Raw genomic sequence first — 113,774 nt, 5'->3', positions numbered from 1 at the left:
CGTCGGTTTCCTTCGGCTCATAGTCGGGTTGCCAGTAACCCATCTCGCGATATTTCATGACGCCTGCCGCATACCGTTCGCGGGGATTGCCAGGATTGCGGATGGTCTCGATCACCGGTTGACTGAAATCGTTCATGACGTGTCCTCGAAAGTGGGAAGCGCGTTGCCGGGAGAACGAAGCGCTTGTGTTGCACTGTAGGCACGTCGGACGCCAAGGGGAATTCACGATTTTATTTGGCAGACTTAACCGATCCGTTATCGATCGCATAGCGCGGAATGGATTCCCGGCAGCGCGCGGCGATTGGGTGCAGAATGTCCGGGAGGCGATGCAAAGGACGAACGTGACAGCGCACCGGGATTCATAGGAAAGCGATGGAACACTTTGCTTCGTTTCCGCCACACCGCGCGGCACGCCTTCCAGCAAGCTACGCGGCTGTGGCGCCGGCGTAATTCGGCAGGCGCTGTATTGCCGGTCGAACGCGCGCCGGAGCATCGCTTCGGCATCGCGCTTGGGCATAAAGCTTGCGTCATGCTGGATGCCGTCGAAGTCCGGCATCACGTCGGGCGGGCGGCGCAACGCAGTTTCAAACCATGGAGGAAGCACGTATGCAATGGACCACTCCGAGCTACACCGATGTGCGTCTCGGTTTTGAAATCGTGATGTATGTCGCTACGCGTTAAGCCCGTAGACGGGCCGCACGCTGCGGCCCTTTTGCGGATCGTCATTGTCGTTAGCTAACCGGCCGGCCTTCCGGCGCTGTCAGGACACGCGTTCTCATCCATGATCCACGAAACGATCGTCACCACGGCAGCGTGCGATGGCCGTCCTCACGTCGCCCCGATGGGGGCGCGTTTCGAGGGTGACCATGTCATCCTTTCTCCTTTTCGTCCGTCCGTGACGCTCGACAATATCGTCGCGTCGCGGGCGGCGGTTCTGAACTTCACCACCGACGTGCGCGTCTTCGCGGGCTGCGTCACGCATTGCGCAAGCGACTGGCCCACGGTCGCCGCAAGTCGCGTCGCGAGCGTGCGCCTGGCCGAATCGCTCGCGCATGCGGAATTCGAACTCGATGAACTGCGCGACGACGCGCAACGCCCGGTGCTGCGCATGAAGTGCGTGCACCGCGAAACGCACGCGCCGTTCACCGGCTTCAATCGCGCGCAATCGGCCGTGGTCGAAGGCGCGATTCTGGTGAGCCGTCTCTTCATGCTGCCGGCCGACAAGGTCGATCGCGAGATGGCTTACCTGCAGATCGCGATCGACAAAACCGCCGGCGACAACGAACGCACCGCATGGGACTGGCTCGTCGCTGCGGTCGCGCGGCATCGCGCGAGCCTCGAATCATCCGGCGGCCAGACCGCCACCGCTGCCGTCCACCACTAGCTTTCCCGGAGATGACCGATGACCGCATTGCTTGCGAGCGTCCGCTCGGATGACGAAGCATTCGACGCCGCTCGCGCCGGCGCCGAACTGATCGACCTGAAAGAGCCGAACGCGGGCGCGCTTGGCGGATTGTCGATCGGCGACATTACGCACATTGCCCGGCAGTTGCGCGCGCGCTACCCGGTCAAGCCGATCAGCGCGACGATCGGCGACGTGCCGGCCGACGCGTTCGACGAGATCGCCGCGCGCGTGATCGAAGTCAGCGACGCGGGCATCGACTACGTGAAGGTCGGCGTCGCACGCGGACCGGCCGCGCGCCGCTGCCTCGAGCAACTGGCTACGCTGCCCGCAACGGTGGTGCCGGTGCTTCTGTGCGACGGCGGCATGGACGACGAACTGGTCTCGCACACGGCATCGCTCGGCTTCGCCGGCGTGATGTTCGACACGGCGGGCAAGGACGGCAACACGCTGTTCGATCACGTGGATGTCGAGTCGCTCGCGCGCTGGTTGCGGCTCACGCGCGCACGCGGCGCGATGGGCGGCATCGCGGGGGCGCTCGGCTGGGCGCAACTGGAGCAGATCCGCGCGCTCGCGCCCGACGTCGCGGGCTTTCGCACCGCGTTGTGCGCGGACGGCCGGCGCTCGCGGCTCGATCCGCAACGCGTCGCGCAATGGGCCAGCGCGTTGCATCGGCCGGGCGGTGATGTGGGTGCGGGCGTTGGCGCTGGGGCGCACGGTGGCGCGAACGCGGCGCGGTTGTAGATCTGTAGGCCTGAAGTTTGGTAAGCGGGAGGCGCCGGCAAGCAAGGCGTCCCTCGCGAGGCGCGTCCGCAATAAATCAACGCGTTGAACCTGCCCCTCACGTCACCGGACTGTTCAGCAGCCGGTCCCGCATCAGCGCCACGCTGTGCTTGTCGAACAGTTCGACCACATAGTTCGCGTCCTTCACATAGTCGACGAAACGGCGGTCCACCACGCCTGCCGCCGCCAGCGTTTCGAGCGGATCGTCGGCGGCGATCGGACAGGACTTCACCACGATCAGCCGCTCCGCGTTGAGCATCGTCGACAGCCACGCCGCGAGGCTGTCCGAGGTCGTGTCCCAGTTGCTCATCGCGTCGGGCGTGTCGCGCATCAACGCGGTCGGCACCCACACGGCCACGTGTCCGTCGCGCAACGTGCGCCGGATCTTCGCCTCGCTCGACGCCAGCACGAGCTCGGGCAACACCCCTTTCATCAGCAGCGCGTATTGCGTCATCGCGAGCAGCGACATGTTGTGCGCGGCGAGATCGTCGAAAAGCCATTCGTTCTGATACTGCCGGACCTTGTCCGCGAAATCGCCGCCGCCCGGCACGATGACGACCCGCCCGCCCCCAACCTCGCATAGCTCGGCGAGCCAGTGGCGCAGCGTCGGTTCATGACTGAGACTGCCTCCGATCTTGACCACCCACATGACTGTTGTCCTCTTCCAGTTGAGTGCCCGTCTGTGTTCCGTCACGCTGCGAACCGCTCATGCGTCGACCATGTCGTCGGCGTATCGGCATTCCCGCACGCCCTCATCGTTGGACGGCGACGCGCGCCGCCGTTTTCAATCACGTCTCAATTCACGCCGCTCGCTCGCGTGGCTCGTCGATGTCGCGTCCGTCCAGCGCGAGCAGCGCCACCGCCACGCTCGGCGCGCAAGTCGCCGCCCACGCCGCACAACGCTCCGGCACGCCCGCGAGCGCGCCGAAGTCGAGGTAGCCGCGCGCCTCTTCACGCGCCAACGCGGCGGCGAGGAAGCGGCCGCATCCCGCGCCCACCAGCGGCGCGGCGGTCAGTGGCGGATGCGCGGCGGCCACCCGCGCCAGGTTCACACCGATTTCGCGCAACTGGAGCGCGCGCCAGCGCTGCGCGAAGCGGCGCCATTCGATCGTCGTGGCTTCAGGCGCATCGCGTCCGATCATGCGGGCGAGCCGCGCGCAACTCGCGGCCTCCGTCTTCGGCCCCTGGTCCGCGCTCGGATGCACGTCGTACACGGGGTCGAGTTCGCCGGTCAGCCGGTAGATGTCGGCGCTGGTCGCGAACCATTCGTTCATCACGTTGACCGTGACGCCCGCAAAGTCGATGCGATGCGCGATGCCGCACAACGGCGTGCGCACGACACCTTGATACACGAGCTCGCCGGTGGCGAGCCGCCCGGCGTCGGTGGACGCGCGCGCGACGACGCGGCCGCCGACGATCGGGATGATGTCGGTGGTCGTGCTGCCGATATCGACGAGCAGCGCATTTGCCGCGCGGGTCGCGACCGAGCGCGCGGTGGCGAGCCAGTTCGCCGACGCGATGTGGCGCCAGCCGCTCGCGCCTGCGTCGGCGGCGAGCCAGCCGGCGTCGCCGGCGTAAAAGCGCAGCCGCGTGCCGAGCCGGTGCGCGAGTGCCGCGACGATCGCGCGCACGCCTTCGGCGCGGTCCGCGAACAGGTCGACCATTTCGCCGGTCATCGTCACCGCGTGCAGCGCGTCGGCCGCGCGAGCCTGCGGCCAGCGCTCGAACACGAGGTCGACGGTGCGTTCCAGATGATCGAGTCCCTGCCACAGCGGGCAAGCCCATTGCACGACGTCGAGCACGGCGCCGCTGCGATCGGCCAGCGACACTTTCACATGCGCGCCGCCGACGTCCCAGCCGAATGCGATCGCATCCGTTGCCGCTGCCGCCGAATGCGCCGCGCTCAAGGCCGCGCTCCGAGAGCCGATTGCGACGGGCTCTCGCGCGCCGTCGCGGATCGCTCGACGCGCACCCCATGCGCCGCCAGCAACGCACTCGCAAGCTGAACGCCGCGCACCGCCGACAACCCCGCATAAGCGACGGTCAGGCGCGGATTCACTTCGATCACGACCGGTCCGCGCTGCGGATGCCATACCACGTCGATGCCGACGAAGCCGCGCAAGCCCGGTATCGCCGCGGCGACGCGTTGCGCGAGCGCGGCGAGCGTGCGGCCTGCGTCGCTGAGAGGATCGATCTGGTCGACCAGCACGCCGTCGAACTCGACGATGTGCGGTTGCTCGCGCAGCGCGTCCCCGCCGCTCAGGCCGATCTGCTGACGGTTGATGCTGATCAGTTCGGCATGCTGATCGCTGCAGATCAGCGACAGACTCAGCGGCTCGCCGTCGACCCACGCCTGAAGCACCGGATTGCGCGCTGCTGCCGCGCGCGCCTCGTATTCGGCGCACGCGTCGACGAAGCGGTCGAACACGAAGGTGTCGAGGCCGCCCGCGCCGTCGTCCGGTTTGACGACCCAGCGGCCTTTGCCGGGCTTGCCCGCCTTGCCTGCATTGCTCGCCGTGTCCCCTGTGTCCGCCTCGCCGGGGTCGCCCGCCTGCTCCGGTTCGAGCGCGGGCGTCGCCGCAATCCCATGCGCGGCGAGACACGCGGCCGTCGCGCTCTTGCTCGACGCCACGCGGATCGCCTCCTTCGCGCAGCCGAGCCAGCGCGCCGTGCCGACCGCATCGTGAAATCGCAGCAGCAGGCCGTCGCATTCAGGGGCGATGATCCACGCATAGTCGTGCTCGCGCGCCGCGCGGGCGACGAAGGCCGTCATCGATTCACCGGGCGCGGCCATACAATGGCGCTGCCCGGCGTCGGGCGTTTCGAAGCGCGAGGTCGCGAAGGTGACCTGCACGCCGTCGACTTCGCGCAGATCGGCGACCAGCGCGTCGCGCATCACGCGTCCTTCGACGATCAGCGCGCTCAGGTCGGCGAGACTGCCTGCGCCGGCAAGCGCGGGATCGATGCCGCCGCCGGTGAGATACTCGTAGACAAAGATCTTGGTCAAAGGAACGCGCCCCTATGCAGGTGATACCGGTTCTCGATCTGCTCGACGGCCATGTCGTGCGCGCGGTGCGCGGCGATCGGACAGCCTATCGGCCCATCCAGTCGCTTCTCACGGCGGCCAGCGAGCCGCTTCCCATTGCCCGCGCGCTGCTTGCCACCAGCGGCGCAAGCACGCTGTATATCGCCGACCTCGGCGCCATCCTGCAACGCGGCGCGCATGCGCCGGTGCTCGCCACGTTGCGCGCCGCGTTGCCCGGCATCGAACTGTGGCTCGACGCGGGCTATGCGGACTACGCGTCGATGCGCGCGCTGTTCGACCACATCGACGCCATCACTCAACGCGACGCCCCTGCTGCTCACCACCACTCGCTCGCGACCCTCGTGCCGGTGTTCGGCACCGAGTCGCTGCGCGATCGCCACGCCCTGCACACCGCGCAAGCCGCCGGCCTCGCACCGATCCTGTCGCTCGATCAGCGCAATGGCGAGTTGCTCGCGGCCACCTCGCTCGAACGTTCGTCGGCGTGGTGGCCGTCGCGCGTGATCGCGATGACGCTCGATCAGGTCGGCAGTTACGCGGGCCCGGACCTCGACACGTTCGAACGCATCCGCGCCAGCGCCGCACCGCACACCACGGTGATCGGTGCGGGCGGCATCCGCAATCGCGCCGATCTGGGCGCTGCCGCCGGCACCGGCGCCGCCGCCTGGCTGGTCGCCTCCGCGCTGCACGACCGGCAGATCAGCGTCGCGCACGCGCAAACGTCCTAGGCTTTCCATACAATTTCCATGCCACGCGACAAGCGCGCCGCGCCGGTAAACGAACCGCAAGCCAGGCGGGCTGCGCGTGACACTCTGCTCCAGCCGCGCACACAACCTGTCCGGCGCACGGACGTGGAAACGGTGCGCCGGCATCGCGAACCAAGTACGCACGCGAACGCCTCGCGCGGCGTTGAATATCGCTGAACGCAAAGCAGCACGACCGTGCCGGTCATCCGCTGGGTGAGCGCGTCGTCGGTCGCTGCGTCGATCGGCATGGAGCTTGCTAAAAATGCGCCATGCACCTTTCGCCCACCGATCCATCGACCCCTCGCACGAATGCACTCGACGCACCGGACGCTGCCGCCGTGGGTGCGCCGCTCATCACACGCGACTGGACCTGCCCGTTCTGTTCATTGCTGTGTGACGACCTCGTCGTCGGATCGCATGGCGACGGCACGCTCAGCGTGCCGGACACCGAGTGCCCACGGCTTGCACAAGCGCTCGCGCGGTTCGGCGCGACGGATGCTTCATGCGGCTGCGTGGTCGATGGCAATGCGGCCGAGCTCGACGACGCGTTGGCGCGCGCCGCGCAAATACTCGCGAACGCACGCCGTCCGTTGTTCGGCGGACTCGCCACCGACGTCGCCGGCGCCCGCGCGCTCTACTCGCTCGCGGCGGGTTGCGGCGCGATTCTCGATCATCTGCACGGCGAAGCATTGACTCCGGCGACGCTCGCGTTGCAGGACCGGGGTTCGTTTTTCACGACGCTATCCGAAGTGCGTTCGCGCGCCAGTTTGCTGGTGTTCTTCGGCTGCCAGCCATCGCGCAGTCATCCGCGTTTTTTCACGCGAACCCTGGCGGGCACCGACATCGCGCGCGAACTGGTGTTTGTCGGCTGCGGCGTGGACCCGGCAGTGGGCGGCGCTGCGGGTCTTGCGAACACGCGCACGGAAGCGCTGCTGCCGAACGCCGATCCTTTCGACACGCTCGCGCGATGGTCCGCGCTAGCCGAAGGGCGCACCGTCGATGCGCTGAATAACGGCAGTGGCAACGCCAACGACAATGGCGCGGCCGCGGCGCTCGCGGCGCTTCAGGCGCGCATCGCGGCGGCGAGCTACACGGTGCTCGTCTACGAGCCGGGCGCCCTCCCGGGCCCGCACGCGGCGTTGCTCATCGAAGCGCTGAACCGGATCGTCAAGGCGGTGAACCGCACGAGCCGCGCGGCGTGTCTCGCGCTCGGCGGCGGCGACGGCGGCTTGACGGTCAATCAGAGCGTGACCTGGCTGTCCGGCATGCCGCTGCGTACACGCGTGTCGACGCCCTCCCGGACCACCGGCACCGCGCCGCTCGATCATGACCCGTACCGCTATCGCACGGCACGGCTACTCGCCGACCGCGAAGTCGACGCGCTGCTATGGGTCGCGAGCTTCGAGCCGTATGCATGGCCGGCGTCGCTCGATCCGGCGGTTCCGTTGATCGTGCTCGGTCATCCGGCGCTCGCTCAGGCGGCCCAGGCGCGCGGCGCGAACACCGTCTTCATCCCCGTCGCGACGCCGGGGATCGACAGCGGCGGTCATCTGTTTCGCGTGGACAGCTCGGTCGTGATGCCGCTCGCCGCCGCGCGCGGCGCCGCGCTGGAGCCGGTCGCCTCGCTTGCCACGCGCTTGAGCGCCAGCTTGAGCACCCGGTCGATCGGGCGGCAGACCCGCCAGGAGCCGCAATGACCCTGGTCCGATTGAAAGGCGGCACGATCTTCGACCCGGCCAACGGCGTAAACGGCGAGCGCCGCGATCTGGTCTTCCGCGACGGACGCATCGTCGACGTGCAGGCCAACACGCCGGTCGATCGCGAATACGACGCCAGCGGCATGATCGTGATGGCAGGCGGCATCGACATGCATTCGCACATCGGCGGCGGCAAGACCAATCTGTCGCGGCTGCTGCTGCCCGAAGATCATCGCGCCGATCCGCTGCGCGACGCCTCGTACGAATCGGTGCAGGACGACGCGGGCCGCTATCTGCGTCTGCCGTCGTGCGGCGTCTGCACACCCGGCACGCTCGCGACCGGCTACCGCTATGCCGAGATGGGCTACACGGCCGCGTTCGAACCGGCGATGATGCCGTCCAACGCGCGCCACACGCACCTTGAAATGGGCGACACGCCGATCATCGATCACGGCGCGTACGTGATGCTCGGTAACGACGAACTGTTCCTGCAAATGCTCGCGGCGCGCGACGACTTCGAGCGTCTGCGCGATTACGTCGGCTGGACGATTCATGCGAGCAAGGCGCTCGGCGTGAAGGTGGTCAACCCGGGCGGCATCTCCGCGTTCAAGTTCAACCAGCGTTCGCTGAACGTCGATGAGCCGCACGTGCATTACGGCATCACGCCGCGCGAGGTGCTGCACACGCTGTCGCGCGCGCTGACCGAACTGCGCGTGCCGCATCCGCTGCATGTGCACGCGAGCAATCTCGGCGTGCCGGGCAACATCGATTCGACGATCGCGACGATGGACGCCGCCGACGGCCTGCCGATCCATCTGACGCATATCCAGTTTCATAGTTACGGCGTCGAAGGGCCGCAAAAGTTCTCGTCGGGCGCGCGGCAGATTGCCGACGCGGTCAACGCGCGGCCCAACGTGTCGATCGACGTCGGCCAGATCATCTTTGGACAGACCGTCACGGCCTCGGGTGACACGATGATGCAGTTCCGCAACACCCCGCTCGCGCGGCCGCACAAATGGGTGGTCGGCGATATCGAGTGCGATGCGGGTTGCGGCGTCGTGCCGTTCCGTTATCGCGAGCAAAGCTACGTGAACGCGTTGCAGTGGATCATCGGGCTGGAGATTTTCCTGCTGGTCGACGATCCGTGGCGTGTCGCGATGACCACCGATCATCCGAACGGCGGCCCGTTCACGAGTTATCCGCACCTGATCCGCCTGCTGATGGACAAGTCGTTCCGCGACGAGCAACTCGCGAAGCTCAATCCCGACGCGCAGGTCGCGAGCGCGCTGCCCGAACTGAAGCGCGAATTCTCGCTATACGAGATCGCGATCATCACGCGCGCCGGTCCCGCGAGGCTGCTCGGTCTGCGCGACCGTGGCCACCTGGGTGCGGGCGCGGCTGCGGACATCGCCGTGTATCGCGACGAGCCCGACCGCGAGCGGATGTTCACGTCGCCCGCGTATGTGTTCAAGGACGGCGAGCTGGTCGCGCGCGACGGCACGCTGGTCGCGACGCCGACCGGCGGCATCCATTTCGTCTCACCGGAGTTCGATCGCGGCATCGAGAAGAGGCTGCGCGCGTATAGCGAGGCGAACCTCGCGAGCAACTTCGCGCATGCCGCGATCAGCGACGACGAGGTCTGCAACTGTTGCCGCGGCGGACGGCTGCTGCCTGTCGAATGTCTGGCCCATGGCCAGTGACCGACGACCGACCCAGGCTACCCAGGCGCACACGATGAACGCCCCCGCCACTCTCGAAATCAACGGCACCGCGATCGACGCGACTTTCGCGGAAGCCTTTCCGATGAAGGCGACCCGGCTCGTCATCACCGCGCACACCCCGGCCTGGGCGATGAACGCGGCGAACTCGCTGACCGGTTTCGCGACCTCGGTGATCGGCTGCGGCTGCGAGGCCGGCGTCGAGCGCACGCTCGCGCCCGACGAAACGCCCGACGGGCGCGCGGGCGTGTCGGTGCTGCTGTTCGCGGTGTCGTCGAAGGAACTGGCGAAACAGATCGGCCGGCGCGTCGGGCAATGCGTGCTCACCTGCCCGACCACCGCCGTGTTCGGCGGCATCGATCCGGCGACCAGCCGCGCGCCGCTGTCGGATCGCGCGGCGCTCGGCAGCGACCTGCGCTTTTTCGGCGACGGCTGGCAGATTTCGAAGATGATCGGCGCTACCCGTTACTGGCGCGTGCCGGTGATGGACGGCGAGTTCGTCTGCGAGGACACGGCGGCGACCGTGAAGGCCGTCGGCGGCGGCAACCTGCTGTTTCTCGCGCGCGACACCGAGGCCGCGCTCGGTGCCGCCGAAGCCGCCGTCGCGGCGATGCGCCGGCTGCCGAACGTGATCATGCCGTTTCCGGGCGGCATCGTGCGTTCGGGGTCGAAGGTCGGCTCGCGCTACAAGGGCGCGAGCGCGTCCACCAACGACGCGTTCTGTCCGAGTCTGATCGGGCTGTCGGCGCGCAGCGAACTCGGCGCGGATGTCGGCTGCGTGCTGGAGATCGTGATCGACGGCCTCACCGACGCCGACGTCGGCGCGGCGATGACGGCCGGCATCGCCGCGGCCTCGGGGCTCGGACGCGCGGCCGGCGTGCTGCGAATTTCGGCGGGCAACTACGGCGGCAAGCTCGGCCCGTATCACTTCCATCTGCATGAGCTGGCGGCGGGTCTCGACGGGAGCCGCGCATGAGCACGACGACTTTGCGCGTGAAGAGCGCGCCCGGCTTTCGCGTCGATGCGGGCGCGCTGCGGCCCACGGCACTGGCCGCGATGAGCGTCGCGGAGATCGAGCGGCTCGTGCTGCCGGCCGGTAACGAGCGTTGCGCGGTCGGCGATGTGTTCGAGGTGCTGCGCGATGACGCCGCGGCCGACATCCCCGCGCTGGTGATCGAAGACGCCGGCGCGTGGCTCGACCGGCTGGGCGCGCAGATGGACGGCGGGCGCCTCGCGGTGCACGGTTCAGCCGGCGACCACAGTGGTTTTCAGATGAGCGGCGGCGAGTTGCACATCGACGGCGACGCGGGTCACTTCACCGGTTGCGAGATGCGCGGCGGGCGGCTCACGGTGAGCGGCGACAGCGGCGATTTCGCCGCCGGTGCGCTGACCGGCGACATGGAAGGCATGAGCGGCGGCACGCTGACGATTCACGGCAACGCGGGCGCGCGCCTCGCCGACCGCATGCGGCGCGGCCTCGTGCTGGTCGGCGGCGATGCGGGCGAATTCGCGCTGTCGCGGCTGGTCGCGGGGACCGTCGGCGTGGCCGGCAAGCTGGGTGCGCATTATGCCTATGGGATGAGGCGCGGCACGCTGCTGCTCGCTCAACGCCCCGCGCAACTGCCGGCGACATTCACCGGCGGCGGGCACGGTTTCGACGTATTCTGGTCACTGCTCGTGCGCAGTCTCGTGGATGAAATCGCGCCGTTCTCGCAGTGGAAAGCGGAACGTTTGCCGACGCGCTATACGGGCGATCTGGCTGTCGACGGCAGAGGGGAAATACTGATAGCCGGGTAGCAATCAAGGAGACACGCATGAGGACAGCGCATTCGCCGGACGCGAAGCAGGCTCTCGGCACCGATGGCAGTGTCGGCGCTCGCGGGCCGCGCTATGCCGGCGTGCAGATCGCGCTGCATTGGCTGATCGCGCTCGGTATCCTCGGTCTGCTGGCAGTGGGCTTTTACATGGTCGGACTGCCGAAGGGTTTGCCTGTCAAAGCGACGATCATCAATCTGCACAAGTCGCTCGGACTGACGGTTTTCCTGCTGGTGCTTCTGCGCATCGTGGCGCTGGCGGCCTACAACCGGCCGCCCTTGCCGCCGATGCGAGCGTGGCAACGCGCCGCCGCGCGCATTACGCAGGGTCTTTTATACGTAGCCATGATCGTGATGCCGCTGGCCGGCTATCTCGGTTCGTCGTTCAACCGTTTCGGGACGCGCTTCTGGGGCATCCCGCTGCCGAAGTGGGGCTGGGACGATCCGCATCTGCGCAAGCTTTTCTTCGGCATTCACGAGGTCGCCGCGTATGTGCTGATCGCGCTGATCGTGCTGCACGTGGCCGGCGCGCTCAAGCATCAGTGGATCGATCGCGACAACCTGCTCGCGAGGATGTGGCCATGACGCTGCGCCGCCCTCAGCAGGCCGCGCGGCACGCGCTGCCGCCGCTCGAAACCGGTACGCTGCGCACGCGCGACGGTCATCGCGTGTGGTTCGCGGCGGCCGGTGCACGCGACGGCGTGCCGGTGGTCGTGCTGCACGGCGGCCCTGGCAGCGGCAGTCAGCCGGGCGCGCTGCGCCTCTTCGATCTGAGCCGCTTTCGCGTGGTGCTGGTCGATCAGCGCGGCACCGGCGCATCGACGCCGCATGGCAGCGTGCGCCACAATCGCACCGACTACCTGATCGACGACCTCGAAGCGATTCGCGCGCGGCTCGGCTTCGAACGTTGGGGCGTGCTCGGCGGATCGTGGGGCGCGTCGCTCGCGCTCGCTTATGCCGGGCAGTGTCCGCAGTCGGTCACGGGCGTCGTGCTGCGCGGTTTGTTCCTGACTTCCGGTCGCGAAGTTCGCGGTCTATTCGTCAGTTCCCGCCGACGCGCGCCGCGCGCATCGACGACGTTGCGTGAGGCCGCCGGGTGCGAATGGCCCGAGGGTCTCGCGGCCCGTTGCGCGGCCGGTCTGCAATACGGCGCGAACCGGACGCGGCAACGCGCGCTCGCCTTGGCATGGCGCGGCTATGAAAACGAGGTGCTGGCGAGTGCCGCCATCGGCCGTACCGCACAGCCTCGAACGCGACAGTCGCCGCGCCTCGCTCGCAAGCTGGTCGGCAAATACAGGATTCAAAGTCACTATCTCGCGCATCGTTGCTGGCTCGGCGAGACGCGGCTGCTGTCGCTCGCGCGCCGTGCGGCCGCCGCCGGTGTGCCGCTCGCCGCCGTGCACGGCTCGCGCGATCCGGTCTGCCCGCCCACGAATCTGCGGCGCCTCGCGCGCGCGGTGCCGGCCGCGCAGGTCGAGTGCGTGAGCGCCGGTCATCTCGCGAGCGATCCCGCGCTGCACGAACGCGTCGCGCGCGCGCTCGCCACGATGTTCATCTCAACCTGTCACGAGGGGCGCAACCTGCGCCGCGCGGCATGAAAATCAAGGTGCTCGGCTCATCGGCGGGGGGCGGTTTTCCGCAGTGGAACTGCAACTGCCGCAATTGCGACGGTGTGCGTCGCGGAACATTGAAAGCGACGCGCCGCACGCAGTCGTCGATCGCGGTGAGCGCGAACGGCGAGGACTGGCTGCTCGTCAACGCGTCGCCGGATCTGCTCGCGCAGATCGCGGCCAATCGCGAACTGCAACCCGCCCGCCGCGCGCGTGACAGCGGCATTGCCGCCGTGCTCGTGATGGACGCGCAGATCGACCACGTGACCGGCCTGCTGATGCTGCGCGAGCGCGACACGCCGCTGCCGCTCTATGCAACCGACGCCGTGTGGCAAGACCTGGGCTCCGGCTTTCCGGTGGCGCCGATCCTCTCGCACTACTGTGGCGTCGAGCATCGCCGCATTGCGCTCGACGGCGCGCCGCTCGCCGTCGACGCATTGAGCGGCATACGCATCGACGCGCTGCCGCTGTCGAGCAAGGCGCCGCCCTACTCGCCGCATCGCAACGCGCCGGAACGCGGCGACAACATCGGACTCATGCTGACGAATCTGCAGTCGGGCAAGCGCGTGTTCTACGCGCCAGGGCTCGGCGCGATCGAAGAGCCTGTGCTCGCGGCGATGCGCGAGGCCGACCTGCTGCTGGTGGACGGCACGTTGTGGACCGGCGACGAAATGATCCGCCTCGGCCTGTCGAAGAAGACCGCCGCCGACATGGGGCATCTGCCGCAGACCGGCGCGGGCGGGATGATCGACACACTGGATGCGCTCGACGCGTATCGCGCGGATCGCGAAGGCGAAGCGCGCCGGGTCCGCAAGGTGCTCATCCATATCAACAACACCAATCCGATCCTGGTCGAAGATGGCCCCGAGCGGCGCGTGCTCGCCGAGCACGGCATCGAAGTCGCCTACGACGGGATGACATTCGAGCTTTAAAGCGTGATTTGAAGCGTAAGCGTAATTTAAAGCGTACAAGTGTGAAGGAGCAGTAACGAGGCGCGAGCTGTCAGTGATAAAAAAACGGAGACGGTATGAACGCGAAAGATACCTACGAGACGCCGCCGGCGCGCGACGCCAGCACGCAGCGCAGTCCGGACGCCGACGCGCCCGCGTGGAGCCGCGACGAATTCGAGGCGCAGTTGCGCGCGAAAGGCACCGCCTATCACATCTATCACCCGTTCAATGTGAAGATGAATAGCGGCGGGTGCTCGCGCGAGCAGATTCGCGGCTGGGTCGCAAACCGCTTCTACTATCAGATCAACATTCCGCTGAAGGACGCGGCCGTGCTGTCGAACTGTCCGGACCGCGAGACGCGCCGCCGCTGGGTGTTGCGCATTCTCGACCACGACGGCTACGACGGCGCCGAAGGCGGCATCGAAACCTGGGCGCGTCTCGCGGACGCCGTCGGGCTGTCGCGTGACGAGCTCTGGTCGCTCGAACACGTGACGCCCGGTGTGCGCTTCGCCGTCGACGCCTATGTGAATTTCGCGCGCCGCGCGCCGTGGCAGGAATCAGTCTGCTCGTCGCTCACCGAGATGTTCGCGCCGCAGGTTCATCGCGACCGGCTGGCGAGCTGGCCCGAGCATTATCCGTGGATCGAACCGGGCGGCCTCGCGTATTTCCGCTCGCGCATTTCGCTCGCGCAGCGCGACGTCGAGCACGGGCTCGAAGTGACGCTCACGCATTTCACGCGACGCGAGCAGCAGGAACGGGCGCTCGAGATTCTGCAATTCAAGCTCGACATTCTGTGGACCATGCTCGACTCGATCGAAAAGGCCTTTCCGCAATGAACGCCATGAACGACCCGACTCGCGCTGGCGAGGCTGCGCAAGCCGCCACGCCGCTGACGATCGCAAAGCCCTTCCGGCTGCAATGGGAAACCGTGCAGAACGCGCACGTGCTGCTCTACCCGGAGGGGATGGTGAAGCTCAATCAGAGCGCGGGCGAAATCCTCAAACGCTGCGACGGCACGCGCGACGTCGACACGCTGATCGCCGAGCTGGAGCAGGCGTTCAATACCACCGGGCTCGGCGCCGAAGTGCGGGCCTTCCTCGCCGACGCGCATGCGCGCGGCTGGCTGGAGTAGCGCGATGACCGATCTTGCGCAACCCGCGTTGAACCCCGCGTTGCAGACCGAGGGCAGCGCCGCCGTGCCGCCGCCGTTCTGGCTGCTCGCGGAGCTGACCTATCGCTGTCCGCTGCATTGCGCGTTCTGCTACAACCCGCTCGATTACACGGACCACAGCCGCGAACTCACCACCGCGCAATGGATCGACGTGCTGCGCGAGGCGCGTGCGCTCGGCGCGGTGCAACTCGGTTTTTCGGGCGGCGAGCCGCTGGTGCGCGACGACGTCGAAGTGCTGGTCGAGGAAGCGCACAAGCTCGGCTTCTACACGAATCTGATCACGTCCGGCGTCGGCCTCACGGACAAACGTCTCGACGATCTGAAGGCCGCCGGGCTCGACCACATCCAGTTGTCGTTTCAGGATTCGACGCAGGAGTTGAACGACTTCCTGAGCAGCACGCGCACCTTCGATCTGAAGCAGCGCGTCGCCACCGCGATCAAACAGCGCGGCTTTCCGATGGTGCTGAACTGCGTGCTGCATCGCTATAACCTGCCGCACGTCGACAAGATCATCGACATGGCGCTGGCGATGGGCGCTGAATACCTGGAGCTGGCCAACACGCAGTACTACGGCTGGGCGCACGTGAACGAAGCGCAGTTGCTACCGACGCGCGAGCAGCTCGAAGAAGCCGAAGCGGTGGTCGAGCGCTATCGCCGCACGCATGGCGAGCGCTGCAAGATTTTTTTCGTCGTGCCCGACTACTTCGAAACCCGTCCGAAACGCTGCATGAACGGCTGGGGCGCGGTGTTTCTCGGCGTTGCGCCGGACGGCGCCGCGCTGCCCTGCCACGCGGCGCGCGGGCTGCCGGGCCTGACGCTGCCGAACGTGAAAGAGATGCCGCTGCGCGAGATCTGGTACGAGAGCGATGCGTTCAACAGCTTTCGCGGTCTGAGCTGGATGAAAGAACCCTGCCGCAGTTGCGACGAAAAGGAACGCGACCTGGGCGGCTGCCGCTGCCAGGCCTACATGCTCACCGGCGACGCAGCCAACGCCGACCCCGTGTGCGACAAGTCGCCGTTTCACGAGACCGTCGTGAAGATGGTGCAACGCGCGGCATCGGCATCGGCGTCGGCTTCGGCCATGCCAGCGGCGGCGACCGTGGCGCGCGAGCAGCCAATCCTGTTTCGCAACGACTTCAACTCGCGCAAGCTCGCGACCGCCGCCCGCGAGCCCGACGTGACCGGCGGTAGCGGCGACAGCGGAGCAAAACCATGAGTGCGGGAACCATCTCCGTTCTGCTCGTGGACGACCACGCGGTCGTGCGCGAAGGCTACCGGCGTCTGCTCGAACTGAACGCCGACGTGCAGGTCTGCGGCGAGGCCGCCGATGCCGCGCAGGCTTATCAGCGCTTTTGCGCGTTGCGGCCCGACGTGGTCGTGATGGATGTGTCGCTGCCGGGTGCGAGCGGCGTCGAAGCGATGCGGCGCATGCTCGCGCGCGAGCCGGATGCGCGTGTGCTGATCTTCAGCGTGCACGAGGAGTCGATCTTCGTGCGCCGCGCGCTCGACGCCGGCGCGCTCGGCTACGTGACCAAGGCCAGCGCGCCCGATGTGCTGGTCGAAGCGGTGCGCGCGATCGCGGATCGGGCGAGTTATCTGAGCCCGGATATCTCGCAGGCGCTGGCGATGCGCACCGCTTTCAGCGAAGGGCCGCCCGGGCGTCAGTTGTCGGCCCGCGAGTTCGAGGTGCTGCGGCTGCTGGTGCAGGGCTATACGCTGCCGAGCATCGCCGAGAAGCTCGGCTTGAGCCAGAAGACGGTGGCCAATCATCAGTCGGTGATCCGCCAGAAGTTCGGCGCCGACAACGGCGTGCAGCTCGCGCAAATGGCGAGCCGGCTCGGACTTCAGTTCACCGGTTCGGCGAGCCCCGCCTGAACGGGCACGCGCGCGCAAAACAGAAAGCCGCCTTGCGGTTGGCTCGCCACATGGAATTCGCCGCCGAGCGCCTCCACGCGCTCGCGCATGCCGATCAGCCCGAGGCCGGCGCGCGGCTTCGTGAGATCGGTGCCGGGGCCGTCGTCGGCCATCGTCACGACGATTTCGTCGGCCGTGCCAGCCGCGCCAGCCGTTCCCGCCGCTGCGTTTTCACCACGCGGCTCGCGCGGCGCGCGCACCATGAACACCTCCACACGTGAGCCGCGCGCGAACTTCGACACATTCGTCAGCCCTTCCTGCACGAGCCGGTAGAGCGTGATGGTCAACGCGTCGCTCAGACCGTTGAAATTCCCTTCGATCGTCAACGAAAACGAAGCATCCGGCAGCCGCTCGCGCCAGCCGTCGATGCAATGTTCGAGCGCGCTCGGCAAGCCGAACTCGTCGAGCCCGATGGGCCGCAGGCGGCGGATCATGTCGCCGATCTGCCGGTAGACGTGGCTCGCGCTCTGCAGCAGCCCGAGCGCGACGCGATGGATCTCCGGCTCGCGCGTGCTGGACAGATCGCGGATGCGGGCGGCGTCGAGCGCGATCGCATTCAGATACTGGCCGAGTTCATCGTGCAGCTCGCGCGCCAGATGACGGCGTTCCAGTTCCTGCGCCTGCAACGCCTGGTTGGCGAGCCGGCGGTTATCGGCCAGCAGCCGCTCGGCCTGCTCTTCGAGCGCACGGCGGCGGCTCACTTCGCGGCGCGCTTCGCGGTAGCGGCGCCACGCAAACCATGCAAGGCCGATCGACAGCACGCACAGCGTGGCTGGCAATTCGTCGAGCTGGAAGCGCTCCATGCCGCGCGTGAAGCGATAGGCCCGCTCGCTCAAATCGAACATCGCGCCGAACACCGCCGCGAGCGCGGTCACGGCGACCACCCATGCGAGATCGCGCCGGATCGTCGAAGGCGGCGACGACGGTGACGACGGCGAAGGGCCGGCGGAGGATGAGTGGATCGGTTCGCTTGACATGACGTTTGCATTCTACCCAGCGCCATCGGATGCGGCGGAGTTTTGCGGGCGATTTGGGAAGCCCTCCCTGACAGATCGGGAAAAGCTCCCGTGCGTGCCGATCGTCTGGTATGCGAAGCTTTACACGCACACCAACAGAACGCGCGATAAGCGCGATAAGAGCAAACGACGAGCAACGAGCGCGCAACAAGCGCCGACGCCGGTCGACAGGAGACAAAACCATGAGCATGCGATCCCAGGCACGCCGCGGACGACGCCTTCAACGGCGCGCCGGCATCACCTTCTGTTTCGGCGGCGCACTCGCGAGCCTGTCGGCGGCGGCATGGGCGCAGGCCGAAGCGCCGGTGGCGGCGTCGGCACCTTCTACGCCTTCCACATCGGCAGAGCCCGCCACTCCCGCTACATCCGATACCCCGGCCGCCAACACGACGCCGACAACGCCCACCACCACGCTCGCGCCGATCGTCATCGTAGGCACCACGCCGCTGCTCGGTATCGGCACGCCGCTCACGCAGGTGCCGGCCAACGTGCAGACGGTGCACTCGGACGACCTGCTTCGGCAGCGCCGCACCACGCTGACCGAATTCATGGCGAGGAATCTGCCAAGCGTCGACGTCGCCGACGCGCAAGGCAATCCGTATCAGATGAACCTCACCTATCGCGGCTTCACTGCGTCGCCGCTGCTGGGCACACCGCAGGGGCTATCCGTATTCGTCGACGGCGTGCGGGTCAACGAGCCGTTCGGCGACGTCGTGAACTGGGACCTGATTCCGCAGCAGGCCATCGACACGATGCAATTGATTCCCGGCTCGAATCCGACCTACGGCTTCAACACGCTCGGCGGCGCGCTGTCGATCACCACGAAGAACGGCAAGGACAACCCGGTCGGCGAGGCCGAAGTCGCGCTCGGTTCGTGGGGCCGCAAGAGCGCGCAGATCGAACAGGGCGGCACGATCGGCCAGAACCTCGATTACTACTTCACCGCCAACGCCGTGAACGACAACGGCTGGGCCGAGCAGAACGAAAGCCGCGTACGCCAGGCGTTCGGCAAGCTGCGCTATACCGACGCGAATACGACGCTGTCGCTCTCCGCGGGCGGCGCGGACAACGATCTGCACGGCACGCAGACCATTCCGCGCTCGTTTCTCAACAACTTCAAACAGCCGTACACGTTTCCCGACCAGAATCAGAACACCGTCGGCTATGTGACGCTCTCCGGCGACCACTACTTCAACGACCATGTCGAACTGAGCGGCAACGCGTACTACCGGCATTTCCTCAACACCAACATCAGCAGCAACGTGAACGACGATTACGGCACCGTGGACGACGACGGCAACGTCGATACGTTGCAGGCGACCAACGAGAAGTCGACCGTGTCGACCGACAGCTACGGCGCGAGCCTGCAACTCACGCTGCTCGGCAAACTCGGCGGGATGGAAAACCAGTTCATCGCGGGCATGGCCGTCGACGTCGCCAATTCGCGCTTCACGCAGTCGTCGCAGGACGCCGCGTTTACCGATTCACGCGCGACGATCGGCATTGGCGACTTCGATCCGCAGACCAACGCGAAGACGCACAACACCAACTACGGCATCTATCTGTCGGACACGTTGTCGCTGACGCCGCATTGGTCGGTGACGCTCGCCGGACGCTACAACTGGGCCGACGCGACGATCGGCGATTCGAGCGGCGTGCAGCCCGCGCTCGACGGTCACCATACGTTCTCACGCTTCAATCCCGCCTTCGGCATCAACTGGAATCCGACGCCGGCTCTGACGGCCTACGCCAGCTACAACGAAGGCATGCGTTCGCCGACCGCGATCGAACTGGCCTGCGCCGATCCGGCCGCGCCGTGTTCGCTGCCCAACGAGTTCATCTCCGACCCGTCGCTGCAGCCGGTGATCTCGAAGACGTTTGAAATCGGCGCGCGCGGCAAGCTCGGCACGTCCACGACATGGAGCGCGGCCGCGTATCACACGACGCTCGACAACGATATCGAATTCATCAGCAGCAACGGCGCGGGCAGCTCGCAAGGTTTTTTCCAGAACGTCGGCCGCACGCGCCGGCAAGGCTTCGAACTGTCGGGCCACAGCAAATTCGGCCCGGTCGGCGTGACCGCGAGCTACAGCTACGTCGATGCGACCTACCAGTCGACCTGGACCGAAAGCAGTCCGAGCAACTCCAGCGCCGACGCCGACGGCAACATCACCGTCAAGCCGGGCAATCACATTCCGGGGATTCCCGCGAGCACCGTGAAGCTGCGGCTCGACTACGCGGCGACCGCGAAATGGAACCTCGGCACCAACCTCACATGGCGCGGCAGCGTCTACGCGCAGGGCGACGAAAACAACCAGGACGAGAACGGCAAGATCTCGGGCTATCTGCTGATCGATCTCGACACGACCTACCAGGTGACAAAGCAGTTGCAAGTGTTCGCGTCGGTGACAAACCTGCTCGACAAGCGCTACGCGAGCTTCGGCGCGCTCGGGCAGAACTTCTTCAACGGGCCGAACCATACGTTCGACGGCGCGAACCCGGTCAACGAGCAGTTCGTCGGGCCGGGCGCGCCACGCGGGTTCTGGGTCGGCTTGCGGTATGCGTGGAAATAAGCGAAAAATGCGCGAGGCAATGAGATGTGAAGACAGCGGCGTGAACCACGCACGCCGCCGCCCCGACCGGGCCGCTCAATGCGACTCGATCGAACCGTCGCTGTGCGGATACGTAACGATGCCCCACGCGAGCGGCAGCTCGCCGATCTGCTTGATCGATTGATAGCTCTTCGCGTCGAGTACGTAGACCGCATCGGAGCGCCCGCACGCGACCATCAGCTTCGCGCCGTCCGGCGTGAAGCTGAAGTGCCAGCAGCGCTGTCCGACGGGTACGTCGGCGATGTGTTCGTAGGTGTGGCCGTCGAACACCTGCACGGCCTTGTCGCGCGCCGCTGCAACGAACAGGCGCTGGCCGTCCGGGCCGAACGCGACACCGTACGGGCCGAGTTTGGTATCGACGGTCTTGATCACTTCCATGCTGTGCGCGTCGATCACGACGAACTTGCTGAGCGACTCCAGCGTGACCACGTAGTGCTTGCCGTCGGGCGACAGGCGGATGCCGCGCGGCCGGCTGCCGGGCGCGAGCTTCACGGTCCTGAGCGGCGCACCCGTGCGCACGTGATAGACCGACACGGTATCGTCGCCTTCGTTGGTGACGAGCATCGACTGGCCGTCGCGCGAGAATTCGATGCCCTCGGTTTCGTGGCCGCTCGTCACCGAGCGGATCACGCGCCACGTTTTCATATCGACGATGGCGATCTGCGCGGGCAGCTTGTCGTCATCGTCGTCGGCGCCGGGCTTGCCGCCCGGTTTTGCCTCGGGCTTACCCTCGGGCTTGCCAGCCGCGGGCGCCACCGGCGGGCCGCCGCTCTCGCCGGGTTCGTACGTCACGTAGACATAGCCGTTGTGCACGCGCACATACTCGGGGTTCTTGCCGATCTTCACACGCTGCACGACCTTGCCCGAGGCCGTGTCGATCACCGACAGATCGCCCGTGTTCTTGTTGGCGATCATCAGACGCGTGCCGTCCGCGTTCAGACTCAGGCCGCGCGGGCCGTCCGCGCCGACCGGAAACGTCTTCGCGAGCGTCATCTGATCGAGATCGATCACGCCGACGCCGGCCTTCTCGCTCGTCACATAGGCGAGCGGCGCGGCGGCCTGGGCGGCGCTCATGGCGAGAAGGCCTGCAATGGCGAGTGCAATCGAACGGCGGGGTCGTGTGACGGGAATCCGTGTCTCCAGCATTGTGTGCTCCGTGGTGAGATCGCTGTGCCGCGATAGCTCGCGTCATCCGTTCAAAGTATCCCACCGGGCGATTGTTTGACAACGCGGATCGGACGGGAGAATTTCCCGAATTGACGCCCGACGGCCGGTGCCGGTTCTAAATCGCCGGGTGCGGGTGGACAATGAATGTGGAGGTGGCCACCGGTTTCGAACCGGACGGATGCCGCGAATCACGCCGGCGATTACGCTCATGTCTGGCCGCAAAAGTGATGCTGCAAGTTGCCCTTGCGAACCCTGGAAGCCGTACGATCCCGGCGCTGCGATATCGTCGCGGCGTGCTCGTGCTGGGCGTGGTGATCGGCGCGCATCTGGCTTTGCTGGGCCTGATGCTGAGCGCGCGCGATCGAACGGTCGAGCGGCCCATTGAGCCGGTGGTGATCACCGCGTTGTTGCTGAGCCCGGAGCCGGAAGCAACGAAGCCCGCCATTCCGGCTGTGCCCGCCGATGTGGTTGCGCCGACGCCGCCGGTCACGCCGCCTGCCGCGCGCCCTGTGGTTCGCGCGAGGCCCTCGCCGCAAACGCAGCCACGCGCTCCGCGTAGCGTGGCGACGCCTGCGACGCCTGCGCGGCCTGTGTCACCTGCACCACCGGCTCCGGACGACAACCCCGTGCCGTCTCCCGCTGCCCCAATGACGCCGCCCGCAACGGCAACAGCGACAGCCACGCCCCCCGCCCCTGCCCCCGACCGCGCGACTCCCGCCTCCACCGCGCCGAGGAACGTCGCGCATGTCGATTGCACGATCCCGAAGCCGGACTATCCTGACATTTCGAAGCGGCGTAGCGAGAGCGGCACCGCAATCGTGCGATTCGTCGTGGGGCTCACCGGCGGAATCGATACGATGCAATTGCAGAAGAGCAGCGGCTATGCGCGGCTCGACGACGCCGCGCTCGCCGCTGTCCATGCGGGCGTCTGTCAGCCGTATAGGGAAAACGGCACCGTGGTTCGTGCTGCGTATTCGCAGTCGTTCGTCTTCGGAATGAGCGACTGACTTCGTCACCGGGCTACCCAACCAGGAAAACGACCATGCAACATTACGGACTCGCAAATGTTTGGGACAGCGGCGACATCGTCACGCGCTGCATTCTGGGCGTACTGGTGATCATGTCGGTGATGTCGTGGACGGTGATCATCGTCAAGCTGTTGCAGGTGATGCGCCTGCGCCGCGCGACCCGGCAGAACGACACGCGCTTCTGGAACGCGGACCGTTTCGAGGACGGCCTGAACACCCTCGGCCACGCCGAACCCGCGTCGCCCGACAACCCGCTGCTCGCCCTCGCGCTCGCGGGCCACGAGGCGGCGACGCATCACCGGCAGACCCAGCAGCATCTGCACGATCGCATCGACGTGTCCGACTGGATCACGCGACGCCTGCAGGACACGATGGACGAAACGGTCGCGCGCCTGCAAAGCGGCCTTGCGATCCTCGCGTCGATCGGCAGCACGGCGCCCTTCGTCGGGCTCTTCGGCACTGTCTGGGGCATCTATCATGCGCTGATCGTGATCGGCGAAACCGGCCAGACCTCGATCGAACATGTCGCGGGACCGGTCGGCGAGTCGCTGATCATGACGGCCTTCGGGCTGTTCGTGGCGATACCCGCTGTGCTCGGCTACAACGGCCTGAATCGCGCGAACCGGACCATCGTCGCGCGGCTGAGGCGCTTCGCGCATGGGCTGCATGCGTACTTCGTGACCGGCTCGCAACTGCCCTCGAGCGCGGGGCCGGAGTTTCATCTGGTGCCGCGCAACGGCGGCGGATCGCGCGACGGAGACCTCAGATGGCAATGACCCCGTTCTCCGACGATGACGAACAAGGCCTGATGAACGAGATCAACATGACGCCGCTGGTCGACGTCATGCTGGTTCTGCTGATCATTTTTCTCGTCACGATTCCGGCGCTTCAGCACTCGGTCAACATCGATTTGCCTCGCGCGAGCAGCCAGCCGGAAGCCGTCAAACACGCCCACGTCGATCTCGCGGTGCAAGCGGACGGCACACTGCTGTGGGATGGCCACGCGGTCAACGACGACGAACTGCGCGCACGGATCGCCGAGGCCGCACACGCGACGCCGCAACCGGAACTGCACGTGCGCGCCGACCGCAAGGTCGCTTACGAACGGGTCGCCGATGTGATGTCGGCCGCCCAGGCCGGCGGCCTGACGAGGATGGGCTTCGTCACCACGCCGAAGCCGCGCGGATAGCGCGGCGCCGCTCGCATGCGTAACTGGCATCACTTGCGTAAGTTGCCTAACGCGGCTTGCGGACTCAAAGCGTCGCTTATCGGACGCGAAAGAATCTCTGAATTCAAATCCGCTGGCGGCTCCGCTATCGTGGTGCGTGTCTGAACAACGGCGATCACGCTGACGGGGACCGCACGATGCAAGCCCTTATCTTCGACGTTGACGGCACGCTCGCCGATACCGAGACCGCGCACCTGCACGCCTTCAACGCTGCGTTTGCGGACGCGGGGCTCGACTGGTGCTGGGACGAGGCGCTCTACACGCGTCTGCTCAAGGTGGCCGGCGGCAAGGAACGTCTGCTGCATTACTGGCGCATGATCGAGCGCGAGGAAGCCGAGGGCGCGAAGGCGTGGGAGTTCGTCGAGGCGGTCCATGCGCTCAAGACCCGCCACTACACCGAACGCGTGCGCGACGGCGGCTTGCCGCTGCGGCCGGGCATCGCGCGTCTGCTGGACGAGGCGCGAGCAGCCGGTATGCGCGTGGCTATCGCGACGACCACGACGCCCGCCAACCTCGACGCGCTGCTGCAAGTCCATTTCGGCGCGACGTGGCGTACGCGCTTCGCGGCGATCGGCGACGCGGCCACCTCGCCCGCGAAGAAGCCCGCGCCCGACGTCTATCGCGATGTGCTCGAACAACTCGGCTTGCCGGCTGTCGCGTGCGTCGCTTTCGAAGACTCCGGCAACGGTTTGCTGGCGGCGCGCGCCGCCGGAATTCCAACCGTCGTCACGCCGAGCGGGTACACCGCGCACGATTGCTTCGATGGCGCGCTGGCCGTTGTGCCCCATCTCGGCGATCCGCAGACGCCGCTCCAGCCGCTGCGTGGTGAAGCACAGCGCTGGGTAGACCTGGCGATGCTGCGCCGCTGGCATCGGCACGCGACGCGGACCATCGAGCCGGCTTCGTTCGAAGCGCCCGACGCGGCGCTGTCACCGGTGAACTCGCCATGCTGATGAGCGGCCACGGCCACGCCCTTCTGATCGACCTGGACGGCACCATGGTCGACACCGCGCCGGACATCGTCGCGGCGGTCGGCAGCATGCTGGAGGACCTGCGCGCCGCGCCGCTGCCGTTCGACACGGTGGCCGGATTCATCGGCAAGGGCGTGCCCAATCTCGTGCGACGCTCGCTGGACGCGGCGGGCATCGGCGAGCAATGGGACTTCGAGCACGCGTTGCGGGTGTTCGACCGGCACTACGTCAACACGAACGGACAACTCGGTCATGTGTTTCCGGGCGTCGCGGCGGGGCTGCACGAACTATGGCGACGCGGCTACCGGAGCGCGTGCGTGACCAACAAACCGCAAGCGCTGGCGGCGGCGTTGCTGGCGAAAACCGGGCTCTCCGCATATCTGGACGTGCTGGTCGCGGGCGACACGTTGACCAGCATGAAGCCCTCGCCCGAACCGCTTTGGCACGCTTGCCATCTGCTCGATATCGACCCCGCGCGCTGCGCGCTGGTTGGCGATTCTCCGGTCGATGTCGCCGCGGCTCGCGCCGCCGGTCTGCCGGTGTTCATCGTGAACTACGGCTATGGCGGTCCTGGGGGAATCGAAGCATCACATTGCGATGCATTGATCGATTCGTTCGAAGCGTTGCCGGCGATGCTTGCTCAGCGTTGGTGCCGCGCCCCCGCGTAGTAAGCGCGTCGCGGTCCGCTGCCGCTGCGTTCAACCGGCAGACAGCACGCCGGCCACCCGTGCCGACTTCGTCTGCACCGCGATGTCTTTGGCCGTCATGCCGCGGTTGTCCTTCAACGCCGGGTTCGCGCCGCGCGCGAGCAGCAGTTGAACCGTGTCCGCGCGATCGTATCCCGCCGCCCACATCAATGCGGTGAGATCGTTCTTGTAGAGGCGATTCACGTCGACCCCGGCGTCGAGCAGGCGGCTCACCACCTTCGTCTGCCCCTGCCCGGCCGCGTACTCCATCGCGGTCTTGCCGACCCGGTCCGTCGTGAACAGATCCGCGCCATGCGCGAGCAGCAGTGCGACGAGGTCGTCGAAGCCGCCGTAGGACGCGGCCATCAACGGCGTGACGCCCGGCGCGCTCGCGTGCTGCACGTTAGCGCCGTGCTCGATCAGCGTGCGCGCCATTTCCACATTGCCCTTCGTGCACGCGGTGATCAACGCCGTGTCGCCGATGCGGTTCATCGCGTCCACGGCCGCGCCGCGCTGCAATGCCGCGACGAGCGACGCCTGATCGCCGTCCTTCGCGGCGGCCAGCAGTTGCCGGTTGGTTTCGCCATCGCCCTGCGCCTGCGCGGGCACGCACAGGCCGCACGTGGCGGCCAGCAGCATCGCGCTCGCGATGAAGCGGATCAACGTTTCTTTCATGGTGTCGGCTCCGGGCTACTGGAGATTGTTCACGTACGCGGCCAGATTGCGGATGTCGTCGTCGCTCAGATTGCGCGTCACGCTGGCCATGTTGCCCGCATCGTTGGTCCGCGTGTGCGAGCGGAAGTCCTGCAACTGCTTGACGATGTACGGATAGAGTTGACCGGATACGCGCGGAATCTCGTTCTGTCCGGCAAAGCCGCCGAGGTGGCACATCGTGCACAGCACCTCGGCGGATTTCTTGCGCCCTGCTTCGATGCTCGCGCTATCCGACTTGAACGGCACGGACACGAGCTTTTGTGCGGCGAAGTAGTCGGCGAGGTCCTGCATGTCTTCGCGCGACAGATTCGCCGCCATCGGCGACATGCGCGGATCGCTGCGCCGTCCTTCCTTGAAGTCCCGCAGTTGCAAATAGATATAGCGCGCGGTCTGCCCGGCGAGGATCGGATAGTCGGGCGTGGTCGAATTGCCCATCGGTCCATGACAGGCCACGCACACCTGCGCTTTCGCCTTGCCCGCCTCGGCATCGGCGCGCGCGGCGAGCGGCAGCCATGCGGCGGCGAACCAGCCGCATAGCAAAACCGCCCAGGCGCGATGGCGTGTCGGACGAGGACGAAGCGTTGCCCGCAGCGTCGGCCCCGTCATGGCAGCGCGAAGACGAGCACGGTGTTGCCGCGCTTGAAATCGAGCTGCGTGTTGCCGCCTGCGGCGACCGCGACGTACTGCTTGCCGTTCACCGAATAGGACACCGCGGGCGCGTTGACCCCGGCGCCGCACTGATACTCCCAGAGCTTCTTGCCGGTCGCAGAGTCGAACGCGCGGAACAGGCCGTTGCCTTCGCCGTTGAAGACGAGGCCGCCCGCCGTCGCGAGCACGCCGCCAATCAGCGGCTGCTCGGTCTTGTAGTCCCACGCGACCTTGCCCGTGTCGACGTTGACCGCCGACAGCTTGCCCCATTGCTGCTCGTTCGCAATCACCTTGAACGCGCCGCCGAGCCACAGCTTGCTGCCGCCTGGGTACGCGGCGTCCTCGACCTGATAGGTCATCGGCTGATGCAGGTTGGCCGCGTACACGAGGCGCGTTTTCGGATCGAACGCCATCGGCGACCACTCGACCCCGCCGTTCGCGCCCGGTAGCATGCGCGCGCCGGCGGCGGTCGGCAGCGTCCACATGTTCTCCTGCGGAATCATCGCCTGCGAGTAGCGGATCAGACGTCCGGTCGCGCGGTCATGCACATACACATGGCCGGTCTTGCCGCCATGCACGACGCCCGGAATCATCTTGCCGTCGTTGTCGCGCACGTCGATCAGGATCGGCGGGCTCACCGCGTCGAGGTCCCACACGTCATGCGGCACATACTGGTAGTGCCATTTGTATTTGCCGGTGTCCAGATCGATTGCGACGAGCGAGTCCGTATAGAGGTTGTCTCCCGGCCGGATCGCGCCATACAGGTCCGGCGACGGATTGCCCACGACGAAGAACACCGTCTTCGTTTGCCGGTCGATCGCGGGCGTCATCCACACGCCGCCGCCAAGCGTCTTGTAGAAGTCGCCGCCCTTCGCGGCGAGCTGCTTCTTCTCCGCGTCGATGTCGCGCTTCTCGTCGCGGCCGGTCGCGTCCTTGGTCGCCCACACGCCTTCCTGACCGGTTTCCGGAATCGTGTAGAAGGTCCACAGCAAACTGCCGGAGTTCGCATCGAACGCTTTGACGAAGCCGCGAATGCCGTACTCGCCGCCGTTCGTGCCGATCAGCACCTTGCCGTCGACCACCGCCGGCGCCATCGTTTCCGAGTAGCCCTGATCGGGATCGGCGATCTCGCTTTGCCAAAGCACCTTGCCGGTCTTCGCGTCGAGCGCGACGAGCTTCGCGTCGAGCGTGCCCATGAAGAGGCGGTCGCCCGAAATCGCCACGCCGCGATTGTTCGGCCCGCAGCAGAACGTCGTGACCGGACCCATCTTGTGCTTGTAATGCCAGAATTCCTTGCCGGTCGCCGCATCGACTGCATACACGTGGTTGAACGACGTGGTGATGAACATCACACCGTTCGAGACGATCGGCGCCGTTTCCATCGACTCGTTGACAGCGGTCTGAAAGATAAACGCGGGTCTGAGCTTCGCGACGTTGGTCCGGTTGATCTGGGCGCCGCGATAGTAGCGCGTCTGCGCGTACGAGCCGTTCGAATGCAGCCAGTCGGCCGACGACGTGGCCGCGCGGTCCAGCTGTTCCTGACTCACCGGCTGCAGCGCCGAGGGTACGGGCGAAGTCGTCGTGGTGGAGGTGTTCTGGACTTCGTCGGCGGCATGGGCGGCGGGCAGGCCGAATGCGAGGGCGAGCAGCGGCAGGCCGACGACACCTCGAATGAGTGTGAATGGCATAGTGTCTCCTTGGCTTCTTATGGGTCGAGCATTTCAGCGACGGAGCGCGGCATTCATCCACACGGCGAATGGCGTGGAAAGGCAGGATGGCGCAGCCCTCTCAAACAACAAAAGCCTACGATTTCAAACCGTTGATTGCTTTGTCAGGATGGGTCGGCTGCGCAGAGCGGGAAAGAGACGAGGCACTTGTCCCCATAAGGCCGGCTCGCTTAAGGGTAGGCGATGCGGGGGAGTTTTTCTAGACTCACGATGAGCTTTTATCGCGCCTCGTGCGCGGCGCGATACGTATGACGGTTTTTGCATGGTCGAAGTGCGCACGTGTGTGAAGCACGCGGGTGGCGTTTCCGTGCACCGACAAAAGCCCGGTGTCGCGCGTCGCATTCGCGGACTATCACGCTGTGATTCAATTGGGCCGGTGACGCGGCACGCCGGTGGCCGATACGCATTCGAAGCACTTCAGCATCGTCAACGAGCTGGGCGAACCCTGGCGCCGATCGGAAACGATCGAGGCGGCTTTCTCAAGGAGATCCGCGATGAAACTGGTCGACTGGAACATTCAGTGGGGTTGCGGCGTGGACGGCCGCGTCGAGCTTGACCGGATCGTGCGCGAGGCGCATGCGTTGTGCGACTTCGACGTTCTCTGTCTGCAGGAAGTCACGCGCGGTTTCAATGAAGCGCCGGAAGACGGGGGACTGAAAGGCGGTCCGTCGTTCGATCAGTTCGCGGAACTGGCGACCCTGCTGCCGGAGATGACGGTGATCGAAGCGATCGGCTCGGACCTGCCCTCTCTGCGTTCGTCGAGCAGGAGCGGCTCGCACCGTCGCCAGTTCGGCAACGCCATCGTCACCCGCTGGCCCGTGCGCCAGGTGTTTCGACATTCGCTGCCGTGGCCGGCCGATCCGGCGAAGCCGTCGATGCAGCGTGTCGCGCTCGAAGCGTTGCTCGACACCGACATCGGTCCGCTACGCGTGATCAGCACGCACCTGGAGTTCTATTCGGACAGGCAGCGGCTCGCGCAGGTCGAGCGACTGCGCGACTTGCATCGGGAAGCCTGCGATCATGCGCGCCATCCCGCGCGAGCCGAAAAGCCCGATAGTCCATTCGCCGACACGGATCGCCCAATGAGCGCCGTACTGTGCGGCGACTTCAACAGCGCGTTCGAAGACACAGCCTGGTGCCGGATGCTTGAGCCGATTGCCGACGCGCCGGCTTTCGTCGATGCATGGTCCTGCGCACATCCCGGCGAAGCGCGTGCAGCGACGGTCGGTCTGTACGATCACGAGCAATGGCCCGACGGCCCCTTCGCCTGCGATTTCGTTTTCGTCACGGAAGACCTCGCGCCGCGTATTGCGATGTGCGAAGTGGACCCGCAGAGCCGCGCGTCGGATCATCAACCCATGTGGCTGGAATTGCGCTGAACACGCTGGCAGTCTCAATGAATCCCGGCGTTCGTCAACGCGATCGCCCCCACTACGATGAGGCTCGACGCCCAGAGCGCATCCAGATTGAACCAGCTGCGCGACACGAACTTCAGCCCCAGGTAGCGATAGACCAGCCAGGCCAGCAACCCGCCCGCAGCCAGCATCGCCGCGCCATGCACCGCCGACACCAGCAACGCCATTCGCAGACTGTCATCGATCAGCGTCTGCGCCGCGCGATGCGCGTGATCCATCCCGTAAGAGCGGCACAGCCCGAGGTAGATCGGCACGAGCATCAAGCCCGCGCCGTGGGCGATCGCAATGGCGAACGACCACAGCGCGAGCCGGGTCGGCGGAATCCGCGCGAGGATGCGCGGGTGGCGTCTGCGGATCAGCAGACAGGCGCCGAACGCGATCACCAGCAAGCTCGCGCCGACCTGGATCGCGCGCTGCCATTCGAGCAGGATCGCCAGCATCGCGAACGGCAGCATCACGACGAACATCGCCAGCACGTGGCCGGCGGCGAGATAGAGCAGCGCGGCAAACAGCGCCCGCGCGCGCCGCTGCAGCAATCCGTTCGAGACGGCGAGCGGCCAACCCATCGCCGGGTTGAGCCCGTGATAAAGACCGCTCGCGAGAATCGCCAGCCACAGCCCGAGCCGCGGCCAACCCTCCGCGGTCAAAGGCCCACCGATGGGTAGCAGAACGAATCGGTCGAGCAATCCCCTCCTTCGAGCCGGATCTGGTGGGCCCGATAACCGTCGGGGAAGCTCACCCAGTAATCGTCGGCGAGCGCGAGGCCGCCGTTGGGTTCGGCGCGCGCCATGACCTGCGCCGCCGGTACGCCGGCCGGATAGAACTGGTTGTCCCACGTCGAATAGAGCGAGTTGGTCCAGTAGACGCGTTTGCCATCGCGGCTGATCTCGACCATCTGCGGGCCGCCCGCGAAAGTTTGCCCGTTCGGATGCGGCGTGCGCCGCACAATCCCGCCGATATGCACCGAGCCCGCCAGCTTCGGCTTGCGCGGCTCCGTTACGTCGTACTGGCGCATCTCGCCGGTGCCCCAGCACGCGACGTAGAGGAATTTGTCGTCGAGCGAAAGATCGATGTCCGTGACGAGCGGCGGCACCGCGCCGAATCCCTGCAGCAACGGCGGCAGCAACTCGGCAGCGGCGGGCTCGGGCGGGATGGTCGCCGTCTTCTCGATGTGGAACTGTCCGTCCTCGCGCCACCAGGTCCAGATCGACCCTTCGAGGTTGGTCGTGTCGACCACCACGCCGATGAAGCCGTACTCGCGGCTCGGATCGTGCGCGGGCCGCACTTCGAGTGCCATCTGGTGATTGGCGCCGAGGTCGATGGTCTGTACGTTGCGCCTTCCCCGCAGGTCCCAGAAATGGATGCGGTGTCCGTATTGGTTCGACAGCAGGTCCTCGGGCACGATGCCGTTTTCGAATTGTGGTGGCAACGCCCACTCGCTCGACACCATGTAATCGCGCGGCAGATTCCACCAGAAATCGTAGTGCTTCTCCTGGATGCCACGGTCGATCTCCCAGCGGCCGAGCACGTCGAACGTTTCGCAGTCCATGATGAAGATACCCGGCGGCCCATCGGTGCCGTCCTTGCCGCCGCCGCCCAGCGTGCTGATATAAATGCCTTCCGGGCCGCAATGGACGGTGTGCGGTCGCGAGTAACCGGTTTTGCGGAAGATCTCCTCGGGCTCGATGATCTTGTGAATGCGCGCCTGAGTCGGATGGGGCTTGGTGTCGACGATGTAGATGCGCGACGAACGCATGCCGGGAATGATCAGGTAGCGTCGTTCGAGAAACGCATGGCCGGTCAACGGCGACAGCGCGGACGAGCACGCATTCCAGCCGAAGTGATGGAACTCGTCGCCCTTGTACGGCACCGGCACCGTATGCACCACCTGGCTATAGGTCGGCGAGCCGGGCTTCACGTCGATCACCGCGAGCGCGTCGGGCTGCGAGAAATCGGGGCTAAGCAGCAGCGTGTACGCATAGTCTTCGGGCGGCGCATCCATCGCGAGTTTCGGCGACGCGTGGAACGTTGAATCTGGGCGCATACCCATGGCGGGGGTCTCCTTCTCTCTGGTCCGGTCGCAAGATTGCGGATCTTCATCGGGTCGCGTCGACGCCGCCCGGCTGGCGGCAAACGGCGCATGCCGGCGAATGCGTGGTTTTGACTGCGCGCGGCAGGGTCGGCCGGGACGACCGGGACGACCCATACCCATCGCGAGCCTGGCGATCTTCTCGCTGCTGCGCGGCCGTCTTCTCACATCTCGCGTCTGCCATTGCGTCGATTCCGGCGCCCGTTGCCCGCGCAGAGCCGCGCTCAGCCTTAGATTTGTAGTCCACGGCCGCGGCGAGATCAACTGAAAGTTGTGGGCCGCCAGCATGGCACAGGTGGGTGGGCGCGCCGCCTCGCACTTTGCATCCGATGCACGTTTCAACGCGAAATCAAAATCGTTTTTTGCGCATGACCTCGCGTCCTGTCGCTTGCGCCTCGGCACAGGGCTGGGCAGTCGCGTCAGGAAATAGACGCCGCAAGTATCGAACATCGTCAATCAATCCATCACGCGTCGGCGGCTTGCCGCACGAGGCACGAATGTCCCGCTATCGATATTCGTCATTCGCATTGCGCGAACAGACCGCGGATTGAACCGTTACCAGTTGCCTCGCCAATTCGCGCTTCGCGAGAAATCGATCCGCCGCGCCGTAAAGAATCGCGGCAAAATTCCGCGCCTATCAGGCGATAAAACCGCGAGAAATCCGCTTCGAAAAATACTCACATTTGTATTTAATCCGGAATACACTAAATTTAGCCTTCCCTCCACCTTACCCACGCCAGTCTTCGCTGACAGATGCTTTTGCCGTGCTCCCGCGAGCCGAAGCAAGCCGAGTCGGTTCGTACCCAAATACCATTGAACGGGACGACTCATCATGGCTGATACGAGCTACATGGCACGGAAATCCGTCGCCGATATCGTGGGTAGCGCCGATGCGCACGGCACTCACTCGCTATCGAAAACGCTTGGCGCGACCAGCATCACCGCGATGGGCATCGGCGCGATCATCGGCGCTGGCATCTTCGTGCTGACCGGCACGGCCGCCGCGCAGTTCGCGGGGCCCGGCATCATGCTGTCGTTCGTACTCGGCGGCATCGCGTGCGCGTTCGTCGGCCTGTGCTATTCGGAACTGGCGGCGATGCTGCCGGTGTGCGGCAGCAGCTACACGTACACCTACGCGACGCTGGGCGAAATCTTCGCGTGGATCATCGGCTGGGACCTGATTCTCGAATACGCGATGGGCGCGGCGACCGTCGCGGTCGGCTGGTCCGGTTATATCGTGAGCCTGCTGCATAACGTGGGCATCAACATCCCGCCCGCACTCGCTACCGCGCCCGGCACCGTCATCAAGCTCGCCGACGGCACTACCGCGACCGGCCTCGTCAATCTGCCGGCGATCGTCATCGTGGCGATTCTCACGACGTTGCTGGTGCTCGGCACCAAGGAATCCGCGCGGCTGAACAACGTCATGGTCGCGGTCAAGCTGGTCGTAGTGGTGGCCTTCATCGCGCTCGGCGCATTTTTCATCAAGCCCGAGAACTGGCATCCGTTCATCCCGGCTAATACCGGCGAGTTCGGCAACTTCGGCATGAGCGGGATCTTGCGCGGCTCGGCCGTGGTGTTCTTCGCGTTCATCGGTTTCGATGCGGTGTCCACCGCCGCGCAGGAAGCGAAGCGGCCGCAGCGCGACATGCCGATCGGCATTCTCGGCTCGCTGGTGATCTGCACGGTGCTGTACATCCTCGTTGCGGGCGTGCTCACCGGGCTCGTGCCCTACGCCGAACTGAACGTGCCCGATCCGATCGCCAAGGGCGTCGACGCGATCGGCCTGAACTGGTTCTCGATCCTGATCAAGATCGGTGCGCTGACGGGACTGACCACCGTGATCCTCGTGCTGCTATACGGGCAGAGCCGCATCTTCTTCACGATGTCGCAGGACGGACTGCTGCCGCCGTTGTTCGCGCGGGTGCATCCGCGTCTGCAGACGCCGCATCTGAGCCAGATCCTGATCGGGACGATTGTCGCGATCGTGGCGGCGCTGACGCCGATCGGCGTGCTTGGCGAAATGGTCAGCATCGGTACGTTGTTCGCGTTCATCCTCGTGTGCGGCGCGGTGATCTATCTGCGCCGCAGCGATTCGAACGCGATGCGCCCGTTCCGCGTGCCGGGCGTGCCGGTGGTGCCGGTGCTGGGCATCCTGTTCTGCCTGCTGCTGATGGTGGGACTGCCGCGCGTCACGTGGGGGCGGCTCGTCGTGTGGCTGGTGATCGGGATGGTGATCTATCTGTCGTACGGACGGAATCATTCGAAGCTGCGCTTTCCGGAACGTCACTGAGCGGCGGATGGCGAGCGCTCCGCTTGCCCCGCATCACGAACGACGAGCGTGAATCGCCGCGAGTGCGCGCCCCTCACAGGGCGCGCGTTCGTGGCACGCCAGGTTGCAGCGGCCGCAAGCGCCGGCCACGCGAGTCACGTCAAGCGCCATCCACTAACGACGGCACCCGCAGCCGCTCGGGCAATTCACCGATCCCCTTCAGCCGCTCCGCCATGAACTCGCGCAGCACGCGCACCTTGGTCGAAAAGCGCCGGTTCGGCAGATAGGCCATATAAATCTGCCGGCCGGTCAGCGCGTTTTCGAGCCGGTAGTCCGGCAACGCAATTTCCAGCTCGCCGCTCACCAGCAGATCGCGGATCAGCCAGATCTCGAACTCGGCGATCCCGAGCCCCGCGCGCGTCGCCTCCAGCAGCAGTTCGGAATGGTCCGATTGCAGATTGCCCATCGGCATCACCCAGCGCACCGTCTTGCCGTCCGACAGATGCCAGCGCGGATCACCTTCCGGATGCAGATAGCGCAGGCAGTTGTGCTGCGCGAGGTCGGCGGGCGTGCGCGGCCGACCGCGTCGCGCGAAATACGCCGGCGACGCGCACAGAATGCTGTCGTTGCGCGAGATCGGCTGCACGATCAGGTTGTCGAGGTAATTCTCGCCTTCGTGGATGTCGAGGTCGAAGCCGCCCATCACCATGTCGTTGTGGTTGTCGGTCAGGCGCAGGTCGAGCTGCACGGCGGGGTACAGCTCAAGGAACGGCGCGACCAGCGGCGCCAGATAGCGGCGCCCGAACGCGACCGGGGCGGTCAGCTTCAGCGGGCCGCTCGGCGCGGCGTCCAGCTCGGCGACCACGCGCAGCGTGTCGTCGAGGTCCGCGATCATCGACACCGCGCGCGCGTGATACAACGTCCCCGCTTCGGTCAGCGCGACGTGATGAGTCGAGCGATGCAGCAGCGGCACGCCCAGCATCTCCTCCAGCGCGGTGATCTTGCGCGCGATCGTGGACGTCGCGACCTTCAGCTCGCGCGCCGCCGCCGAGAAACTCCCCAGTTCGACGATCCGCACCAGCGCGCGCATCGCGCCGAGATGATCCAGGCCAACATCCTTTGCTTTTTTCGAGGGCATGCTTACGTTGCGTCCAGTGCAAAACCATTTTCGAAATTACGTCTAAATGCTTTTTTTTGCAATAATTAAACTCGGCTTTATCGTTCCACCCCAGAAAGAAATGCAATGACCCTTCCTTCGCACGTCCCGCTCGTCGTCGCCACCCGTAACGCCCATGTGGAGCGGATTCACTGGGGATCGGTGGCGGTGGTCGATGCCACCGGCGCGCTGCTAGCCCACGCGGGCGATCCGCACGCGTGGGTGTTCTCCCGCTCGACGCTCAAGCCGTTCCAGGCGCTGCCGTTCGTGCGCGACGGCGGCCCGGACCAGTTCGGCTTCACCGACGCCGAACTGGCGCTCGCCTGCGCGAGCCACGGCGGCGAGAGCATGCACGTCGAGACGGTCACGTCGATGCTCGCGAAGATCGGCGCGGCGGAATCCGATCTGCGCTGCGGCGTGCACATGCCGGACCACTACAGCGAGAGCAATCTACCGCCGCGCGGCAGCGTGTTCGACCAGCGGCATCACAACTGCTCGGGCAAGCACGCCGGTTTTCTCGGTTATTGCTGCATGCACGGCTATGCGCGCGAGAACTACCTGGCGCGCCATCATGCACTACAGCGGGAGATCGGCCGGGAAGTTGCGCGCCTGTCCGGGATCGCGGACACCGAGCTGTGGTACGGAATCGACGGTTGCAGCGCACCGAACATCGGCATGCCGCTGTCGCGCCTCGCGATGATGTGGGGCAAGCTGGCGAGCGGCGAATCCGGCGCGGGCGCCAGCGCCGATGCGGCGCTCAGGCGCATCTTCTCGGCGATGGCCGCGCATCCGAAGATGGTGTCGGGCACCGGCCGCTGCGATCTCGCGCTGGCCGAGGCGTCGGGCGGCGACTGGGTCGCGAAGGTCGGCGCCGACGGCGTGCACACGATCGGCGTGCGCAGCAGCGGCATCGGCGTCGCGGTGAAGATGGCCGACGGCGACTTCAGCGCGGTCTACGCGACGACCATCGCCGTGCTGCAGCAGCTCGGCCTGCCGCTCGCGATCGAGGGCACGTCGCTCGCGAAGTGGGCAAACCCGGTGCTGCGCAACGTGCGCGGCATCGAGGTCGGGCAACTCAAGGCCATGGTGGAACTGACATGGGCATGAACGACAGCGCGCAGCTCGGTTCGGCCGCGCCGCTGGTTTCGCTGCGCGGCGTGAACAAATCGTTCGGTGCGCAGCAGGTGCTGTTCGACGTCGACCTCGACGTCGCGCCCGGCGAGGTGGTCGTCGTGATCGGGCCGTCGGGTTCGGGCAAATCGACGTTGTGCCGCTGCATCAACCGGCTGGAGACGATCGACTCCGGCGAAATCCGCCTCGCCGGAGAGCGTCTGCCCGAAGAAGGCCGCGCGCTCGCGGCGATGCGCGCGCAGATCGGCATGGTGTTCCAGTCGTTCAACCTGTTTTCGCACCGCACGGTTTTGCAGAATGTCGCGATGGGTCCGCGCAAGGTGCTGCGCCAGTCGCGCGCCGAAGCCGAGGCGGAAGCGCGCCGGCTGCTCGCGCGAGTCGGCCTCGCGCACAAGGCCGACGCGGTGCCGGCCGAGCTGTCGGGCGGGCAGCAGCAACGCGTCGCCCTCGCCCGCGCGCTCGCGATGAAACCGAAGGTGATGCTGTTCGACGAACCGACGTCGGCGCTCGACCCCGAGATGGTCAGCGAGGTGCTGGCCGTGATGCTCGAACTCGCGCAAAGCGGGATGACGATGGTCGTCGTCACACACGAAATGGGCTTCGCGCGCCAGGCCGCGGACCGGATCGTGTTCATGGATGGCGGGCGCATCGTCGAAACGGCCGAGCCGGAAGCGTTCTTTCAGGCACCCAGATCAGAACGCGCGCGCGATTTTCTGTCCAGAATTCTGCAGCATTGATTTTTATCGACTGAATCGACAGGGCCAACCTGTCTCGTATAACGAAGGAGATAGCAACATGGGTTTCAAATCGTTTGCCGTCATGGCGTCGTGTGTGGCCGGAACGCTCGTCGCGGCCATCGCGCCCGCCCACGCCGACACCTTCCCCGCCGATTCGACGATGGCGAAGATCCAGAAGAAAGGCAAGCTGGTGGTCGGCACGTCGCTGAACACGCTGATGTTCTCGGTGCGCAACCCGATGACCGGCCAGACCGAGGGCTTCGAGGGCGACCTCGCGCGCCTGCTGGCGAAGAAGCTGACCGGCTCGGCGGACAACGTCGAATGGGTCAAGACGACTACGGAAAACCGCCTGCCGTTCGTGCAGAACGGCCGCGTCGATGTGGTGATCGCGACGCTGACCATCAACGACGCGCGCAAGAAAGTGATCGGCTTCGCCGGTCCTTACTACATCGCGGGCCAGGACATTCTCACGCGCCGCGCCGACACGTCGATCCACGGCGTGACGGATCTGGCCGGCAAGACCGCCTGCGTGCTGAACGGCACGACGGTCGAAGACAACGTGAAGAAGCTCGTGCCGCAAGCGAAGTTCGTCACGTTCAACGACACGTCTGCGTGCGTCGAGGGCGTCGCCGATGGCCGCTTCGACGCGTACGTCGACGACGGTGCGACGCTCGCCGGCGAGGCGCTGCGCCAGCCGAACAAGTTCCGCATCGTCGGCAAGCCGTTCACGCAGGAGCCGTACGGCATGGGCGTCGCAAAGGACGACGCGGTGTTCCGTCAATGGATCGACACGCAGCTCGCGGAATCGATCAAGGACGGCACCTGGAACAAGCTGTACGCGAAGAATCTGGAAGGCACGCTCGGCAAGCCGCAAGTGCCAACGATCGCACGCTGATCCGTTTCTAGCCAGATGACTTCCCTGCTTCCGTTTGCGTGGCGCTTCATCGAAGCGATGGGCGTCACGATCGAACTGACCGCGCTGTCCTTCGCGATGGCGTTCGCGCTCGGCATCGCGCTGACCGTGATGGCCGTGGGTCCGCTCGCGCCGTTGCGGTGGTTCGCCGCGACGTACGTCGAAATCATGCGTATGACGCCGCTGCTCGCGCTGCTGTTGCTCTTCGTGTTCGGCCTGCCGAAGCTCGGCTTCATGTATTCGCTGACGGCGTCGTCGGTGCTCGTGCTCGGCTTCTACACGGCGGCGTGGGTGGCCGAGGTGCTCAAGGCGGGCGTCAACGCGGTGCCCGCCGGCCAGGTCGAAGCCGCACGCAGCATGGGCATGACGTTCACGCAGGTGCTGTCGAACGTGGTGATCCCGCAGGCGATGCGCACGGTCATTCCGCCGCTCGGCAACCTGTTCGTGAATCAGATCAAGGCTTCGTCGATCGCGGCGGCAATCGGCGTGTTCGACATCACCTACACGGCGCAGCGGATCAACTTCGAAACCGCGCAGGCCGTGCCGACCTTTGCGAGCGCGATGCTCGCGTACATGGCGCTGACGATTCCGCTCGGCCTGCTGATGCGGCGGCTCGAACAGAAAATGGCGGTGGCGCGATGAGCCGGACCAACACACTCTACGAAGCGCCGGGCCCGGTGGGTCGGATGCGCCAGCGCATCGTGTCGGTGCTGAGCGCGCTGGCCGTGTGCGGGTTGCTCGTCGCGATCGGCATGCGCCTCGAAGCGAGCGGTCAGTTCGAAGCAGACAAGTGGGCGATCTTCTTTCATTGGGGCACCGCGAAGTTTCTGTTCGACGGACTCGTGTCGACGATCATGGCGGCAGCCTGCGCGGCGCTGGTTGCGTTCGCGATGGCGTTTCCGCTCGCGCTCTGGCGCCTGTCGAAGCGACCTTGGATCAGTCGGCTGGCCGGCGCGTACATCGAGTTTTTCCGCGCGATTCCGTTGCTGCTGCTGATCCTGTTCATGGTGATCGAGTTGCCCGCGCTCGGCTTCGACTGGCCGGCGCTGGGATTCCTCGTGTTCGCGATGGCGCTGCATCACTCGGCACTGACGGCCGAGGTCGTGCGCGCGGGCATTCTGTCGCTGCCGCGCGGACAGCGTGAAGCCGCGCTCGCGCTCGGCATGCGGCCAGCGCAGGCCATGCTGTATGTCGTGCTGCCGCAGGCGCTGCGCAGCATGTTGCCGGCGCTGATCAGTTCGGTGCTCGCGATCGTGCAGGATACGTCGCTCGGCTACGTGATCCCGTACGACGAGCTGCTGCACCGCTCTCAGGATGTGTCGAGCTATGCGCCGCAATCGCTGCTGCAGGCAGCGTTTATCGTCACGATGATGTATGGCGTGGTGAGCGCGGTGCTGCTGTATCTGAAGCGCTGGGTGATGCGCCGCCAGGGACGGGCGGTTGCGCGAAGCGCGGCCATGCGCGCGAGCCTGGCGACAGCCGAGGTGCCGGTGAAGATCGAAACTTCGGTCGCTGGGGGGAGTTTGAGAGAGTGAGGGTGGAGCGTCGGCGTGATGCCGCGCTTCGACGCTTCTGCTTTTACTCTCGACGCGTGCGCGTACACATGCTTGATCGGAGCGCCGCTCCGCGACGGACCACGTATCAAACCGCGAGCGGCTTGCGAAACTGCTGACGGAACTGCTGCGGCGTGCTTCCGAACGCGCGCCTGAACATCACGGTAAAGGTGCGCACGTCCGCATAACCAAGGTCCTGTGCGACCTGGCTCGCCGGATGGCCGATCGACAGTTTCGACATTGCCTCGGCAAGCCGCAACTGTTCACGCCACTGTCCAAAGCTCATGCCGGTCTCCTGGCGAAACAGGCGTGCGACCGTGCGCGAACTGGCGCCGACCCGGTCGGCCCACAACTCCAACGTGTCGTTACTGGCGGGCTGCGCGATCAGACTTTCGCAGATGCTGCGCAGCCTGGCGTTGGTCGGCAGCGTCAGGCGCGACACGTGCGCGCCGTCTTCCGCGTCCTGCAACAGACGCAGGATCAGCGGCACAATCAGCGCGGTGCGGCTCTCGCCGGCCTCGTCGGCGCCGGCATCGAACATCCCGAGGATCGATGCGCGCAACAGATCTCCCACCGCAATCACGCGACACTCCTGCTTCTGCGGCGGCAGTGAATCGGGCTCGATATACAGCGTGCGCATCGACACCTGCCCCACCATATGCAGCTCATGTTCGATCTGCGATCCGATCAGCAGCGCGTTGCCGGGCGTCAGCATCCACAGACCGAGCGGCGTGATCGCGCGCACGATGCCGCTGGTCGCGTAGACCAGTTGCGCGCGATGGTGGATGTGGGAAATTTCGTGCGTGCCGTCGACGTAGTCGATCGCCTGCGCGATCACGTCTCGGGCGGCAAAACGGTCGCCGAAGGTTTGCAACTTGGGTTTGCTCATGGCCGAATCAATTACCTGAATCGTAGTTCAATGCATCGAACCAGCCAACCTTGTCCATTTTTATGCCGAAGTTGTCCTGACTGACGACGCCCTCCCCGATTATAGTTGCACATGGCCGCGCTAGTGGTCATCTCGTCTGTCGCACCCCACCCGTTTTAAAGCGATTTTCATAGCCATCAAGAGCTAGCAAAACCAGCAGTCCGCAGTTTAGTAGTAATCATTCTCAATCTCATTTAACCGACAAACTGGGAAATTCACATGAGCACCGGGGTGCGCGGATCGACCGCGCTAAGCAATGCGTTGCTGTTCTGCCTATTGAGCGGAACATCGGCCGTTTATGCACAGACATCGAAGGACGACGCGGCCAAGGCCGCCGATCCGGCCAGCCTGCCTGCCGTCAAGGTGACCGGCACTCGCGAAAACTCGCGCACCGGTTCCGCCGACGGCTTCGTGCCCGTGACCGCTGTGACGGCGACCAAGACCGATACGCCGCTGATCGAGACGCCCCAGGCGGTGTCGGTGGTGACGAGCGACCAGATGACCGCGCAAGGCGCGCGCAGCGTCGCCGAAGCGCTTCGCTATACATCTAGCGTGCTCCCCGAACTGCAAGGCGGCTCGACGGCAGGCGCGCCCTATCTGTACAGCCGCGGCTTCACGCTCGAGCAGTTCCTCGACGGCACGCGCATGCCGAGCGACACCAGTTTCGGCTACGCGATCCCGAACTTCGATCCGTACGGACTCGAACGCATCGACGTGCTGCACGGCCCGTCGTCGGTGCTGTATGGGCAGGCGAACCCCGGCGGCATCGCGAATCTGGTCAGCAAGCGCCCTACCACCACGCCGATTCACGAGATCTTCGCAACGACCGGCAGCCATCGTCTGGCCGAATTCGGCTTCGATCTCGGCGGCGCACTGACCCAGGACGGCAAACTGTCGTACCGCGTGACCGGCCTCGCGTCCGATTCCCGTACCGAAGTCAACGACACCAAACAGTCGCGCGTGTTCATCGCACCGGCCGTCACGTGGAAGCCTGACGAAAACACCACGCTGACGATCCTCGCGAAATACCAGCGCGATCCGAATGTCGGTTACTACAACTATGTGCCGGCGAGCGGCAGCATTCTGGACAATCCGAACGGCAAGATTTCGAGCCATCTGAACGTCGGCGATCCGGATTTCGACCACCACACGCGCACCCAATATTCGCTCGGCTATGAGTTCGAACACCGCTTCAACCAGACGTGGACGGTGCGTCAGAACCTGCGCTACACGGTAGTCAGCGACGATCTGGCGAATGTATTCCCGTTCACCAACGGCTTCGCGCCGGGTTCGACCACCACGGTCAACCGCTACTCGTTCACCAACGACGAAACCGCGAAGTTCTTCACGGTCGACAACCAGGCGCAAGCCAAATTCTCGACCGGGCCGTTGAGCCATACGGTGCTGTTCGGCTTCGACTTCCAGCGCATCCTGTTCAACCAGACCGTGGGTTCGAACTTCGTCGAGCCGAGCCTGAACCTGTTCAATCCGGTCTATCTGCCGATCGCCGGCACGACCTCGACTTCCGACGACATGATCCGCATGAAGCAGTTCGGCCTCTACGCACAGGACCAGATCGCCTACGGCAAGTGGCGCTTCCTGATGGGCGTACGCCAGGACTGGGCGCAGCAGGAGGACAACAACCCGCTGCAAGGCTACAACTTCTCGCAATCGGAGCGCGCGTTCACATGGCGGACCGGCGTCGTGTATCTGTTCGACAATGGCATTGCGCCGTACGCGAGCTACTCGAAGTCGTTCCAGCCGCAACTCGGCTTGACCTTCGGCGGCTCGCCGCTGAAGCCGACCACGGCCGACCAGTATGAAATCGGCGTGAAGTATCAGCCGCCCGGCTTCAACAGTTTCATCACCGCATCGCTGTTCGATCTGACCGAGCGCAACGTGTCGAGCGCCGATCCCGACCCCGATCACTTCGGCTACAACGTGCAGATCGGCCAGATCCGCGCACGCGGGTTCGAACTCGAAGGCCAGGCGAGTCTGAACGACAACCTCAACCTCGTCGCGTCGTACACGTACCTGAACAGTGTGAATACCGAAAGCGCGCAGACCGCCACGACGCTATCGGGTACGACGGTGTCGCTGCAAAACCTGACGCCGTACGGCATTCCGCGTCACGTCGCGTCGGCGTGGCTCGACTACACGCTGCATGCGGGCACGTTCCGCGGTCTGGGCTTCGGCGGCGGCGTGCGCTACATCGGCGCCACTTACGACCAGACCAACACGCTGCACGTCGGCTCGCGGACATTGGTCGACGCGATGATCCACTACGACACCGGCACGCACTGGCTGTTCTCGCTGAACGGCAAGAACCTGTTCAACCGGACCTATGTAGCATCCTGCCAGAGCTATGGCATCTGTCACTTCGGTGACGGTGTGGAAGTGCTGGCCACGGCCCGCTATCGTTGGTAAGCGAACCGGCAAGCAAAGAGGAATGAGCGCGTTGATCGACATGACCCAGCAGCAACTCGAACAGCAACCCGAGCAGCAACCGGCGCGGCAGCCGCCTCACGACGAAGCCGCACCGGGGGCGCCTCGCGCGCTGTATCAACTCGACGGCGCCTCGTTCGAAGCCGGCGGCCGGGTCCTGTTGCAACCGCTCACGCTCGCGTTGCACGCGAGCCGCATGATCGCGCTGATCGGCCACAACGGTTCGGGCAAAAGCACCTTGCTCAAGCTGCTCGCGCATCAACAACGGCCGTCGCGCGGCACGGTGCAACTGCACGGCACCGATCTCGCCGCGTGGCCGGCCCGCGACTTCGCGCGCCAGGTCGCATACCTGCCGCAGAATCCGCCGACCGGCACCGGCATGACGGTGCGCGAACTGGTCGCGCTGGGCCGCTATCCATGGCACGGCGCGCTCGGTCGTCTGCGCGCAGCCGATCACGCGAAAATCGACGAAGCGCTGCAGCTCACCGACACCGCGCGCTTCGAAACGCAACTGGTCGATCATCTGTCCGGCGGCGAGCGCCAACGCGTTTGGCTCGCGATGCTGGTCGCGCAAGGCGCCGCGTGCCTGCTGCTCGACGAGCCGACGTCGGCGCTCGACATCGCGCATCAGATCGACGTGCTCCGGCTACTGCGTTCATTGACCGACAGCCACGCGCTGACGGTGGTGATCGTGCTGCACGACATCAATCTCGCCACGCGTTTCTGCGACGAACTGATCGCGCTGCATAGCGGCCGCCTGCTGACTCGCGGCACGCCCGACGACGTGATGCAAAGCGACGTGCTCGAATCGATCTACGGCATTCCGATGGATATCGTCGTGCATCCGCACAGCGGCAGCCGGCTCGGTGTGGCGCGCTGAGATGCGGCGACGTGACTTCCTCCGTTGCGCCGCGCTCGCGCCGCTTGCCGCGCTCTCCAGCGCGACCGCAGCCGCGCATGCCGCGCCATCCATTGGAATTGGAATCGGCCCTGTGCCGCGCCTCGTCGTGCTCGACTGGGGACTCGTCGAAACACTGCTGGCGCTCGGCGTGACGCCGGCGGGCGCAGCCGAGACCGGCGCGTATAACGACAGCGTGGTCGCCCCGCGCGTGCCCGCGCACGTGCCCGACGTGGGCTTGCGTCTCGCACCGAGCCTCGAACTGTTGCAGCAGCTCGCGCCCGATCTCATCCTGATCAATTCGAGCCAGGAGTCGCAGCGCGAGATGCTCGAACGCATCGCGCCTGTGCGCGCGTTTGCCGTGTACACCGACGCGGGCGAGCCCTATCGCCATTCGCAGGAGGTCACGCTGCAACTCGCGCGCTTGTGCGGCCGCGAGCGTGCCGGTCATGCGCTGATCGACGCGACCGACCGCGTGCTCGCCACGAGCCGCGCACGCATCGCCGCGCAACGCGCACGCGCGCAACCACCCAGCGCGCCGAGCCCGTTTTATCTGATCCGCTTTTTCGACGGCCGGCATATCGGCGTGTACGGCGCGCGCAGTCTCTTCCAGGAGGTGATGAACGCGCTTGATGTCGCCAATGCCTGGCACGGCCCGACCGACTATTGGGGCATCGGCGTGGCCGGGCTCGAAACACTCGCGGACACACCCGCCGCCGACCTGCTCTATTTCGAGCCGCTGCCGGTCGGTGTCGCGCGCACGCTGGCGTCGAACCGTTTGTGGCACGCGCTGCCCGCGGTCGCCGACGGACGCGTCGCCGCGCTACCGCCTTTCTGGGGCTTCGGCATGCTGCCGTCGGCGGCGCGCTTCGCCGATGCGTTGACCACGGCACTGACCACCGCGCGCACGCCCGACGAGGCGACACCCGCCGCCGCGCAAACGCAAACCCGCCGATGAACCTCGCCCGCCTCGCCACCCAGCTACTCACACGGCACGCGGCGCTTCGCGCGTGGCTGCCCGCCGCGCTCGGCCTGCTCGCGCTGGCCGGCGCCGTCGCGCTGAGCGTCCAGAGCCTGTCGACGATTCTGCCGCCGCCGCTGTGGTGGCGCGCGTTGTGGTCGCCCGATACGCATGACATCCGGCAGATCATCGTCCACGACAGCTGGTTGCCGCGTCTCGCGATCAGCTGGCTGTGCGGTGCGCTGCTCGGCCTCGCCGGCACGATCTTCCAGCAGGTCCTGCGCAATCCGCTCGCCGAACCGATGACGCTCGGTGTCTCCGCCGGCGCGCAACTCGCGCTGAGCGTCGCGACGATGTGGGCGCCCGCGCTGCTCGGCGTCGCCGGTCAGTGGCTCGCGCTCGGCGGCGCCCTGCTCGCCGCGCTGATCGTGTTCGGCCTCGCGTGGCGCGGCGGACTTGCGCCGGTCACGGTGGCAGTGGCGGGGCTCGTCGTCACGCTGTATTGCGGCTCGATCGGCGTCGCGCTGCAACTGTTCTACGCGCCGTACCTGCGCGGCATGTTCATCTGGGGCGGCGGCTCGCTGGTCCAGCAGGACTGGAGCAACGTGATGATGCTCGCGTCGCGGCTCATCGCCGGCGGTCTGTGCGCGTTCGTGCTGCTACGCCCGATGACCCTGTTCGGTCTCGACGACGTCAACGCCCGCGGCCTCGGCCTGTCGCTGCGTCGCATGCGGCTCGCCGCGCTCGCGCTCGCGGTGGTGCTGAGCGCGGCGGTAGTCAGCGCGGTCGGCGTGATCGGCTTCGTCGGTCTTGCGGCGCCCGCGCTCGCGCAGATGGCAGGCGCGCGCCGCCTGTCGCAGCGACTGGTCATCGCGCCGTTGTGCGGCGCGCTGACCCTCTGGCTCACCGACCAGGCGGTGCAGCGGTTGTCCGGCGCAATGGGCGACCTGATTCCGACCGGCGCGGCCACCGCGCTGTTCGGCGCGCCGTTGATGCTGATGCTGCTCGCGCGCATGCATCGCGCGTCGCGGCTGCCGGCCGATCACAACGATGCCCGTCATCAACCGGTTGGCGTCGCTGCGTTGCGCGGGCGCTTCATCGGTATCGCGCTGCTGACGCTCGCAGCGTTCGCGCTCGCGCTCGATTTCGGCCACGGCCCGCAAGGCTGGCACTTCAGCAGTCTCGACGAGTTCTCCCGCGTGGCGATCTGGCGCGCGCCGCGTGCGCTCGCCGCGCTCGCCGCCGGCGCGATGCTCGCGGTGGCCGGCACGCTGATGCAGCGCGTGACCGGCAATCCGCTCGCCAGCCCCGAAGTGCTCGGCGTCAGCGCGGGCGCGGCGCTCGGTCTGATCGCGCTGGTGATCGGCCGCGGCGACGCGGGACACGTCGCGCGCATCGCGGCGAGCGCGGCCGGCGCACTGGCCGCGCTGCTCGCGATTCTCTGGTTCTCGCAGCGTTCGCGCTTCGCGCCGGATCGCGTGCTGCTGGCGGGCATCGCGATCGGTGCGCTCTTCCAGGCGGTGGTTGCGGTAGCGATCGCGAGCGGCGGCGAACGCGCGGCGACCCTGCTGCAATGGCTCGCCGGTTCGACCTACACGATCACGCCTACCGACGCGGTTCTCGCGCTCGTGCTGTGCATCGTGCTGTGCGCGTTGACGCCTTTGTGCAACCGCTGGCTGCAGATCCTGCCGCTCGGCGAAGCGTCGGCGCGCGCGCTCGGCGTATCGACGCGCGGCGCGCGCCTCGCGCTGCTGTTGCTGATCGCGTTGCTGACCGCTGCCGCGACGCTGGTGGTCGGGCCGCTGTCGTTCGTCGGCCTGACCGCGCCGCATTTCGCGCGGCTGCTCGGCGCGCGGCGGCCGTTGCAGCAGGTGTTGCTGGCCGCGCCGATCGGCGCGCTGACGATCGTCGTCGCCGACTGGCTCGGCCGCGCGTTGCTGATGCCGCGCGAACTGCCGGCCGGCCTCGTCGCGACGCTGATCGGCGCGCCGTATCTGATGTGGCTGCTCGGCCGCCGTCGCTAGTCTCGCCCGCCCCCCTTACATAAGAACCCGCACCCCAGGAGAAACACGATGTTTGCGGAATTGCTCAGATTGCTCAAGCGACTCTGGCCGATCACCGTGCTCGCGACCACGATGGGCGCAGCCAGCGGCATCGCCACCGCTGCGCTGCTGGCGGTCACGAATCGCGCGCTGCATGAAGGCGCGGCCGCCTTGCCGACCCTGCTGTGGAGCTTCGCCGGTCTGTGCGTGCTGGTGCTCGCGGGCGAGATCATCTCGGACATCGGCAACAACCTCGTCGGCCAGCGCGTGATCGCGATGCTGCGCAAGAATCTGTGCGAGAAGATCATCGCCGCGCCGATCGGCCAGATCGAACAGTTCCGCACGCACAAGCTGATCACCGCACTGAATCAGGACATCGACACCATTAGTTCGTTTTCCTTCATGTTTTCGAGCCTCGCGATCGCCACCGCGACCATCGTCGGCTGCCTCGCGTATCTGTGCGTGCTGTCGCCGCTGATGCTGGCGATCGCGCTGGTCGCCATCGCGCTCGGCTCGATCGTACAGACGCTCGCGCGACGCATCGGGATTCGTCGCTTCGGCGCCGCGCGCGAAGCGGAAGACCGTTTGCAGAAGCACTACCGTTCGATCACCGACGGCGCGAAGGAACTGCGTCTGAACGGACAGCGCCGCCATTTCGTCTACGAACATGAACTGTCCGGGACCATCGACGCGATCTTCCGGCTGCGCGTGCGCGCCGCGAACGTGTTCGTCAGCGCGAATGCGTTCGGCTCGCTGCTGTTTTTCGTCGTGGTCGGGTTGATCCTCACGTTGCAGGCGCGCTCGGCCGGCGCGGACCGCGCGGTGATGACCGGCTTCGTGCTCGTGCTGCTGTACATGAAAGGACCGATCCAGGAGATCGTCAGCGCATTGCCGTCGATCGGCCGCGCACAGGTTGCGTTCGCGCGCATCGCCGAATTGTCCGCGCGTTTCTCGACCCGCGAGCCGTCGCTCGTCGCCGTGCATGGCGACACGGCGCCCGCGCCGCTCGCCGACGTGTTCGACACGATCGCGCTGGCCGACGTGCAGTACCGCTTCGCGAAGCCGCAGGACGAGCGCGACGCGCCGGTGCAAGGCAGCGGCGGCTTCGCGCTCGGACCGCTCAGCCTGACGATCGAACGCGGCGAGACGCTGTTCATCGTCGGCGAAAACGGCTGCGGCAAGACCACGCTGATCAAGCTGCTGCTCGGGCTGTATCGGCCGGAGACGGGTGAACTTCTGCTGAACGGCGAGCCGGTGCGCGACGAGCAACTCGACGACTACCGCCAGTTGTTCTCCGCAGTGTTCTCCGACTACTACCTGTTCGACACGCTGATTCCCGGCGAAGCGACGCTGAGTGTCGAAGCGCAGCAGTACCTGGAGCGGCTCGACATCGCGCATAAGGTGTCGATTCGCGATGCCGCGTTCACGACCACCGATCTGTCGACCGGCCAACGCAAACGGCTCGCGCTGGTGCACGCCTATCTCGAACGGCGTCCGGTGATGGTGCTCGACGAATGGGCCGCCGACCAGGACCCGACGTTCCGGCGTATCTTCTACACCGAGATCCTTCCGGATCTGAAGCGCCAGGGCAAGACGCTGATCGTGATCTCGCACGACGACCGCTACTTCAGCGCGGCGGACCGTTATATCCGGCTCGAAGACGGCCGCATCGTCGAAGAGGTACGGCCGCAGCGAGTGCCGGTGAGCGCGAGCACGTCGTAACACGCGGCGCTCGCGCGATGCGCTTCAACGCAACAGCCTGACCGGGAATTAGCCTATGCCTTCGAATGCATTGCTGCGCGAACGTGGCCGTTTCGGTCGACGGGTCCGTCTGCTCGTCGCGCTGCCCTTCATCGCTGCGGGCTTGCAAAGCTGCGCCGTCCCGAACCCGAACGCCGACACGCACACCGGACCGTATCAGGCCGAGATCCGCCGCACCGCGCTCGGCATTCCGCATGTGAAAGCCGGCGACTGGGGCAGCCTCGGTTATGGCTATGGCTACGTGCAGGCGCAGGACAATCTGTGCACGATGGCCGACGGCTTCGTCACGTGGCGCGGCGAACGCTCGCGCTACTTCGGCGCTGACGCGCGCCCCACGGCCGAAGCGACTTTCGAACAACCCGCCAATCTCGACGCCGATTTCTTCTTCCGTTTCATCGCCGACGATGCGGCCATCGCGCGCTATCGGCAAAGTCAGACCGCCGAAATGCGGGCGTTGATCGACGGCTTCGTCGCCGGCTACAACCGCTATGTCGGCGAGCTTGCTCGCGGGGATTTTCCTGGCGCGCATGCGGCATGCCGCACGTCGCCGTGGGCTGGCAAGATCAGCAACGCCGATGTGTACCGGCGTCTTTACGCGGCAAACCTGGCCGGCGGCGCCGTGCGTTTCGTCACCGCGATCGCTACCGCGAAGCCGCCCGCTGGCGCTGCTGCCGGGCCAACGCCAGCGGCTGCACGCAGGCCCGAGCGCGGCGATACCCACGCGGGAGCCGAAGCCGACCTCGCCTTCGCCGCGCCGCTGGCTCACCTCGGCGGGCACTCCGGCATCGGCAGCAATGCGCTCGCATTCGGCGCGGACGCGACGCACAGCGACAGCGCATTGCTGCTCGCCAATCCGCACTGGTTCTGGAACGGCCCCGACCGCTTCTACCAGGCGCAACTGACGATCCCCGGCAAGCTCAACGTGAGCGGCGTGTCCTTTCTCGGCGTGCCGCTGATCGTGATGGGCTTCAACGACAACGTCGCGTGGGCGCATACGGTCTCCACCGCGAAGCGCTTCGGCCTGTTCAGGCTGACACTCGTGCCGGGCTCGCCAACTCGCTATCAGGTCGACGGCAAGACCGAAGCGATGACGCCGACGCAAGTGAAGGTCGACGTGCGCGCGCCCGACGGTTCGCTGCATAGCGTATCGCGCACGCTGTATCGTTCGCGCTTCGGGCCACTCGTCAATCTCGGCGCGCTGTCGCCGGCGCTCGCGTGGAATGGGCAGCAGGCGTTCGCGCTGCGCGATATCAACGCGGACAACTTCCGCGTGTTCGAAAACTTCCTCGAATGGAACCAGGCAAGTTCGCTCGACGACTTCATCCGCATCCAGAAGAAGAACGCGGCGCTGCCGTGGGTGAATACGCTGGCGATCGGCCGGGGCGATCCGCGCGTCTGGTACGCGGACATCGGCGCGGTGCCGGACGTACCCGACGAGCTCGCGCAACGCTGCACGCCGCCGGTTGGCAAGGCCCTCGCGCAGACGATGCCGGGCGTGCCGTTCCTCGACGGCTCGCGCAGCGATTGCGACTGGCGCACGCAACCGGGCGCGGCGCAGCCGCGCGCGCTGCCGGTCGCGCAAATGCCCAGCCTGTTGCGGCGCGACTATGTCGGCAACTTCAACGGCAGCTACTGGCTCAGCAATCCGGCTGAACCGTTGACCGGCTACGCGCAGATCATCGGCGCGACGCAGACGCCGCAGTCGCTGCGCACGCGCCTCGGGCACAGCATCGCGACGCAACTGCAACGCGATCCGCAAGGCGTATCCGCCGATGCGCTCGGCCGCGCCGCGCTCGACAGCCGTTCGATGTCGGCGCTGCTGTTCAAGCGGCCGGTGCTCGATCGCGTGTGCGGCAGCGGTGCGGTGGCTCAACCGCATGCCGATGCGCAAGCGGATGCGGATAGCGCCGACAAGACCGCCGATCTGCGCGAGGCCTGCAAAGTGCTCGCAAGCTGGGACGACACGGCCTCCGCCAGTGCCGTCGGCGCGACGTTGTGGGACGAGCTGTGGCGGCGTCTCTTGACGATCCCGCCGGCGCAACTGTACGCGGTGCAGTTCGATCCTGCGCAACCGCTGACCACGCCATTGGGCATTGCGGCCGACCCCGCCAAACTCGCCGCCGCATTGCGCGACGCGATCGCCGCGCTTCACCAAGCCGGCATCGCGCTCGCTGCACCGCGCAGCGCCGCGCTCTACATCGACCGCGACGCCGAACGCATTCCACTGTTCGGCGGTTGCGACGCGGGCGGCTACTTCACCGCCGCGTGCGCGGCCCATCCTTTCGACGCGCGCGGCTACTCGATGGACGTCAACCCGAGCGGCGACACCTACCTGCAAATCGTGTCCTTCGCCGGCGACGGCGACGTGCTCGCGCGGACCCTGCTCGCGTCGTCCGAATCCGATGACGCGGCCTCGCCCCACTACGCCGACGCGACCCGCGACTACGCCGCGCGGCGCTGGCTGAGCGTGCCGTTTTCCGAAGCGTCGATCGCGCGCGATCCCGCGTTGAGCGTGCGCACCCTGAGTTCGTCGGACGCGCAAGCGCGCTGATCGTCACTCTGGCATGGAGAACCCGAGCGCATGTCCACCCAACCCGCGCAGACTCCATTCGCTTTAAACCGCGATTGCGCTTGCGATAAGCCGGTTTGTGAAAACATAGCGATGGTCCGGTCAAAAGCGCACGGGAATTTGACAAGCAAGTCAAACCTTGTAAGATCGACACAAGTTTTTTCGGCGACACTTAAAAGTATCGCGACCGTTGTCCGCATGAAAACGCACTGCTGAAACACCCTATCCAGATACTGGCCTTCAGTGAGAACGCGCATGACATACCTGGCTTCGATTACGGCGTGGGTTCAGGCAACGGGAAGTGGGACGCACACGCGTAAAAAATCGTCGGCTGCAATGGCCGCGCAGAAAACGTAAAGACCGCCCTGCCGTCAGCGCCCCTCGACGGCCATCGCACAGCAAGACCGTAAGACCGCAACCGATCCAAAGCGCAATTAAGAGTGCCTTCATCGAGGAGTTTCTCTTGCTCTGCTCCGCGTCCCGCTTGTGTAGTCGTACCGTGTTCGTTGTGATTGCCGGTCTGCCGCTCGTGCTCGCCGCGTGCGGTGACCGCCAGGATGCGCCCGCCGCGGCCATGCCGCCGGTTCCCGTGCTGGTCGAAACGGTGGCCGCGTCGAACGTTCCCGACGTCGTCGAATTGCCTGGCCGGATCGAGGCGGTGCGCACCGCGGAGATTCGCGCGCGGGTCGACGGCATCGTCGAGCGCACGCTCTATCAGGAAGGCACGGACCTGCCGGCCAACGCGCCGCTGTTCCAGATCGATCCACGCGACTATCGCGCGCAATTGCAGCAGGCGCAGGCCGCGCTTACGCGCGCCACCGCCGTGTACAAAAATGCGGCTTCAGTCGTGGATCGCTTCAGGCCGCTGCTCGAACGTCACGCCGTCAGCGCGCAGGAAAACGACGACGCGCTCGCGTCGATGCAACAGGCCCAGGCCAACGTCGCCGATGCGCAAGCCGCCGTCACGCTCGCGCAATTGCGGCTCGAACGCAGCGTCGTCCGCACGCCGATCGCCGGACGCGTGGGCCGCGCACAGGTCACCGAAGGCGCGCTCGTCAGCGCAGGCGCGGCCACGTTGATGGCGCAGGTCAATCAACTCTCGCCGATCAATGCGGTGTTCACACAATCGAATACGGCAATGCTCGACGTCGAGCAGCAGATTCAATCGGGCGCGCGCAAGGCAATCGACATGAAACACGTCGAAGTCGAATTGCTGCTTGCCAACGGCCAGGTCTACAGCGAGCGCGGCTTCATCGACTTCGCCGATCTGGTCGTCGATCCGTCGACCGGCACGCAAACGGTGCGGGCCCAGTTCGCCAATCCGTCGCGCACGCTGTTGCCCGGACAGTTCGTGCGCGGACGCATCATCACGGCGGGCAACCGGCAAGGCATCCGGATTCCCGAGCGCGCGGTGCAACTGGACAACGGCATCGCCAGCGTGGCGCTCGTTTCGGACGAAGGCACCGTGGTCCATCGCAACATCGATCTCGGCGAGCAGGGCGAAGGACGCTGGACCGTGCGCGACGGGTTGAAGCCCGGCGAGCGCGTGATCGTCGACGGATGGCAGAAGGTCCAGCCCGGCCAACGTGTCGACGCGCGCCCCGCCCCCGTGGCGGGAACGGCAGCGGGCACGGGAACGGCGGCAACGCCGGCACCGGCTTCCGCCACGCGCTGACGGGAGCCCGATGAATCGATTCTTCGTTTCCCGCCCGGTCTTCGCCTGGGTCATCGCACTGTTCACGGTGCTGTTCGGCACGTTGGCCGTCGCGCTTCTGCCAGTCGAACAGTACCCGGACGTGGCGCCGCCCTCGCTCAGCATCTCGGCCATCTTTAGCGGCGCCGACGCGCGCACGCTGGAGCGCACCGTCACCTCGATCATCGAAGACGAGATGAACGGTATCGAGAACTTTCTTTACATGTCGTCGGTGAGCCGCTCCAACGGCACCGCGCAGATTACGGTGGTGCTCAAGCCGGGCACCAATCTCGACATCGCGCGCACGCAGGTGCAGGACCGTTTGAGCCGGGTCGAGCCGCGCCTGCCGCTGGAAGTCCGGCAGCGCGGCATCAGCGTGACCAAGGCGTCGTCGGGCTTTCTGATGCTGCTTGCGCTGCAGAACGCCGACGGCACCACCAACGCGACGGCGATGGGCAACTTCGCGTCCAACAACATCGTCAACGAGTTGCGCCGCGTCGATGGCGTTGGCGACGTGCAGCTGTTCGGTTCGTCGTACGCGATGCGGATCTGGCTGGACCCGACTAAACTCGCGGGCTTCGGTCTGTCGGCGAGCGAGGTGTTGCAGGCCGTGCAGGAGCAGAACAGCCAGACGGCGGGTGGCGGACTCGGCGACCAGCCCAACACCGACCGCTCCGAGTTCACCGCGCAGATCGTCACACAAAGCCGCTTCTCGACGCCGGAGCAGTTCCGCGAAATCATCGTGCGCGCCAATCCGGACGGCTCGACCGTGCGTCTGGGCGACGTCGCGCGCGTCGAGCTCGGCAACGACAGCTACGGCAACCGGCTCACCGTGAACGGCAAGGAATCGGCGGGCATCGCGATCCAGCTCGCGAGCGGCGCGAACGCGCTCGCCGTCGCCAATCACATCCGCCAGCGCATGGCCGAATTGCAGCCGACCTTCCCGCGCGGCGTGACGTGGGCCGTACCGTTCGACACCACGCCGTTCATCACAACGTCGGTGCACAGCGTGATCCGCACGATGATCGAGGCGCTGCTGCTCGTCACCGTCGTCGTGTTCCTGTTCCTGCAGGACTGGCGCGCGACGCTGATTCCGACGCTGGTCGTGCCGGTCGCGCTAATCGGCACCTGCGCGGGGCTGTATCTGTTCGGGTTGTCGATCAACATCCTGTCGCTGTTCGGGATGGTGGTGGCAATCGGTATCCTCAACGACGACGCGATCGTGGTGGTCGAAAACGTCGCGCGCATCATGCGCGAGGAACGACTCAGCGCGCCGCGCGCCACCGTCAAGGCGGTCGGCCAGATTTCCGGCGCGGTGATCGCGAGCACGCTGGTGCTGGTCGCGGTGTTCATTCCGATGGCGTTCTTCCCCGGCTCGACCGGCGGCATCTACCGGCAGTTCTCGGTGACGCTCGCCGTGTCGATCATCCTGTCGACGCTGCTCGCGCTCACGCTCGGCGCGGCGTTGTGCGCTGCGTTGCTGCGCAACGAAACCTATAGCGGCACGCCGCCGACCAGCGCGGCCGGCAGACTGTTGCAGCGCGTGTTCGACGGTTTCAATCGCGGCCTCGGCGCGGGCACCGACCGCTATATTCGCGGCGTCGATTCGATGCTGCGCTCGCCGCTACGCTGGCTGCTGATGTTCCTGGTGGCCTGCGTGATCACCGCGTGGCTTTTCATGCGGCTGCCCGGCGGCTTTCTGCCGACCGAAGATCAGGGGCATCTGTTCATCACCTACACCGGCGCGCCGGGTTCCACCGAGCAACGCACGCAACAGGCGATCAACCAGGTCGAAGCGTTCTTGCGCCAACAGCCGCAGGTACGCAATGTGGCGTCGGTCACCGGTTTCAGCTTCTTCGGTCAGGGACAATCGGCGGCGCTCTCCTTCGTCGATCTGAAACCGTGGGACGAACGGCCTGGTGAAGCGAACTCCGCGAGCGCGCTGGTGCGCCGCGCGAACGGCGCGTTCCGGCAGATTCCCGAGGCGATGATTTTTGCGCTCGATCCACCGGCTATTCCGTCGCTCGGCAACGCGACCGGCTTCACGATGAAGATTCAGGATCGCAGCGGCGTCGGCGGCGACGCGCTGCAACAGGCCGCGCGACGCATCATGATCGAGGCGGCACAGAGCCCGGTGCTCGCGGGCGTGCGCTCCGAGGGCATGCCCGAGGCGCCGCAACTGTACGTGGAGATCGATCGCGTGAAGGCGCGCGCGCTGGGCCTGCAGATCGGTCAGGTGAACCAGGCGCTGGCGCTGTCGTTCGGCTCGAACTACGTGAACGACTTCGTGTTCGAGGGCAATGTGCTGCGCGTGTTCCTGCAGGCGGACGCCGACCATCGGATGCGAGCGGAAGACGTGAGCGCGCTGCGCTTGCGCAATAACCGCAACGAGATGGTGCCGTTCTCGGCGTTCAGCCGCGTGCGCTGGATTTCCGGTCCGCAACAGCTCGAACGCTATAACGGCTTTCCGTCCGCGACCGTGTCGGGCCAGGCGGCGGCGGGCCGTTCGAGCGGCGCGGCGCTCACCGAAATGGAGCGCATCGCATCACGCGTGCTCACCGGCAATCTCACGTACGAATGGACCGGCACCGCGTTCGAGGAGAAACAGGCCGGCGGACAGATCGGTCTGCTGCTCGGACTGTCGCTGGTGGTGGTGTTCCTGCTGCTCGCCGCGTTGTACGAAAGCTGGGCGATTCCGGCCTCGGTGCTGCTGATCATTCCGTTCGGCGTGATCGGCGCGGTCGTACTGACGATGCTGCGCGGCCTCTCCGCCGACGTGTACTTCAACATCGGGCTCGTGACCATCATCGGGCTCGCGGCCAAGAACGCGATCCTGATCGTCGAGTTCGCGATCAAGGAGGAATCCGAAGGAAAGGATGCGATTGTGGCCGCCAAGAACGGCGCGCAGCAGCGTCTGCGTCCGATCCTGATGACCAGCGTGACCTTCGTGCTCGGCATGATGCCGCTGGTGCTCGCAACCGGCGCGGGCGCGGCGAGCCGGCGCGCGGTCGGTACCGGCGTGATGGGCAGCATGTTGACCGCGACGCTGTTCGGCATCTTCTTCACGCCGCTGTTCTATGTCGCCGCGCGCCGTTGGCTGAGTCGCAAGAAACGCAAGGTCGATCTCGACGACGATGACCTGGCCGCGCCCACGTCCAACGGCGGCGAACCGGTGGGAGGCAAGCAAGATGCGTAGGCGCCTGCTCATCCCGCTGCTGCCGCTCGTCTGCTCGCTGGCCGCGTGCAATTTCGCGCCGACCTATCGCCAGCCCGAACTGCCGATCGCCGGGCGCTTCGACACGCAGGCGACGCCCAACGCCGAAGGCACGCACCTGGCCACCGAGATCGACTGGGAAACATTCTTCGCCGATCCGCACCTGAAGCTGCTGATTGCGACGGCGCTGCAACGCAACCGCGATCTGGCGGCGTCGGTCGCGCGCATCGAACAGGCGCGCGCGTTCTATCGCATCCAGAACGCGCAGCGCTTCCCGCAAGTCAACGTGAACGCGGGCGCGACGCGCACCAAGGCGCCACTCGCTTCGATCGATCCGGAATTCGGCAACAGCGACACGTCGATCCAGTTCAATCAGTACAACGTGCAGGCAGCGGTGACGACGTTCGAGCTGGATTTCTGGGGACGCGTACGCAACCTGAGCGAAGCCGCACGCCTGCGCTATCTGGCGACCGTCGATGCGCAGCGCGCGTTCCGTCTGTCGCTGATCGGCAATGTCGCGGCGATCTATTACGCGATCCGCTCGGGCGAGGAAGGCATCGAACTCGCGGAGCGGACGCTCGAAAGCCGCCGCTACGCGCTGGAGGTCGCGAAGCTGCGGCTCGATGCGGGCGTCACGTCGATGGTCGATTACGAGCAGGCCGCCATACTCGTCACGCAGGCGCAGACCCAGTTGGCGGAACTGCAAAGGACGACCGCGCAACAGCGCAATCAACTGGAGGTGCTGGTCGGCGGACCGATGCCGGAGACGCTGCGGGACACGCTACCCCAGGCCGCGCGGATCGCCGACGCCAAACAGTTCAACGAACTGGACCCCGGCCTGCCGTCGGCGTTGCTCGTCAATCGGCCCGACATCGTGCAGGCCGAGCAGCAGCTGCGCGCGGCGAACGCGGATATCGGCGCGGCGCGCGCGGACTTCTTCCCGCGCATCGCACTGACGGGAAATTTCGGTTATGTGTCGGCGGAACTGAGCGACCTGTTCGTGCCGGGCAAGCAGGCGTGGTCGGTGGGCGCACTGGTCGCGATGCCGATCTTCGATGCCGGCCAGCGTCAGGCGCAACTCGCGCAGACGCGCGCGCGACGCGATGAACTGGTCGCCGATTATCAGCGCACCGTGCAGACGGCATTTCGTGAGGTGTCCGATGCATTGATCGGACGGCAACGGTACAGGGAACAGATTACCGCGCAGGAACAGGCGGTCGAGGCGCAGCGGCAACTCGCCGAGACGGCCGAGCTTCGCTATGAGAATGGGATCTCGATCTATCTGGAAGTGGTGGATGCGCGGCGCAATCTTTTCTCCGCCGAGCAGCAGCTGATTCAGCTTCGCGCCACCGCGCTGCAGAACGGCGTGTCGCTTTATGTTGCACTGGGCGGTGGCCCCGACGCGCCGCAGGTGCAGGCGGTCGGGAGCAACCAGTCCAATTGAGGCACTACGCGTGGCGCACGGTGCCGTTCGTCAATGTCCCATCGGCCGATCAGCCGAGGTTCACGGTCACCGACGCTTCTTCACCATCGCGCACCACGGTCAGCGAAACGCTGTCGTCGGCCTGCGTGATCATCTGCTTGAGCTGCTGAACGTTGCGAATCAGCTTGCCGTCCACCGCGACGATGATGTCGCCGGCCTGGATGCCCGCAGCGGCAGCCGGACCACCCGCCTGTTGCACGACCACACCGCCAGGCAGCGACGCTTCCTGTTGCTCGTCGGCGGTGAGCGGACGAACCGCCACGCCGAGACGCGGACGAGCCTGCTGCTCCGGCTGCTGTTGCAGTTGCGGCGCGCGCGGCGTCGCGGACGCCAGTTGCGACGACTGCGCGCCGACCGTCACCGACAGCTTGTGCTCGGCGCCGTTACGCCACACGCTGATCGTCGCGATGCTGCCCGGCGTCAGTTGGGAGACCTGGCCCACCAGTTCGCGCGTGCCCTCGATGCGCGTGCCGTTCACGCTGACGATCACATCGCCCTGGCGCAAACCGGCCGCCTGGGCCGGGCCGCTCGGATCGATCGAGCCGACCAGCGCGCCGTGCGTCGACGCGAGGCCGAGCGACTTCGCCTGCTCGGCGCTGACCGGCTGCACGCCCACGCCAATGCGGCCGCGGCTCACATGGCCGGTGCGCACGAGTTGGTCCTTCACGTGCATCGCTGCGTCGATCGGAATCGCGAACGACAGACCCTGGAAGCCGCCGGTGCGCGAGTAGATCATCGAGTTGATGCCGATGACTTCGCCGTTCAGATTGAACAGCGGACCGCCCGAGTTGCCCGGATTGACCGGCACGTCGGTTTGAATGAACGGGATCGGGCTGTCGTCGGAGAACTGGCGAGCCTTTGCGCTGATGATGCCCGAGGTCACCGTGCTGTCGAAGCCGTACGGCGAGCCGATCGCCACCACCCATTCGCCGACCTTGCTGTTGGCCGGGTCGCCGATCTTCACGGTCGGCAGATTCGAGGCCTCGATCTTCAGCACGGCGACGTCGGAAGTCTTGTCGGTGCCGACCACGCGAGCGCGAAATTCGCGGCCGTCCGTCAGCTTCACGGTGACCTTCTCGGCACCTTCGACGACGTGGTTGTTCGTCAGCACGTAGCCGTCCTGGCTGATGATGAAGCCCGATCCGAGCGCTTCGCCGCCGTGCCCGCCTTCGCCATCCTCGCCACCGGTCGCGGCCTGCTTGGCGCCGATGTGCACGACCGCCGCGCCGTAGCGCGTCACGATGCCGGAGAAGTCCGGCGCCGACGAACGCGTACCGGTGATGCCTGACGAAGCGCCCGCGCCGGCGACCTCGCCGTGCGCCTCGCCGACGGCGGCGTCGGCCTGGCGATGGCTGATCGCATAAGTACCGGCGATCGCGAGCACGACGCAAGCGGCAGCGCTGCCGCGCCAATATTTCTTCGTGGTCATAGTCTGGGAATGTGCGGTGGGTTACGTGGAGGTTGCGTACTGTAGGGGCCGCCACTTAAAGGAGGCTTAAAGATGGTGAGCGATCACGAGGGGCCGCCGGGCGGAGATTCTCGGCGCTTTGGAGACGTCGATCGCGCCACGCCGAAACAGTCGAGGACCGCGCCGCGCCGCGCTGCGGGCGTGGTCAGTGATTTCCCCAGGATTGACCTCGATCAAAGGCATTCCGATAATAGCCATATCGTGGACTTCATGTCCACAATGCGGACATTTCAAAAGGATCCCCATGCCAGAGGCTAGCCACTCCCCCATGACGCCATACCAGTTGCCGTTCCCGAAGGAAGCGCAACAGGAAATCGTCGTTCCGTTCGCGATCCCGACCGATGAGCGCGTCTGGGTCCCGCAAGCCGAAAACGTATCGTTCCGCCCCCTGTGTCTGAACGCGTCGCAGGGCTACTGGATGAACCTGCTGCGGGTTCGGAAATCGGGCGTACTGAGCCGCCATCGTCATCCGCAAAGCGTGCACGGGATGGTGCTCAAGGGCCGCTGGCGTTATCTGGAGCATGACTGGGAAGCCACCGAAGGCAGCTACGTGTACGAGCCGCCCGGCGAAACGCACACGCTCTACGTGCCCGACGACGTCGAGGAAATGATCACGTACTTCCAGGTCAACGGCGTGATGTTCTACTGCGACCCATACGGCAACTACACCGGCTACGAGGACGTGTTCACCAAAATCGACATGTGCCGCAAGCACTACGCGGCGGTCGGCCTCGGTGAAGACTACGTGGACCAGTTCATCCGATGAGCACGCCCGCCAGCCTCGCCCGCTACGATTTCTCGGGGCGCGTCGCGGTCGTGACGGGTGCGGCCGGCGGGATCGGCCGCGCGATCTGCGATGCGTTCGCGCGCAATAGCGCGGTGGCGGTCAACTGGGACCGCGTGCCCGGCGAGCAGGATACGCGTCACTTCGCGGTCGATATCACGCGTCCCGAGTCGATCGAAGCCGCGCTTGCGGCGACGCTCGACGCGTACGGCCGCATCGACTACCTGGTGAACAACGCGGGCTACGCGGGCCCCACGTTGCCGCTCGACGAATACGATCCGCTCGAATGGCAGCGCGTGATCGACGTGAATCTGCTCGGCACGTATCACGTGAGCCGTTTCGTCGTGCCGGCGATGCGGCGCGCGAACGCGGGTCGCATCGTCAATGTCGCGTCGCTGGCCGGCAAGGAAGGCACGCCGAATGCTTCCGCGTACAGCGCGGCGAAGGCCGGTGTGATTGCGCTGACCAAGTCGCTCGGCAAGGAACTGGCGCGGACCGGCATCCTCGTGAACGGCATCGCGCCCGCAGCGGTGGAAACCACGCTGCTCACGCAGATGTCGCCGGCTCATGTGCAAACGATGATCGACAAGAGCCCGATGGCACGACTCGGCACGCCGGATGAAGTCGCGCAACTGGTCTTGTGGCTTTGTTCGGATTCCTGTTCGTTCAGCACCGGCGCGATTTTCGATCTGTCCGGAGGACGCGCGACTTACTGATTTCCCCATTGTAGAGTCTACTGTAGTGCCTGTTGTAGATCTCGCCGTAGCCTCGCATCCGCACTATTCCAAACACACTCGCAAGACCTCTTGCGCAGGAGACAAACATGCTTCAGAAGTCACAGCGTCTGAAACGCATCCAGGTGATCGCGGTCGCCTTTCTGACGGTCGCGGGCATCATCAATTATCTCGATCGCAGCACGCTGTCGATCGCGAATCATCTGGTCAGCGAGGAACTGCATCTGTCCGCTTCGCAGATGGGTCTGCTGCTGTCGGCGTTCTCGCTTTCCTACGCGTTCGCTCAGTTGCCGGTGGGAGCCCTGCTCGACCGTTTCGGTTCGCGCGTGATGCTCGGGCTCGGCATGCTGGTCTGGTCGATCGCGCAGATGATGGGCGGCTTCATCCAGTCGCTCAATCATTTTCTGTTCGCGCGGGTTGTGCTCGGCGTGGCCGAGGCGCCACTGTTCCCGGCCGGCGCGAAGGTCGTCAACGAATGGTTCGCGGTGCGCGAGCGCGGCCGGCCGACCGGCATGTTCATCTCGTCGTCGACCATCGCACCGATGATCGCGCCGCCGCTGCTCACCGTGCTGATGCTTTCCTTCGGATGGCGAACCATGTTCGTCATCATGGGCGCGCTCGGCATTCTGGTGGCGGTGGGCTGGTACATGTTCTACCGGAACCGCGATGAACTCACGCTGACCGAAGCCGAAACGGCGCACCTCGAAGAAGGCTCACTGACCGCCGCAGCTCCGAAGGGCCTGAGCTGGTCCGAATGGGGCGCGCTGTTCAAGCTGCGCAACACGTGGGGGATGATCTTCGGCTTCATGGGCGTGATCTACATGGTGTGGCTGTATCTCACGTGGCTGCCCGGCTATCTGGAGAAAGAGCGTCATCTGAGCATCGCGCATACCGGCTGGCTGGTGTCGATTCCGTACATCTTCGGCACCATCGGCATGCTGAGCAGCGGCGTGATCGCCGACTATCTGCTCAAGCGCGGCATGGCGCCGATCCGCAGCCGCAAGTGGCCGCTGTGCATCGGACTGATCGGCGCGGCGGCATTCACCGTGCCCGCCGCGTACACGCCGAGCACCACGCTCGCGATCGTCTATGTGTCGTGCGCGATGTTCTTCGTGAATATGTCGAGCGGCACCGCGTGGGCGCTCGTCAGCGTCGCGGCGCCGCGCCACCTGGTGGCGTCGCTCGGCAGCATGCAGAACTTCGGCGGCTATCTGGGCGGCTCGTTCGCGCCGGTGATCACGGGCATCGTCGTCGACCAAACGCATTCGTTCGTCAACGCGTTGCTGATCAGCGCGGGCGTCGCCTTCGCCGCCGCGTTCGTCTACCTGTTCGTCGTGAAGGAAGTGGCGCCCGCGCCGCTGCCGGACGCCATCAAGACACAACCAACCTGAGCACTCGCTGCTGACTCCCATGACATTCCAGAACAATCTACTCGAAGGCAAGGTCGCATTCGTCACCGGCGGTCTGTCCGGCATCGGCGCCGCGATCGCGAACGGGCTCGCGAAGCTCGGCGCGACGACGGTCGCGGCGGGTTTGCCGCTGCCCGAAGGTGCGCCGGATACGCTCGCGCCCGGCATTCGCCGCGTCACGCTCGACGTGCGTTCGAGCGACGACGTCGGCGCCGCGATGCAGGCGTTCGAGCGGCTCGACATCGTCGTGAATTGCGCGGGTGTGATCAGCCGCGTCGAGGAGCATCGCATCGAAGTGTTCGAACGGGTGATGGACATCAACCTGAACGGCACGATGCGCGTGTGCTCGGCCGCGCGCGAGTTGCTGAAAGCGTCGTCGGGCTGCATCGTGAATACGGCGTCGATGCTGAGTTTCTTCGGCGGCGGGCTGGTGCCCGCGTACAGCGCGAGCAAGGGCGCGGTCGCGCAACTGACCAAGTCGCTCGCGCTCGCGTATGCGGACGACGGCATTCGCGTGAACGCGATCGCGCCAGGCTGGATTGCAACGCCGCTGACTCAGGCGTTGCAGGACGACGACGGCCGCTCGCAGGCGATTCTGGATCGCACGCCGATGCATCGCTGGGGAACGCCTGACGAAGTTGCGCAGGTCGCCGCGTTTTTGTGCTCGCCGGCCGCGTCGTTCATGACGGGCGCGGTCGTGCCGGTGGACGGCGGCTATCTGGTCGCCTGAGGAACGAGCGGTCGTCGCGTGACGAGCCGACTCGGAATCGACGACATCCAGGCCGGAAAATAACGGCATAATTGCTTAACCGTGCCCTACCCTTGCCTGATGTCCAACTCCGATTCCAAGCCTTCCTCCGTCGCCAACCAGACCGGCGAAACCGTCGCCTCCAATGCGACCAACGCGGCCGGCGCCGCCGATGCCAAGACCGTTGCCGGCGCCGCCGCGTTCTCCAAGTTCATTGCCGTCCTGCAGTTGGTCGCCGATGCGCAAACCCCGCCGAATGTCGCGAAACTCAGCGCGGCGAGCGGCTATCCGCGTCCGACCGTTCACCGCATCGTCGCGGCGTTGCAGGCCGAAGGGCTGATCGTCGCCACGGGAAGCGGCAACACGTTCGGGCTCGGTCCGCGTCTCGTCAATCTGGCGAGCCGTAGCTGGGAACGCTCGGACTTGCGACTCGCGGCCGTCGACGCGTTGATGGAACTGCGCGACGTGACCTCCGAGACGATTCATCTGGCCGTGCCGAGCCAGGGCGAGATGGTGTACATCGAAAAGCTCGAAAGCCCGCACGCGGTGCGCATGGCGTCGCGCATCGGCACGCGGGTGTCGCTCACGTCGAGTTCGGTGGGCAAGGCCTATCTCGCGACGCTCGGCGTGACCGAACGCGAAGCGCTGCTCAAGGACGCCCCGCTGCAACGCTTCACCGAGCACACGCTCACCACGCTCGACGCAGTCCGCCACGAACTGGTCGTCACCGAACAACGCGGCTATGCCGAGGACCGCGAAGAGAACGAAATCGCGATCTCCTGCTACGGCGCGGCCATTCGCGGTGCGGACGGGCGCGCGGTCGGCTGCGTGAGCATCAGCATGCCGACCTTCCGCTTGCAGCGCGATGCGCGAGCCTGCTATATCGAGCCGTTGCTGGCGGCTTGCCGGAATATCGCGGCGAGGCTCGGCCCGGCTTCGGAGCGATGAAGTCCGGCGCCGAGTCTGACCTGGGCACACGCGCGCGGCTCGCCGACAACCAGGCGCAAGGAGCAGGGGCACACCGGGCGCGGAATCTGCTACTCGATAGACCCGCAGATCGGTGGCCGCTGACGGCCCAACAGCCGCTATCGAAGCCACGCGATCAACGGATGAATCGGGGCATCCGGTCGCGCTTTTCAGCAGAGTCACAAGCGTCGCGAGAAGCAGCCGGGGCCGTCCGTCAAATCGAACGAGGAGAATAACGATGACCCTGCTCATTTATCTGGCCGGCTGGATCATTCTGATTGCCGGCGTATGTTGGGGGCTGGTGACCCTGCACGTCGCTCAACACACGATCGAAATCGTCGCGGTCATTCTGCTCGGCGTGGCCGTGATTACCGGCGCCACCCGGGTGCGCAGCCGCGACCGCTCCTAGCAACTCGCGCCGGTCCCGCTCGAACCATGTCGCTGGTCACTGCGTTGCCGGCGACGCCGGCGCAACACGGACCGGCGCATTCCCGTTTTGCGTACGCGAAGCCGGCAATCGCTTCGCGGCCTCTGTCCTTCGGATGCAAACCCGGCACAGCGCGGTCCGTGTTGCGCCGCCGAGCCCCGCCATCCTTGCCTGCACCGATACCGCCCTCGTCGCCGAAACTGTTATTCTTCCCTCTCTTCCGGCCCTCATCGGTCGCCGGCCGCCATTGCGCGGCACTCCCAGCGGCGCTCGCGCGCCCGACCTCCAGAGACAGGAATTTGCATGTTCGGCTTTCTGCGCGGCTATTTCTCCAACGACCTGGCAATCGACCTCGGCACGTCAAACACGCTGATCTACATGCGTGGCAAAGGCATCGTGCTGGACGAACCCTCGGTGGTATCGATTCGTCAGGAAGGCGGCCCGAACGGCAAGAAGATCATTCTGGCCGTCGGCAAGGAAGCAAAACAGATGCTCGGCAAGGTGCCGGGCAACATCGAGGCGATCCGCCCGATGAAGGACGGCGTGATCGCCGACTTCAACATCACCCAGCAGATGATCAAGCGCTTCATTCAGATGGCGCACGAATCGCGCATGTTCGCGCCGTCGCCGCGCATCATCATCTGCGTGCCGTGCGGTTCGACCCAGGTCGAGCGGCGCGCGATCAAGGAAGCCGCGCATAGCGCGGGCGCCTCGCAGGTTTATCTGATCGAGGAACCGATGGCCGCGGCGACCGGCGCGGGACTGCCGGTGTCGGACGCGACCGGCTCGATGGTGGTCGACATCGGCGGCGGCACGACGGAAGTCGGCGTGATCTCGCTCGGCGGCATCGTCTACAAAGGCTCGGTGCGCGTGGGCGGCGACAAGTTCGACGACGCGATCGTCAACTACATCCGCCGCAACTACGGCATGCTGATCGGCGAGCAAACCGCCGAAGCGATCAAGAAGGAAATCGGCTCGGCATTCCCCGGCTCCGAAGTCAAGGAGATGGAGGTCAAGGGCCGCAATATGTCGGAAGGCATTCCGCGCAGTTTCACGGTGTCGAGCAACGAGATTCTCGAAGCGCTGACCGATCCGCTGAACCAGATCGTATCGGCCGTGAAGATCGCGCTGGAACAGACGCCGCCGGAACTCGGCGCCGACATCGCCGAGCGCGGCATCATGCTCGCGGGCGGCGGTGCGCTGCTGCGCGATCTCGACCGCTTGCTGGCGGAAGAAACGGGGTTGCCGGTGTTCGTCGCCGAAGCGCCGTTGACTTGCGTGGTGCGCGGCTCGGGCATGGCGCTCGAGCGGATCGAGAAGTTTAGCGGTCTGTTTTCTTATGAATGAGTGCATGCGGTGAATGGTGGCGCGGACGGCGCGGTGATTGCGTGCCGTCTGTCCGCGTGCCCACTGGCCCGTTGCAGCGCCACGCTGATTTTTTTCCGCACAGCGCGCGAATTTATACTCCTGACTCCGACGCGCTCACACGCGACTCGTCCCCCGCCACGGAGCAGGAATGCACGACACACGACTCGCCACTTCGACCGGTGGCATGGTCACCAGCCCTCATGCGCTGGCGAGCGAGGCTGGCCGCGATGTATTGCGTGCGGGCGGCAATGCGATCGAAGCGGCCATCGCGATCGGCGCGGCGCTGTGCGTGACCTATCCGCATTTCACGGGACTCGGCGGCGACGCCTTCTGGGTGATCGGAGATCGCGCGGGGACTTTGCGCACGCTATCGGGCATCGGCCAGGCCGCGGCGCAACTGCCCGCGTTCAGCGCTTCGATTCCGGTACGCGGCGCGGCATCCGCACTCACGACCGCCGCAACTGTCGATACCTGGCATCAGGCCTACGAGATCAGCAGGAGCGTATGGGGCGGCACGCAGCTGTGGTCGTCGCTGTTCGAACGCGCGCTCGGCTATGCGAACAACGGCTTTCCGGTTACGCCCTCGCAGCACTTCTGGCAAAGCCTGCGTGCCGACGAACTGAACGCATTACCGGGCTTCGCCGCGACCTTCGCGCCGCACGGCAAAATTCCCGCCGTCGATGAGCAATTCACGCAACCGGCGCTGGCGAAAAGCCTCGAACGGATTGCACGTTTCGGCGCACGCGAGTTTTACGAAGGCGAACTGGCGGAGCGAATCGCGCGCGGTTTGCAGCAGGCCGGCTCGCCGCTCACCGTCAGCGACCTGGCGAGAACCCGCGCACGCGACGAAGCGCCGTTGCGAGTCGCGTATCGGAGCGGCGAACTGGTGAGTCTGCGCCCGCCCACGCAAGGCGTGACGACGCTGCAAATCATGGGCACGCTGAATCGCTTCGACGTCGGCGCGATTCGCGAAGGCAGCGCCGACTACTATCACCTGCTGGTGGAAGCGGTGAAATGCGCGTTCGTGGATCGCGACCGCTACGTCTGCGATCCCGAGTTCAACGACGTGCCGGTCGAACCGATGCTCTCGTCCGCGACGCTCGACGCGCACGCTCGCTCGATCGACATGCAACGGGCGCGCGCATGGCCGCACGTGTTCCGTCCGGGCGACACGGTGTTCATCGGCGCAACGGATAGCGAAGGCCGCAGCGTCAGCGTGCTGCAAACGGTCTACTTCGATTGGGGCAGCGGCGTGGTCGCGGGCGACACCGGCATTCTGTGGCACAACCGCGGCGCGTCGTTCAGCACGCATCCCGCGCATCACAATGTCGTGCAGCCGGGCAAGCGCCCTTTCCATACGCTCAATCCCGGCATGTATCTGCGAGACGGCCGTCCGCAGTTGCTGTTCGGCACGCAAGGCGCCGACGGACAGCCGCAGACGCTCGCCGCGATTCTCACGCGGCTGATCGACTACCGGATGGACCCGTTCACCGCTCTCGCCCGCCCGCGCTTTCTGCTTGGCAAGACTTTCTCCGACACGCGCGACGCGTTGAAGCTCGAAGAAGACGCGGGCGCCGACGTGTTCGCGGCACTCGCCGCACGCGGCCACGAAGTGAGCGCGATTGCGGCGCAAAGTCCGTTAGCGGGTCATCCGGGCGTGATTCGCATCGAGGCGGATGGTTCGGCCTCGGGCGCGCATGATCCGCGCAGCGATGGGCGCGCGCTCGCTGCATGAGCGCGGCTCAACCCACGTCACCCCAACGTGAACCGATCGCGCGTCGTCACATAATCGCTCGCGCCGAAGCGCCCGACCGGAAAGTAGTGCTGCAAACGCACGCGCCATGTCTCGGTGTCGATCAACTCGTCGCGCGCATGCAACCGGTGCACGCGACCGATAAAGATCTGCCGGCTGCTCGTCTCCAGCGTCTCCCAGATCGTGCACTCGAACGCGACCGGCGCTTCCGCAATGCGCGGCGGCGCGACGTGCGAACTCGGCACCGGCGTCAAACCGACCTCGGCGAGTTCGCTCACATGAGGCGGCAGCCTCTCGCCGCAGCGATGCATTTTCCCGGCAATCGCCTCGTCGGCGAGATGCACGACGAACTCGCCGGTCCGCACGATGTTGACCGCCGTATCTTTCAGCGTGCCGTCCGCCACACGGTTGACGCTGATCATCACGATAGGCGGCTCTTCGCCAAGCATGTTGAACATCGAGAACGGCGCCGCGTTGATCGTGCCGTCGGCGCCGAGCGTCGTGACGAGCGCGATCGGACGCGGCACGATCAGGCTCGCCATCAACTTGTAGCGCTGGTACTCGGTGATCGCTGCGAAATCAATTTCCATGTCGGGCCGCCCGTTGTGTGGTCGCTTGTCCAATGATGCCGAGCAACTGGCCGAGGCTCTTCTCGCCGCGCATCCGCGACGTCTCAATGCGCTCTTCGAGATCGCGCAGATGCGCTTCCATATGGGCCATCGCGCCCGCCGCATCGCGCGCCTCGATGCAGTCGACGATCGCCGCATGCTCCGCGTGTTCGCACGGCGCATGCCCCGGCGGTTCATACACGCCGACGATCAGCGAGCAGCGCGACACCAGTTCCTTCAGATAGCTTTGCAGAATCGAATTGCCGGCCAGCGCGGCGATGCGCATATGAAAGCCGCTCGCGAGCGTCGCCCACGAAGGCTGATCGAAGCGGTGCATCGCGTCGTGCTCGCTCGCGAGTTGCCGGCGCAACGCCTCGATGTCCGTCGCGCTCGCGCGCTGCACGGCCAGCTCGACCAGCATCCGTTCGACCAAGCGGCGCGCTTCGAATATCTCGCGGGTCTCCTCGGGCGTGGGCTCGGCGATCACCGCGCCCTTGTTCGGCCGCAACACGACGATGCCATCGTAAGCGAGCTTCTCCAGCACGCGCCGCACGACCGCGCGGCCCACGCCGAACAGTTGGCACAACTCGGGCTCCGGCAGCTTGGTGCCCGGCGTCAGACGATGATTCAGCACGCCGTCGAAGATCGACTGATAGATGCGCGCGTCGATGTCCGCATCGTCAGCCGCGTTTTTCTTCGCAACGGCTGCCCCGCCTTTCGCGTTCATACGACCGCCGGGCGCACGAGGCCGTCCCGCTCCAGATCGTCCATATGATTCGCGATCGCGCCGGGCGTCGTGATCCATACGTCGCCGCGCGCGCGCGCAGCGACGATGTGTTCGAGCGCGCGGCGCAGATGCCGCAATCGATACGGCTGCCCGACCAGATAAGGATGCAGCGCAATGCCCATCACCAACGCCTGAGGACGCGCGCCGCGATTGGCCTGTTCGAGCATCTCGTCGAACTGATCGACGATCATGTCGGCGAATGCGCGGCCGTCCATGTGGCGGCCCACCATCATCGGCAGATCGTTGAGTTCCTGCGGATACGGTATCGACCAGAGCGGCGCGCCGCGCGTTGCCATGCGCACCGGGCGGTCGTCGTGACACCAGTTCAGCGTGTAGCGATAGCCGGTCTCGGCGAGCAGGTCGGGTGTCAGATGCGACTCCGAAATCCACGGCGACAGCCAGCCATGCGGCGGCGTGCCGGACTCCTCCGCAATGCGCTCACGGCAATGCAGAAGCAACTCGCGTTCGCCGCTTTCGTCGAGATCGCTCTGACGGTGTGCGTTCGTGTGACCGTGGCCAATCAGTTCGTCGCCACGCGCGACGCAAGCCGCGATCAACTCGGGGCAGTGATCGTAAAGCGCGGTATTGATCAGCGTGCCCGCGGGCAACGCGAGTTGATCGAACAGTTCGATGCAGCGCCACGCACCGACGCGATTGCCGTACTCGCGCCAGCTATGGTTCAGTACATCCGGTTGCGGCGAGAGCGGCCCGAGCGCCGCGCCCAGTCCCTCGCCGAACGCAAAGTGTTCGATGTTGAAGCCGAGATAGACCGCGAGTCCCGCGTCGCCGGGCCAGCGGAACGCGTCGCCGTCAGTGATCGGCCGGTAGGCAAAACGTCCATGCGTGGCGAGCGATTGACGCGCGCGGTTCTCTGCTGCGGGCATAGTCCGTGTGTCGTTCATGAGAAGAAACCGTGGATGACGAAAGCGTCGCGTCACGTCACGCGATGAACCGGATTGGCCGGTTCATGCCCCGAGACGGATCGGCAACGCACCGTGATCGCGCAAGCCAAGGCTGCTGAATCGCTAACGATCGACGCTGCGGATCGTTTGCAATATGTGCGCCAACTCGTAGACGTTAAGCACAACGGCGCGTCGGCATCCTGCGACGCTTCGCAAAACGATCGATGGCACATGTCTTGCATTTGCTGGCTTCGCATCGGCGGCGTAGCTGTTTCCGCGCGCCCCACTGTTCGCCGTTCACGAGGACAACCCCTTCATGATTCAGCCTGTTTCAACGGTGCTCGAAACTCAAGCCGCCGACATCGAACTGGTCCACGTGTCGAAGCAATACGGCGATGCGCTCGCCGTCGACGCGATCGATCTGCGCATCGACGGCGGTCAGTACTGCTGTCTGCTCGGACCGTCGGGCTGCGGTAAGACCTCGACGTTGCGCATGATCGCGGGTCATGAATCGGTCACCGACGGTGACATTCTGATCGCGGGCCGCAACGTCACGCGCGCCGAACCCGCCGCGCGCGGCACCGCGATGGTGTTTCAGAACTATGCGTTGTTCCCGCATCTGAGCGCGCTCGACAACGTTGCGTTCAGCCTGAAGATGCGCGGCGTCGCGAAGGACGTGCGGCGCAAGCGCGCCGCCGAACTGCTCGAACTGGTCGCGATGTCCGCCTATGCCGGGCGCAAACCGGCGCAGCTCTCCGGCGGCCAGCAGCAACGCGTTGCGCTCGCGCGCGCGTTGCTGAACCAGCCTGGCTGCCTGCTGCTCGACGAACCCCTCTCCGCGCTCGACCCGTTTCTGCGCGTGCAGATGCGCGCCGAGCTCAAGCGCTGGCAGAAAGAACTCGGCATCACTTTCGTGCACGTCACGCATTCGCAGGAAGAAGCGATGGCGCTCGCCGATCTCGTCGTAGTGATGAGCCACGGCCGCATCGAACAGAGCGGCACGCCGCACGAAGTATTCAATCGCCCGCGCACCGAGTTCGTCGCGCGCTTTCTCGGCGGTCATAACGTCTTCAATACGAACGGCCGCCTGTTCACCGTGCGCGCCGATCACTTGCGCGTGGTGCCGCACGGCGTCACGCCGGTGCAGAACGCCGGCGGCGAGAGTGGGCTGACGCGTATCGGCGGCGTGCCCTGCAAGGTCCGCGAAGCCGAGTACCAGGGCACGCATCTGCGCATGACGCTCGACCCGCTCGACGGCTCGCCCGAGTTGATCTCGCTCGTGAGCGACGGCGACTACGACCCGGCGCGACTCGGTCCCGACGCGCGCGTGGTGGTCTGGTGGAACGAGCAGGATGCGCATCCGCTGGCAGCGTGACCACGAGCGTTGCAGTGAATTTCAGCGCGGTAAATAGAACACCCAATGAGCGTCAATCGAACGTCAACTGAGGAGAGAGCAATGAATGAAACGAACGAGAGCCCGGCAGCGGCCGCGAAGGATATCGCCGATGTGAAGGAAAAAGGCCTGTCGCGCCGCACGTTCATCAAGGGCGCGGTGGCGGCGGCCGGCATTGCCGGCTTTCCGTACGTGCATGCGCAGGAAAAGATCACGTTGCGCTACCTCGGCACGGCGGTCAATCAGAGCGCCGACATCGCGAAGAAGTTCAAGGAAGACACCGGCATCGAGATTCAGTACGTGCCGGTCACCACCGACGACGTCGCCAAGCGCATCATCACGCAGCCCAACTCGTTCGATATCGTCGACACCGAATACTTCGCGCTGAAGAAGCTGATTCCGGCCGGCACGCTCGCGGGCATGGACGCCAAACGCATCAAGCTCGCCGACAAGATCACGCCGGTGCTCACGCGCGGCGAAGTCAACGGCAAGAAGATCGGCGACCAGGGCACCGCGCCGAAGAAGGTGATGTTCCTCACCGGCCCGCGCTCGACCGAATTCTCCGCGACGCCGACCGAATGGATGACGTTGATCCCGACCACCTACAACGCGGACACGCTCGGCATTCGTCCCGATCTGATCAAGCGTCCCGTCGACAGCTGGGCGGAACTGCTCAATCCGCAGTTCAAAGGCAAGGCGGCGCTGTTGAACATTCCCGCGATCGGCATCATGGATTCGGCGATGGCGATCGAGGCGATGGGCCATATGAAATACGGCGACAAAGGCAACATGACGAAGGCCGAGATCGATCAGACCATCAAGATCCTGATCGAGGCCAAGCACGCAGGCCAGTTTCGCGCATTCTGGAAGGACTTCAACGAGAGCGTGAATTTGATGGCGTCGGGCGAAGTCGTGATCCAGTCGATGTGGTCGCCGGCGGTGACGAAGGTGCGCACGATGGGCATTGCGTGCAAGTTCCAGCCGCTCAAGGAGGGCTATCGCTCGTGGGCCTCGGGCTTCGGCTTTCCGCGCTCGCTGCAAGGCAAGAAGCTCGACGCCGCATACGAGTTCGTCAACTGGTTCCAGGACGGCTGGGCCGGCGCCTATCTGATGCGTCAGGGCTATTACCCCGGCGTGATCGAAACCGCGAAGACGCACATGCAGCCGTACGAGTGGGACTACTGGATCGAAGGCAAGCCGGCCGCGCAGGACATCAAGGCGCCGGACGGCCAGTTGCTCGAAAAGGCCGGCGCGGTGCGCGACGGCGGTTCGTACACGCAGCGCATGAGCGCGATTGCGTGCTGGAACGCGGTGATGGACGAGAACATCTACATGGTTCAGAAGTGGAACGAGTTCATCGCGGCGTGATCGACAGCACGCGCCGCGCGTTGTGTTTGCCGGTGCACGACGAGCCGGCAAACACGACGCCGGTTCGCCGTGTGGCAATTTCCCTTTGCGGCGAAGCGGCCGCGCAAGTCTTCCGAAAAACACTCGCCCATGGCAACGATCGATCTTCCCTCGCTCGCGCAGGACGCGCCTGTCAAACATCGCCGCGCGCCGGCATGGTTGCAGGCGACGCCGCTGTCGCTGACCTTCCTGCTGTTTTTCATCGTGCCGCTGGTCATCACGTTGATCGTCAGCTTCTGGGACTTCAACGAATACCAGATCATTCCCGCGTTCACGCTGAAGAACTACGCGGCGATCTTCAACGGCTGCTCGTCGATGACCGACGTCTGCGTGACCTTCAAGACGTACTGGTCGACGCTCAAGTTCTGCGCAATTGTCTGGGCCGTGACTTTTCTGCTGGGCTTTTCGCTTGCCTACTTCCTCGCTTTCCACGTGCGCACGACGAGTATGCAGACCGTGCTGTTCCTCGTCTGTACGATTCCGTTCTGGACCTCCAACGTGATCCGGATGATTTCGTGGATGCCGCTGCTCGGCCGCAACGGTCTCGTCAATCAGGCGCTGCTTGGCGCGCATCTGATCGACCAGCCACTCGAATGGCTGCTGTATTCGAACTTCTCGGTGGTGCTCGCGTTCGTGCATCTGTACACGTTTTTCATGATCGTGCCGATCTTCAACGCGATGATGCGCATCGACCGCTCGCTGCTCGAAGCCGCGCGCGACGCCGGCGCGAGCGGCTGGCAAGTGGTGCGCGACGTGGTGTTGCCGCTGTCGAAGACCGGCATTGTGATCGGCTCGATCTTCGTGATCACGATCGTAATGGGCGACTTCCTGACCGTCGGCGTGATGGGCGGACAGCAGATCGCATCTGTGGGCAAGATCATTCAGGTGCAGACCGGCTACCTGCAATTTCCCGCAGCCGCGGCCAACGCGATCATCCTGCTCGCCGTCGTGCTGATGATCGTGTGGGGTTTGACGCGGGTCGTCGACATCCGCAAGGAGCTATGAAGATGCAGGCCATTCGCATCAAACATCGGGAACGCCGCCCCGCCAGCTTCTATTGGCTCGCGCTGCTGTTCGGCCTGTTCGTGCTGTTCCTCTACGGACCGGTGATCACGATTTTCATTCTGTCGTTTCAGGGTCCCGAGGGCGGCCTGACATTTCCGATGCGTGGCGTTTCGCTGCACTGGTTCGCGGTACTGCGCGCCGGCGTGGCCGACATCGACATCTGGGCCGCCTTCGGGCGCTCCGTGCGACTCGCGCTGGTGGTCACGGTACTGACGGTGGTGTTCTCGGTGGCGGCCGGCCTCGCGTTCCGTCGAAAATTTCGCGGCGATACGGCGGTGTTCTACGTGTCGGTTGCGAGCCTGATCATGCCGTCCATTATCGTGTCACTCGGCATCGGCCTGACGTTCCGGCTGCTCGATAACGGCGTGAAATACCTCGCGTCGGCGTGGGGCTATCAGTCGTTCGCCGATAGCTATACGACGTCGATGGGTCTCTTCACGTCCGCACTCGGCGCGCATCTGACGTGGACGCTGCCGTTCGGTTTGCTGGTGATGTTCGCGGTGTTCAACCGCTTCAATCCGGCTTACGAAGAAGCGTCGCGCGATCTGGGCGCAACGCCGTGGCAGAGCTTCAGGCATGTCGTGCTGCCGATCATCGGACCGTCGGTGGTCGGCGTCGCGATGTTCGGCTTCACGCTGTCGTGGGACGAGATCGCCCGCACCTCGCAGGCGATCGGCGATCAGAACACGCTGCCGCTCGAACTCCAGGGGCTCACCACATCGGTGACGACGCCGGTCATCTACGCGCTCGGCACGATGACGACGCTATTGTCGTTCACGGTGATGGGCGTGTGTCTGCTCGCGGTCAGGTTGCTGGCACGCCGGCGGGCAGTGGCGGGCTTGAGCTAGCGGCATGGCCGTGCAGCGTACGGCAAGCGACGTACATCGCGTGATCGAACCCATTGCACACCCAGTGCTAAGAATTGGCAAAATGCTTCGTTGCTAGCGCCCCGCGTCCTCCCGTACCGTTCTCCGATTGCGTCTTGTGCGCGCTTCACTTCGGAGAACATATGTCAGCCGTTCAATCGCAGGACAATCCGGTTCACACCATCGCCGACGCCGCTCAACTGCTCGGCGACGACCCGTTGATCCGCCGCTTCGCGCCGGTCTTCGCCCGCATCGCCGACAGCGCGGTGCAGCGCGAGCAACGGCGCGAGCTCGCTACGAGCCGGTGGAATGGCTGCGCGAAGCCGGCTACACGCGGCTGCGCGTGCCGCAGCAATACGGCGGCGAAGGCATCTCGCTCACGCAGTTCTTCGCGCTGGTCACGCGCCTCGGCGAAGCGGATTCGAATCTGCCGCAAATCCTGCGCGTGCACGGCGGCTTCATCGAATCGCTGCTGGAAAACAGCGACGCGGCGCTGCGCGACCGCTGGCTCACGCGGGTCGCGCAAGGTCAGATCATCGGCGGCGCGGTGTCCGAGCGCACCGGCACGACCAACAACAGCGTGCGTCTCACGCAGAGCGGCGACGCGTGGCATCTCGACGGCGAGAAGTACTACACCACCGGCACGCTCTACGCCGACTGGGTCGACGTCACCGCGCACGACGGCCAGAGCGACGTGCGCGTGCTCGTCAAAGCGGATACGCCGGGGGTCGAACGCATCGACGACTGGGACGGCTTCGGCCAGCGCCTGACCGGCAGCGGCACCGCGCGCTTCACGCGCGTGCCGGTGTCGCTCGACAATCTGTACCGCCGCTACCAGGCGTCCGAACCGCGCCGCAACAGCCTGCTGACTGCGTACTACCAGGCGCTGCACGTCGCGAACCTCGCCGGCATCAGCCGCGCGGCGCTGCGCGACGCGGTCACGTTCACGCAAGCCAGAACGAGAACCTTTGGTATCCCAGGCGAATCGAGTCCGCGCGACAATCCGCTCGTGCATCGCGTGGTCGGCCGGCTCGCGAGCCTCGCTTACTCGACGCAGAGCATCAGCGCATCGCTCGCGCAGGCGATCGACGACGTTTCCGTCGCGCGTCGCGAAGGACGCACCGACGAACAGACCTATATCCGCCTCGACATCCAGACCTTCCAGGCGCAGCAGATCGTCATCGAGCAGACGTTGCAGGCGGCCACGCTGCTGTTCGAAGTGGGCGGCGCGTCGGCCACCAGCGAGTCGCACCGATTCGATCGCTACTGGCGCAACGCGCGGGTGCTCGCATCGCACAATCCGGCGATCATTCGCGAGGCGGCGGTCGGCGACTTCTATCTGAACGGCAAAGCGCACAACGAGCGCTTCGGGCTCGCGCGTGAAACCGCGGTTGCCTGACCCGCTCGCTCAAGCGACCGTCATGCACGGATCGGCACATGAACATGCCGGTCCGCGCGCTTCACTATCCCTACTTCGGCGACGGCGTCCAGATGCGGATATCGGTCGCCTTCAATGTCGCGGGAATGAGTCCGGCCGCGCGATACGTATCCGCGATACGCTGCTGCTCCGCGAGTTGATCGCGCCGCACCGGCACGATGTCGTAGCTGCGGCGGCTATTCGCCAACTCGACCGTGGGCGACGGAATGTTCCCCCACATCGGACCGAGAATCTGCGCGGCGTCCTGAGGATGCGCCTTGACCCATTTGCCGGTCGCGTTCAATTCATCGAACACGACGCGAAGCACGTCAGGATGCTTGTCCGCGAACGCGGTGGTCGCCGTATAGAAGCGGTTGTATTGCGCGACGCCGTTACTGCCGTCGGCGATCACGCGAACATGCGCATCACGCTGCTGCGCGGCGAGGAACGGGTCCCAGATCGCCCACGCGTCGATGTTGCCGCCGCGAAAAGCGGCGAGCGCGTCGGGCGCTTCCAGATAGCGCACCTGAATGTCGTTGATCGTCAGCCCCGCTTTAGCCAACGCGCTCAGCAACAGGTAATTGCAGCCCGAGCCCTTCGACACGGCGACGCGTTTGCCCTTCAGGTCCGCGACCGAGCGGATCGGCGAATCCGGCGGCACGATGATCGCCTGCGCGCCCGGCGCCGAGGTTTCTTCCGCGTAGTACGTGAGGGGCGCGTTGGCGGCCTGCGTGAAAAGCGCGAACGCGTCGGCGACGTCCGCATGCAGATCCACACTGCCCGCATTTAGCGATTGCAGCAGGCCCGTCGAGAACTCATGCCAGCTCACGTCGTAGCCGAGCGCGTTGAGCTTCTTTTCCAATGCCCCCGTGCGCTTGAGCAGGATGAACAGCGTCGACGAACGCTGATAGCTGATCGACACCGTTTCGTTGGCTTGCGCCAGATCGGCGGACAGTACGCCGCCGATCAACGTCAATGACACGCAAAGGTGCCGCAGGCTGCGAGAGCGGGAGAAGGCGAAGTGCATCGATCGAATTCCATCAAGGTAGGCGCAATCGCCGACTATATAAAAGATCGCGGCGCGTCCATAGACCGATTTCATCGATCGATATGGGCAGAAATTGGAACGCGCGGCGGCGGCATCGCCCATCATTGAACGCTTTGCGGCGAGTCGCACTTGCCGCTTTTTCCGTGGAGATTTCGCTTTATGTCGACACTGCCTCCGCGCTTCGGCGTCTGGGCGCTGGTTCACGGCAGCCGCGCCGCGTTGCAGGATCCGGATGAACCGTACGACGCGTCATGGGCGCGCAACAAAGCGCTCGTGCTCGAAGCCGAGCGCCTCGGCTACGACTCGGTGCTCGTCGCGCAACACACGATCAACCCGCACAATCCGGACTTCGATCAGCTCGAAGCGTGGACCGCATCGGCCGCGCTCGCGGCGCTGACCGGGCGCATCGAAATTATCGCGGCGATCAAGCCTTATCTGTATCACCCGGTGGTGCTGGCGAAGATGGCGCAGCAGATCGAGCACATCAGCGGCGGGCGTTTCGCGATCAACCTCGTCAACGCATGGAATCGCCCGGAACTGGAACGCGCCGGCATCGGCTTTGCGGAACACGACGCGCGTTACGCGTACGGGCGTGAGTGGATCACCGTGGTCGATGCACTGCTGCGCGGCGAGCGCGCGCGTTTTCAGGGCGAACACTTTAAAGTGGACGACTATCTATTACGCCCCGCCGACCCGTATCGCGAACGTCCGCGCATATATGTGGGCGGCGAATCCGAGCCGGCGCGCCAGCTGGTTGCCGACAAGGGCGATGTGTGGTTCATCAACGGCCAGCCGTTGCAGCATGTCGAAGCACTGATTGCCGATCTGCGCGCGCGCCCGCGGCCCACCGCGCACGCGCCGCTACGTTTCGGGCTGTCGGCCTTCGTGATCGCGCGCGAGTCCGACGACGAAGCCGCGCAACACCTCGACCATCTGTTCGCGCTCGCCGCCAAGGATGGGCCGCTGCGCGAGCAGCAGAAATCGAATATCGACCCGAAGGCGGTGATGTTCCAGACCTTCGCGCAAACGCCGCGCGTCGGGTCGAACGGCGGCACGGCGGCGGGACTGGTCGGCAGCTATGACACGGTCGCCGAGCGGATCGCCGCGTTTCATCGCGCGGGGATCGAACTGTTCATGCTGCAATTCCAGCCGTTCGAACGCGACATGCGCAGCTTCGCCGAAGAAGTGGTGCCGCGCGTGCGGCGTCTGACCACCTGAGCGCGGCACATGCAACGCAGTGCATGCCCGGCTGTACGCTTCGATGTGGCACAGTATCGTCAGGCGCACGCGCCACGCTTGCGCTACCGAACCGCCCTGACGAGCGACATGACGACACTGCCTCCCTACGAGCCACCGGTTGACGAAAGCCAGCTTCTGCTGAAGTGGATCCGCCGCGCCCGCGAATCCCAGATGAGCCACTACGACATGGCCGACCTGCTTGCGAGGCGCGACCGCCAGGTCGGCTGGCTCGTGACCGTATTGAGCGCCTTCGTGGGCACGGCGGTGTTCGCCTCGTTGACCTTGACGGCGGTCTCGTTCGAACAGCGGCTGTTCGTCGGGCTGGTGAGTGTGGCGGTCGCGGTATCGGCCGCGGTAAAGCTGTTCCTGCGTTACGCGGAGCGCGCAGAAAAGCACCGCGCGGCCGGCGCCCGCTATGGTGCCGTGCGTCGCAGGCTCGAAGCGGTATTCGCCGGCGACGCCGACGCCCGCGACGGCCACTACCTCACCGCGATTCGCGACGAGCTCGACCGGCTCGCACAGGATTCGCCGAACGTGCCGCCGCGCATCTTCCATCGCACGCAGCACATGTTGTCGAAGGACACGCCGCGCAGCCGCGATGCGTGAGCGGGCGAGTCGATGAGCGAGGTCAGTGCGCGCGCGGCCGTGAAAAGCGACCGCTCACGCGCTGTGTCTTCAAAGATCGTCGACGCCGATCCCCAACTCCGCCGCCATCCGCCGCACCACTGCCTGAAGCCGGCTCACCTCGTCGGCCAATCGCTTCTGCTCGGCTTTCACCGCCTCGAATGCGGACAACGGCACGGTGTCGTCCTCGGCGCCCGGCTGCGCCAGTTCGCTCGCGCTCACCTCGCCGCACAGCAGATGCGTCCAGCGATGCTCGCGCTCGCCCGGTGTGCGGGCCAGTCTCACGACGCGCGGCGGATCGTTGTCGGCCAGTTCATCGAGAAACGCCTCAACCGACGAGATGTCCGCAAAGCCATGCAGACGCGCGCTGTTCAGGCGCAACTCGGCGGCGGTCTGCGGGCCGCGCAGCAGCAAGGTGGTCAGCAACGCGGTCGACTGCCCCGGCAAGCCGAGCACGCGATTCATGTTGTGCTCGAAGCGCGGCACGCGGCTGCTGCTGCCTTCCATCACGAGGCTGAGGCGTTTGAGGCCGTCGACGGCGGTCAGCACCTCGGCCTCGGTTGCGTTCATCACCGGCGCGCGGCCGGTTTTCTGATTGCAGCCCAGCGTCAATGCATTCAGCGAAAGTGGATAACTGTCCGGCACGGTGTGCTGCTTTTCGACGAGCACGCCGAGCACGCGCCCTTCGAGTTGCGTCAACGCACGAATCGAGGGGCGGGAAGAAGCGTCGGGAGTGGAGTTCATAGATGATCTTGCGGCATGAGTCGCCGGGTCTCGTGGATGATGCGCATTACCGTGGCTTACCGAGGCGACGCGTTCTGGTTTGTGGCCATCATGATAAACGCCCCGGGCTGCCGCGGCGTACGAATCTCCGCGACGGCGCCGCGCGGACGCCGACTCTGGCACGCGGCGTGCTGCTCCCGCAGTTCCTCGAACCAAGCTTTTGCGGAGTGATTCAATGCCTGTTCCTCGCCCGTCGATTCTGCGCGTGAGCGCCATTGCGCTGGTGGTCGGCGCGGTGTGCGTGCTCGGCGCCTGCGCGCTCAACCCCGCCGGCAAAAGCGGCAACACCCGCGTGCCCGAACCCGCGAAACCCGTCGACCTGAGCCGTTATCTCGGCCGTTGGTACGAACTCGCGCGCTATGAAAACGGCTTCGAGCGCGATTGCGAAGCGGTCACCGCCGAGTACACGTTGCGCGACGACGGGCTGATCGACGTCATCAACAGTTGCCACAAGGGTGGCGTCGGCGGGCCGCCGGACGCCTCGAAGGGACGCGCGAAAATCGTCGCCGGCTCGGGCGACGCGAAGCTGAAGGTGTCGTTCTTCGGACCGTTCTTCTTCGGCGACTACTGGGTGCTCGATCATGCGGACGACTACGCGTGGTCGATCGTCGGCGAACCCAGCGGGCGCTATCTGTGGATTCTCACGCGCGAGGCTATCCCGAATGCAAGCGTGAAGGATGCGCTGATCGAGCGGGTTCGCGCGCTTGGCTACGACACGTCGATGCTACGCATGACCCGCCACGAGTGAACTGCAAGGGCCGCCCAGCACGCCATTTTTTGACCTGTTGACCTGCTTCCATATTCGGGATATTTTCCCGGATATGGAAACCCTTCTTCCCGACGACAACCTCATCGACCGCCGCATCGCGCAGCGTCTGCGGGCTTTGCGCGCCGAGCGCAACTGGTCGCTCGACGAGCTCGCGACGCGCAGCCATGTCAGCCGCGCGACGCTATCGCGCCTGGAAAACGGCGCCGTGAGTCCGACCGCGAGCGTGCTCGGCAAGCTCTGCGTGGCCTACGGCCTGCCGATGTCGCGCCTGATGCGCATGGTCGAAGAGGATTTCGCGCCCCGCGTGGCACGCGCCGCCCAGGCGGTCTGGAGCGACGCCAGTGTCGGCTTCCGACGCCGCTCCGTGTCGCCGCCCGCCCAGGCGCTCGCCGGCGAGGTGCTGGAAGGCGAACTCGACGCGGGCGCGCTGATCGCGTACGACGCGTCGCCGCGGCCCGGACTCGAACATCATCTGGTCCTGCTCGAAGGACGGCTGCAGATTACCGTCGACGGCCAGCGCCACGATCTCGAACCCGGCGACTGTCTGCGCTATCAGCTGTTCGGCCCCAGCGCGTTCGTGACGCCCGCCGATAGCGCGGCCCGCTATCTTCTCTTCATCGTGTGAGCCAGCATGAGCGCCACCACCGTCACACCTGCCATCACGTCTTTCTCCGCCGACGACCTCGCCCGTCATCTCCCCGAACTCGGCGCGCTGCTGCGAGCCTGCGTGCATGACGGCGCGAGCGTCGGTTTCGTGATGCCGTACGGTGTCGACGACAGCGAAGACTTCTGGCGCGCCAAAGTGCTGCCTTCGCTAAGCGCGGGTGGACTGATGCTGTTCGTCGCACGCGAGGGCGACGCGATCGCGGGCACCGTGCAACTCGATTACGACACGATGCCGAATCAGCGTCATCGCGCCGAGGTGCGCAAGCTGCTCGTGCATCCGGCATTTCGTCGCCGGGGCATCGCGAGGGCGCTGATGACGGAGCTGGAGCGTCATGCACAACGGTTGGAGCGCAGCCTGCTTACGCTGGACACCCGCACCGGCGACCACGCCGAGCCCTTGTATGCGTCGCTCGGTTATCGAAGCGCCGGCACGATCCCGGGCTATGCGCGCGCGCCACACGACACCGAGCGCTTCGACGCCACCACGATCATGTACAAGGCGCTATGAAGGGCCCACGCGAGTCGGCGCGCCGACGCATCGACATCAGGCGCCCTTCGAATACTTGAAGGTGCCCTGCGCGCTGGCGATCAGCAGCTTGCCGTCCACCCACGCTTCGCCGCGCGAAAAGAAAATCGAGCGGCCCTGGCGTTCGAGAAAGCCCTTGGCCGTCACCGATTCGCCGAGTCCCTTGTCGAGATAGTTGGTGGTCAGCGACAACGTGAATGCGTGCCGCGCCGGTTGATCCGCCGACGCAAAGAGACCCGCGTAGCCCGCGGCCGCATCGAGCAGCGTTGCGATCGCGCCGCCTTGCAGCACGCCCTGGCGATTGAGTTTGCTCGCGTCGATCGGCATGACCAGTTCCGCGTAGCCGTCGCGCCATTGCGTCAGACGCACGCCGAGCGATTCGAGAAACGGGTTGTCGATGGGAAAGTCGGACATGGTCTAAGCCTTTGCTGTTTCGGTTTCAGGAGAGGGTGGCGCAGCACGCGCCGACGACACGAGCCGTCAGCATACTAGCGTTCGCCGCGCGGCAACGCCCTGCACTTCACCCGACGCAAACCGGTCAGCCCACTTCAGCCTCACAATTCTCCGCGCTCAGGCACAATCCCCTCTTTGCCAATCGCGGCCCGACGCTCGCACGTCCCGCACCGCTTCCCGCTCGATGAGTTCATCCCCGCCCTCCGAAGGCGCGCCGCATTGGCGGCGCAACCTCTACGTCTGCCTGTTCGGCTCGTTCTCGACGATCGTCGCGATGACCTTGCTGCTGCCCTTCCTGCCGCTCTACGTGCAGCAACTCGGCGTGAGCTCGGCGAAGGCGGCGGTGCAGTGGTCGGGCATCGCGTTCGGCGCGACGTTCCTCGCGGCCGCGCTGGTATCGCCGCTGTGGGGGCGCATGGCCGACCGCTACGGACGCAAGCTGATCCTCGTGCGCGCGAGCCTCGGTATGGCCATCGTGATGTCGCTGCTCGGACTCGCGCAGAACGTCTGGCAACTGGTGGCGCTGCGTTTTCTCGCGGGCCTCGTCGGCGGCTACGCGTCGGGCGCGACCGTGATGATCGCCACGCAGACGCCGCGCGGACGCACCGGCTGGGCGCTCGGCACGCTCGCGTCGGGCGTGATGGCGGGCAATCTGGTCGGCCCGCTGGTGGGCGGCGCGCTACCGCCGCTGATCGGCATACGCAACACGTTCTTCATCGCCGGCGCGATGATCTTCTGCGCGTTCATCGCGACCACGCTGCTGATCAAGGAGCAACCGGTTACGCGCGCGGCCGCGAAGTCGCGCGCCGCCGGCGCGGACACGGCGACCGGCTGGGCCAGCGTGCCGGACCTGCGGCCGGTGCTCGCGATGCTGTTCACCGCCGGCTTGCTGATGTTCGCCAACATGTCGATCGAGCCTATCATCACCGTCTACGTGAGCCAGCTCGTGCACGATGCGCGCCACGTGACGCTGGTGTCGGGATTCGTGATGTCGGCGTCGGCGCTGGGCAGTGTGCTCGCGGCATCGCGGGTCGGACGGCTCGCCGACCGGATCGGCGCGCCCAGCGTGATCATCGCGTGCCTCGCGGTGTGCGCGGCGTTGCTGGTGCCGCAGGCGTTCGTCACGAGCGGCATGCAACTGGTGGTGCTGCGTTTTCTGATGGGCCTCGCGCTGGCCGGGCTGCTGCCGTGCATCACGAGCGTGATTCGCCACAGCGTGCCGGATCGTTCGGCGGGCTACATCCTCGGCTATGCGACGTCGGCGAATTACGCGGGCCAGGTGACCGGGCCGCTCGCGGGCGGCTTCGTCGGCGCGCATCTCGGCATGCCGGCGGTGTTTCTGATCACGAGCGGTCTGATGCTCGGCGGCGCTTTGTTCAATGGGTGGGCGTTCAGGGGGACGGGTTCCGATTCGACGCAGCGCGGCTGAGCGGGTGCGATATGTTCTGAGGCCGTCGTGAGCCAGCGGCGTGTCGTGTCGCCGCCCTCAGCGCGGCCGGCAAAATTCCGCGCATCTGCTAGTGTTCTTCAATCACCGTCTATCTCGTGGAGAACCCATGCCACCCGCGCGCGTCGCGAAACGCAAACCAGCGGTCTCCGATTCGCAGATCAGCAAAGACGCCGGCAAAACCTCCGCCACCCACTCTCGCCTGAGCGACGCGCAGATCGCCGCCGAAGCGACGCGGCGCCTCGCGTGGGACGCCGCCATCCCCGAACGCACCGTCACGGTGAAGGTCTCGCACGGCCGCGTCACGCTGCACGGCGAACTGCAACGCGAGCAGCAGAAAGCCGCCGCGCTTGAAGACGTTACGCGGCTATTCGGTGTGACGGGCGTCGCGGATCACACGGTCGTCAAAGCGAAATAACGCGCGATACCGGCAGCCGTGCGCGAACCACGCGCTGGCCATGCATCAGCCCGCCTCGGCGTGCAACAGCGCCCGGCAGTGGCGCGCGATCTGTTTTTCCTCTTCGGTGTGCAGCGCCCTCACCTTGCTTGCAGGGTCGTCTGTGGCGTCGCTCAGCGTCAGCCCCATGAAAGCCAGCCCCTCGCACACGCGCCGCCGAATCTCCGCGCTGTGTTCGCCGATCCCGCCAGTGAACACCAGCAGATCGATCCCGCCCAGCAATGCCGCATACCCGCCGATCGTCTTGCGCACCGCGCTCGCGAATACGTCCAGCGCGAGCGCGGCGTTCGCATCGCCGGCCGCCGCGCGCTTTTCGAGCGCCTGCATGTCGCTCTCGCCGTCCGCGTAACCGGCGAGACCGCTGTGGCGATTGAGCAGCGTCTCCAACGCGTCGGCGTCGAGCTTCTCCACGCGCATCAGATACAGCAGCACGCCGGGATCGAGATCGCCGCAACGCGTGCCCATCGGCACGCCGCCGGTCGGCGTCAGACCCATCGACGTATCGACCGAGCGGCCGTCGCGCAATGCGCACACGCTCGACCCGTTGCCGAGATGCGCGAACACCGCGCGTGACGGCAACTGCGCACCGAGCTGCGTCACCAGCGATTCATACGACAGCCCATGAAAGCCGTAGCGCATCACACCGGCTTGCGCATAGCGGCGCGGCAACGCGAGTTGCGCCGCGCGCGGCGGCAGCGTGGCGTGGAACGCGGTGTCGAAGCAGGCGAAATGCGTCGCGTCGCCGAAGATCTTCGTGGCCTCGTCGATCAGCGCGAGGGCCGGCGGAATATGCAGCGGCGCGAAGTGCACCGCTTCCTGCAAACGGCGGCGCACCTCGGGCGTGAGACGCTGATGCGTGCGCAGATGCGGCCCGCCATGCACGACCCGATGCCCGACCGCCGCGGGCGTCGCATGATGCTGCTGCGCGAGCACTTGCGAGAGCTTTTGCAACGCGTCGGTTTGCGACTCCAGCACATGCTCCTGCCGGATCAACACGCCGCCGTCGGGCGAGCGAATGCGCAAGCTGCCGTCGTCGCGGCCTATGCCCTCGGCGCTGCCTTCCAACAGCAGAGATTCGTCATCGCCGGAGTGCGCGAACAGTCCGAACTTCAGCGACGACGAACCGCTGTTCAGCACCAGAATCGTTTGTTGCTCCGCCGCCGTGTGTCGATTGTGCATCGTCGTCCTCGCTCAGCTCTTCCAGGTCCAGTTGCGGATCTCTTCCTTGTCGATACCCTCGGCATGCGCATACGCGAGATGCTCGATGATCTGCCCGCGCAGCCATTCCTTCGCATGATCGCCGACGCCGCGCAACGCCGGCACGCGATCGATCACGTCGATCGCCAGCGAGAAGCGGTCGACCTGGTTGACGATCGCCAGTTCGAGCGGCGTGTTGATGTTGCCTTTCTCGTGATAGCCGTGCACGTGCAGGTTCTCGTGATTCGCACGGTTGTAGGTGAGCTTGTGCACGAGCGACGCATACGAGTGGAAGTTGAAGATCACCGGCCGGCTCGTGGTGAACAGCGAGTCGAAATCGCGATCGGACAAACCGTGCGGATGCGCATGCTCGGGCATCAGCCTGAACAGATCGACCACGTTGACGAAGCGGATCTTCAGTGTGGTGAAGCGCTCCTTCAGAATCTGCACGGCGGCGAGCGCTTCCATTGTCGCGATGTCGCCCGCGCACGCGATCACCACGTCCGGTTCGACGCCCTGGTCGGTCGACGCCCAGTCCCAGATGCCGATGCCCTTCGTGCAGTGCGTGACAGCCGCGTCCATGTCGAGGTACTCCAGATGCGGCTGCTTGTCGGACACGATCACGTTGACGTAATCGCGCGAACGCAGGCAGTGATCGGCCACGCTCAGCAGGCAGTTCGCATCCGGGGGCAGATAAATGCGCACCACGTCCGGGCTTTTATTGGTGACGACGTCGAGAAAGCCGGGGTCCTGATGCGTGAAGCCGTTGTGATCCTGACGCCAGACGAGCGACGTAATGAGCAGATTGATCGACGGCACCGGCTGGCGCCAGCCGAGTTCGCGCTTGGCTTTTTCCAGCCACTTCGCGTGCTGGTTGAACATCGAGTCGATCACGTGGACGAACGCCTCGTAGGTCGCAAAGAGGCCGTGGCGGCCGGTCAGCACGTAGCCTTCGAACCAGCCTTCGAGCGTGTGTTCGCTGAGCATCTCCATCACGCGGCCCGAGGGCGACAGGTCGCCGCCGTCCGCGTCGCTCGGCTCGGTCTCGGCGAGCCAGGTTTTCGGCGACGCTTCATACACCGCGTTGAGCTTATTGCTGGCGGTTTCGTCGGGGCCGAACAGACGGAAGTTGCTCATGTTGTTGCGCATCACGTCGCGCAGGAACGTGCCCAGCACGCCGGTCGGTGACGTGTACGAAGCGGCCGGCTTCTTCACCTTCACCGCATAGTCGCGAAACGCCGGCATGTCGAGCGCCTTGCACAGCAGGCCACCGTTCGCGTGCGGATTCGCGCTGATGCGGCGCGCGCCCTCGGGCGCGAGTTCGCGCAGTTCGTCGACCAGCCGCCCGCCCGCGTCGAACAGCGACTCGGGCCCGTAACTGCGCAGCCAGTTCTCGACCAGCTTCAGGCTCTTGCCATTGGTGACCGGATCGAGCACCGGCACCTGATGCGCACGCCACGAGCCTTCCACCTTATGGCCGTCCACTTCCTTCGGACCGGTCCAGCCCTTCGGCGAACGCAGCACGATCATCGGCCAGCGCGGGCGAGTCGCGTCGTTGTTCGCGCGCGCATGCTGCTGGATCGCACGGATTTCGCCGATGCACTGATCGAGTGTCGCGGCCATCTGCTGATGCATCGTGTCGGGATCGTCGCCTTCGACGAAATACGGCTTGTGGCCGTACCCGGTGAGCAGCGCTTCGAGTTCCTCACGGGGAATCCGTGCAAGGATGGTCGGATTGGCGATCTTGTAGCCGTTCAGATGCAGCACCGGCAGCACCGCGCCATCGCGGATCGGGTTGAGGAATTTGTTCGAGTGCCACGACGTGGCGAGCGGCCCGGTTTCCGCTTCGCCGTCGCCGATCATCACGGTGACGATCAGCTCGGGGTTGTCGAATGCGGCGCCGTACCCATGCGACAGGCTGTAGCCCAGTTCGCCGCCTTCGTGAATCGAGCCGGGCGTTTCCGGCGTGCAATGCGAACCGATGCCGCCCGGAAACGAGAACTGGCGGAAGAAGCGCCGCATGCCGGCTTCGTCCTCGCTACGGTCCGGGTAGATTTCCGAGTAGTGGCCTTCCAGATAGCAATGCGCGAGACTCGCCGGCGCGCCGTGACCGGGACCGGACAGATAGATCACGTCCAGATCGAGCTGGCGGATCACGCGGTTCAGATGCACCAGCAGGAAGCTCTGCCCCGGGTCCGAACCCCAGTGGCCGAGCAGGCGGTTTTTGATGTGCTCGGGCTTGAGCGGTTCGCGCAGCAGCGGATTGTCACGCAGATAGATCATGCCGACCGACAGATAATTGCACGCGCGCCAGTAGCGATCCATGTTGCGCAGCGTGGCGGGGTCCAGCGGTTGCGGCGGGGCGGTGTGCGAGCTTGCTTCGGCCATGGCGTCACTCCTTGAAAAGGACTGTCAGGCAGGTTAGCGGGTGCTACGGCGGGTGTTCGTGAGGATGTGCGTGCAGGTCTTCCTGCGGGTGTTAGTGATCGGGCCTCGCGGAGCGGGTCGCCAGGCCGTGCTTGCTGCAATGCGTGCAACACGACGTCGATGGATGGGCCATGCTCTGTTTCACCGGCATTCCCCGGCGCTTTCCCGACTGCCGGTTACGGTCGTCACGGGGGTCTGACAGGCGGCGCGCGTCATGGTTCGAAGCGAATCGTCCAAGGTCCGCTGGGTATCGGTGCGACGGCTGCATGCGCGTTATCTTTCGCTCGACTCCGAACGCATCCCGGTTGACGGGATCGAACAGCTTAAACCAGACCGCTCGCGCACGGGCGCCAGCATCGAATGCGCGGCGGCGCGCGCGTCACGTGCCCGCCTCCCTCGTCCCTTACGATAACGACCGCCATGTCCACACGCAGCTCCGCCAAAATGTTCGTGAACCTCGTCCTGTCGCTCGTGATTCTGGTCGCGGGCGTCACGGTTCTGATCGGCCTGTTCGGCCTGATCGCCGACATTTTCGGCGCGGTCTAGCGCGCCGCCGCCGCGCGCGTCGGCTACGCAAACTGTGTATCCTGAGCGCTGTCCGGGCGCCGCTCGCGCGCCTCTTCCGCACTGTTCGATTACCAGGAGAAGCCATTGACCGACCCCGCCGATACCGCCCCGCCTTCCGGTCCGTCTTCCGTTGCGCCAATCGATCCCGACCTGCTCGCACTCGCTCAGGAGGTCTTCGACCTCGCGCGGCGCGGCGATGCGTCGATGCTCGCCGCGGTCATCGAAAAAGGCGTGCCGCCCAATCTGCGCAACGACAAGGGCGACAGTCTCGTGATGCTCGCGAGCTACCACGGCCACGCGGATGCGGTGCGCGCGCTGCTCGAACGCGGCGCCGATCCGGACCTGCGCAACGACAACGGCCAGACGCCGATTGCCGGCGCAGCGTTCAAGGGCTTCGACAAGGTGATCGAGACGCTGCTTGCGCATGGCGCGGATGTCGAAGGTGCGTCGCCGGATGGCCGCACCGCGTTGATGATCGCGGCGATGTTCAATCGCACGGCGATCATCGATCTGCTGATCGCGCACGGCGCGAATCCGGCGGCGCGCGACGCGAGCGGCGTGAGCGCGAGCGACGCCGCCGCGCGCATGGGCGCAAGCGATGCGCAGGCGCGCCTGAAGGAACTCGGGTCCTGACGGGTCGCGCGTTCGGCGTCTATCCTTTCGCGCCTGCCAGCGCTTCCACGTCGTAATCCGCCAGCTCGCCAATCCGCGCGATGCTCACGTCAGCGGGCGGATTGCTCGCGATCTCTTTCGGATCGAAAGCGTAATGCCCCTGGCGCGGAAAGACCGTCGTCAGCTTGCCGCCCCAAGCTTTCTTCATCGCGGTGAGAATGCGCAGCTTGTCGTCGACCATCACGTAGTGGCGTGCCGGGTAGCACTCCATCACCTGATCGAGCATCAGCTCCTTGTGAATGTAGATCAGCACCCGTCCCTCGACTTCGTCCCACAAGCCCGAACGCGCGATCTTGCGCGGCTGGAACACCACGTCGCCGTCGGACAGGATCACCGTCGGCCCGCGCGTGCCCAGATGGCGGAGCGCATCCAGCGCGCCAGGATACAGCCGGTTCGCAAACGGATACTCGATCAGGAACGACGCCATCAACAGAAGCCGCGTGTCGCGCGGATGCTCCAGCCGGTAACGCTGCAGCGCACCGAGATAGTCGGCGTAGCCCAACTCCGTGCGCAGGTCTTCGAAAATTTCCCAGTAGCGCGCGCTGTTCTCCGCGCCGAACTCGCGCGTCATATGCGCGCGCAAATCCGACAACACATGATCGTTGTCGAGCAGAGTGTTGTCGCAGTCGAACAGAAACACGACGTCGTGCGGAGTGGTCGGAGTGGCTGGCATCGGGGGTTCCTTGCGTGGAGTGTGAACGCTCATCGGGAAGCTCGACAGTGGACTCTTCAGTTGCGCTTTTCAGGCCAGCGATGCTGGCCCGTGCCGTAGCTCGACGGTTCGCTCAGCCCTTCGGCGCACTGCCCGGCTCGGCCGCTTTCTCCACGTGGCCGCCAAAATCATGCCGCATCGCCGACAACACCCGGTTCGCGAAGTCCGCTTCGCCGCGCGAACTGAAGCGCGCGAACAGCGCCGCGCTGAGCACCGGCGTGGGCACGCCCTCGTCGATCGCGGCGGCCACTGTCCAGCGGCCCTCGCCCGAATCGGACACGCGCCCCGTGTAATTCTGCAAATCGGCATCGCTGACGAGCGACCCCGCGATCAGATCGAGCAGCCACGAGCCGATCACGCTGCCGCGCCGCCAGACTTCGGTGACGTCGGCAAGATTCAGGTCGTACTGGTACAACTCGGGGCGGCGCAGCGGCGAGGTTTCCGCATCGGCTTCGCGCGCGTGCTTGCCGGCGTCGGCATGGCGCAGAATGTTCAGGCCTTCCGCATACGCGGCCATCATCCCGTATTCGATGCCGTTGTGGACCATCTTCACGAAGTGCCCCGCGCCTTGCGGTCCGCAATGCAGGAACCCTTGGTCCGCGGTACTCGCGCTCGCGCTGCGGCCCGGCGTGGGTGGTGCGGCGGCCGCGCCCGGCGCGAGCGTCGCGAAGATCGGTTCGAGGCGCTTCACCACTTCGGGCTCGCCGCCGATCATCAGACAGTAGCCGCGTTCGCGGCCCGCGACGCCGCCGCTCGTGCCGACGTCCACATAGTGAAGCTGGCGCGCGCCGAGTTCGTTGGCGCGGCGGATGTCGTCATGATAGTAGGAGTTGCCGCCGTCGATCACGATGTCGCCGGGTTCGAGCAACGGCACGAGTTGCTCGAGCGTCGCGTCGACCACCGCGGCCGGCACCATCAGCCAGACCGCGCGCGGCTTGTCGAGTTGCGCGACGAGGTCCTGCAGCGACGACGCGCCCGCCACGCCCTCCTGTTTGAGCCTGTCGACGGCAGCAGGCTGCACGTCGAAGGCGATACAGTGCTGACCGCCTTTGGTCAGGCGCCGTACCATGTCGGCGCCCATGCGTCCCAATCCAATCATGCCTAGCTGCATATCTCGCTCCGGAAGGTGGCTCGTTGCGCGGCCCCGAGTCGGGGTTCGGCGTGTTGCGGTGAGGCGGTGGTGCCGTGATGCAGCGGCTTCGGTGATCGGTTTCGCGTGAAGTCAGTTGCTAATTCAGCGACGCGGCAAGCGGCATCGCGCGGCTGTGCCGACCACTGTAGTTGCATCGACGCGCGAGCGCCGGACACACCGTAGCCGTCCCCGCTCATTCGTGCAGTGATGCTGCGTATCGCCGTGTGCGTGAAAAGACGATACGCCTCTTTGCAGAGACATGGCGCAACGGAAAGTTCCTCGCGTGGGCGGGTCCATTGCGCGCGTGCGTCGCGCGGGGGTGTTGCATGGCGCGCGTGCGAGCTTCGATCCGACCGACGGCCGGCTTACTTCGGACTTGCGTCTTGCGTCGAGCGTGCGCCGCCCTCACTCCCCGCGCCCGCTCACCCGCTGCCGCTTCGCGAGCAGCTTCGCATACTGCTCGCGCACGAACCGCTTCACGGCCCGCCACATCAGCGGATAGCGATACCCCGGCACCGCGAACAGCACCAGCGCGCACAGCGCCAGCAAACCGCAGAACAGGAACGTGCCGCGATAGCTGAACGCCTGCACCAGCAGCCCCGACAGCACGCCCGACAGAATCGAGCCGACCCGTGCCGCGTTGAAGAACAACGCGGTCGCGCGTCCCGGCGAATGCGGCATCAGATCCTGCACGTAGGTCATGCCGAGACACGACGTGACGGCGACCACGAACGCGTTGAGCATCTGCATCGGGATCAGCACGTTGACGTTGCCCGCCAGCGACATCCCGACGAAGTACGCCGCATGCACCGCCGCGCACGCGGCCAGCCAGTTCGGCTTGTGCAACGCCGACGACTTCGCGCCGAGCGCGAGCATCATCGGAATCTCCATCAGCGCGCCGAGGCCGAGCATCACCGACACGTCCAGATGCGAGCCGTTCAGCCCGTGCACGATGTAGAGCGGCAGCACGATCATCGTCGCGTTCGCGGCGAGGCCGAGCAGCGTGAGCGCGGCCACCGCGCGACCGATGTCGTTGGCCGACGCGACGCCCGGCAGGTCCTCGTGCGCATCTTCGCCCGGCGCTCTCAGCGGCGGCACCGTGATCGACGCGGACGGCTCGGACGCGGTGTCCTCCACCGTGTGATCGCCGAGATGACCTTGCGGCTCGCGCATCCGCCACACGATGAACGCGCAGGTCGCGAAGCTCGCCGCCGCGAACAGGAAGAGCCCATAGAAACTCGTGGCCGCGAGCACCAGCGCGCCCACCGACGGCCCGAACACCCACGCCGCCGACAGGATGGTCCGCAGCGTCGCGCTCGCGAACACGCGCTCGCCCGGGTCCGGCACCGGCAGCGCCGCGCGGCTGAACGCGAACACCATCGAAATGGCCGAGCCGCCCGCGCCGATGAAGACGATGCCGACCGCGAGCAGCAGCCGGTAATCGCGCACGACGCACAAACACAGATAGCCGAGCGCGGCCGCCACCAGCGCCGCCAGCAGCAACGGCCGATGCCGTCCGCTGCGGTCGGTCCAACGGCCCGCGAGCGTGCTGGCGAGCACCCCGCTCGCGGCGATCAGCGTCATGAAGACGCCTAGCCGGAACGGCGTCATGCCGGCGCGCTCGACGCCGAACAGCGACAGATACGGAGCGGTGAACGACATCGCCACACCGAGCATGAGGGTGGCGGCGGCCAGCGGCTTGAAGCCAGGGATGCGCAGCAGGTCGAAAAAACGCGATGTTTTCAACACGAGGGGCGGTGGGTCAGGTGAAGCGAGCCAGGAAAGCGCGACGCGCGCCGGCGGCTCGGGGCCGGAACGACCGGGGCATTATCGACCTAGCCTGCGGGCGCGTAAACCCGCGATGCGCCGTCCCAAATCCGCATTGCGCGGTGCCGTTTGCGCGATGACGGCGAACTGGCGGCATGCTCGCGACTACTTGCCGTCGGTTGCGCGCATTTGCTGCGCTTGCGCTTTGTAGTCGTAGGTCGGATAAAACTCGGTGCGATAGCCGCCCCACGCAGTCGATTCGATCGCGCGGTTGACTTCGCGCAGCCGGCTCGCCGGCACTCGCAACGTGACCACCTGGCCGATGCCCATCATCACGTACCACGACACGACTTCGATGCCGGGCGGCGGAAAGCTCTTGAAGAAGCCTTGCGCGCGCAGTTGATCGTTGATCTTCGGCAGCGGTTTGGATTCGTCGTGGCGCAGGAAGATGGTGAGCAGGAAGGTGTCGTCGGGCGCGGGGGTGGATGTGGATGCCGCTGCGGCCGACGAAGGGGCGCCCGGCGTGGCGGGCATGGCCTGCGTACCAGGTGTGGGCGCGTTAGCGGCAGGGTCAGCGCCGTACGCAACCGGCGCGACGGCGAGCGATGTCGCCAGCGCTAGCCTTAGCGCGCCGCGACGCAACACGCCGGCGTTTGCGATAACTGTTTTTCTCGTAGCGATTGCAAATGCAAAGTGCATGAAAATCCTCCATCACGTAACTCGTTAGGAATCCCTTCGACGAACACACTGCGCTGCTTCAATACGTGAAACCTGCAACCACCGTGCGAGGGCGCACATGGCTTTGCGGCGGCGAACGCGGCGAGCCACCCTTGCTTGTTGCTCGCGCGCCGCCCTCCACGCCACGTTACAACACGTCACAACACGACGTAGCCGCGCTGCTCCAGCGTCCACCGATGCCACCGGTTGCCATACGCGCCACAGGCGACGCCGAACAGAACAGACAACACCAGGCCGATCAGATCGGCCGTCTCGCCCCACAGTCCCATGCCGAACAGCACGAGACTGACGCCCAGCATCACGAATGCGGCGAACCACATTTTCCTCGACAACGCCCAGATGAAGCCGAGCAGACATGCGCCCCAACTGAAGCCGGTCGCGACCGCGACGGTTTCATTCTTGCCGGGGTGTTGCAGATAGATCCTTGCTCCCATTTCCCTTTCCAGACCGATTGATGCACCGCCTCATGACGGCGCAGGGACGATGTTTAACACGTGACGACGCCACGCACGTGAATTTGCGCACGCACGCGCGCTCACACGCACTCACACGTACGGGCCGGCCGGCCGGCGTCGATGACGATCCCCGGCATAGCTGCTACTCTTGGCACATCCACTCGCAGGGACCGCCGCCGCAACTGCGCGACCCTGTTCGCACAGCCTGAACCGCATCGGAGCACGCATGGCCACCCAGACAGCCTACTCTTCCAAAGCCCCTTCGCGAGCCGAGCTCGACGCGCTGCCGGGCGTCACCGTCGTCGAATTCGGCACCGACTGGTGCGGTTACTGCCAGGGCGCGCAAGCATCGATTGCGAAGGCGTTGCAGCCGCATGCCGACGTGCGTCATCTGAAAATCGAGGACGGTCCCGGCCGGCCGCTTGGCCGCTCGTTCAAGGTCAAGCTGTGGCCGACGCTGGTGTTCATGCGCGACGGCGCGGAAATCGCGCGCGTGGTCCGGCCGAGCGGCGCGGCGGAAATCGCGGAGGCGTTGACGTCGGTTTGACGATGGGCGACCGCGCAACAGCGCGCGCGGTTCGGCTAGTCCGAGGTTCGGGTTTTGCGTAGGCGCCATGTGTTCACCGGTTCACGCGCGTCGCCACTCACCGGCTCGCCATTGACTCGCCATCGACCGCCACCAACCGCATCGCGCCGCGAGACCTCACCCACCGACCACCTATCATGCGCCAAGTCATCCATCATCTGAGCGTCAAGGCCCGTAGCCGCGGCCTCGTCGAATTCACCGACGAAGCGCGCCGCTTCGTCTCCAGCCAGGGCATCGACACCGGTCTGCTGACACTGTTCTGCCGCCACACGTCGGCGTCGCTGCTGATCCAGGAGAATGCCGACCCGTCGGTGCAGCGCGACCTGGAGCGCTACTTCGCGAGCCTCGCGCCCGAGGACGCCGAGCGCTACGAGCACGACGCCGAAGGCCCCGACGACATGCCCGCGCATCTGCGCACGGCGCTCACGCAAGTGCAACTGTCGGTGCCGGTCGAGCATGGGCGGATGGTGCTCGGCACATGGCAAGGGCTGTATCTGTTCGAACATCGCCGGCACACGCAGCCTCGCGACATCGTGCTGCACCTGCTCGGCGAGTAAACGAAGCGGGCGCGCGCCGTTTTCCGCCTGTGCGTTGATCGAAAGAAGAAAGACCGTTACCGCATCTCATCCGCCAACCGGACAAAGGGAGCACACTTCATGGACACCCGTAGCGAGCTGCAAGCCACCGTCGACGCGATGGTTCAACCCGGCAAGGGTCTTCTCGCCGCCGACGAAAGCGGCCCGACCATCGCCAAACGCTTCAAGACGATCGGCCTCGAATCGACGGAAGAAAACCGCCGTGCGTATCGCAACCTCCTGCTCACGACACCGGGGCTCGGCGAGTTCGTGAGCGGTGTGATCCTCTACGAAGAAACGCTCGGCCAGAAAGGCGACGACGGGACGCCGTTCCCGCAACTCGCCGCGCGCAACGGCATCGTGCCCGGCATCAAGGTGGACCTCGGCAAGGTGCCGCTCGCACTCGCGCCGGGCGACGAGATCACCGAGGGGCTCGACGGTCTCGCCAGACGCTTCGTCGATTACAAGCGGCAAGGCGCGCGCTTCGCCAAATGGCGCGCGGTCTACAACATCACCGAGCGCCTGCCGAGCCGTCTCGCGATCGAGGCGAACGCCGACTCGCTCGCGCGCTATGCGGCGATCTGCCAGGAAGCGGGCATCGTGCCGATCGTCGAACCGGAAGTGCTGATGGACGGCGATCATACGATCGAGCGCAGCGCGGAAGTCACCGAGGCGGTGTTGCACGAAGTGTTCGACGCGCTGCACCGGCATCGCGCGGTGCTCGAACACATTCTGCTGAAGCCAAGCATGGTGCTCGCGGGCTCGGACCATGCGCAGCAGTCGTCGGTTGCCGACATCGCCGTTGCGACCGTGCGGGTGCTCAGGCGCACGGTGCCGTCGGCGGTGCGGGGCATCGTGTTTCTCTCTGGCGGACAGACGCCCGAGGAAGCCACCGCGAATCTCGACGCGATGAACCGGCTCGGCGCATTGCCGTGGAATCTGAGCTTTTCGTATGGACGCGCGTTGCAGGAGCCGCCGTTGCAGGCGTGGCGCGGCCAGCCGGGCAATGTCGCGGCGGCGCAGCAGGCGCTGCTCAAGCGCGCGCGTTTGAACGGGGCGGCGGCGTTGGGCAAGTATGAGGCGGGACAGGAGAAAGGCTAGGCAGGTTGCCGCCGTTTCTGTTCGGCGATATCGCTGCGCGCCCGGCTTCGGTCGGGCTCGCGCGCGGCGGTGCTCGTGTCGAATGCCAATGTCAACACCACCGCCCGCAGCCTACAGCGGCGCCCCGCCAAACGCCTGCCGCTGCGCCAGCGCCACAAACGCCTGCGCGTCCCGCGCCGCCTGTACCACCGCCGCCATCCCGAAGAACTCATGCGTCGCACCGCGATAGTTGCGGTGCTCGACCGCGACGCCCGCTTCGCGCAGCTTCTGCGCGAGCTTCTCGCCGTCCGAGCGTAGCGGATCGATGCCCGCCGTCACGATCGCGGCCGGCGGCAGCCGTGCCAGATCGGCACTCACCACGTCGATCAGCGGGCTCGTCAGCTCGCTCTCGCTGTTGATCACGTTATGCACGAACCACAGCATCATCGGCTTGTTCAGCGGCCGCGCGTTGCGGTTCTCCTCGTAGGAGATCGACACGATGTTGTTGCTCGCGACCGGATAGATCAGCGCCTGATGAATCGGCATCCGCGTGCCCGTATCGCGTGCGCGGATCGACACGTTGATCGCCAGATTGCCGCCCGCGCTCTCGCCCATCACCGCGAGCTTGTCCGGGTCACCGCCGAGGCTCGCCGCGTTGTCGACCAGCCAGCGCCACGCGGCGAACGCGTCGTCGTGCGCGGCGGGCAAGCGATGCTCGGGCGCCTGCCGGTAATGCGCGGACACGACGATCGCCTTGCTTTGCGCGGCGATCGAACGCGGCGTTGCGTCGTAGGTATCGAGATCGGCGAGCACCCAGCCGCCACCGTGAAAATACAGGATCAGCGGAAACGGCCCCTCGCCTTGCGGCGTGTAGACGCGCGCCGGATTGCTGCCGATCGCGCCGGGAATCTCGATGTCCGCGGTGCGCACCGCTTCCAGTTCCGGCGACGGCCGCGCGCTGAACGCGGGATCGGCCATCAGTTTGCGCACGGCGTCGGCGGGTGTCGGCTGTCGTCTTGCTTCGTCCACCGAACAATCTTCGATCGGCTTCGGGTTCAGGCTTTTGAGTGCGTCGAGCACGGCCTTCATGTCGGGATCGGCATGACCCGTGGGGTCCAGGCCGACCATGCCTTTGATGGTGTCACCGAGTGTCATGGGAAAGCTCCTGATGGATGAACGCACGGTCCCATCGGAGGCTTCGAGGTGGCGCTCGACGACCATGCATGTGGTCGGTTTCAGCAAGCGCTATACCCGTCGAAACGGCGCGCAGCACGGTGGATGAGTTGCGGCGACGCCTTCGCTTCACGTGAACAACAGCGCGTGAATAACGTTGAGCGCCACGAATGGCAACGACAGAAGTAGAGATGGAAGCCGCGCAGAAACGGCTCCGCAAAAATCTTCGGCGCGAATGTAAAAGCGACTTTGGCAAAGGACGCCGCGCACTACGCGCAACGGTCAGTGCCATCCGCCTGTCACATCGCATCTCACATCAGGTGCGGCAAGCGCTCGCCGCGTTGACGCTATTACTGCCCCTTCGTGTCGCTACTGGCGTTCGCGCCGGGCATATTGGTGGTATCGGTCGCCGGCTTGGTGGCCTTCGAGTGCTTCATCGAATGCGTCTTCGAATGGGCCTTCGCGGTCGGCGCCTGGGTGTCGCCACCTTCGCGCGTCGAGCCGGGCGTGGTGCCGCCGCTCGGGTCGTTGCCCGCCGGGCCGCCACCGCCGCCGCCGGCCTGGGCCATCGCGAGCGAGGAAGCGGCGAGCATCGTCGAAACGAGCAGTGCGTGTTTGATCTTCATGGCTGTTCTCCTGTCCGAAAAGTAGGCGGGCCGCGCGCCGGCTGGTCCAGCCGGATACGCATGCCTCGGATTCTTTTCAGCAAGGGCTATGCCGCGAGTCATGAAACGTTTCGAACACGCCGCGCTTACGGTTCGCAAGCCACCAGCGCGTGCAGTTCGTCGATATTGAACGGCTTCGCGAGAATCGCCACGCCGAGCCGTCGCGCGCGTTCGAGTTCGTCCGCGTAGCCGGTCATCAGCGCGATCTTCTGCGACGGCCACGCGCTGCGCACCTTCTCCGCGAGGTCGATGCCGTTGAGCTTGCCGGGCATCTGGATGTCGGACAGCACGAGTTCGAAGCGCGCGCCTGCGCTCAGCACGTCGAGCGCCTGGTCGGCGGTCGGTTCGTGACGCACCTCGCAGCCGAAGGTCTCCAGCACCGCCGTCACGCCCGCCGCCACGTCCTCGTTGTCCTCCACCAGCAGCACGACGCCGGCCGGCGTCGGTGCCGGTTGCTGCTGCGCTTCGACAGCCGCGGTCGCCTTGCGCTCACGGTGTCGTGGCAGATACAGCCGCACCGTGGTGCCGCTGCCCGGCACGCTGTCGATTTTCGCGGTGCCGCCCGCCTGCTCGCACATCGACAGCACCTGCGCGAGACCGAGGCCAGTGCCCGAGCCGCGCAGCTTGGTCGTAAAGAGCGGCTCGAACGCGCGCCGCGCGACCGCGTCGGGCATGCCCTCGCCGTCGTCGGTACACGAGATCAGCACGTATTCGCCATCGGGCAGCAACGTGTCGCTGCCGACAAGGCGATTGTTCTGGCAGCGAATCACGAAGCGGCCGCCGCGCGGCATCGCATCGCGCGCGTTGACGGCCAGGTTCATGATGGCGAATTCGAGGTCGGTCGGATCGGCGAGCACCGGCCACACGTTATCGACCATGTTCAACACGAATTCGACGTTGTCGCCGAGCGCCGCATCGATCAGCGGCGCCGCCGCCGGCAGCCAGCGCGCGAGGTCCACCTGCTCCTGTTTGAGCGGCTGCTTGCGCGCGACGCTCAACAGACGCCGCGTCAGCGATTCAGCGGACGCGGTCGCGCGCTCCACCGCGAGCACTTCCTTTTCGAGGTTGTTATAGCGCTTGAGGCGCGCGAGCTCCATATTCGCGGCGACCACCATCAGCAGATTGTTGAAGTCGTGTGCGACGTTCGCGACCAGATTGCCGAGCGCGCCCATGCGTTGCAGTTGCCGGCTCGATGCTTCGGCGGAGAGCCGCATCGCGACTTCGCCTTGCCAGCGTTCCCACGCGCGACGCTCGCCGGCGAGTTGCCGCAGCGAGTAGAACACCAGCAGCCAGATCGCGATGCAAGGCACCGCCGTCAGCGCGGCGATCAGCAGGAAATGACGGCGCCATGCGTCGAAGATCGCCGAGGTCGCATAAGCGCTCACCACGTACAGCGGATAATCGCCGACCCGGCGAAACGCGAGCAGTCGCTCGACGCCGTCCACCGTCGAGTTCAGACGGACGTGCCCGAACAGTTGCTTGTCGCGCAACGCGGCGGTGAAGGCGCTCTGCGAAGTCGGCTTCGCGCCCGCCGGCCACGGCGGATAACGCACCAGCACGCTGCCGTCCTGACGATACAGGCCGAGTACGAGCGCCGGGTCGCCCTCGGTGAGTTCGCGGTAGAAGCGCGAAAAGTACTGGTTGCGCAGCGCCACCGTGACCACGCCGAGGAACTGTCCATCCGCGCCCGAACGGCCGGTTGCCGTGGTGAACACGTTGGTCTTCGACAGCGGCCCGAACATCGGCAGCGAGAAATACGGCTGCGGTCGCATCGCCTTCGCGGACAGGAAGTCTTCACGCTGCCCGATCGACATCGCCGGCGCGGGATACGCGAAGCTCGACACCAGCAGGTCGCCCTTCGCGCCGAGCAGATAGATCGACGAGACCTGCGGAAAGTCGCCGCCGATTTCGCGCAGGCGGTCGTGCAATTCGGTTTCACGCGAACGGATTTGCGCATCGTCCGCGTTGCCGAGCATTTCGACGATGCGCGAGGCCATCTGCTGGTTGAGGTCCAACACCTTGACGGCCTGCTCTTCGGTCACGCGCGCGAGCCGGTCGATCATGTTGTTCGAATCGGCGATACGGCGCTGATAATCGAAATAGCCATAGCCCACGAGGCAGGCCAACGGAAACGCGATCGATACGGCCAGCACGATCAGCAGCATGCGCCGGGTCGCCGCGAAGTTGCGCGACGGCATCGGGAAATCGACTGCAACACGTTCCGCACGCTGCACGGCACGATCTCCATGAAATTGAAAACGGTTGAAAAACGCAATGCTAATGCGCGTCTTACACGCGGATTGCACGCGATGTGTCGCGCATGTGTTCGAGCGCTATTTCCCTGTGTCCGGAATTTACCGCACTTCCGCCGTTCCTCCAAAGCGAGTTGGTCCGCAATCACCGTTGCTGCACGAGCGACACGACGGGCACATGGATTGCTGACGCACTGATACGCAACGCGTTAGCGTGGATGTTGCGGCGCGGGCGCGCAGCCTGCGCGCTTCGCAAGTCGACACCGTGACCGTTGCCTGAATGCACACCAACGCAAGCCGAATTCACTTTTTCCACGCGAGACCGACCATGCCTACGACTGCCCGCCGCGTCGCCCAGCTATCGCAATTGCGAGCGGATCGCGCCGAGCGCGTCGAGGTGGACGGCGAAAAAATCCTGCTGGTGCGCGACGGCGAGACGGTCCACGCGTATGCCGCCGACTGTCCGCACGCGGGCGGCCCGCTCGAAGAAGGCGCGCTTTGCAACGGCCGGATCATCTGTCCGTGGCACAAGGCGAGCTTCGACGCGGCCACCGGCGATCTGCTGGAGCCACCCGCGCTGTTCGCGCTCGACCGCTATCCGGTCACGGTAGACGGCGACGCCGTGATGGTGACGCCGCAAAAACTCGCGCAACCTGTGACCGGCGCGAAGTCTCGCGAACCGCATTACGTGGTGATCGGCGCGGGCGCCGCCGGTGCCGCCGCCTGTGCGACGCTGCGCGAATGCGGTTTCGCGGGTCGCGTCACGTTGATCGGCGAGGAAGCGCATGCGCCCTACGATCGCACTGCGCTGAGCAAGTTCGTGCCGTCGTTCGAGATGACGCCCGCCGACGTGCCGCCGCTTCTCGCGCCGGAATGGCTGGAGCAGAACGGCATCGAGCGGATCGTCGCGAAGGTCGCGCGGCTCGATGTGCCGGCGCGAACGATTCATTTCGAAAGCGGTGACCCGCTGACCTACGACACCGCGTTGCTCGCGACTGGCGGTGTGCCGAAGCTGCCCGATATTCCCGGTTGCGAACTCGGCGGCGTGCATGTGTTGCGCTCGCTCGACGATGCCGCCGCGCTGATCGACGCGCTCGGCGACGATGCATCGGAAACCCAGGTGGCGATTCTCGGCAGCAGCTTCATCGGGCTGGAGACGGCCTCCGCGTTGCGCAAGCACGGCACGCAGGTGACCGTGATCTCGCCCGACAAGGTGCCATTCGCGAAGCAGTTCGGCGAACGCGCGGGCGCGATGTTTCGCGCGTTGCACGAAAGCAATGGCGTGGTGTTCCATCTTGAAGCGAAGGTCGCGTCGCTCGAAGGCGAAGAAGGCAACGTGCATCAGGTGATGCTCGAAAGCGGCGAGCATGTCGCCGCCGACGTGGTGTTGTTGGGCACGGGCGTTTCGCCGGCGACCGGTTTCGTCGAAGGCTTGCCGTTGCAGAAGGACGGCGGCGTGATCGTCAACGCGGGCATGCAGGCCGCGCCGGGGCTCTACGCGGCGGGTGACATCGCGGTCTTTCCATTACACGAGAATCAGGAGCCGTTGCGCGTCGAGCATTGGCGCGTCGCGCAACAGCATGCGCGAATCGCCGCGCAAAACATGTGCGGCGCGCGCAACCGCTATAACGGCGTGCCGTTTTTCTGGACCTATCACTATGGCAAGCGCTTCGAATATCTCGGCCATGCGAACGAGTGGGACGAGATCGTCGTCGATGGCGAACTGGAGCGTCAGCAATTCGTCGCGTTGTATCTGAAGGACGGCATGGTCGCCGCCGTGCTCGCCTGCGAGCGGGAAGCGGACACCGCGCGTTTGATCGACGCGATGGCGCAGGGCCTATCGCACGCGCAAGCGCTCGCGATGCTCGCCGACGAAACGTGCGCTGCGCGATAGCGCTTGATAACGGCCATTCGCGCGCGCTGAATTAAATTTGATTTGATTACCTCAAGGAGAAGCCGCTATGACGACACATAAGGAAAAACACCCGAACGCCGACAAGAGCGAAAAGCAGATCGACAAGGAAGTCGAGGACAGCTTTCCCGCCAGCGATCCGCCTTCCACCGGCGGCACCACCAAGATCGTGCCGGACAAGGACGCGGCCGCGAAAGAGAAATCGCAGGGTGGGAAGTCGGCCGGTCACTGAGCCATCGGCCTGACGGTTTGACTGTTTGACGTTGGGTTTAACACAATACGTGTGAATTGCCCGCCGGCTTGCCGGCGGGTTTTCTTTGCGCGGGCCGATGCGCTCAGCCGTTCGTTTCGTGACAGTGCGTCAGCGCTTCAGCCGGCCACCGTCATCGCCGTCTCCTCCTGCGCCACGTGCGCCGCATCGATGCGCCGGCAAGCCGCCAGCACTTCCTGCAAAGAGCTCGCATAACACTCCGCGCCCATCGCGCTTTGCAGGTCGGCGCTCCACTTGTCCGTGTCCTCCTGCGCCCATAAGCCGACCACGATCGACACCTTCGGCAGGCGCGCGCGAAGCCGCCTGACCAGATAGCGCAAATGCGACGGGATGCCGTCGATCTGCAAATAGAAAATGCAGACGATCCCGACGTCGTCCGCGTCGAGGGTATCGATCGCCGCGCGCGACGCCGCTTCGTGCGGCAACGAGCGCGCCTCGAAGCCGTGCTTGCCGAGCAACTGCAACAGGATCGTCGTCGCCAGCGGATCGAGCGGGCCGCGTCCGGGAATGCACAATACGCGGCTATTTGCAGGGTTAAATGCCGAAGCGGGGTCAGCGATCACGTCGGCGGCAGTTCGGGTCGGCGGGCCTATCGGGCCTACCGGCACGAGTACGCGTGCGCTCGCTGGCCTGGGCGGCGGCGTCTGATCCTCCGGCGCCATCGGCCCTACGGCGCCCCAGTCGTCCTCCACCGCAAGCGGAACCGGTGCGCGGTCCTCGTAGCCGTCGAGCCCGTCGACCAGGTCGTTGGTGGTCGCCTCGATGCGCGCGAGTTGCGGCGCGGTCACGCTGCCGCGCATCACGTCGTTCGCCGCGAGTTGCAAACCCTTGATCGCCACCTCGTCGTAGTACGCCGACAATGAGCGTTCGCGCAGCAACGCTTCGGCCTGCTCGATCGCTTCGTCGGGGTCGCCAGCCAACGCGCGCTGGTAGAAGTTTTCGATCGGCGTCAGCGCGGGCTGATCGCCTAGCAATACGTCGAGAAACTCCAGACGCCTCACATGACGGCCGAGTACCAGCAGGCACAGCGTCAGCGGCGTCGACAGAATCAATCCTATCGGCCCCCAGATCCAGCTCCAGAAGATCGCGGCCACCACCACCGAAAACGGCGACAGTCCCGTGCTGCGTCCGTACAGCAGCGGCTCGACCACCTGCCCCACCAGCAACTCCACGGTGACGAACAACGCGAGCGACCAGATCGCCATCTCCCAGCCGGGACTCACGGCGGCGGCGAGCGCGGTCGCGAGCGTGGCCGAAATCCAGATGCCGACGTACGGCACGAGCCGCAGCAACGCGGCGAGGATGCCCCACAGAATCGGACTCGGCACGCCGATCAGAAACAGCCCCGCGCCGATCACCACACCGACGCCCGCGTTCAGCCCGAGCTGCGAGACGAAGTAACGGCTCAGACGCCGCGCGGCTTCGTCCATCACCGTAGTCGTGCGGTGCAGGTCGCGCGAGCCGAACAGGCGAATCGCGCGGTCGCGCAGATCGTCGCGTTGCAGCAGGATCACGACCATCACGACGAAAACGATGAACGCGGTTTCGAGCGGACTGATCGCCGGCGACAGCACGCGCCGTGCGAGTTCGAATGGCGTGGGCACCGGTTCCCGCACTTCGACGGGCACCGCGGCCTGCGTATGCGCGCCGGCGGCAGCCGACTTGCCGTGAGACGCGGCGGAGTCGGCGGGCTGTGACGGCTCGACGGTGGCGCGCTGCAACGCCTGGCCCGCCGCGCCCGCGATGCGGTTCAGCTTGCCGATCGTCACGCTGTGCACGGCCTCCATCTTGTGTTCGATAGTCACCTGATAGCGCGGCATGCCGGCGGCAAGATCGGTGAGTTGCGTGGCGATCAGCGCGCCCAGCATCGCGATGACGGACACCGAAATGAGCACGGCCGCGAACACGGACGCGACGTGACCGAGTTTCAATCGGGCCAGCGCATCGACCAGCGGCGCGACGAGAAAACTGAGCAGGATGGCGAGCGTGATCGGAATCAGCACGGCGCTCGCAAAGTACAGACACGCCACGACCGTGACACCGACACCGAGCGCAATCAGCCCGTCGATGCCGAATGCGGCCGGCGGCGCCTGAATGCGCGTGGCGGGCCTCGTGCCACGCGGGTCGGGTATGTCCTTCATTTCGCGGCTCTGTGGGGTTGCATGGGTTCCATCCGATCAGACGCGACAGTCGCTCGGAATCGTCCGGACTGCACACGCCGATGGCATCGCGGCCTTCATGTCGCGAGAGCATCGGCGTTGCATCCGCGGCGGTACTTCGTCGACGCTGCGTCGAGGGCGTGCTGCTGATTGCTTCGACACCGACGGTTCGATGACGTGGGTACAAACGCAACGCACGGCACCGGTGCGGCTTTCATCCGACTGTCGTCGCGCACCGCGTTTTTACGCGTGTTCGAGGCGTGTTTTACGCGTCGAAAGCGCGGGGCAGTTACCTGCTTATTGCGCAGGGCCTCCCGGAATCGGCCCGCTTTCGACCGGCGGCGCTTCCTTCTCTATCTCCGCACGCGCCTGCTCCCAATACTCGTCCGGCGTGCCCTTGGGGTCCGTGGCCTGCTCCCACAGGTAGTAGGCGCGCGTGCGAATCTGCTCGTCCTGAGCGGTGGATGCCTGAGCGGTTGATTCCTGTTCCATTTGATCACCCCTGGTTAGAGCTTGCGAAGATCGACATCGGCTGTGACACGCGCGCGCCGCGTTGCAACGCGCGCGCAGTCATAGCCCAGCGAGCAAGCCCTATACCTGGTGAACTGCCTGCTAGCGCTGCCGCTCAAGCTCGATGCCGGCTTGCGGCCGGGCTCGATGCTTCATCGCCACTCGTCAGGATTTGGCAGACGGTTCGCTCTCATCCGTCGTCAACTGCTCCTCCAGCCGGTCGAACACGCGCTGCGTCGCGCGGCTCGGCGCTTCGAGCGCGAACAGCAGCAGCGAGCGCCCCGTGACCTGGTACGCGTCGTTGGCGCTGAACTGCGGCAGCTCCGCTCGCACCGGCATGTTCGTGTCGAGCAGGCAGGTCCAGTACTCGCCTTCGGGCAGATCCGGCAGCGTGAAGTTGACGACGTCGTGATGCGCGTTCAGCACCAGCAGCAAGGTTGCATCGGAGGCGAGACGGCGGATGCCGCTCGCCTGCGCGCGTCCGTCGATTACGAGGCCGAAGCAGCGCATCGACGCGTCGTCCCATTGTTCGGGCGAGATATCCGTGCCGTCGGGCGAGAGCCAGCGTGTCTCGGTCACATCCAGCGCTTCGTTGTATTCGCCGGTGAGAAAGCGTCCGCGCCGCAGGACCGGCAAACGGTGGCGCAACGTCGTCAGATTTTTCACGAACTCGATGAGCGCGCGGCCGTCGTCGTCGATCGCCTCCCAATTGACCCAGCTGATCTCGTTGTCCTGGCAATACGCGTTGTTGTTGCCCTTCTGCGTGCGGCCGAACTCGTCGCCGGCGAGCAGCATCGGTGTGCCTTGCGACAACAACAGCGTGGCCAGCAGATTGCGTTTCTGGCGCTCGCGCTGCTGACGGATTTCGGGGTCGTCGGTCGGGCCTTCGACGCCCATGTTCCAGGACTTGTTGTCGGAGTGGCCGTCCTTGTTGTCTTCGCCGTTGGCCTCGTTGTGCTTGTCGTTATACGACACGAGATCGTTCAGCGTGAAGCCGTCGTGCGCGGCAATGAAGTTCACGCTGGCCCACGGGCGGCGGCCGCGATGATTGAACCGGTCGCCCGAACCGGTCAGGCGCGTGGCGAGATCGGCGACCTTGCCCTCGTCGCCCTTCCAGTATTCGCGCACGGTGTCGCGATAGCGGTCGTTCCATTCGGCCCAGCCCGGCGGAAAGCCGCCCACCTGGTAGCCGCCGGGACCGCAATCCCACGGCTCGGCGATGAGCCGCACGCTGGAGAGAACCGGGTCCTGCCGGCAACTGTCGAGGAAGCCGCCGCCCTCGTCGAAGCCGTGAGTTTCGCGGCCGAGAATCGTCGCGAGGTCGAAGCGGAAGCCGTCGACCTTCATTTCCGTGACCCAGTAGCGCAGGCTGTCGGTCACCATTTGCAGCACGCGCGGATGGGACAGGTTCAGCGTGTTGCCGGTGCCGGTGTCGTTGATGTAATAGCGCGGCTGGTCGGGCATCAGGCGATAGTACGACGCGTTGTCGATGCCCTTGAACGAGATCGTCGGGCCGCGTTCGTTGCCTTCGGCGGTGTGGTTGTAGACCACGTCGAGAATGACTTCGAGATCGGCCTGATGAAAGCGGTCCACCATTTCCTTGAACTCGCCCACCGAGTCGATCGACGACGCGAAGAAGCGCGGATCGGCCGCGAAGAAGCCGATCGTGTTGTAGCCCCAGTAGTTGGTGAGACCTTTGTCGAGCAGATAGCTGTCGTTGACGAACGTCTGCACCGGCATCAGTTCGACCGACGTCACGCCGAGACTGCGGATGTAGTCGAGCACGACCTGCTGCCCGAGTCCCGCGAATGTGCCGCGCAGATTCTCTGGCACGCCCGGATGAAGCTTCGTGAATCCGCGTACATGGGCTTCATAAAAAATCACGCGCTCCCACGGCAGCGCATTGCGTTCGGGATGGCTCCACGAGAAATTCGCGTCGACCACCTTGCACTTCGGCACGAAAGGCGCGCTGTCGCGCTCGTCGAACGACAGGTCGCCCTCTTCCGAATCGAGCGTATAGCCGAATATTTCCGGCGCCCATTTCAGTTCGCCGATGTGCGCTTTCGCGTACGGGTCGAGCAGCAATTTGTTCGGATTGAAGCGATGGCCTTTTTCCGGTTCGTACGGACCGTGAACGCGGTAGCCGTACACGGCGCCCGGCTTCAGATTCGGCACGAACACGTGCCACACCTCGTCGGTGTACTCCGGCAGCTCGATACGTTCGATCTCGTTCTCGCCGGTTTCGTCGAACAGACACAATTCGACCTTGGTCGCGTGCGCCGAGAACAGCGCGAAGTTGACGCCGCTTCCATTCCATGTCGCGCCGAGCGGAAAAGGCGTGCCTTCCGAAATGCGTGTCGAGTACGTGGTCTGAGACATAGTAATTCCTGTGGAAGCAAGAGGCGCTTGCGCGCGTGTTTGAGTGTAATCAGTGAATAGTCGATGCAAGAAATCCGTGTCGGCGGTGCGGGTTCCACCGCAATTTGCGCATGTCGGCGTCGCACAGCAAGCTCGCTGATTTAGCAAATTCTGGACCCGAGGGTAGCCGGCGTGCGTTTGCGGCGGCGCCGGCGATGGCCTGGCGCGCGGCGCGACTCAGTCAACTCCGCGACCTAAGCGCGGCACAACAATTGCAGCCTGCAGGTTGAAAGCTGACCGGTGTGGGCTTGCCCGGTTGCAATGAGTCCCGCGTCAGCGTGCCGAATTTTGCCGAACACAACAGGGAGAACATCATGCGCAAAATGCACATCAAGCCGCTTGTCGCCACCGCATTGCTGCTGACGGCGTTCGCGTCGTACGGCAATGCGTATGCTCAGGGCGCGCCTCAGGCGATAACGGAAAGACGCACGGACGTGGTTCAGCTCGCGAGTGGTTACCGCGCGTCGAAGCTGAGCGGCGCCGACGTTTACAACAAGAACAAGGACACGATCGGCACGCTGGACGATCTGATCGTCTCGCCGGGCGGCGACCGGGGCACGTACGCGATTCTGTCGGTGGGCGGCTTTCTCGGCATGGGCAAACACCTGGTCGCCGTACCGTTCAACGACTTGCAGATCAACAACCGTCGCGTCGTCCTGCCGGAAGCCACCAAAAAGTCGCTAGAAGCGTTGCCGGAGTTCAAGTACGCACCCGAGTAAGCGATACGTGGTGGATCCGCCGGGTTGCGCTGTATCCAGCGGTGACTATCGCTTCGCGACTTCATAAATCGTCCGGTCGCAGGTTTGTTTCAAACGTGTGACCGGCCGCATGCTTGCCACGCAAGTACGTAAGCACGGAGTGCGGAACCAGGCAGAGAAACAGCGGAATTTTCGGATGGAACGGAAATGACAACCAGGCATGAAGCGCATTAATGCAGCGCATTAAAACCGCCGTTCAACATGCACCACGATGCTTACGGCGGTCCGTCCACATGCAACGCCGCCGCCGATTCGAGCACGCGCAACAGACGCTCGGGCGTCAACGGCTTCGCGCAGTGCGCGTCGAAACCGGCAGCCTTGGCGCGCACGCGGTCCTCGCGTGAAGCAAACGCCGTACAGGCAATCAGCAGCATATGCGCGGTCGCCGAATGCGCTCGCAGACGACGCGCCAATTCGAGGCCGTCCAGTCCCGGCATCTTGATGTCCAGCACGACAGCGAACGGCTGCCAGTCGCGGGCCATGTCGCACACGGCAAACGGATCCTCCAACGCACGGCACTCGAAGCCGTCGGCGTCGAGCAATATCTGCAGTGCATCGGCTGCTTCCCGATAATCGTCCACCACCAGCACCCGACGATGCGAGGCCATCGCATACTGGATAGGCCGCCACACCACGACGTCGTCGTTCTCGTCCATACCGTCGTCGAACGTCACCATCTTCTCCTTAGCTTTTCCCCGTGCTGCGGATTGCGCACCTCGGAACACGCGCGCAAGATCCGCTCCTACTACGCGCATAAAGGCCCGCATTGGCCAGGCAAGCGCTTCGAATGTGGGCGCTCGTCGCCGTCGAGGCGCCGCGCCACAAGGCTTACGCGCAATCCCGCGCGACCACGCAATCGTCTCATTCGACGATTCGATCTAGCCGGTCTACGCATACATCCAATGATCCACCGTGCGCTCCGTCGATAAAACGCACTTGCCTCGTGCACTTCGCCCCTGGCGCGTGCATCACACGAAGCGTCTGATTCCGGTTGATCCAATCGACTGATGCCAGGTTGCTGCCCTACGAAAATTCGAAGTGCGTTTGTGGCGCACGTTGACAGCCTCGGCATATACACAGAATAAGCGAGGAAACGCGCCGAAAAAGAGGCAACGTTTTAGGGGTTTGCGCTCAGCGGGTTATCCCGCACGATCATCGATGAAGCCTTTCAGCATCGCCAGCGTATCGGCATCGTCGATGTGTTTATCGGTGCGCCAGCGCAGCATGCGTGGAAAACGTACCGCGACGCCCGACTTGTGACGCGGACTCGCCTGGATCCCTTCGAAGCCGATTTCAAACACCAGCGTCGGCGTCACGCTGCGCACCGGGCCGAACTTTTCGATCGTGGTTTTGCGGACGATTGCATCCACATGACGCATCTCTTCATCGGTGAGACCGGAATAGGCCTTGGCAAAGGGCACGAGAGTTCGCACGCCATTCGCTTCGTCCCACACGGCGAAGGTGAAGTCGGTATAAAGACTCGCGCGACGGCCATGACCGCGTTGCGCGTAAAGCAGCACCGCGTCGACGGCATAAGGATCGATCTTCCATTTCCACCACGTGCCCGAGGCCTTCGTGCGCCCCACTCCGTACATCGATTCGCGCTCTTTCACCATCAGACCTTCCACACCGCGCGCGCGGCTCTCTTCGCGCAATGTCGCGAGCGTCTGCCAATCCGCTGCGCTGACGAGCGGCGACACGCGCAACAGATCGCGCGCCAGCGTGCCGTCGACCGCATGGGCCAGCGCATCGAGCCGCGCGCGACGCTCGGCAAGCGGCGTCGTGCGCAGATCCTCGCCGTTCGCTTCGAGCAGATCGTATGCCAACAGCGTGGCGGGCGAATCGGCGAGCACTTTTTTTGTCAGCGTTTTACGGGCAATGCGCGGTTGCAGTCGCGCGAACGGCAAGGGCGCGATGGCGCCCGGCTCCCACGCGAGAATTTCGCCGTCAATCACGCAACCGTCAGGCAAGGCCTCGCCCAATGCGGCAACCTCGGGAAAGCGATCGGTGATCAGATCTTCACCGCGCGACCACAACCACACGCGGCCGCCACGTTTGACGAGTTGCGCGCGAATGCCGTCCCATTTCCATTCGATCAGCCAATGTGACGGATCGCCGAGCGTCGTCGGATCGGCCTGCAACGGATGCGCGAGAAAGAACGGATACGGCAAGCCGAGATCGCTGTCGCGTTGCTCATACGGATGCTCGCCGGACTGTGTGTCGTCACCTGCCTCCGGCGCGATCAGACGCAGATAGCGCGCCGCGTCCGGCTTCTGTTGCGAATCGGTCCAACCGACCATGCGTTGCGCAATCCGCTTATGATCGACACCCGCCACTTCCGCCAGCGCTCTGACCACCAGTTGCCGCGCAACGCCAACGCGAAATCCGCCACCGATCAGTTTGGTCAGCAGAAAGCGTCCGCCCCAATCGAGTTCGTCCCAGTAGCTGAGCAGGCGCGTGCGCAACTCTTCCGGCGCGACGCCGCGCAAAGTCAGCACACGCTGCTCGATCCATTGCGTGAGGCCCAACTCGGACATCCGCTGAGGGGGCGGCAAGATATGCGCGATGGTCTCGGCGAGATCGCCGACCGCGTGATACGACTCTTCGAATAACCAGAGCGGCAAGCCGGCGCGCTCGCGGGCAATCTCGCTCAGCAGCCGCGTGGGCACCGATTGACGCGGCTTGCCGCCGGCGAGGAAATACGACGCCCACGCGGCATCCTCCGGTTCGGCCACGGCGAAATAACTGGTGAGCGCTTCGAGCTTGTCGTGCGTGGACGTGGTGGCATCGAGCGCGGTGTAGAGGGCGGCGAAGCGTTTCATGCGCTGCTCGCCTCCGTCGTTTCGTCGGCGCCCGCTGCATCGGCTTCGATGGTATCGTCGCCGTATTGCGTGTCGAACGCGCCGGCTTCGAGGCCCTGCTCGCGCAACCATCGCACCATCGGCTCGACCGAGCCATGCGTGACGATCACGCGTTGCGCGCCCGTCGCGTGAATCGCGGTTTGCAGGCTCGGCCAATCCGCATGATCCGACAGCACGAAGCCACGATCGACGCCGCGTCGACGACGCGCGCCGCGCAAACGCATCCACCCCGACGCGAACGCGTCGCTATAGTCGCCGAAGCGTTTGAGCCACGCGCTACCCTGCGCGGACGGCGGCGCCACGATCAGCGCCTGGCGGAACACCGCCTTGTCTTTAGCGGCTATTTCTCCCACGAGACCCACCGGCGGCAAGCGCACGCCAGCCTCGCGATACGCGCGATTGAGCGGCTCCACCGCGCCGTGGCAGAAGATCGGCCCGATCGCCGCATCGACGCTCGCCAGCACACGCTGCGCCTTGCCGAACGAATAGCAGAACAGTACCGACGCGCGTCCTTCGGCGGCATTGTGACGCCACCATGAATCGACGCCGTCGAATACGACTTGCGGCGAATCCCAGCGATAGATCGGCAGGCCGAAGGTCGACTCGGTGATGAAGGTATCGCAACGCACCGGCTCGAACGCATCGCAGGTCGGATCGGCGTCGAGCTTGTAGTCGCCCGATGCGACCCACACGCGTCCCGCGTGTTCGATCCGCACCTGCGCAGAGCCCAGTACGTGCCCGGCCGGATGCAGCGACACCGTCGTGTCGCCGATCGCCAGACGCTCGCCATACGCTAGCGTCTGCAACGAAATGCCCGGCAGGCGCGACAGCAATACGTTCGCTCCCGCTTGCGACGCAAGATAGTGCCGATGCCCGAAGCGCGCGTGATCGGAGTGGGCGTGCGTGATCACCGCGCGCTCGACCGGCCGCCACGGATCGATATAGAAGTCGCCCGCCTCGCAATAGAGCCCCTCGGGACGCGCAACCACAAGGTCCGGCACGGACGACGTGATGTTCGATTGAGGTTCCGGCAGGTTCATCGGCCAAGGTCCTGAAGTGCGGCGAGCGGTGGTTGTTGAACTTTGATGATGAGAGGACGCGCCGACATGTGGATCGCGACATGTCGCTTCATGCTGACACATGCTTGACTGTGCGCGAGGTCTGCTTACATCGGCCTGCACGTGAAGCAAACTGCATTCCTGGCTCGGAGTCGCCGGGTCGCAGCGTGGCGCCGCTGCCGAAACCGCGCAGGATGTGGCTGCGTTCTTGCTTACGGTATATAAAGCAAGCAGGCGCGTCGACACGGCTGCCAACCGGCAGGCCCCCGACCCGCACCGCGAGGCCCCATGCAAATCATCCTCGATCCGCACGCGCTGTATATCGCGAAACATCCCGGCCGTTTCATTCTGCAGACACTCAAGGCGTTCCGCGCGAACCAGGGTTTGCTGCTCGCGGGCGCGGTCGCGTATTACGCATTGCTGTCGATCGTGCCGCTGCTGATTCTGATCGTCATCGCGCTGTCGCGGGTGGTGCCGCAACATCTGCTGCTCGCATCGCTCGCCCATCTGCTGCGCTGGCTGGTGCCCGGGCAGTCGAATGCGCTGGTGCAGGAGCTGGCCAATTTTCTCGACCATCGCGCGGTGATCGGCTGGGTGCTATTGCTGACGATGATCTTCTTCAGCTCGCTGGCCTTCACCGTGCTCGAAAACGCGATGTCGCTGATCTTCGTTCACCGCGTGGTGATCCGGCGGCGGCACTTCCTGATCTCGGCATTGCTGCCGTACTGCTACATTCTTTTTCTCGGCGTCGGACTGCTGATCGTCACGTTCGTGTCGAGCGCGCTGGAAACCCTGGGCGCCGAGGGGATCCAGTTCTTCGGCCTGCACGTGTCGTTGCAAGGGCCGTCGCGCGTCGCGCTGTATCTGCTGGGACTCGCCGGCGAAATTTTCGTGCTGACCTCGATATATCTGGTCATGCCGGTCGGGCGGCCGTCGTTCAAACATGCATTGCTGGGCGGCGTGGTCGCGGCCGTGTTGTGGGAGATCACGCGGCACGTACTGGTCTGGTACTTCGCGACACTGTCGCAAGTCAGCGTGGTGTACGGCTCGCTGACCATGGCGATCGTGCTGCTGCTCAGCCTCGAATGGCTGGCCACGCTGCTGCTGTTCGGCGCTCAGGTGATTTCGCAATACGAACGATTTGGACGCGAGCCGCTGCAGGCACCGCAACCGAAAATCGAAACCGGTTGAGTCCGCGCTCGCCAATCCGCAATGCTGCATACGTGACGCGCCGCCTCATGAAGAACGCAAGCGTGCCGTGACGCGTGCAACGCGCATGCCGCTCGCCGGCCCTCCGCGCCTCCGACTGGGTTCGACAGCGAGACTGCGGTAACATCACAGACGCCCGGCCGGCCAGAGCGGGCGCCTTCGCCGCCTCATCCCGGCAGACCTCAGGACTCGACAATGAGCATCACCCAGCGCAACAACGTACAAATTTCCGGTCACGGCAAACGAACCATGGTGCTCGCGCATGGCTTCGGTTGCGACCAGACCATGTGGCGCTTTCTCGTGCCGTCGTTTCACGACGACTACCGCACCGTGCTGTTCGATCACGTGGGCAGCGGCTCGTCGGACCTGTCCGCTTACGACATCGACAAATACGATTCGCTCGAAGGCTATGCCGACGACCTGATCGAAGTGATCCGCGAGACGGCCGACGAGCCGGTTGTGTTCGTCGGCCATTCGGTGAGCGCGATGATCGGTCTGATCGCGAGTCTCGAAGCGCCGGATCTGTTCGCCGCGCACATGATGGTGGGCCCGTCGCCCTGCTATGTGAACGATGGCGACTACATCGGCGGCTTCACGCGCG

General features: G+C 65.5%; 103 protein-coding genes and 1 pseudogene (2 of these 104 cut by a window edge). 67 read left to right on the top strand and 37 right to left on the bottom strand.

Annotated features, from left to right (window positions below; all coding sequences use genetic code 11):
• Window positions 1-136: the start of a ribulose-bisphosphate carboxylase large subunit gene (locus BGI01S_RS12285; RefSeq protein WP_042325636.1), read on the bottom strand. 1,355 nt of this gene lie to the left of the window's left edge; only the first 136 of its 1,491 coding nucleotides appear in the window; its start codon is at window positions 134-136; the stop codon falls past the left edge of the window.
• Window positions 137-591: 455 nt separating this feature from the next.
• Between BGI01S_RS12285 and pqqA the strand changes: the two genes are divergently transcribed.
• The 3 genes from pqqA to BGI01S_RS12270 all read left to right on the top strand — a co-directional run bounded on the left by pqqA (window position 592) and on the right by BGI01S_RS12270 (window position 2,146).
• The gene (pqqA, locus tag BGI01S_RS31380) at window positions 592-681 is read left to right on the top strand and encodes a pyrroloquinoline quinone precursor peptide PqqA (RefSeq protein WP_035496610.1); all 90 of its coding nucleotides are present in this window, start codon (window positions 592-594) and stop codon (window positions 679-681) included.
• A 100-nt stretch (window positions 682-781) separates the two neighbouring features.
• Window positions 782-1,384, top strand: coding sequence for a DUF447 domain-containing protein (locus tag BGI01S_RS12275; protein WP_042325631.1), 603 nt, complete (start codon window positions 782-784; stop codon window positions 1,382-1,384).
• A gap of 18 nt (window positions 1,385-1,402) precedes the next feature.
• Window positions 1,403-2,146 (top strand): (5-formylfuran-3-yl)methyl phosphate synthase, encoded by a 744-nt coding sequence (locus tag BGI01S_RS12270; protein WP_042325629.1) that lies wholly within the window; start codon window positions 1,403-1,405, stop codon window positions 2,144-2,146.
• A gap of 97 nt (window positions 2,147-2,243) precedes the next feature.
• Here BGI01S_RS12270 and BGI01S_RS12265 read toward each other — a convergent pair whose 3' ends face one another.
• From BGI01S_RS12265 to BGI01S_RS12255, 3 genes are all read right to left on the bottom strand, one after another.
• The gene (locus BGI01S_RS12265; protein ID WP_042325627.1) at window positions 2,244-2,834 is read right to left on the bottom strand and encodes an amino acid kinase family protein; all 591 of its coding nucleotides are present in this window, start codon (window positions 2,832-2,834) and stop codon (window positions 2,244-2,246) included.
• A gap of 151 nt (window positions 2,835-2,985) precedes the next feature.
• Window positions 2,986-4,092 (bottom strand): hydantoinase/oxoprolinase family protein, encoded by a 1,107-nt coding sequence (locus tag BGI01S_RS12260; protein WP_042325625.1) that lies wholly within the window; start codon window positions 4,090-4,092, stop codon window positions 2,986-2,988.
• Window positions 4,089-5,192, bottom strand: coding sequence for an ATP-grasp domain-containing protein (locus BGI01S_RS12255; RefSeq protein ID WP_042325623.1), 1,104 nt, complete (start codon window positions 5,190-5,192; stop codon window positions 4,089-4,091). Before BGI01S_RS12255 ends, BGI01S_RS12260 begins: the two co-directional genes overlap by 4 nt.
• Window positions 5,193-5,206: 14 nt before the next feature.
• On the opposite strand from BGI01S_RS12255, the gene BGI01S_RS12250 reads away from it, so the two are divergent.
• The 12 genes from BGI01S_RS12250 to BGI01S_RS12195 all read left to right on the top strand — a co-directional run bounded on the left by BGI01S_RS12250 (window position 5,207) and on the right by BGI01S_RS12195 (window position 16,809).
• The gene (locus BGI01S_RS12250) at window positions 5,207-5,956 is read left to right on the top strand and encodes a HisA/HisF-related TIM barrel protein (RefSeq protein ID WP_042325621.1); all 750 of its coding nucleotides are present in this window, start codon (window positions 5,207-5,209) and stop codon (window positions 5,954-5,956) included.
• A 287-nt stretch (window positions 5,957-6,243) separates the two neighbouring features.
• On the top strand, window positions 6,244-7,671 hold the full coding sequence (locus BGI01S_RS12245) for a molybdopterin-binding domain-containing protein (RefSeq protein WP_042325618.1): 1,428 nt from the start codon (window positions 6,244-6,246) through the stop codon (window positions 7,669-7,671).
• A complete protein-coding gene (locus BGI01S_RS12240; protein ID WP_042325617.1) occupies window positions 7,668-9,371 on the top strand; it encodes a formylmethanofuran dehydrogenase subunit A in 1,704 nt (567 codons plus the stop codon). The genes BGI01S_RS12245 and BGI01S_RS12240 overlap by 4 nt, the downstream gene beginning before the upstream one ends.
• A gap of 34 nt (window positions 9,372-9,405) precedes the next feature.
• The gene (fhcD, locus tag BGI01S_RS12235) at window positions 9,406-10,365 is read left to right on the top strand and encodes a formylmethanofuran--tetrahydromethanopterin N-formyltransferase (protein ID WP_042325615.1); all 960 of its coding nucleotides are present in this window, start codon (window positions 9,406-9,408) and stop codon (window positions 10,363-10,365) included.
• Window positions 10,362-11,186, top strand: coding sequence for a formylmethanofuran dehydrogenase subunit C (locus BGI01S_RS12230; RefSeq protein ID WP_042325612.1), 825 nt, complete (start codon window positions 10,362-10,364; stop codon window positions 11,184-11,186). Before fhcD ends, BGI01S_RS12230 begins: the two co-directional genes overlap by 4 nt.
• Window positions 11,187-11,203: 17 nt before the next feature.
• On the top strand, window positions 11,204-11,788 hold the full coding sequence (locus BGI01S_RS12225; protein ID WP_042325610.1) for a cytochrome b: 585 nt from the start codon (window positions 11,204-11,206) through the stop codon (window positions 11,786-11,788).
• Complete coding sequence (locus BGI01S_RS12220) at window positions 11,785-12,801, top strand: alpha/beta fold hydrolase (protein WP_042325608.1); 1,017 nt, start codon at window positions 11,785-11,787, stop codon at window positions 12,799-12,801. Before BGI01S_RS12225 ends, BGI01S_RS12220 begins: the two co-directional genes overlap by 4 nt.
• Window positions 12,798-13,745, top strand: a complete 948-nt coding sequence (gene pqqB / locus BGI01S_RS12215) for a pyrroloquinoline quinone biosynthesis protein PqqB (protein ID WP_042325606.1) — start codon at window positions 12,798-12,800, stop codon at window positions 13,743-13,745. The genes BGI01S_RS12220 and pqqB overlap by 4 nt, the downstream gene beginning before the upstream one ends.
• Window positions 13,746-13,840: 95 nt before the next feature.
• Complete coding sequence (gene pqqC / locus BGI01S_RS12210) at window positions 13,841-14,599, top strand: pyrroloquinoline-quinone synthase PqqC (RefSeq protein WP_042325604.1); 759 nt, start codon at window positions 13,841-13,843, stop codon at window positions 14,597-14,599.
• Between the two features lie 5 nt (window positions 14,600-14,604).
• Complete coding sequence (gene pqqD, locus BGI01S_RS12205) at window positions 14,605-14,895, top strand: pyrroloquinoline quinone biosynthesis peptide chaperone PqqD (protein ID WP_042325996.1); 291 nt, start codon at window positions 14,605-14,607, stop codon at window positions 14,893-14,895.
• Window positions 14,896-14,899: 4 nt separating this feature from the next.
• Window positions 14,900-16,150: a pyrroloquinoline quinone biosynthesis protein PqqE gene (pqqE, locus tag BGI01S_RS12200; protein ID WP_042325601.1), complete on the top strand. Its 1,251-nt coding sequence runs from the start codon at window positions 14,900-14,902 to the stop codon at window positions 16,148-16,150.
• Window positions 16,147-16,809 (top strand): response regulator, encoded by a 663-nt coding sequence (locus tag BGI01S_RS12195; protein ID WP_042325600.1) that lies wholly within the window; start codon window positions 16,147-16,149, stop codon window positions 16,807-16,809. The genes pqqE and BGI01S_RS12195 overlap by 4 nt, the downstream gene beginning before the upstream one ends.
• On the opposite strand, the gene BGI01S_RS12190 is transcribed toward BGI01S_RS12195, so the two are convergent.
• Entirely contained in the window at window positions 16,779-17,825 is a 1,047-nt protein-coding gene (locus BGI01S_RS12190; protein WP_042325598.1) for a histidine kinase, read from the bottom strand. The two genes, BGI01S_RS12195 and BGI01S_RS12190, sit on opposite strands and share 31 nt — an antisense overlap.
• Window positions 17,826-18,046: 221 nt before the next feature.
• Here BGI01S_RS12190 and BGI01S_RS12185 point away from each other — a divergent pair, with 221 nt between their 5' ends.
• Window positions 18,047-20,437, top strand: a complete 2,391-nt coding sequence (locus BGI01S_RS12185; protein WP_042325597.1) for a TonB-dependent receptor — start codon at window positions 18,047-18,049, stop codon at window positions 20,435-20,437.
• A gap of 75 nt (window positions 20,438-20,512) precedes the next feature.
• Here BGI01S_RS12185 and BGI01S_RS12180 read toward each other — a convergent pair whose 3' ends face one another.
• Window positions 20,513-21,622: a YVTN family beta-propeller repeat protein gene (locus tag BGI01S_RS12180; protein WP_042325595.1), complete on the bottom strand. Its 1,110-nt coding sequence runs from the start codon at window positions 21,620-21,622 to the stop codon at window positions 20,513-20,515.
• A gap of 248 nt (window positions 21,623-21,870) precedes the next feature.
• Here BGI01S_RS12180 and BGI01S_RS12175 point away from each other — a divergent pair, with 248 nt between their 5' ends.
• The 5 genes from BGI01S_RS12175 to gph all read left to right on the top strand — a co-directional run bounded on the left by BGI01S_RS12175 (window position 21,871) and on the right by gph (window position 25,538).
• Complete coding sequence (locus BGI01S_RS12175) at window positions 21,871-22,650, top strand: TonB family protein (RefSeq protein WP_042325593.1); 780 nt, start codon at window positions 21,871-21,873, stop codon at window positions 22,648-22,650.
• Between the two features lie 35 nt (window positions 22,651-22,685).
• Entirely contained in the window at window positions 22,686-23,447 is a 762-nt protein-coding gene (locus BGI01S_RS12170) for a MotA/TolQ/ExbB proton channel family protein (RefSeq protein WP_042325591.1), read from the top strand.
• Window positions 23,438-23,860: an ExbD/TolR family protein gene (locus BGI01S_RS12165; protein WP_042325587.1), complete on the top strand. Its 423-nt coding sequence runs from the start codon at window positions 23,438-23,440 to the stop codon at window positions 23,858-23,860. The genes BGI01S_RS12170 and BGI01S_RS12165 overlap by 10 nt, the downstream gene beginning before the upstream one ends.
• 176 nt (window positions 23,861-24,036) lie before the next feature.
• Window positions 24,037-24,852, top strand: coding sequence for an HAD family hydrolase (locus tag BGI01S_RS12160; RefSeq protein WP_042325584.1), 816 nt, complete (start codon window positions 24,037-24,039; stop codon window positions 24,850-24,852).
• Entirely contained in the window at window positions 24,852-25,538 is a 687-nt protein-coding gene (gph, locus tag BGI01S_RS12155; RefSeq protein ID WP_408638640.1) for a phosphoglycolate phosphatase, read from the top strand. The genes BGI01S_RS12160 and gph overlap by 1 nt, the downstream gene beginning before the upstream one ends.
• 30 nt (window positions 25,539-25,568) lie before the next feature.
• Here the strand turns inward: gph and BGI01S_RS12150 are convergent, their stop codons facing one another.
• From BGI01S_RS12150 to BGI01S_RS12140, 3 genes are read right to left on the bottom strand one after another with little or no spacing between them, the layout of a single operon-like run.
• Window positions 25,569-26,231: an ankyrin repeat domain-containing protein gene (locus BGI01S_RS12150; protein ID WP_042325581.1), complete on the bottom strand. Its 663-nt coding sequence runs from the start codon at window positions 26,229-26,231 to the stop codon at window positions 25,569-25,571.
• A gap of 15 nt (window positions 26,232-26,246) precedes the next feature.
• On the bottom strand, window positions 26,247-26,876 hold the full coding sequence (locus BGI01S_RS12145; RefSeq protein ID WP_042325579.1) for a c-type cytochrome: 630 nt from the start codon (window positions 26,874-26,876) through the stop codon (window positions 26,247-26,249).
• Window positions 26,873-28,606, bottom strand: coding sequence for a pyrroloquinoline quinone-dependent dehydrogenase (locus tag BGI01S_RS12140; RefSeq protein WP_042325576.1), 1,734 nt, complete (start codon window positions 28,604-28,606; stop codon window positions 26,873-26,875). The genes BGI01S_RS12145 and BGI01S_RS12140 overlap by 4 nt, the downstream gene beginning before the upstream one ends.
• A gap of 533 nt (window positions 28,607-29,139) precedes the next feature.
• Here BGI01S_RS12140 and BGI01S_RS12135 point away from each other — a divergent pair.
• Entirely contained in the window at window positions 29,140-30,024 is an 885-nt protein-coding gene (locus tag BGI01S_RS12135; protein ID WP_042325573.1) for an endonuclease/exonuclease/phosphatase family protein, read from the top strand.
• 14 nt (window positions 30,025-30,038) lie between these two features.
• On the opposite strand, the gene BGI01S_RS12130 is transcribed toward BGI01S_RS12135, so the two are convergent.
• The gene (locus tag BGI01S_RS12130) at window positions 30,039-30,707 is read right to left on the bottom strand and encodes a hypothetical protein (RefSeq protein ID WP_042325571.1); all 669 of its coding nucleotides are present in this window, start codon (window positions 30,705-30,707) and stop codon (window positions 30,039-30,041) included.
• On the bottom strand, window positions 30,704-32,110 hold the full coding sequence (locus BGI01S_RS12125; protein ID WP_042325569.1) for a selenium-binding protein SBP56-related protein: 1,407 nt from the start codon (window positions 32,108-32,110) through the stop codon (window positions 30,704-30,706). Before BGI01S_RS12125 ends, BGI01S_RS12130 begins: the two co-directional genes overlap by 4 nt.
• Before the next feature lie 871 nt (window positions 32,111-32,981).
• On the opposite strand from BGI01S_RS12125, the gene BGI01S_RS12120 reads away from it, so the two are divergent.
• Window positions 32,982-34,442 (top strand): amino acid permease, encoded by a 1,461-nt coding sequence (locus tag BGI01S_RS12120; protein WP_042325567.1) that lies wholly within the window; start codon window positions 32,982-32,984, stop codon window positions 34,440-34,442.
• A gap of 139 nt (window positions 34,443-34,581) precedes the next feature.
• On the opposite strand, the gene BGI01S_RS12115 is transcribed toward BGI01S_RS12120, so the two are convergent.
• Entirely contained in the window at window positions 34,582-35,559 is a 978-nt protein-coding gene (locus BGI01S_RS12115) for a LysR family transcriptional regulator (protein WP_042325565.1), read from the bottom strand.
• 105 nt (window positions 35,560-35,664) lie between these two features.
• Between BGI01S_RS12115 and BGI01S_RS12110 the strand changes: the two genes are divergently transcribed.
• From BGI01S_RS12110 to BGI01S_RS12090, 5 genes are read left to right on the top strand one after another with little or no spacing between them, the layout of a single operon-like run.
• Window positions 35,665-36,684, top strand: a complete 1,020-nt coding sequence (locus tag BGI01S_RS12110) for an asparaginase (protein ID WP_042325564.1) — start codon at window positions 35,665-35,667, stop codon at window positions 36,682-36,684.
• Window positions 36,675-37,445, top strand: coding sequence for an amino acid ABC transporter ATP-binding protein (locus tag BGI01S_RS12105; protein WP_408638621.1), 771 nt, complete (start codon window positions 36,675-36,677; stop codon window positions 37,443-37,445). Before BGI01S_RS12110 ends, BGI01S_RS12105 begins: the two co-directional genes overlap by 10 nt.
• Window positions 37,446-37,503: 58 nt before the next feature.
• Window positions 37,504-38,340: a glutamate ABC transporter substrate-binding protein gene (locus BGI01S_RS12100; RefSeq protein WP_052400459.1), complete on the top strand. Its 837-nt coding sequence runs from the start codon at window positions 37,504-37,506 to the stop codon at window positions 38,338-38,340.
• Window positions 38,341-38,355: 15 nt separating this feature from the next.
• Window positions 38,356-39,000 carry an amino acid ABC transporter permease gene (locus tag BGI01S_RS12095; RefSeq protein ID WP_042325561.1) on the top strand — a complete coding sequence of 215 codons (645 nt, stop codon included), beginning with the start codon at window positions 38,356-38,358 and terminating at the stop codon, window positions 38,998-39,000.
• A complete protein-coding gene (locus BGI01S_RS12090) occupies window positions 38,997-39,893 on the top strand; it encodes an amino acid ABC transporter permease (protein ID WP_042325558.1) in 897 nt (298 codons plus the stop codon). The genes BGI01S_RS12095 and BGI01S_RS12090 overlap by 4 nt, the downstream gene beginning before the upstream one ends.
• A gap of 106 nt (window positions 39,894-39,999) precedes the next feature.
• Here the strand turns inward: BGI01S_RS12090 and BGI01S_RS12085 are convergent, their stop codons facing one another.
• Window positions 40,000-40,800: an AraC family transcriptional regulator gene (locus tag BGI01S_RS12085; RefSeq protein WP_052400458.1), complete on the bottom strand. Its 801-nt coding sequence runs from the start codon at window positions 40,798-40,800 to the stop codon at window positions 40,000-40,002.
• Window positions 40,801-41,058: 258 nt separating this feature from the next.
• Here BGI01S_RS12085 and BGI01S_RS12080 point away from each other — a divergent pair, with 258 nt between their 5' ends.
• The 9 genes from BGI01S_RS12080 to BGI01S_RS12040 all read left to right on the top strand — a co-directional run bounded on the left by BGI01S_RS12080 (window position 41,059) and on the right by BGI01S_RS12040 (window position 57,866).
• Entirely contained in the window at window positions 41,059-43,266 is a 2,208-nt protein-coding gene (locus BGI01S_RS12080; protein WP_042325556.1) for a TonB-dependent siderophore receptor, read from the top strand.
• A gap of 31 nt (window positions 43,267-43,297) precedes the next feature.
• Window positions 43,298-44,164: an ATP-binding cassette domain-containing protein gene (locus BGI01S_RS12075; protein ID WP_232624478.1), complete on the top strand. Its 867-nt coding sequence runs from the start codon at window positions 43,298-43,300 to the stop codon at window positions 44,162-44,164.
• Between the two features lies 1 nt (window position 44,165).
• Complete coding sequence (locus tag BGI01S_RS12070) at window positions 44,166-45,140, top strand: ABC transporter substrate-binding protein (protein WP_052400457.1); 975 nt, start codon at window positions 44,166-44,168, stop codon at window positions 45,138-45,140.
• Complete coding sequence (gene fhuB, locus BGI01S_RS12065; protein WP_084585343.1) at window positions 45,137-47,167, top strand: Fe(3+)-hydroxamate ABC transporter permease FhuB; 2,031 nt, start codon at window positions 45,137-45,139, stop codon at window positions 47,165-47,167. The genes BGI01S_RS12070 and fhuB overlap by 4 nt, the downstream gene beginning before the upstream one ends.
• Before the next feature lie 48 nt (window positions 47,168-47,215).
• Complete coding sequence (locus BGI01S_RS12060) at window positions 47,216-48,907, top strand: cyclic peptide export ABC transporter (protein ID WP_042325555.1); 1,692 nt, start codon at window positions 47,216-47,218, stop codon at window positions 48,905-48,907.
• Between the two features lie 55 nt (window positions 48,908-48,962).
• Window positions 48,963-51,497, top strand: coding sequence for a penicillin acylase family protein (locus BGI01S_RS12055; protein WP_042325553.1), 2,535 nt, complete (start codon window positions 48,963-48,965; stop codon window positions 51,495-51,497).
• A 517-nt stretch (window positions 51,498-52,014) separates the two neighbouring features.
• Complete coding sequence (locus tag BGI01S_RS12050) at window positions 52,015-53,190, top strand: efflux RND transporter periplasmic adaptor subunit (protein ID WP_232624396.1); 1,176 nt, start codon at window positions 52,015-52,017, stop codon at window positions 53,188-53,190.
• A 10-nt stretch (window positions 53,191-53,200) separates the two neighbouring features.
• Entirely contained in the window at window positions 53,201-56,404 is a 3,204-nt protein-coding gene (locus tag BGI01S_RS12045; protein ID WP_042325549.1) for a multidrug efflux RND transporter permease subunit, read from the top strand.
• Window positions 56,397-57,866, top strand: a complete 1,470-nt coding sequence (locus tag BGI01S_RS12040) for an efflux transporter outer membrane subunit (RefSeq protein WP_042325547.1) — start codon at window positions 56,397-56,399, stop codon at window positions 57,864-57,866. The genes BGI01S_RS12045 and BGI01S_RS12040 overlap by 8 nt, the downstream gene beginning before the upstream one ends.
• Before the next feature lie 49 nt (window positions 57,867-57,915).
• Here the strand turns inward: BGI01S_RS12040 and BGI01S_RS12035 are convergent, their stop codons facing one another.
• Window positions 57,916-59,334, bottom strand: a complete 1,419-nt coding sequence (locus BGI01S_RS12035) for a trypsin-like peptidase domain-containing protein (RefSeq protein WP_042325545.1) — start codon at window positions 59,332-59,334, stop codon at window positions 57,916-57,918.
• A 283-nt stretch (window positions 59,335-59,617) separates the two neighbouring features.
• On the opposite strand from BGI01S_RS12035, the gene BGI01S_RS12025 reads away from it, so the two are divergent.
• From BGI01S_RS12025 to BGI01S_RS11995, 8 genes are all read left to right on the top strand, one after another.
• On the top strand, window positions 59,618-60,139 hold the full coding sequence (locus BGI01S_RS12025; protein WP_042325541.1) for a 2,4'-dihydroxyacetophenone dioxygenase family protein: 522 nt from the start codon (window positions 59,618-59,620) through the stop codon (window positions 60,137-60,139).
• Window positions 60,136-60,873 carry an SDR family NAD(P)-dependent oxidoreductase gene (locus tag BGI01S_RS12020; RefSeq protein ID WP_042325540.1) on the top strand — a complete coding sequence of 246 codons (738 nt, stop codon included), beginning with the start codon at window positions 60,136-60,138 and terminating at the stop codon, window positions 60,871-60,873. The genes BGI01S_RS12025 and BGI01S_RS12020 overlap by 4 nt, the downstream gene beginning before the upstream one ends.
• A gap of 107 nt (window positions 60,874-60,980) precedes the next feature.
• Window positions 60,981-62,282, top strand: coding sequence for an MFS transporter (locus BGI01S_RS12015; RefSeq protein WP_042325539.1), 1,302 nt, complete (start codon window positions 60,981-60,983; stop codon window positions 62,280-62,282).
• Between the two features lie 19 nt (window positions 62,283-62,301).
• Window positions 62,302-63,030 carry an SDR family NAD(P)-dependent oxidoreductase gene (locus BGI01S_RS12010; RefSeq protein ID WP_042325538.1) on the top strand — a complete coding sequence of 243 codons (729 nt, stop codon included), beginning with the start codon at window positions 62,302-62,304 and terminating at the stop codon, window positions 63,028-63,030.
• A gap of 99 nt (window positions 63,031-63,129) precedes the next feature.
• A complete protein-coding gene (locus BGI01S_RS12005) occupies window positions 63,130-63,996 on the top strand; it encodes an IclR family transcriptional regulator (RefSeq protein ID WP_042325536.1) in 867 nt (288 codons plus the stop codon).
• Between the two features lie 256 nt (window positions 63,997-64,252).
• Window positions 64,253-64,423 (top strand): hypothetical protein, encoded by a 171-nt coding sequence (locus BGI01S_RS30545; RefSeq protein WP_167335644.1) that lies wholly within the window; start codon window positions 64,253-64,255, stop codon window positions 64,421-64,423.
• A 321-nt stretch (window positions 64,424-64,744) separates the two neighbouring features.
• Complete coding sequence (locus BGI01S_RS12000; protein WP_042325534.1) at window positions 64,745-65,788, top strand: rod shape-determining protein; 1,044 nt, start codon at window positions 64,745-64,747, stop codon at window positions 65,786-65,788.
• A gap of 169 nt (window positions 65,789-65,957) precedes the next feature.
• Complete coding sequence (locus tag BGI01S_RS11995) at window positions 65,958-67,544, top strand: gamma-glutamyltransferase family protein (protein WP_042325532.1); 1,587 nt, start codon at window positions 65,958-65,960, stop codon at window positions 67,542-67,544.
• A 17-nt stretch (window positions 67,545-67,561) separates the two neighbouring features.
• On the opposite strand, the gene BGI01S_RS11990 is transcribed toward BGI01S_RS11995, so the two are convergent.
• The 3 genes from BGI01S_RS11990 to BGI01S_RS11980 are packed head-to-tail and all read right to left on the bottom strand — an operon-like array spanning window position 67,562 to window position 69,859.
• Window positions 67,562-68,152 (bottom strand): flavin reductase family protein, encoded by a 591-nt coding sequence (locus BGI01S_RS11990; protein ID WP_042325530.1) that lies wholly within the window; start codon window positions 68,150-68,152, stop codon window positions 67,562-67,564.
• A complete protein-coding gene (locus tag BGI01S_RS11985; protein ID WP_042325528.1) occupies window positions 68,142-68,897 on the bottom strand; it encodes a GntR family transcriptional regulator in 756 nt (251 codons plus the stop codon). Before BGI01S_RS11985 ends, BGI01S_RS11990 begins: the two co-directional genes overlap by 11 nt.
• Window positions 68,894-69,859, bottom strand: a complete 966-nt coding sequence (locus BGI01S_RS11980) for a polysaccharide deacetylase family protein (RefSeq protein ID WP_042325526.1) — start codon at window positions 69,857-69,859, stop codon at window positions 68,894-68,896. The genes BGI01S_RS11985 and BGI01S_RS11980 overlap by 4 nt, the downstream gene beginning before the upstream one ends.
• A gap of 316 nt (window positions 69,860-70,175) precedes the next feature.
• Here BGI01S_RS11980 and BGI01S_RS11975 point away from each other — a divergent pair, with 316 nt between their 5' ends.
• The 4 genes from BGI01S_RS11975 to BGI01S_RS11960 all read left to right on the top strand — a co-directional run bounded on the left by BGI01S_RS11975 (window position 70,176) and on the right by BGI01S_RS11960 (window position 74,572).
• Window positions 70,176-71,234: an ABC transporter ATP-binding protein gene (locus BGI01S_RS11975; RefSeq protein WP_042325524.1), complete on the top strand. Its 1,059-nt coding sequence runs from the start codon at window positions 70,176-70,178 to the stop codon at window positions 71,232-71,234.
• A gap of 81 nt (window positions 71,235-71,315) precedes the next feature.
• Complete coding sequence (locus BGI01S_RS11970) at window positions 71,316-72,620, top strand: ABC transporter substrate-binding protein (RefSeq protein WP_042325522.1); 1,305 nt, start codon at window positions 71,316-71,318, stop codon at window positions 72,618-72,620.
• 129 nt (window positions 72,621-72,749) lie between these two features.
• Window positions 72,750-73,664, top strand: coding sequence for an ABC transporter permease (locus tag BGI01S_RS11965; RefSeq protein ID WP_042325520.1), 915 nt, complete (start codon window positions 72,750-72,752; stop codon window positions 73,662-73,664).
• A 2-nt stretch (window positions 73,665-73,666) separates the two neighbouring features.
• Entirely contained in the window at window positions 73,667-74,572 is a 906-nt protein-coding gene (locus BGI01S_RS11960) for an ABC transporter permease (RefSeq protein ID WP_042325517.1), read from the top strand.
• Window positions 74,573-74,736: 164 nt separating this feature from the next.
• Here the strand turns inward: BGI01S_RS11960 and BGI01S_RS31055 are convergent, their stop codons facing one another.
• Window positions 74,737-74,871 (bottom strand): hypothetical protein, encoded by a 135-nt coding sequence (locus BGI01S_RS31055; protein WP_255219738.1) that lies wholly within the window; start codon window positions 74,869-74,871, stop codon window positions 74,737-74,739.
• On the opposite strand from BGI01S_RS31055, the pseudogene BGI01S_RS11955 reads away from it, so the two are divergent.
• Window positions 74,809-75,989: pseudogene (locus BGI01S_RS11955) on the top strand (acyl-CoA dehydrogenase family protein). The gene BGI01S_RS31055 and the pseudogene BGI01S_RS11955 overlap by 63 nt on opposite strands.
• Before the next feature lie 70 nt (window positions 75,990-76,059).
• Here BGI01S_RS11955 and BGI01S_RS11950 read toward each other — a convergent pair.
• Window positions 76,060-76,989 carry an aliphatic sulfonate ABC transporter substrate-binding protein gene (locus tag BGI01S_RS11950; RefSeq protein WP_232624397.1) on the bottom strand — a complete coding sequence of 310 codons (930 nt, stop codon included), beginning with the start codon at window positions 76,987-76,989 and terminating at the stop codon, window positions 76,060-76,062.
• A 225-nt stretch (window positions 76,990-77,214) separates the two neighbouring features.
• Between BGI01S_RS11950 and BGI01S_RS11945 the strand changes: the two genes are divergently transcribed.
• Together BGI01S_RS11945 and BGI01S_RS11940 are read left to right on the top strand one after the other, a co-directional pair.
• The gene (locus tag BGI01S_RS11945; RefSeq protein ID WP_042325513.1) at window positions 77,215-78,273 is read left to right on the top strand and encodes an LLM class flavin-dependent oxidoreductase; all 1,059 of its coding nucleotides are present in this window, start codon (window positions 77,215-77,217) and stop codon (window positions 78,271-78,273) included.
• A 108-nt stretch (window positions 78,274-78,381) separates the two neighbouring features.
• The gene (locus tag BGI01S_RS11940; protein WP_042325511.1) at window positions 78,382-78,900 is read left to right on the top strand and encodes an SLATT domain-containing protein; all 519 of its coding nucleotides are present in this window, start codon (window positions 78,382-78,384) and stop codon (window positions 78,898-78,900) included.
• A gap of 69 nt (window positions 78,901-78,969) precedes the next feature.
• Here the strand turns inward: BGI01S_RS11940 and BGI01S_RS11935 are convergent, their stop codons facing one another.
• Window positions 78,970-79,662, bottom strand: coding sequence for a YceH family protein (locus tag BGI01S_RS11935; protein WP_042325510.1), 693 nt, complete (start codon window positions 79,660-79,662; stop codon window positions 78,970-78,972).
• A gap of 214 nt (window positions 79,663-79,876) precedes the next feature.
• On the opposite strand from BGI01S_RS11935, the gene BGI01S_RS11930 reads away from it, so the two are divergent.
• From BGI01S_RS11930 to BGI01S_RS11920, 3 genes are all read left to right on the top strand, one after another.
• Window positions 79,877-80,449 carry a lipocalin family protein gene (locus BGI01S_RS11930; RefSeq protein ID WP_042325508.1) on the top strand — a complete coding sequence of 191 codons (573 nt, stop codon included), beginning with the start codon at window positions 79,877-79,879 and terminating at the stop codon, window positions 80,447-80,449.
• Between the two features lie 73 nt (window positions 80,450-80,522).
• Window positions 80,523-81,095, top strand: coding sequence for a helix-turn-helix domain-containing protein (locus BGI01S_RS11925; RefSeq protein WP_042325506.1), 573 nt, complete (start codon window positions 80,523-80,525; stop codon window positions 81,093-81,095).
• A 6-nt stretch (window positions 81,096-81,101) separates the two neighbouring features.
• The gene (locus tag BGI01S_RS11920; protein ID WP_042325504.1) at window positions 81,102-81,644 is read left to right on the top strand and encodes a GNAT family N-acetyltransferase; all 543 of its coding nucleotides are present in this window, start codon (window positions 81,102-81,104) and stop codon (window positions 81,642-81,644) included.
• A 36-nt stretch (window positions 81,645-81,680) separates the two neighbouring features.
• Here the strand turns inward: BGI01S_RS11920 and BGI01S_RS11915 are convergent, their stop codons facing one another.
• A complete protein-coding gene (locus BGI01S_RS11915) occupies window positions 81,681-82,076 on the bottom strand; it encodes a PaaI family thioesterase (RefSeq protein WP_042325502.1) in 396 nt (131 codons plus the stop codon).
• Window positions 82,077-82,299: 223 nt separating this feature from the next.
• Here BGI01S_RS11915 and BGI01S_RS11910 point away from each other — a divergent pair, with 223 nt between their 5' ends.
• Together BGI01S_RS11910 and BGI01S_RS11905 are read left to right on the top strand one after the other, a co-directional pair.
• Window positions 82,300-83,544, top strand: a complete 1,245-nt coding sequence (locus BGI01S_RS11910; protein ID WP_042325500.1) for an MFS transporter — start codon at window positions 82,300-82,302, stop codon at window positions 83,542-83,544.
• A 127-nt stretch (window positions 83,545-83,671) separates the two neighbouring features.
• Window positions 83,672-83,980 (top strand): BON domain-containing protein, encoded by a 309-nt coding sequence (locus BGI01S_RS11905; protein ID WP_084585341.1) that lies wholly within the window; start codon window positions 83,672-83,674, stop codon window positions 83,978-83,980.
• A gap of 45 nt (window positions 83,981-84,025) precedes the next feature.
• On the opposite strand, the gene BGI01S_RS11900 is transcribed toward BGI01S_RS11905, so the two are convergent.
• Together BGI01S_RS11900 and BGI01S_RS11895 are read right to left on the bottom strand one after the other, a co-directional pair.
• Entirely contained in the window at window positions 84,026-85,198 is a 1,173-nt protein-coding gene (locus tag BGI01S_RS11900) for an acetate/propionate family kinase (RefSeq protein WP_042325499.1), read from the bottom strand.
• A 12-nt stretch (window positions 85,199-85,210) separates the two neighbouring features.
• On the bottom strand, window positions 85,211-87,604 hold the full coding sequence (locus BGI01S_RS11895) for a phosphoketolase family protein (protein ID WP_042325496.1): 2,394 nt from the start codon (window positions 87,602-87,604) through the stop codon (window positions 85,211-85,213).
• A 459-nt stretch (window positions 87,605-88,063) separates the two neighbouring features.
• On the opposite strand from BGI01S_RS11895, the gene BGI01S_RS31050 reads away from it, so the two are divergent.
• Together BGI01S_RS31050 and BGI01S_RS11890 are read left to right on the top strand one after the other, a co-directional pair.
• On the top strand, window positions 88,064-88,189 hold the full coding sequence (locus BGI01S_RS31050; RefSeq protein WP_255219735.1) for a hypothetical protein: 126 nt from the start codon (window positions 88,064-88,066) through the stop codon (window positions 88,187-88,189).
• A gap of 105 nt (window positions 88,190-88,294) precedes the next feature.
• On the top strand, window positions 88,295-88,843 hold the full coding sequence (locus BGI01S_RS11890) for an ankyrin repeat domain-containing protein (RefSeq protein ID WP_042325495.1): 549 nt from the start codon (window positions 88,295-88,297) through the stop codon (window positions 88,841-88,843).
• A gap of 19 nt (window positions 88,844-88,862) precedes the next feature.
• Here BGI01S_RS11890 and BGI01S_RS11885 read toward each other — a convergent pair whose 3' ends face one another.
• From BGI01S_RS11885 to BGI01S_RS11865, 5 genes are all read right to left on the bottom strand, one after another.
• Window positions 88,863-89,555, bottom strand: coding sequence for an HAD family hydrolase (locus tag BGI01S_RS11885; RefSeq protein WP_042325493.1), 693 nt, complete (start codon window positions 89,553-89,555; stop codon window positions 88,863-88,865).
• A gap of 112 nt (window positions 89,556-89,667) precedes the next feature.
• Window positions 89,668-90,705 (bottom strand): phosphogluconate dehydrogenase (NAD(+)-dependent, decarboxylating), encoded by a 1,038-nt coding sequence (gene gnd / locus BGI01S_RS11880; protein ID WP_042325491.1) that lies wholly within the window; start codon window positions 90,703-90,705, stop codon window positions 89,668-89,670.
• A 426-nt stretch (window positions 90,706-91,131) separates the two neighbouring features.
• Complete coding sequence (locus tag BGI01S_RS11875) at window positions 91,132-92,475, bottom strand: sugar efflux transporter (protein WP_042325489.1); 1,344 nt, start codon at window positions 92,473-92,475, stop codon at window positions 91,132-91,134.
• Window positions 92,476-92,658: 183 nt separating this feature from the next.
• Window positions 92,659-93,192: a hypothetical protein gene (locus BGI01S_RS11870; RefSeq protein WP_408638622.1), complete on the bottom strand. Its 534-nt coding sequence runs from the start codon at window positions 93,190-93,192 to the stop codon at window positions 92,659-92,661.
• 176 nt (window positions 93,193-93,368) lie between these two features.
• Window positions 93,369-93,665 (bottom strand): DUF2628 domain-containing protein, encoded by a 297-nt coding sequence (locus BGI01S_RS11865; RefSeq protein WP_042325487.1) that lies wholly within the window; start codon window positions 93,663-93,665, stop codon window positions 93,369-93,371.
• Between the two features lie 247 nt (window positions 93,666-93,912).
• On the opposite strand from BGI01S_RS11865, the gene BGI01S_RS11860 reads away from it, so the two are divergent.
• From BGI01S_RS11860 to BGI01S_RS11850, 3 genes are all read left to right on the top strand, one after another.
• Complete coding sequence (locus tag BGI01S_RS11860; RefSeq protein WP_042325485.1) at window positions 93,913-94,233, top strand: thioredoxin family protein; 321 nt, start codon at window positions 93,913-93,915, stop codon at window positions 94,231-94,233.
• Window positions 94,234-94,409: 176 nt separating this feature from the next.
• The gene (locus BGI01S_RS11855) at window positions 94,410-94,829 is read left to right on the top strand and encodes a secondary thiamine-phosphate synthase enzyme YjbQ (RefSeq protein ID WP_042325484.1); all 420 of its coding nucleotides are present in this window, start codon (window positions 94,410-94,412) and stop codon (window positions 94,827-94,829) included.
• Window positions 94,830-94,928: 99 nt separating this feature from the next.
• Complete coding sequence (locus BGI01S_RS11850) at window positions 94,929-95,948, top strand: class I fructose-bisphosphate aldolase (protein WP_042325481.1); 1,020 nt, start codon at window positions 94,929-94,931, stop codon at window positions 95,946-95,948.
• Window positions 95,949-96,059: 111 nt separating this feature from the next.
• On the opposite strand, the gene BGI01S_RS11845 is transcribed toward BGI01S_RS11850, so the two are convergent.
• The 3 genes from BGI01S_RS11845 to BGI01S_RS11835 form a co-directional block, all read right to left on the bottom strand.
• Window positions 96,060-97,082, bottom strand: a complete 1,023-nt coding sequence (locus tag BGI01S_RS11845) for an alpha/beta hydrolase (protein WP_042325480.1) — start codon at window positions 97,080-97,082, stop codon at window positions 96,060-96,062.
• Window positions 97,083-97,450: 368 nt separating this feature from the next.
• Window positions 97,451-97,726, bottom strand: a complete 276-nt coding sequence (locus BGI01S_RS11840) for a hypothetical protein (protein ID WP_042325478.1) — start codon at window positions 97,724-97,726, stop codon at window positions 97,451-97,453.
• A gap of 125 nt (window positions 97,727-97,851) precedes the next feature.
• Window positions 97,852-99,999: a hybrid sensor histidine kinase/response regulator gene (locus tag BGI01S_RS11835; RefSeq protein WP_042325476.1), complete on the bottom strand. Its 2,148-nt coding sequence runs from the start codon at window positions 99,997-99,999 to the stop codon at window positions 97,852-97,854.
• Between the two features lie 346 nt (window positions 100,000-100,345).
• Between BGI01S_RS11835 and BGI01S_RS11830 the strand changes: the two genes are divergently transcribed.
• Window positions 100,346-101,911, top strand: a complete 1,566-nt coding sequence (locus BGI01S_RS11830) for an apoptosis inducing factor family protein (RefSeq protein WP_042325473.1) — start codon at window positions 100,346-100,348, stop codon at window positions 101,909-101,911.
• Between the two features lie 67 nt (window positions 101,912-101,978).
• The gene (locus BGI01S_RS11825) at window positions 101,979-102,161 is read left to right on the top strand and encodes a hypothetical protein (protein WP_042325472.1); all 183 of its coding nucleotides are present in this window, start codon (window positions 101,979-101,981) and stop codon (window positions 102,159-102,161) included.
• Window positions 102,162-102,298: 137 nt separating this feature from the next.
• Here BGI01S_RS11825 and BGI01S_RS11820 read toward each other — a convergent pair whose 3' ends face one another.
• The 3 genes from BGI01S_RS11820 to glgX form a co-directional block, all read right to left on the bottom strand.
• Entirely contained in the window at window positions 102,299-104,341 is a 2,043-nt protein-coding gene (locus tag BGI01S_RS11820; protein WP_042325470.1) for an AI-2E family transporter, read from the bottom strand.
• Window positions 104,342-104,656: 315 nt separating this feature from the next.
• A complete protein-coding gene (locus BGI01S_RS11815) occupies window positions 104,657-104,851 on the bottom strand; it encodes a DUF2934 domain-containing protein (RefSeq protein WP_042325468.1) in 195 nt (64 codons plus the stop codon).
• 183 nt (window positions 104,852-105,034) lie between these two features.
• Entirely contained in the window at window positions 105,035-107,248 is a 2,214-nt protein-coding gene (glgX, locus tag BGI01S_RS11810) for a glycogen debranching protein GlgX (RefSeq protein ID WP_042325466.1), read from the bottom strand.
• A 353-nt stretch (window positions 107,249-107,601) separates the two neighbouring features.
• Between glgX and BGI01S_RS11805 the strand changes: the two genes are divergently transcribed.
• A complete protein-coding gene (locus BGI01S_RS11805) occupies window positions 107,602-108,006 on the top strand; it encodes a PRC-barrel domain-containing protein (RefSeq protein WP_174447400.1) in 405 nt (134 codons plus the stop codon).
• 254 nt (window positions 108,007-108,260) lie between these two features.
• Here BGI01S_RS11805 and BGI01S_RS11800 read toward each other — a convergent pair whose 3' ends face one another.
• From BGI01S_RS11800 to BGI01S_RS11790, 3 genes are all read right to left on the bottom strand, one after another.
• Complete coding sequence (locus BGI01S_RS11800) at window positions 108,261-108,722, bottom strand: response regulator (RefSeq protein WP_042325464.1); 462 nt, start codon at window positions 108,720-108,722, stop codon at window positions 108,261-108,263.
• A gap of 462 nt (window positions 108,723-109,184) precedes the next feature.
• The gene (locus BGI01S_RS11795) at window positions 109,185-110,867 is read right to left on the bottom strand and encodes an ATP-dependent DNA ligase (protein WP_042325462.1); all 1,683 of its coding nucleotides are present in this window, start codon (window positions 110,865-110,867) and stop codon (window positions 109,185-109,187) included.
• Window positions 110,864-111,946, bottom strand: a complete 1,083-nt coding sequence (locus tag BGI01S_RS11790; RefSeq protein WP_042325460.1) for a ligase-associated DNA damage response exonuclease — start codon at window positions 111,944-111,946, stop codon at window positions 110,864-110,866. Before BGI01S_RS11790 ends, BGI01S_RS11795 begins: the two co-directional genes overlap by 4 nt.
• Before the next feature lie 306 nt (window positions 111,947-112,252).
• Here BGI01S_RS11790 and BGI01S_RS11785 point away from each other — a divergent pair, with 306 nt between their 5' ends.
• Window positions 112,253-113,155: a YihY/virulence factor BrkB family protein gene (locus BGI01S_RS11785; RefSeq protein ID WP_042325457.1), complete on the top strand. Its 903-nt coding sequence runs from the start codon at window positions 112,253-112,255 to the stop codon at window positions 113,153-113,155.
• Window positions 113,156-113,368: 213 nt separating this feature from the next.
• Window positions 113,369-113,774: the 5' portion of an alpha/beta fold hydrolase gene (locus BGI01S_RS11780; protein WP_042325455.1), read on the top strand. It continues 398 nt past the right edge of the window; only the first 406 of its 804 coding nucleotides appear in the window; it begins with the start codon at window positions 113,369-113,371; the stop codon falls past the right edge of the window.

This window comes from Paraburkholderia ginsengisoli NBRC 100965, assembly GCF_000739735.1.
GTDB lineage: Bacteria > Pseudomonadota > Gammaproteobacteria > Burkholderiales > Burkholderiaceae > Paraburkholderia > Paraburkholderia ginsengisoli.
The sequence above is the reverse complement of the archived record's forward strand: the minus strand, read 5'-3'. Positions and strand labels throughout refer to the sequence as shown.

Excerpts from the sequence above, each read along its gene's own strand:
- pqqA (WP_035496610.1), top strand. The coding sequence starts at position 592 with ATGGAGGAAGCACGTATGCAATGGACCACTCCGAGCTACACCGATGTG.
- BGI01S_RS12275 (WP_042325631.1), top strand. The coding sequence starts at position 782 with ATGATCCACGAAACGATCGTCACCACGGCAGCGTGCGATGGCCGTCCT.
- BGI01S_RS12270 (WP_042325629.1), top strand. The coding sequence starts at position 1,403 with ATGACCGCATTGCTTGCGAGCGTCCGCTCGGATGACGAAGCATTCGAC.
- BGI01S_RS12265 (WP_042325627.1), bottom strand. The coding sequence starts at position 2,834 with ATGTGGGTGGTCAAGATCGGAGGCAGTCTCAGTCATGAACCGACGCTG.
- BGI01S_RS12250 (WP_042325621.1), top strand. The coding sequence starts at position 5,207 with ATGCAGGTGATACCGGTTCTCGATCTGCTCGACGGCCATGTCGTGCGC.
- BGI01S_RS12245 (WP_042325618.1), top strand. The coding sequence starts at position 6,244 with ATGCACCTTTCGCCCACCGATCCATCGACCCCTCGCACGAATGCACTC.
- BGI01S_RS12240 (WP_042325617.1), top strand. The coding sequence starts at position 7,668 with ATGACCCTGGTCCGATTGAAAGGCGGCACGATCTTCGACCCGGCCAAC.
- fhcD (WP_042325615.1), top strand. The coding sequence starts at position 9,406 with ATGAACGCCCCCGCCACTCTCGAAATCAACGGCACCGCGATCGACGCG.
- BGI01S_RS12230 (WP_042325612.1), top strand. The coding sequence starts at position 10,362 with ATGAGCACGACGACTTTGCGCGTGAAGAGCGCGCCCGGCTTTCGCGTC.
- BGI01S_RS12225 (WP_042325610.1), top strand. The coding sequence starts at position 11,204 with ATGAGGACAGCGCATTCGCCGGACGCGAAGCAGGCTCTCGGCACCGAT.
- BGI01S_RS12220 (WP_042325608.1), top strand. The coding sequence starts at position 11,785 with ATGACGCTGCGCCGCCCTCAGCAGGCCGCGCGGCACGCGCTGCCGCCG.
- pqqB (WP_042325606.1), top strand. The coding sequence starts at position 12,798 with ATGAAAATCAAGGTGCTCGGCTCATCGGCGGGGGGCGGTTTTCCGCAG.
- pqqC (WP_042325604.1), top strand. The coding sequence starts at position 13,841 with ATGAACGCGAAAGATACCTACGAGACGCCGCCGGCGCGCGACGCCAGC.
- pqqD (WP_042325996.1), top strand. The coding sequence starts at position 14,605 with ATGAACGACCCGACTCGCGCTGGCGAGGCTGCGCAAGCCGCCACGCCG.
- pqqE (WP_042325601.1), top strand. The coding sequence starts at position 14,900 with ATGACCGATCTTGCGCAACCCGCGTTGAACCCCGCGTTGCAGACCGAG.
- BGI01S_RS12195 (WP_042325600.1), top strand. The coding sequence starts at position 16,147 with ATGAGTGCGGGAACCATCTCCGTTCTGCTCGTGGACGACCACGCGGTC.
- BGI01S_RS12190 (WP_042325598.1), bottom strand. The coding sequence starts at position 17,825 with ATGTCAAGCGAACCGATCCACTCATCCTCCGCCGGCCCTTCGCCGTCG.
- BGI01S_RS12185 (WP_042325597.1), top strand. The coding sequence starts at position 18,047 with ATGAGCATGCGATCCCAGGCACGCCGCGGACGACGCCTTCAACGGCGC.
- BGI01S_RS12180 (WP_042325595.1), bottom strand. The coding sequence starts at position 21,622 with ATGCTGGAGACACGGATTCCCGTCACACGACCCCGCCGTTCGATTGCA.
- BGI01S_RS12175 (WP_042325593.1), top strand. The coding sequence starts at position 21,871 with ATGCTGCAAGTTGCCCTTGCGAACCCTGGAAGCCGTACGATCCCGGCG.
- BGI01S_RS12170 (WP_042325591.1), top strand. The coding sequence starts at position 22,686 with ATGCAACATTACGGACTCGCAAATGTTTGGGACAGCGGCGACATCGTC.
- BGI01S_RS12165 (WP_042325587.1), top strand. The coding sequence starts at position 23,438 with ATGGCAATGACCCCGTTCTCCGACGATGACGAACAAGGCCTGATGAAC.
- BGI01S_RS12160 (WP_042325584.1), top strand. The coding sequence starts at position 24,037 with ATGCAAGCCCTTATCTTCGACGTTGACGGCACGCTCGCCGATACCGAG.
- gph (WP_408638640.1), top strand. The coding sequence starts at position 24,852 with ATGAGCGGCCACGGCCACGCCCTTCTGATCGACCTGGACGGCACCATG.
- BGI01S_RS12150 (WP_042325581.1), bottom strand. The coding sequence starts at position 26,231 with ATGAAAGAAACGTTGATCCGCTTCATCGCGAGCGCGATGCTGCTGGCC.
- BGI01S_RS12145 (WP_042325579.1), bottom strand. The coding sequence starts at position 26,876 with ATGACGGGGCCGACGCTGCGGGCAACGCTTCGTCCTCGTCCGACACGC.
- BGI01S_RS12140 (WP_042325576.1), bottom strand. The coding sequence starts at position 28,606 with ATGCCATTCACACTCATTCGAGGTGTCGTCGGCCTGCCGCTGCTCGCC.
- BGI01S_RS12135 (WP_042325573.1), top strand. The coding sequence starts at position 29,140 with ATGAAACTGGTCGACTGGAACATTCAGTGGGGTTGCGGCGTGGACGGC.
- BGI01S_RS12125 (WP_042325569.1), bottom strand. The coding sequence starts at position 32,110 with ATGGGTATGCGCCCAGATTCAACGTTCCACGCGTCGCCGAAACTCGCG.
- BGI01S_RS12120 (WP_042325567.1), top strand. The coding sequence starts at position 32,982 with ATGGCTGATACGAGCTACATGGCACGGAAATCCGTCGCCGATATCGTG.
- BGI01S_RS12115 (WP_042325565.1), bottom strand. The coding sequence starts at position 35,559 with ATGCCCTCGAAAAAAGCAAAGGATGTTGGCCTGGATCATCTCGGCGCG.
- BGI01S_RS12110 (WP_042325564.1), top strand. The coding sequence starts at position 35,665 with ATGACCCTTCCTTCGCACGTCCCGCTCGTCGTCGCCACCCGTAACGCC.
- BGI01S_RS12105 (WP_408638621.1), top strand. The coding sequence starts at position 36,675 with ATGGGCATGAACGACAGCGCGCAGCTCGGTTCGGCCGCGCCGCTGGTT.
- BGI01S_RS12100 (WP_052400459.1), top strand. The coding sequence starts at position 37,504 with ATGGGTTTCAAATCGTTTGCCGTCATGGCGTCGTGTGTGGCCGGAACG.
- BGI01S_RS12095 (WP_042325561.1), top strand. The coding sequence starts at position 38,356 with ATGACTTCCCTGCTTCCGTTTGCGTGGCGCTTCATCGAAGCGATGGGC.
- BGI01S_RS12090 (WP_042325558.1), top strand. The coding sequence starts at position 38,997 with ATGAGCCGGACCAACACACTCTACGAAGCGCCGGGCCCGGTGGGTCGG.
- BGI01S_RS12085 (WP_052400458.1), bottom strand. The coding sequence starts at position 40,800 with ATGAGCAAACCCAAGTTGCAAACCTTCGGCGACCGTTTTGCCGCCCGA.
- BGI01S_RS12080 (WP_042325556.1), top strand. The coding sequence starts at position 41,059 with ATGAGCACCGGGGTGCGCGGATCGACCGCGCTAAGCAATGCGTTGCTG.
- BGI01S_RS12070 (WP_052400457.1), top strand. The coding sequence starts at position 44,166 with ATGCGGCGACGTGACTTCCTCCGTTGCGCCGCGCTCGCGCCGCTTGCC.
- fhuB (WP_084585343.1), top strand. The coding sequence starts at position 45,137 with ATGAACCTCGCCCGCCTCGCCACCCAGCTACTCACACGGCACGCGGCG.
- BGI01S_RS12060 (WP_042325555.1), top strand. The coding sequence starts at position 47,216 with ATGTTTGCGGAATTGCTCAGATTGCTCAAGCGACTCTGGCCGATCACC.
- BGI01S_RS12055 (WP_042325553.1), top strand. The coding sequence starts at position 48,963 with ATGCCTTCGAATGCATTGCTGCGCGAACGTGGCCGTTTCGGTCGACGG.
- BGI01S_RS12045 (WP_042325549.1), top strand. The coding sequence starts at position 53,201 with ATGAATCGATTCTTCGTTTCCCGCCCGGTCTTCGCCTGGGTCATCGCA.
- BGI01S_RS12040 (WP_042325547.1), top strand. The coding sequence starts at position 56,397 with ATGCGTAGGCGCCTGCTCATCCCGCTGCTGCCGCTCGTCTGCTCGCTG.
- BGI01S_RS12035 (WP_042325545.1), bottom strand. The coding sequence starts at position 59,334 with ATGACCACGAAGAAATATTGGCGCGGCAGCGCTGCCGCTTGCGTCGTG.
- BGI01S_RS12025 (WP_042325541.1), top strand. The coding sequence starts at position 59,618 with ATGCCAGAGGCTAGCCACTCCCCCATGACGCCATACCAGTTGCCGTTC.
- BGI01S_RS12020 (WP_042325540.1), top strand. The coding sequence starts at position 60,136 with ATGAGCACGCCCGCCAGCCTCGCCCGCTACGATTTCTCGGGGCGCGTC.
- BGI01S_RS12015 (WP_042325539.1), top strand. The coding sequence starts at position 60,981 with ATGCTTCAGAAGTCACAGCGTCTGAAACGCATCCAGGTGATCGCGGTC.
- BGI01S_RS12010 (WP_042325538.1), top strand. The coding sequence starts at position 62,302 with ATGACATTCCAGAACAATCTACTCGAAGGCAAGGTCGCATTCGTCACC.
- BGI01S_RS12005 (WP_042325536.1), top strand. The coding sequence starts at position 63,130 with ATGTCCAACTCCGATTCCAAGCCTTCCTCCGTCGCCAACCAGACCGGC.
- BGI01S_RS30545 (WP_167335644.1), top strand. The coding sequence starts at position 64,253 with ATGACCCTGCTCATTTATCTGGCCGGCTGGATCATTCTGATTGCCGGC.
- BGI01S_RS12000 (WP_042325534.1), top strand. The coding sequence starts at position 64,745 with ATGTTCGGCTTTCTGCGCGGCTATTTCTCCAACGACCTGGCAATCGAC.
- BGI01S_RS11995 (WP_042325532.1), top strand. The coding sequence starts at position 65,958 with ATGCACGACACACGACTCGCCACTTCGACCGGTGGCATGGTCACCAGC.
- BGI01S_RS11990 (WP_042325530.1), bottom strand. The coding sequence starts at position 68,152 with ATGGAAATTGATTTCGCAGCGATCACCGAGTACCAGCGCTACAAGTTG.
- BGI01S_RS11985 (WP_042325528.1), bottom strand. The coding sequence starts at position 68,897 with ATGAACGCGAAAGGCGGGGCAGCCGTTGCGAAGAAAAACGCGGCTGAC.
- BGI01S_RS11980 (WP_042325526.1), bottom strand. The coding sequence starts at position 69,859 with ATGAACGACACACGGACTATGCCCGCAGCAGAGAACCGCGCGCGTCAA.
- BGI01S_RS11975 (WP_042325524.1), top strand. The coding sequence starts at position 70,176 with ATGATTCAGCCTGTTTCAACGGTGCTCGAAACTCAAGCCGCCGACATC.
- BGI01S_RS11970 (WP_042325522.1), top strand. The coding sequence starts at position 71,316 with ATGAATGAAACGAACGAGAGCCCGGCAGCGGCCGCGAAGGATATCGCC.
- BGI01S_RS11965 (WP_042325520.1), top strand. The coding sequence starts at position 72,750 with ATGGCAACGATCGATCTTCCCTCGCTCGCGCAGGACGCGCCTGTCAAA.
- BGI01S_RS11960 (WP_042325517.1), top strand. The coding sequence starts at position 73,667 with ATGCAGGCCATTCGCATCAAACATCGGGAACGCCGCCCCGCCAGCTTC.
- BGI01S_RS11945 (WP_042325513.1), top strand. The coding sequence starts at position 77,215 with ATGTCGACACTGCCTCCGCGCTTCGGCGTCTGGGCGCTGGTTCACGGC.
- BGI01S_RS11940 (WP_042325511.1), top strand. The coding sequence starts at position 78,382 with ATGACGACACTGCCTCCCTACGAGCCACCGGTTGACGAAAGCCAGCTT.
- BGI01S_RS11935 (WP_042325510.1), bottom strand. The coding sequence starts at position 79,662 with ATGAACTCCACTCCCGACGCTTCTTCCCGCCCCTCGATTCGTGCGTTG.
- BGI01S_RS11930 (WP_042325508.1), top strand. The coding sequence starts at position 79,877 with ATGCCTGTTCCTCGCCCGTCGATTCTGCGCGTGAGCGCCATTGCGCTG.
- BGI01S_RS11925 (WP_042325506.1), top strand. The coding sequence starts at position 80,523 with ATGGAAACCCTTCTTCCCGACGACAACCTCATCGACCGCCGCATCGCG.
- BGI01S_RS11920 (WP_042325504.1), top strand. The coding sequence starts at position 81,102 with ATGAGCGCCACCACCGTCACACCTGCCATCACGTCTTTCTCCGCCGAC.
- BGI01S_RS11915 (WP_042325502.1), bottom strand. The coding sequence starts at position 82,076 with ATGTCCGACTTTCCCATCGACAACCCGTTTCTCGAATCGCTCGGCGTG.
- BGI01S_RS11910 (WP_042325500.1), top strand. The coding sequence starts at position 82,300 with ATGAGTTCATCCCCGCCCTCCGAAGGCGCGCCGCATTGGCGGCGCAAC.
- BGI01S_RS11905 (WP_084585341.1), top strand. The coding sequence starts at position 83,672 with ATGCCACCCGCGCGCGTCGCGAAACGCAAACCAGCGGTCTCCGATTCG.
- BGI01S_RS11900 (WP_042325499.1), bottom strand. The coding sequence starts at position 85,198 with ATGCACAATCGACACACGGCGGCGGAGCAACAAACGATTCTGGTGCTG.
- BGI01S_RS11895 (WP_042325496.1), bottom strand. The coding sequence starts at position 87,604 with ATGGCCGAAGCAAGCTCGCACACCGCCCCGCCGCAACCGCTGGACCCC.
- BGI01S_RS31050 (WP_255219735.1), top strand. The coding sequence starts at position 88,064 with ATGTCCACACGCAGCTCCGCCAAAATGTTCGTGAACCTCGTCCTGTCG.
- BGI01S_RS11885 (WP_042325493.1), bottom strand. The coding sequence starts at position 89,555 with ATGCCAGCCACTCCGACCACTCCGCACGACGTCGTGTTTCTGTTCGAC.
- gnd (WP_042325491.1), bottom strand. The coding sequence starts at position 90,705 with ATGCAGCTAGGCATGATTGGATTGGGACGCATGGGCGCCGACATGGTA.
- BGI01S_RS11870 (WP_408638622.1), bottom strand. The coding sequence starts at position 93,192 with ATGCACTTTGCATTTGCAATCGCTACGAGAAAAACAGTTATCGCAAAC.
- BGI01S_RS11865 (WP_042325487.1), bottom strand. The coding sequence starts at position 93,665 with ATGGGAGCAAGGATCTATCTGCAACACCCCGGCAAGAATGAAACCGTC.
- BGI01S_RS11860 (WP_042325485.1), top strand. The coding sequence starts at position 93,913 with ATGGCCACCCAGACAGCCTACTCTTCCAAAGCCCCTTCGCGAGCCGAG.
- BGI01S_RS11855 (WP_042325484.1), top strand. The coding sequence starts at position 94,410 with ATGCGCCAAGTCATCCATCATCTGAGCGTCAAGGCCCGTAGCCGCGGC.
- BGI01S_RS11850 (WP_042325481.1), top strand. The coding sequence starts at position 94,929 with ATGGACACCCGTAGCGAGCTGCAAGCCACCGTCGACGCGATGGTTCAA.
- BGI01S_RS11845 (WP_042325480.1), bottom strand. The coding sequence starts at position 97,082 with ATGACACTCGGTGACACCATCAAAGGCATGGTCGGCCTGGACCCCACG.
- BGI01S_RS11840 (WP_042325478.1), bottom strand. The coding sequence starts at position 97,726 with ATGAAGATCAAACACGCACTGCTCGTTTCGACGATGCTCGCCGCTTCC.
- BGI01S_RS11830 (WP_042325473.1), top strand. The coding sequence starts at position 100,346 with ATGCCTACGACTGCCCGCCGCGTCGCCCAGCTATCGCAATTGCGAGCG.
- BGI01S_RS11825 (WP_042325472.1), top strand. The coding sequence starts at position 101,979 with ATGACGACACATAAGGAAAAACACCCGAACGCCGACAAGAGCGAAAAG.
- BGI01S_RS11820 (WP_042325470.1), bottom strand. The coding sequence starts at position 104,341 with ATGAAGGACATACCCGACCCGCGTGGCACGAGGCCCGCCACGCGCATT.
- BGI01S_RS11815 (WP_042325468.1), bottom strand. The coding sequence starts at position 104,851 with ATGGAACAGGAATCAACCGCTCAGGCATCCACCGCTCAGGACGAGCAG.
- glgX (WP_042325466.1), bottom strand. The coding sequence starts at position 107,248 with ATGTCTCAGACCACGTACTCGACACGCATTTCGGAAGGCACGCCTTTT.
- BGI01S_RS11805 (WP_174447400.1), top strand. The coding sequence starts at position 107,602 with ATGCGCAAAATGCACATCAAGCCGCTTGTCGCCACCGCATTGCTGCTG.
- BGI01S_RS11800 (WP_042325464.1), bottom strand. The coding sequence starts at position 108,722 with ATGGTGACGTTCGACGACGGTATGGACGAGAACGACGACGTCGTGGTG.
- BGI01S_RS11795 (WP_042325462.1), bottom strand. The coding sequence starts at position 110,867 with ATGAAACGCTTCGCCGCCCTCTACACCGCGCTCGATGCCACCACGTCC.
- BGI01S_RS11790 (WP_042325460.1), bottom strand. The coding sequence starts at position 111,946 with ATGAACCTGCCGGAACCTCAATCGAACATCACGTCGTCCGTGCCGGAC.
- BGI01S_RS11785 (WP_042325457.1), top strand. The coding sequence starts at position 112,253 with ATGCAAATCATCCTCGATCCGCACGCGCTGTATATCGCGAAACATCCC.